This is a genomic window from Pseudomonas sp. R25(2017), assembly GCF_002112565.1.
GTDB classification, from domain to species: domain Bacteria; phylum Pseudomonadota; class Gammaproteobacteria; order Pseudomonadales; family Pseudomonadaceae; genus Aquipseudomonas; species Aquipseudomonas ekonensis.
Genome location: NZ_NEHZ01000018.1, coordinates 57,672 through 162,131, shown reverse-complemented (window position 1 = coordinate 162,131; position 104,460 = coordinate 57,672). Strand labels below are relative to the sequence as shown.

The window sequence follows — 104,460 nt, the reverse complement described above, 5'->3', positions numbered from 1 at the left end:
TCGTTGCCGACGCCGGGTACTGTTCCGCGATCTTCGTCGACGGTCTGGGCAGTGGCGGCTACGGCGGCCGCGGCGGCGAAGGCTTCAGCGGCGGCGGGGGCAGTTTCGGCGGCGGCGGATCGTCCGGCGGCTGGTGACACAACAATAAGACTGGGCATTTCACGACATGGCACTACTGACCGAACACGAACAACGCAAGGTCGCCGAGGCGATCGCCCGGGTCGAGCGCGAGACCGACGCCGAACTGGTGACGGTGCTGGCCGCCCGCGCCGACGACTACGCCTACGTCCCGCTGCTGTGGGCCAGCCTGCTGGCGCTGGTGCTGCCGGGCGTCGTGCATTACTTCACCGGCTGGCTGACCCTGCGCAGCCTGCTTGTGGTGCAGTGGGGCGTGTTCATCGTGCTGTGCCTGGTGTTCCGCCTGCCCAAGGTCACCACCCACCTGGTGCCGCGCCGGGTACGCCACTGGCGGGCGTCGAACCTGGCGCGCCGGCAGTTCCTGGAGCAGAACCTGCACCACACGGTGGGCGGCACCGGGATGCTGATCTTCGTCTGCGAGGCCGAGCGCTATGTGGAGATCCTGGTGGACGAAGGCATCTCCCGCCGGCTGGACAACCGCAGTTGGGATGCGATCGTCGCAGCGTTCACCGAGCAGGTGCGCCAGGGGCAGACATTGCAGGGATTCGTCGCGTGCATCGAGGCCTGCGGCGAATTGCTCAAGGTGCATGTGCCGGTGACCCAGGTGCGCAACGAGTTGCCGAACCGCCTGGTGGTGCTGGGGTAGGCCAAAAGAACGCCGTTGGGCAAATAACTGCGTGTCCCCGGCGCCCATCCCCCCTAAACTGTGCGCCATTTCCGATTTGCCCCGTCCGAGGCCGTTTTCCGCATGTCCGTCACCGCCGCTTCCGCCCCCGATCAGCACGCCAGGTTCATCGGCCTGCTGCAAACCAGCCTCGATCAGAACGGTTTCATCAAACTGGTGCTGGCCCGGTACGTCGGCGACGAGGCGGACCTGCAGCGGGTCATCGTCAAGCCGGTGACGGTCAAGGGCCAGCCGAGCCTGTCCTTCGTCTACCGCTACAAGACCCGCGACATCACCAAGAACCTGGCCCTGGCCGACGGCGTGGCGGCGGTCGCCGGTCTGCTGCCCGAGGCGTTCAGGAACGCGCACCTGCTGACGCTGACCGACGAGGCCCAGCTCGAATACAGCAAGAAGGGCAAGCCTTCGCTGTTCATGAGCAAGCCCCAGCAACTGCGCGAAGTGCCGACCGCCGGCCACAACCGCGAGAAGCACCGCTTCCTCGAACTGAACCGGCCGTTCCTCAAGGACCTGGGCGTGACCAACGCCCAGGGCGAGCTGATCCCGGCGATGTCGCGCAAGTGGAAGCAGATCAACAAGTTCATCGAAGTGTTCAGCCATACGCTGACCTCGTCGCCGCTGGCGCTGGACAAACCGGTACGGGTGGCGGACTTCGGTTCGGGCAAGGGCTACCTGACCTTCGCCATCCATGACTACCTGCGCAACACCCTCAAGGCCGAGGGCGAGGTCACCGGCGTCGAGCTGCGCCAAGAGATGGTCGACCTGTGCAACGCCGCCGCGCAAAAGCTGGAGCACCCGGGGCTGGCGTTCAAGTGCGGCGACGTGCGCAGCGTGGCGCCGAGCGAGCTGGACGTGATGATCGCCCTGCATGCCTGCGACATCGCCACCGATTACGCGATCCACACCGGCATCCGCTCCGGGGCGTCGATCATCCTGTGCTCGCCGTGCTGCCACAAGCAGATCCGCCTGCAGATCCAGAGCCCGGCGCTGCTCAAGCCGATGCTGCAATACGGCCTGCACCTGGGACAGCAGGCGGAAATGGTCACCGACAGCCTGCGCGCGCTGTTCCTGGAGGCCTGCGGCTACGAGACCAAGGTGTTCGAATTCATTTCGCTGGAGCACACCAACAAGAACAAGATGATCCTGGCGGTCAAGCGCGCCGAACCGGCGGACCCGGCCCGGCTGCTGGAGAAGATCCAGGAACTGAAGGCGTTCTACCACATCAGCGAACACTGCCTGGAAACCCTGCTGCGCGCCGACGGCTACCTGGCCTGACCTGAGTTTTGGGGGCCTGGGCTGACGTCATCGCCAGCAGGCTGGCTCCCACAGGGTTCTCGGTTGAATGCCGAAACGGCGGCCACTGCAAAACAATGTGGGAGCCAGCCTGCTGGCGATGGGGTCAGTCAAATCACCGCCGGCCAAAACCTAGGCAGTGGCCCCCACCTTCGATTGCACCGCCGTCTTGCGCCCGAGCATCACCGTCGCGATCACCCCGCAGGCGAACACCCAGGTGACCGGTTCCACGTGCTCGCCGAAGAACAGCGCCGAAAACGCGATGGTGAAGAAGATCTGCAGCAGTTGGATCTGGCTGACCCGGGCGATGCCGCCCATGGCCAGGCCGGCGTACCAGGCGAAGAAGCCGATGAACTGCGAGAACAGCGCGACGTAGCCGAACGCCCACCAGGTCTTGGCCGACACCGCGCCCTGATGCTGCAGCGCCAGGTACAGCACCGGGCCGACCAGCAGCGGCGTCGACAGCACCAGCGCCCAGCAGATCACCTGCCAGCCGCCCATCTCCTTGGCCAACCGGCCGCCCTCGGCGTAGCCCAGTCCGCCCACCGCGATGGCGGCGAGCATCAGCAGGTCGCCGGCCTGAATGCTGCCGGCGCCGCTGAGCAGCGCGTAGCCGAGCACCAGCGCACTGCCCAGGGCCGCGCAGGCCCAGAAGGCCTTCGACGGCCGCTCGTGGGACAGCCACGCGGCGTACAGCGCCACGCACAGCGGCTGCAGGCCGTTGACCAGCGCGCCATGGGACGCCGGCAAGGTCTGCATGGCCCAGGCCGACAGCACCGGAAAGCCCAGGATCACGCCGGCGATCACCAGGCTCAGGCCTTTGACCTGACGCCAGGTCGGCCACTTTTCCCGTCGCCACAACAGCAGCAACGCCGCCGGGGCCGCCGCGAACAAGGCGCGGCCCAGGCCGTTGAGCAGGGGGTGCAGTTCCTGCACCACGATCCGGGTGAAGGGCAGGGTGAGGCTGAAGATCACAACCCCGAGCAGGCCCAGGGCCATGCCGGTGTTTTCGCGGGAGGACATGTTGGCGACCGGTTAGGAAGGTGGCAGGGAGGTGGGTTCATCTAGCCACAAACCGCCGGGTTTGGCGCTTACAGCTGGCGGCAGAATGGTCGGTACAGTTCGGCTGCAGGCCACATATCCGCAGAGGCGGCGGATCCGGTCTACTTTGTAGGTTCCTGTGCATTTACCTGAGGAGTCCGGGCCATGGCCGCAAAGAAAATCCTGATGCTGGTCGGCGATTACGTCGAAGACTATGAAGTGATGGTGCCGTTCCAGGCCCTGCAGATGGTCGGTCACACCGTGCATGCCGTGTGTCCGGACAAGGCGGCGGGCAAGACGGTGCGCACGGCGATCCATGATTTCGAAGGCGACCAGACCTACAGCGAGAAACCCGGTCACCTGTTCACCCTGAACTTCGATTTCGCCAAGGTCGAGGCGAAGGACTACGACGCCCTGCTGATCCCCGGCGGCCGTGCGCCGGAATACCTGCGGCTGAACGAGAAGGTGCTGGAACTGGTGCGCGCCTTCGACCAGGCCGGCAAGCCGATCGCGGCGGTGTGCCACGGGGCGCAGCTGCTGGCGGCGGCGGGCGTTCTGGAGGGGCGCGAGTGCAGCGCCTACCCGGCCTGTGCGCCGGAGGTGCGTCTGGCCGGCGGCACCTACATCGACATCCCGGTGACCGAGGGCCATGTCCAGGGCAACCTGGCCACCGCCCCGGCCTGGCCGGCGCATCCGCACTGGCTGGCCGGTTTCCTCGGGTTGCTGGGCACCCGGATCACCCTGTAGCCGACGGGCCTCGTCCTTGCGGTAGCCAGCAGGCCGGCGCCCGCAAGGGCGCCGCCGGAGCGGGTCAGAAGAACCGCGTCACGCTCACCTTGGCGTTGCGCCCCTGGCTGTAGGCGCGGTCACCGCTGAGGGCCGGGCGATAGTCTTCGTTGAACAGGTTGTCGACCGTCAGGTTCACCTCGGTGCCCTTGAGGTAAGGCTGCTGCGGTTTCCAGTTGGCGAACAGGCCCTGCACGTTGTAGCGGTCGTTGTCGTACTGGTCGTAGAACACATCGCCCACGGTGTTCTTGCCGGAGCCGTACTTGTCGCTCGGCAGGCGGTCGGTCTGGCGCACGAACTCGCCCTGCCAGCCGACCTGGGCGTCCCAGGACGGGATCTTCACGCCGAGCACCACCACCCACTTGGCCGGCGGAATGTCCCGGGCCCAGACGTCCGGCCCCCACGGGTTGGTGTAGGCCCCCTCGTGCTTGCCGGTCATCCACGAATAGGACAGCGAGCCGAACAGGTACGTCGAGTCATAGAAGCTCTCGACTTCGAAGCCCTTGATGGTCACCCCGCCGATGTTGCGGTAGTTGCCCATCGGGCCCATGCCTTTGCAGTCGGTGGAGATGCTGCCGCCCTTGATCGCCTGGTTTTCGCAGCCGATGCCGGTGGCCTTGAAGATCTCGTCGTCGATCTTGTTGCGGAACAGGGTGGTGCGCACCTGCACGTTGTCGTGGTCGGTGAACACGCCGGCGAAATGGCTGATGTTGCCGGCGCGCCAGCCGGTGATGCGTTCCGGGTCGAGGTCGACGCTGGTGGCGGTGCGGCTGCCCAGGCCCTGGACTTCGTACTGTTCGTCGATTACCGGCGCGCGCCAGGTCTTGCTGTAGTCGACGAAGAAGCCGACGTCCGGGGTCATCCGCCAGAAGGCCGACAGGCGCGGCGACCAGCCGGTGTAGGTGCGGTCGCTGTAGTCATGGCCGAAGGCCGGATCCGGGTTGTTGTAGTACGGCGCTTCGTTGGCTTCGCCGCGGTTGCGCACATGGTCGTAGCGCAGGGACGGGGTCAGGGTGAAGTCGCCCAGGGTGATGGCGTCCTGGAAGTAGACGCTGTTGGTGTCGACCTTGCCCTGTGGCATGAAGCTGGGCTGGAAGCGGCCGCCGTTGTACTTGGGCACCTCGTAGGCCTTGCCCGGCATCCACATTTCGGTGTCGCGGCTGTGGCGGCGCAGTTGCACGCCGGTGGTGAACGCATGGGCCAGCGGGCCGGTCTCGAACAGGCTGACGTTGCTGGCCTCGACGATGCGGTCCTTGTAGGCGGTGTCCATCTTGCGTCCGCCGGTGGAGGTCTGGAAGAACGCCGTGGCGTCGCGTTCATCGGTCTGGTCGGTGTTGGACTCCGAGTAGCTGAGCTTGAAGTCGATCAGGCGGTTGTCCAGCGGCTGGTACTGGTACTTGGCCGACCAGGTGGTGTCGACGGTTTCGCGGTTGGCCAGGAAGCGCTTGAGCGCCTTGTCGTAGCCGTACTGCTTGATGTTGGACCAGGTCGGCGGCGTCGGGTAGCTGGCGGACGAGAACGGAGTCCAGCGCTCGCTTTGCGAACGCGAGTAGGACAGCCCCACGCTGTGCTCGTCGTCCAGGTGCAGGTTGAACTTGAGCAGTTGGCCGTCCAGGTCCTGGGCGCTGTTGGGCAGGCGCTTGGGGTTGATCGGGTACTGGTTGTCCGGGTCGGGCGGGGTGCCGGCCAGCTTCATGTCGCCGCCGTCGCGCCGGGTCAGGTACACCAGCGCGTCGGCGCGGCCGTCCTCGGTGCGGCCGAACGCGGCGCCGCTGTAGGTCTGCTGATGGTCGTTGCTGGCGTAGCCGTACTTGACCATCGCGCCGCTGTTGCGACCTTCCTGCAGCAGGTCTGGCGCGTCCTTGGTTTCCATGTGGACGGTGCCGCCGAAGCCGCCGTTGCCGGTGAGCACCGAGTGCGGGCCCTTTTCCACCTCGATGCGTTTGATCAGTTCCGGCTCGATGAAAATCGTGCCCTGCTGATAGCGCTCGAAGCCGCTCTTGGTGGCGCCGTCGACGGTCAGCGGCACGTCCTCGGCGTCGCCCAGGCCCCAGATGTTGATGGTCTGGCCGCCGGGCTTCATCGACCCGCCCATGCTCACGCCCGGCAGGGTGGCGAGCAGGCTGGGGATGTTGGCGGGCTGGCGGCGGTCGATGTCGGCCTGGGGCAGGGTCGAGCGGCCAACCGTGCCGGAATCGACCTCGGTGCCGCTGCCGATCACGCTCAGGGCATCGAGCTGGATCCCGTCGCCGCTGCTGGCCACGGGTTCTTGAGGGCGCACCACATAGGTCTGGTTGACCTTGATCAGGCCGAACGGGCTGTTTTCCAGCAATTGCCGGATGGCGGCTTCCGCGCTGTATTCGCCGTCGAGGGCCGGGGCCTTGAGGTCGCGCAGCTGCGCTTCATCGAACAGCAGCTGGATCCCGGCCTGCTGCGCGATCTGGCTCAGCGAGGCGGCCAGCGGCTGCGCCGGCAGATGCAGGCTGAGGTTGTCGGCATGGGCCTGAACGCTGAACGCCAGGCAGGCGGCGAGCAGGGTCGGTCGAAGGCAGGTGAGCGGGTACGGCAAAAGCACGCGAAACATGGAATCCCCCAAAGCGGCAAAAGGGCCGGAAAGGCCTGCGTTCGGAACGCAGACCGGAGGAAGACGGGACAGGCGAAAAAAACCTCACATGCGAATGCAAAATATTCTCATGTGAGATGCCGTCAGCGGTTTTCCAGGCGGATGCGGCCGTCGGCCAGTGGCACGGCCTTCACCGGAATCAAGGCGGGCAGGGCGTTGACCAGGGCGTCCGGATCCTGGGTGTCGAGATGGCCGGAGACCTTGATCTGCCCCAGTCTGGCGTTGGCCAGCAGCACAGGGTGCGGGCGGTAGAGGTTCAGCTCGTCCACCAGGCTGGCGAGCTCGCGGTTGCGGAACGACAGATGCCCGGTGCGCCAGTCGGCCACCTGGCCGTCGGCCAGGGTCTGCTGGCGCACGGCGCCGTCGGCCAGATCGACCGCGGCTTGCTGCTGCGCACCGAGCAGCAGCGGCGCCCGGTTGGCCGGCGCGAAAGCCACCTGACCGTGGGCGACGCTCACCACTACTTGCGCATCGCTGCGCCGCACATCGAAGCCGGTGCCGACCACCCGCACGGTCGCGTCGCCGGCCTGCACCCACAGCGGCCGTTCCTTGTCCGGCGCCACGTCCACATAGAACTGGCCGCGGTCGAGGATGAGCCGGCGCTGCTGGCTGTCGAACTCGATGCGCAGCTGCGTGTTGGCGTTGACCGACAACGTGCTGCCGTCCGGCAGTTCGAGGGTGCGCCTGTCCTTGGACGGCGTGGCGATCTGTTGATGAAGCACCGTGTGGGACGTGCCCAACGGCAAGGCCAGCACGGCACAGAGCAACGCCGCCGCCGTCGCCAGCGCCGGACGCCATCGGCTGGCGGGCTTTCGCGGCGCCAGGGTTGCCGGGCGGTGCAGGGGGCGCACCCCTTCCAGGTCGGCCCACAGCGCTTCGAATGCCTGATAGGCCTTGGCGTGTTCGGGCTCGCGCAGCCACCACTCGAATGCCCGGCGCGTGGCGGGGCCCGGTTGCCGGCGGTTGCGCGTGAACCAAGCGGCGGCTTGCGCGTCGACGCTCTCGCCCGCCGGGCCGACGGTCAAATCGTGAGGGAAGTTCATTGAGGCTGCTCCGTGCCGTTGTCGTGATCCAGGCGTTGCTTGCAGTGCAACAGCGCACAGGCGATGTGTTTCTCCACCATGCTCAGCGAGATGCCCATGCGCTCGGCGATCTGCGCCTGGCTCAGGCCTTCGAAGCGGTGCAGCATCAGTGCCTCGCGCCGGCGCGGCGACAGTTCGCCCAACACCGCCTTGAGCTGTTCCAGGCGCTGCTGGCGTTGCGCGGCGGCCATCGGATCCTGGCGTTCGTCGGCCACAGGCTCCGGGTCGGCCTCGTGAGCGGGCTGGATGATATGTCGCACTTTCTGCCGCCGCCAGTGGTCGCGCAGCAGATTGCGCGCCATCTGGAACAGGAACGCCCGCGGCTGCTCGACCTGGGCCCGGTCGCGGTAGTCGAGCCACTGGGTGAAGACGTCCTGGGTCATGTCCGCCGCGTCGCTGGGGTTGTCCGTGCGTTTGTGCAGGTAATGCAGGATGTCCCTGTAGAACCGGCGAAATGAATCCACCGGCAGAGGATCGGGCGTTGGGCGGGACATGGATATCCTTCTCGACGGAGCGGGGGCGCAGAAAGGCGCGAATGATATCGAGAACGATTGCTATTTGTCATGTTGGCAAACGACACCGGCCGTCCACTGGCTGAACCGCGCAAAGGGTCTTTACTGTCGGAAGTCCAATCGACGGGAGCAGGAACATGTCCGGATGGTACGAATTGAGCAAAAGCAGCAATGGTCAGTTCAGGTTCGTCCTGAAGGCCGCCAACGCCGAGATCATTTTGACCAGCGAGCTCTACACCACGCACGCGGCGGCCCAGGCCGGCATCGCGGCGGTGCAGGCGAACAGTCCGCTGGATGAGCGCTACGAGCGAAAATCGACGAAGGACGGCCACCCGTACTTCAACCTCAAGGCCGCCAATCACCAGGTCATCGGCAGCAGCGAGGCCTATTCCTCCAATGCCGCGTGCGACAAGGGCATCGCCAGCGTCAAGGCCAACGGGCCTTCGAAGACGGTCAAGGACAAGGCGCGGCCGGTTCTCTGAACCGCTGATGCGGGCTTGCCCGCGATGGCGGCCTTGAAGGTGCCGTCGCGAGCAGGCTCGCTCCTGCAGGAGCGGCGGGATCAGCGCAGGTGCTTGAGCAGCGCCTTGAGTTGCGTGCGTCCGGCCTCGCTCAGCGGGAACACCGGCAGGCGCGGATCACCGGCCTCCAGCCCGGTCTCGCGCAGGCCGGCCTTGATCGTCGCCGGCAGCCCGCCCTTGAGGATGAAGTCCAGCAGCGGCAACTGGCGGTAGAACAGCTCCCGCGCCTTGGCCAGGTCGCCCGCCAGGGTGGCGTCGTACAGGTCCAGGTTGAGCTGTGCGATCAGGTTTGGCGCCGCCGTGCACCAGCCTCGGGCCCCGGCGGCGAACGCTTCCAGGGCCAGCGGGTTGCAGCCGTTGTAGAACGGCACCCGGCCTTCGCCGAGCAGTTGCAGCTTGTGCATGCGCTGGATGTCGCCGGTGCTCTCCTTGACCATGGTCACGTTCTCCACGCCGTCGACGATGCGCAGGATCAGCTCCACCGACATGTCGGTGCCGCTGGTGGCCGGGTTGTTGTAGAGCATGATCGGCACGCCGATGCTGTCGCCGATGGCGCGGTAGTGGGCGAGGATCTCCGCTTCGCTGAGCTTCCAGTAGGAGGCCGGCAGTACCATCACCACGTCGGCGCCGTGGGCTTCGGCGAAGCGGGCGCGGCGGATGGCCTTGGCGGTGGTCAGGTCGGACACGCTGACGATGGTCGGCACCCGCTTGGCCACGTGGCGGAGGCTGAACTCGGCGACCTGGTCCCACTCGGCGTCGCTCAGGTAGGCGCCTTCGCCGGTGCTGCCCAGCGGGGCGATGGCGTGGACGCCGCTGTCGATCATCCGGTCGATGGAGCGGCCGAGGGCCGGCAGGTCGAGGCCTTCGCCGTGGGCGCCGAATGGGGTGACGGTGTAGCCGATGATGCCGTGAATGTCGGTCTTGGACATGGGGTGACTCCGTGAAAAGGGGCTTCAGTTCAGGCAATCGGCGTGCTGGCGCAGATTCTGCCGGGCGTAGTAGTTGAAGGCGGCGGCATGGCGCTTGGGCTTGGACACCCAGTCATGGGCTTCGCGGCCCAGCGCCGGGATGATCGGCTTGACGGTGCCGGCCGCCATCGCCAGCAGTTGCAGTTTGGCGGCGCGCTCGATCAGTTGCGCGATCACGCAGGCTTCCTCGATGGTGGCGCCGGTGGACAACTGGCCGTGGTGCGACAGCAGGATCGCCCGCTTGTCGCCGAGGGCGCCGGCGATCAGCTCGCCTTCTTCGTTGCCCACCGGCACGCCCGGCCAGCCTTCGAGGAAGGCGCAGTCGTCGTACAGCGGGCACAGGTCCATGTGGGAAATCTCCAGCGGCACTTCCAGCATCGACAGGGCGGCGATGTGCGTCGGGTGCGTGTGGATGATGCAGTTCACGTCCGGCCGGGCGCGGTACACCCAACTGTGGAAACGGTTGGCCGGGTTGGCCATGCCGTGGCCTTCGAGCACTTCCAGGTCTTCGTTGACCAGCAGCAGGTTGCCTGCGGTGATCTCGTCGAAACCCAGGCCCAGTTGCTGAGTCCAGTAAGTGCCGGGCTGCGGCCCGCGAGCGGTGATCTGCCCGGCGAGGCCGGCGTCGTGGCCGTTCTCGAACAGGATGCGGCAGGTCAGGGCCAGCTTTTGCCGGTCTGTCCACGTATTATCCGCCAGGGTGTTCTGCATCTGCGTCAGCGCCTGCTTGACCAGCTGCTCTTTGGGTAGTGCTAATGTCTTGGCCATATCGGTGTCCTTCGGGTGGTTCAACGGACGTCGGGTTTGCTGTCGCTCCGCTGCTCGCAAGGTCGTGGGTGACTGCAAATGACACTAAAGAGGCTATATGACACTTTGTGTCATTGGCAAGGAATAATCGTCGCTTCCTTGATGGATTAATCGCTTCGCATGTCTATCCGTTTGAAATTATTGAGAAAAAAACTTGGCGTGACGTTGGAGGCCTTGGCCGAGAAGTCCGGCATGACCAAGAGTTATCTGTCGAAGGTCGAGCGCGGGCTCAACACGCCGTCGATCGCCGCCGCGCTGAAACTGGCCAAGGCGCTGAACGTGAAGGTCGAGGAACTGTTCTCCGAGGACAACGTCAGCCTCGACAGCTACAGCCTGGTGCGCAGCCACGAGCGCCAGTCGCTGGCCGCCAACGACCACAGCCACGGCTACGCGGTGCTGGCCCATCAGGTGAGCGAGCGCAGCCTGCTGCCGTTCATCATCTACCCGCCCGCCGAGTTCACCGACAAAACCTTTAAAGAACACTTGGGCGAGGAATTCCTGTTCGTCCACGAAGGCCGGGTGGAAGTGGACTTCATGACCGAACGGGTGCTGCTGGAGAAGGGCGACGCGCTGCACTTCAACGCGCAGAAGCCGCACCGGATCCGCTCGGTGGGCGAGGAGCAGGCGCAGTTGCTGGTGGTGGTGCACAGCGCCGAAGAGTGACCGGCCGGTTTGGCTGACGCCTGCATGGGCAGGCGTGCAGCACCGGTCTCCTGTGGGAGCTAGCCTGCCAGCGATGGCGTCCGATGGTCCGCCGCTAAACCTCGACCGGCACCGACAGCTTCGGATTCCCCAACGCATGGCTCTTGGCGTCGAAGAAGCGCAGTTCGGTCGCGGTTCCCTCGAACAGCCTGGCGTAATGGCGCTTCTGGTGCTGGATGAACGCGCTGCTGCGCGGGTAGACCGAGATCGCCAGAACCTTGGGCTGGGCCAGGCGCAGGGCGCGGACGATGTGCGCGTCCTGCTCGCCCAGGGCATGGCCGAACAGGCACAGGTTGTCGCTGTGCCGCTGCAACTGGTCCAGGCAGAACGACAGGTAGTCCGAACTGCGGATGGTCTTGAGCTTGTCCGCCACCGGCCCTTCGTTGACGATCAGCGGCACGTCGTCGAGGGTCTTGATCGTGTTGTTGATCGCGAACTGGCCCAGCAGCGTGCCTTCGGTCGAGGCCAGCCGGCGCGCCGTGCCGTCCTGGTTGCGCACCAGGTGCAGGCCGCCGTGCAGGTACAGCAGGCGTGGCTTGTGCGTGGCGTTCGCGCACAGGTCGAACCCGGCGTCGGGGCCGTTGAACAGGTCGTCGACGGCCTCGCCGCCGTGCTGGACCGCCCAGTGGCCGAGCAGGTCGTAGTTGGTGGTGAACACCGTGCGGTAGCGGGCCAGTTCCTCGCCCAGCGCCGCCAGGGTCGAGGCCTCGACCAGGCGCCAGGGGATGTGCACCGCGTGCACCGTGTTGATCAGCGCTTCCTTGATCGCGTAGTAGCGGTTGCGCGGCGCCGCCGAGCTGACCGCCAGGGCCTTGTTCACCCGGCTGGTGGTCTTCAGCGCGCCCAGCACCTGCTCGAAGCTGCGCGTCTGCAGGGCGTCGAAGACCGCCAGCTCGGATGCACCCAGCGGTTTCTCTTCCACCGTGCGGGCGTTCTCGAACAGCGAGTCGTAGCCGAAGTCGTCCCACACCGCGCGGCTGGCGCCGTTGCCCGTGAGCAGGCCGCCGAAGGCCACAGTGTCGCGCAGGGCGTTCCAGTCTTCGAGGCGGTCGTCGACATCCAGAAAATCGGTCATTGCAGGGCAGGTCTCAAACAAAGGGGCAGATGGGCGGCGACTTTATCACGAGCGGGCATTGAGCCAGATCAACAACGGCCGTGACCGTTCGGTCGATCCTGTGCGCATCCGCCGGATCGGAGCAACCGGTTCGCCCCCTGTCAGGAGACCCGTTCATGAGCAGCACGTTCTTCATTCCCGCCGTCAACATCATGGGCAGCGGCTGCCTGGACGACGCCATGGGCGCGATCCGCAACTACGGCCTGCGCAAGGCGCTGATCGTCACCGACGCCGGCCTGGCCAAGGCCGGCGTGGCGCAGATGATCGCCGAGAAACTGGCGATGCAGGACATCGACTCGGTGACCTTCGACGGCGCCAAGCCCAACCCGAGCATTGCCAACGTCGAGGCGGGGCTGGAGATGCTCAAGGCCGGCCGCTGCGATTTCGTGGTGTCCCTGGGCGGCGGCTCGCCCCACGACTGCGCCAAGGGCATCGCCCTGTGCGCGACCAACGGCGGGCACATCAGCGACTACGAAGGCGTCGACCGCTCCGCCAAGCCGCAGCTGCCGCTGATCGCGATCAACACCACCGCCGGCACCGCCAGCGAGATGACCCGCTTCTGCATCATCACCGACGAATCGCGCCACGTGAAAATGGCCATCGTCGACCGCAACGTCACACCGCTGCTGTCGGTCAACGACCCGGCGCTGATGGTGGCGATGCCCAAGGGCCTGACCGCCGCCACCGGCATGGACGCGCTGACCCACGCCATCGAAGCCTATGTGTCCACCGCCGCCAACCCGATCACCGACGCCTGCGCGCTCAAGGCCATGACCCTGATCAGCAACAACCTGCGCCTGGCGGTGCGCGACGGCAGCGACCTGGCGGCGCGGGAGAACATGGCCTACGCGCAGTTCCTGGCCGGCATGGCGTTCAATAATGCGTCGCTGGGCTACGTGCACGCGATGGCGCACCAGTTGGGCGGCTTCTACGATCTGCCCCACGGCGTCTGCAACGCCGTGCTGCTGCCCCATGTGCAGACGTTCAACGCGCTGGTGTGCGCCGACCGCCTCACCGACGTGGCTCACGCCATGGGCGCGGACATCCGCGGCTTCAGCTCGGAGGAGGGCGCTCAAGCGGCCATCGCCGCGATCCGCTGCCTGGCCAAGGACGTCGAGATCCCCGGCGGCCTGCGCGACCTGGGCGCCAAATGCACCGACATCCCGGTGCTCGCCGCCAACGCCCTGAAAGACGCCTGCGGCTTCACCAATCCGCGGGCGGCGGATCAGCGGCAGATCGAGGAGATTTTCCGCAACGCATTCTGAGGCGGGCACGGCGCGGGCGAACGGCGTTATGCTGCGGACTCGCCCGCGCCGTCACCGCCGAGTCTTGCATGCTGCAAAAGAGCCTGATCCGCCGCCTCGACCTGATCACCCTGCACCTGTTCGTCGCTGTCCACGAAGAGGGCACCCTGACCCGCGCCGCCGCCCGCGAGGCGATCGCCGTGTCGGCGGCGAGCAAGCGTCTGATGGAGCTGGAAGAGGCGCTGGGCATCAGCCTGTTCGTGCGCCAGGCCAAGGGCATGACCCTGACGCCGGCCGGCGAGACCTTGCTGCACCACGCCCGGCAGATGCTGTTCAACGTCGAGAAGATGGGCCTGGAGCTGGGCGAGCACAGCCATGGCGTGCGCGGCTATGTGCGGATGCTCGCCAACCTGTCGGCGATCATCCAGTTCCTGCCCGAAGACCTGCGCGACTTCTCCGGATCGCACCCGCAGATCAAGACCGACCTGGAGGAGAGGCCCAGCGCGGGCGTGATCCAGGGAGTGCTCGACGGCGTCGCGGACCTGGGCATCTGTTCCTGCGACAGCGACATCAAGGGGCTGCAGAGCGTGCTGTACCGCCGCGACCGCCTGGTGGTGGTGACGCTGCCAGAACATCCGCTGACCGCCCGCGAATCCGTCGCGTTCGCCGACACCCTGGACAACGATTACGTCGGCCTGCACGCCGCCAGCTCGATCAACATGCGCACCCACGCCGCTGCGCGCCAGGCTGGCAAAGTGCTGCGCATCCGCATTCATGTGCCGGGGTTCGATGCGGTGTGCCGGATGGTGCAGGCCAACATGGGCATCGGCATCCTGCCGCAGCGCGCCTACGAACTGTTCGGCCGGGCGTTGGGGTTGCGGGCTGTGCCGTTGAGCGATGAGTGGTCGGACCGGGCACTGATCCTCGTGGCGCGGGACGAGGCGGCGCTGTCGCCGGTGAGCCGGATGCTGTTCGAGCATCTGCGCGGGCAGGGCTGAGGTTTCCATCCGGGCAAGCCGATGCAGCGGGCAATACCGCGGGAACTCGCCTGCTGGCGATGACGGGCAGAGCTGTACCGTCGTTCCCACATTCACCGAGCGTTCGCATTTGGCGAACGCCCCTTGCCGAGTGAAGGTTGGATTCATCCTTCGGCATTCCTCTAGCCTTGGCCGCAATTCCAAGAACAAGAGGTAACCCGCGATGACCGCCCCCTTGAGTGCAATCAAAGTGATCGAGATCGGCACGCTGATCGCTGCGCCGTTTGCCGCGCGGATGCTCGCCGAGTTCGGCGCCGAGGTGATCAAGATCGAAGCCATGGGGCAGGGCGATCCGCTGCGCAAATGGCGCAAGCTGCACGAAGGCACGTCGCTGTGGTGGTACCTGCAATCGCGCAACAAGAAATCCCTGGCGCTGAACCTCAAGTCCACCGAGGGCATCGACCTGGTCAAGCGGTTGGCGCAGGACGCCGACGTGATCATCGAAAACCTGCGCCCCGGCGCCCTGGAGAAACTCGGGCTGGGCTGGGACGTGCTCCAGGCGCTGAACCCCAATCTCACCCTCGTGCGCATCTCCGGCTACGGCCAGACCGGCCCCTACCGTGACCGCCCGGGCTTCGGCGCCATCGGCGAGGCCATGGGCGGCATTCGCTATACCACCGGCAGCCCCGGTTCGCCGCCGGCGCGGGTCGGGGTCAGCCTGGGCGATTCGCTGGCTTCGCTGCACGCGGTGATCGGCGCGCTGATGTCGCTGCTGCGGGTCAAGACCGGGCAGGGCGGCGGTCAGGTCGTCGATGTGTCGTTGGCCGAGAGCGTATTCAACGTGATGGAAAGCCTGGTGCCGGAGTACGACATGCTCGGCCATGTCCGCGAACGCAGCGGCGGCGCCTTGCCGGGCATCGCACCGTCCAACACCTACCTCACCGGCGACGGCGCCTATGTGGTGATCGCCGGCAACAGCGACCCGATCTACCGGCGCCTGATGCAGGTGATCGGCCGTGCGGACCTGGCCGATGCCCCCGAGTTCGCCCACAACGACGGGCGGGCGGCGAAAAGCGGCGTGCTGGACGCGGCCATCACCCATTGGACCAGCAGTTTGCCGATCGACGATGTGCTGAGCGTGCTGGAGGCCGCCGAAGTGCCCGCCGGACGCATCTATTCGGTGGCCGACATCGTCGCCGACCCGCATTACCGGGCGCGGGACATGCTGCTCGACGCCGAACTGCCCGGCGGCGCTACGGTGAAGATGCCGGGCATCGTGCCCAAGCTCTCGCAGACCCCCGGCGCGGTGAACTGGTCCGGCCCGGCGCTCGGTCAGCACACTGACGCCATCCTCGCCGGGCTCGGCCTGGCGCCATCGGACATCGAACGCCTCAAAGCCCAGAAGGTGGTGCAATGATCACGGACTTTTCGCAACGCCTCATCGTCCAGGAAGTCTCGCCCCGGGACGGGCTGCAGATCGAGCCGACCTGGGTCGAGACCCAAGACAAGATCGCGCTGATCGATCAACTGTCCCTGGCCGGCTTCAGCCGCATCGAGGCCGGCTCCTTCGTCTCGCCCAACGCCGTTCCGGCCCTGCGCGACGGCGAGCAGGTGTTCAAGGGCATCCTTCGCCGGCCCGGCGTGACCTACGTTGCGCTGATTCCCAACCTCAAAGGCGCACAGCGTGCCCTGGCGGCCGGGGCGGACGAGCTGAACCTGGTGATGTCCGCCAGCCAGACCCACAACCTGGCGAACATGCGCATGAGCTGCGAAGCCTCGCTGGCGGCGTTCGCCGAGACCGTGGCGTTCGCCAGCGGCTCCGGTACGGGCCTCAACGGCAGCATCGCCACCGCGTTCGGTTGCCCGTTCGAAGGCCGGACAGACGAGGACCGGGTGCTGCGGATCGTCGACGCCTATCAGGAACTCGGCATCCGCGGCATCACCCTGGCCGACACCACCGGCATGGCCAACCCCCGGCAGGTGGACGGCTTGGTGCGGCGGGTGCTGCAACGGGTGCCGGCGGCCGACCTCACCTTGCATTTCCACAACACCCGCGGCCTGGGCCTGTGCAACGTGCTGGCGGCCTACGAGGCCGGGGCCCGGCGCTTCGATGCGGCGCTCGGCGGGCTGGGCGGCTGTCCGTTCGCGCCGGGCGCGTCGGGCAACATCTGCACCGAGGACCTGGTGAACCTCTGCGACGAGGTCGGCATTGCGACGGGCATCGACTTGCCGCTGCTGCTGAAACTGTCCCGAGGTTTGCCGGCGCTGCTGGGCCACGACGTTCCCGGCCAACTGGCCAAGGCCGGGCGCAATTGCGACCTGCATCCGGTTCCCTCGTGACAGGCGCCTTGCCCTGTGTGAGCGACCCCGACTGACGCTTTCGCCAGCAGGCCGGCTCCCACAGGTTCTGCGTCCGCCCCCGGCACGGTCGGAGCCAGCCTGCTGGCGATGACGTCAGACCGGGCGCCGCAGAAGCGGGCCAAGACAGTGGCCCCTCCGTTTCAAAAAGCATTTCAACCGCCAGACAACAAAAACAATCGGACGCCCCCGGCAGTCCGCCTGGAGAATACTTATGAGCCTCAACGTCATGGAGGCGGGCGCGAGCCCGTCCGTCAATCACGATGCCGAAAAAGCCCTGGTCAGCAAGGTCGCCTGGCGCCTGATGCCGCTGATCATGGTCTGTTACCTGTTCGCCTTTTTCGACCGCATCAACATCAGCTTCGCCAAGTTCCAGCTGCAGGCCGACCTGAGCCTGAGCGACACCGCCTACGGGTTCGGCGCCGGGCTGTTCGTGGTCGGTTACGTGCTGTTCGAAGTGCCGAGCAACATGATGCTGTACAAGGTCGGCGCACGGCGCTGGATCGCCCGGATCATGATGTCCTGGGGCATTGCCACCGCGTTGATGGTGTTCGTCACCAGCGAATGGCAGTTCTACGCGCTGCGGTTTCTCATCGGTGCGATGGAGGCCGGTTTCGCCCCCGGCGTGCTGTATTACCTGACGCTGTGGTTCCCGCAGCATTTTCGCGGGCGCATCACCTCGATGCTGTTCCTGGCCTCGGCGTTCGCCGGGCTGGTGGGCGCGCCGTTTTCCGGCCTGGTGCTGGAGCACCTCGACGGCGTGCTGCAGATGCGCGGCTGGCACTGGTTGTTCCTGCTCGGTGGCGTGCCGTGCGTGGGCCTCGGCTTCCTGGTGCTGACATTGCTCAAGGACCGCATCGAGGACGCGCCCTGGCTGACGGCGGACGAAAAGAGCCTGCTCGCCAGCCGCATCGCCCAGCATGAACCACACAAGAGCGGCGGGTCGTTGCTGGCGGCGCTGAAGATCCCGGGTTTCCTGACACTGGGCCTGATCTACTTCCTGATCCAGGTCGCGTCCTACGGCCTGAACTTCTGGGCGCCGCAACTGATCCGCAGCGCCGGCACCGAAAGCCCGGTGATGATCGGCCTGCTGACTGCGGTTCCCTACATCTGCGGGGCCATCAGCATGGTGGTGATCGGCCGGCTGTCGGACGCCACCGGCGAGCGGCGCAAGTTCGTCGCCGGGCTGGTGACCGTCGGCGCCATCGGGTTCTTCAGCGCGGGGATCTTCGCCAGCCATACCACGTTCCTGATCGTCGCCCTGGGCCTGCTCGGCGCCGGCATCATCGCCTCCATCCCGAGCTTCTGGACGTTGCCGCCCAAGTTGCTGGCAGGTGCCGGCGCCGGGGCGGCGGGCGGGATCGCGGTGATCAACACGCTGGGGCAGTTCGGCGGCATCGTCAGCCCGGTGATGGTCGGACGGATCAGGGACCTGACCGGCAGCACCACCCCGGCGCTGTATGTCATCGGCGTGGCGGCGCTGATCGCGGCGGCATTGCTGCTGTGGGGGTTGCCGCAGAAGCTGCGCACGCTCGATAAGGGCTGAGTCGGTGCCGTTGCCGCTGGATGGCGGCAACGGCGATGCTCACTTCGGTTGCAGCACTTCAAACCTGCGGACAAGGGCCCAGTCGGAAACATTATTGCCCTCGCGTTGTTTGGCCGAAATCGTCCCGAGGCGCATCGTTGAGGCTTTTCGCCGGAGCGGCGCTGAACTGCATCAGCGCCACGCCGGCGATCAGCAGCAGGGCGGCCACCGCTCGTGCCGGCGTCACCTGCCGTTGGACGAGACCAAACAGCCCGAAGTGATCGAGCATCATCGACGAAACCACCTGCCCGGCCAGCGCCAGGGCCACGAAACCCGAGGCGCCGAGCCTGGGCAGCAGCACCACCGCCAGCCCGACGAAACACACCCCGAACGCCCCGCCGGTCCACATCCACAGCGGCGGCATTCCCGTCTGCGTCAGCGACGGCAGCGGCAGGCGCAGCGCGACGATCACCGGCAACAACACCAGCACGCTCACCACCAGCGACACCATCGTCGCCCACAGCGGGTGCCCCAGGCCCCGCGCCAGGTTGAAGTTCAACGCACTCTGAAACGGCACCACGGCGCCGGCGAGCGCCGCCAACAGCATTAGTCCAGCCCACTGCAAGGTTCCCATGGGTCTTTCTCCGGCAAGGTTTCGCTGGACTGTAGGGTATTCGTCGCGCAGATTTAAATTCCGTTTTGCTATTCGGAGCATGCATCGAATGAATGATCTGCGCCGCGTCGACCTCAACCTGCTGGTGATCCTCGACGCCTTGCTCATCGAGTGCCACGTGACCCGTGCCGCCGAGCGCCTGCACCTGAGCCAGCCGGCGGTCAGCCATGCGCTGGCCCGTCTGCGCGACCTGCTCGGCGATCCGCTGCTCGTGCGGGCCGGCGCCGGCCTGGCGCCCACGGCCAGGGCCCTTGAACTGGCGGCGCCGCTGGCCGAGACCCTGGCGCAGGTGCAGGCGCTGCTGGCGCCGAATGCGTTCGACCCGGCCAGCGCCCGGCGCACCTTCCGTGTCGCCATGTCCGACTACGGCGCGGCGATCATCCTGCCGGAGCTGATCCGCACCCTGCGCCACGAAGCGCCGGGCATCGACCTGCAGATCTGCCACGCCAGCCGCGAAGGCATGCTCGAAGGCGTGCTCAACGGTGATATCGACGTCGCCGCCGGCGTCTTCCCCGACCTGCCCGGCGAACTGCGCTGCACGCCGTTGTTCGAAGAGCGCTACGCCTGCCTGCTCGACCGCCGAAGCCTGCCCGCCGACGGCGTGCTCGACCTGCCGACCTACCTGTCCCGTCCCCACGTCCTGCTGGAAATGCGCGGCAGCGGCACCCCGGAAATCGAACGCACCCTGACGGCCCTGCGCGAACGCCGCCGCGTCGCCGTCAGCCTGCCGCACTGGAGCGTCGCCCCGCAGTTGATCGCCGGCACCGACCTGATCCTGACTGTGGCTTCACGGGCGCTGGGCGGGATCGACCGCACATCGCTGGCCGTCGTGCCGCCGCCGTTCGAGATCGCGCCGTTCACCTTTGTGCTGGCGTGGCATGGGCGGCGGGGTGGGGATCAGGCGTTGAACTGGTTGAATCGGCGGATCGGGGAGGGGATAGTGCGCGGCTGATATTCATCAAGGAGCGGGACGTGACAGTGAAGTTGGGTTGGATCGGCTGCGTGGCGCTTAGCGGTGGGCTGATGGCAGGGACAGTGTTCGCGGACTGCGCGCCTGAACCGGTAACGGGATCGCTGGATTTTTCCGTTTGCAAGGCGTGGCCGGCCTACCCCGGTCTGACGCTCTCTGCCGTTTCAACGTTTGAGCCGGATCCGGTGTACGGCAAAAACGATCGGGTCGGAAGCTACGATTTGAGCTTGGCCGTGCTATCGACCGGTCGTTCTGAGCCGATTGCCACTTACCGTCAACCCGCTGCGTTCATGTCTGACGCCTTTGCGTTGAGTGCCGTTGATCTCGATACCGCCAGGTACAGGCTTACCCCTGAACTTCGCGCGTTTGGTGTCAGGGCCAGCTTCAAGGGCTCCTCCCGCGTCAATCCGATGGAAGAAACCTGGTTGACCCTGTATGTAAAGGAGGGTGACAAGTTGCGCCCGGTGCTGGATCGTCTCGTCGTCTCCGACTTCGGCGGTGAGTGGGACGGCAACTGTGCAGGTGAGCGTGCGGGTACGGTTCGCACCCTTGAAATCGGTCAGACCCGTTCTCACGGTTACGCCGACCTAATCGTGAAATCGGTCACCACAGGGCTTGTCGGTGAGGGCGAGCCGCAGACGTGCGAGTTGAAAACCACGACGGGCAAACCCGTCCTCACCACGCTTCGGTACGACGGGAAGTCCTATGTGCTGCCCGCAGGTTTCAAAGGTGTCTGACGGATGCCTGATACACGACTTTTTCAAGGAAGACCCATGCTGACTCCAACCCGACTTTTCATCGCCCTCGGCCTTTTGGCCATCACCGCCCAAGCCCAGGCCGCCTGCGAAACCAAACCCTTCAACGGCCACTCCCTGTCCCGCTGCAAGATCTGGCCGGCGTTCGCGAATCAGGCGATTTCCGCCAAGTCCTCGTTCGTGCCGGATGCGGACGGCAGCCAGGACGGCGTGTTCGACCTGGAACTGTCGGTCGTCAACGCCTCCAGCCTCAAGCCGTTGGTCACCTACGTCAAACCCGGCGCCTTCAACTCCGATGCCATCAGTTTCGACGACCTCAAGATCGATACCGCCCGTTACCGCTTGGCGACGGATGTGCGGGCGTTCGGGCTGCGTTCCAGTTTCGGCCACAGCTCCCGGGCCAACCCCTACGAGAAAACCGATCTGGCGCTGTATGTCCGCGAGGGCGACAAGCTGCGGCCGGTGCTTGAGGGGCTGGTGGTCTACAAGAACAGCGGCGAGTGGATGGCCAATTGCGAAGGCGAGGGCAAGACGCTGCGCCGCACCCTTGAGGTCGGGCCGCAGACCCATCACGGGTTCTCCGACCTGATCGTGACCACCAAAGGCACGCAACTGAAGACCGTCAAGTCGGGCCAGGCGTGCGTGTCCAGCACCACGGAACTGGGCGCCACCCAAATCATCCTGAGCTACGACGGCCGGCAGTACACCGTCCCCGAAGACCTGCGAGGTTACTGAACCGATGCTCACCGGGCTCAATCATCTGACCCTTGCGGTCACCGACCTTGAGCGCAGCCTGGCGTTCTACCGTGATGTGCTGGGCCTGCGCGCCGAAGCCACCTGGGACGCCGGGGCCTACCTGTCGCTGCCGGGCCTGTGGTTGTGCCTGTCGCTGGATCCTGAGCGCAATCCCGAGCCCGCCGCCGACTACACCCATTACGCCTTCGGCCTCGACGAGGCCGATTTCCTGCCGTTCGTGCAAAGGCTCCGTGCCGCGAACGTGCGGGAATGGCGGGACAACCGCAGCGAAGGTGCGTCGTTCTACTTTCTCGACCCGGACGGCCACAAGCTCGAAGCCCATGTCGGCGACCTGGCTTCGCGGTTGGCCGCATGTCGGCAAAAGCCCTACGCGGGCATGCGTTTTTTCAACGAACCGTGAATATTCGCCGAACGCTGGGATAGACTGGCGGCCACGTTTTCCGGCGCTTGCAGGTTTTTCCATGACTTCATCGTTGCTGATGGCCGTGCTGGCCTCGGGATTCATCTACGGCATCACGCCTGGGCCTGGCGTGCTCGCGGTGTTCGGCATCGGCGCGGCCCGCGGGCGGCGGGCCGGGGCAGGGTTTCTGTGCGGGCACCTGCTGGGCGATGTGGTGTGGTGCAGCACCGCGCTGATCGCCATCGTCGGCGCCCGGGAAATCGGCAGCACGGCGTTCGACGTGCTCGGCGTGCTCAGCGGCCTGTACCTGTTCTGGCTCGGCTGGCGTGCGGTGCGGGCCCGGCGCAGCAACGGCGATCAGCCCCAGGGCGCGGCGCGCCAGCCGTTCTGGCACGGCATCCTGTTCGGCCTGACCAACCCCAAGGCCTACCCGGTGGCGGTGGCGACCTTCACCGCGCTGCTGTCGAGCCGCGCCGAGCTGCTCAACTGGTCGATGCTGCCGATGCTCATCGCCTTGAGTTTCCTGGGCGGCCTGCTGGCCTACGCTATCCTCATCGGCATTGTCGGCGCCCGTCAGGTGCGCACGCTGTATCAACGCCATGAGCTGGCGATCACCCGGCTGTGCGGGGTGATGTTCATCGGCTTCGCCGTCAACGCGCTGGTGCATGCGTTGCCGGGGCTGATGCCGAACAAGGCTTGAAACCGAACGCAAGGATGCGCAGTAGCCAGGTCAGGGACGGTTGATCAGTGCTGTATTGTCCGGACACCTACGCCGAACCATGGAAAGCCGAAACTCCGCGCCGCTGGCGAGCTACATCGATCTGTTGCTGGACGCCGTCTGCGCGGTGGATAAACAGGGCCGTTTCGTTTTTGTCAGCGCCGCCTGCGAGCAGATCCTGGGCTATCTGCCAGACGAACTGATCGGCCAGGCGATGATCGACTTCGTCCACCCGGCCGACCGCGAGCGCACCTTGGCGGCGGCCCGCGAGATCATGGGCGGCGAGCCCAAGCACAACTTCGAGAACCGCTACGTGCGCAAGGACGGCAGCGTGGTGCACATCCTGTGGTCGGCGCGCTGGTCGGAGGTCGACCAACTGCGCATCGCCGTGGCGCGGGACATCACCGAGCGCAAGCAGGCCGAGTCCCGGCAGGCGGCGCTCTATGCGATCTCCGAAGCGGCCCACGCGGCCGAAGATTTGCTGGCGCTGTTCAAGCGCATTCACCTGATCATCGGCGAGTGGCTGCCGGCGCTGAATTTTTCCGTGGCGCTGTATGACGAGCACTGCGCGCAGCTGAACTTTCCCTATCACGTCGTCGACGATGAACGTCAACCGGAGCAGCCCGGCACCGTGACCGGGCGTCTGTGCGCAGAGGTGATCCGCACCGGGCAGCCGATTCTGTTGACGCCCGACAGCGCCGACACGCCTGCGGGGTTCGAGGAACTGGTGGCCGGGCAACATGGCCCGTGCTGGCTGGGCGTGCCGCTGAACTCGAAGAACGGCACCATCGGCGCGCTGATCGTCAAGAGCTTACCCGGCGGCGAGCGCTACACCGAGCGGGACAAGGAACTGCTGCAATACGTCTGCGCGCAGATCGCCACGGCCATCGAGCGCCAGCAACTGCACGCCCGCCTGCGGCACATGGCGCAGTACGATCAGCTCACCCAACTGCCCAACCGAGAATTGCTGCGCGAGCGGCTCAAGGCCGCCCTGGCCTGTGCCCGGGAGCAGTCGGGGTACATGGCGCTGTTGTATGTCGATCTGGATCGCTTCAAACAGGTCAACGACTCGCTGGGCCATGCCGTCGGCGACATGCTCCTGCAGACCGTGGCCAACCGGCTCAAGGGCTGCGTGCGCGAGACCGACACGGTGGCGCGGATCGGCGGCGACGAGTTCATCGTGCTGCTGCACAGCGTCCACGCCGCCGACGATGCCGACGGCGTGGCGGAAAAGATCCGACACGTGCTGGTGCAACCCATGCGCCTGGACGGCCACAACCTGCACATCCAGCCGAGCATCGGCGTCGCCCGCTATCCCGAACACGGCAGCGAAGAACAGCAACTGTTCCGCCACGCCGACCAGGCCATGTACGCCGCCAAACGCTTGAACCACCGCGCCCTGGACAGTTGAACCGCGCTCGCCGTTCGTCGCGGCGCCGGCAACTTTTCTAAACCTTTGGCGGTCAGGAAATTCTCAACCTAGGCGGGCACCTGCTCGCCACGATCAACGCCAAGAGGTAGAGAATCATGCCTAATTCAAGAAACTCGAACTCGGGAAACTTCGCCAACGACCGGACCAAGGCGTCTGAGGCTGGCCGCAAGGGTGGGAAAACCACCACCACGACCGTCGACAAGGATCCGGGCAAGGCCGAAATGGGCCGCAAGCCGGCGCAGAAGTCGAAGTAGCCGTTTGATTGAGAGGCGGGGGCGCAAGCTCCCGCTTGAATGCTTCAGAGAAGGAGGGCACGACCATGAGCCGCAAGGCCAGCCGAGTCCGCGACATCAGTTTCTTCACCCTGCTGGCGCTGGGCGCCGGCAGCGCGTTCGCCCAGTCGCCCGCCGACTTCATCAACGATGCCTCGGCCAAGGGCATGGCCGACATCGAAGCCAGCCGCGTGGCGCACCAGAAGTCCGAATCCAAAGAGGTCAAGGACTACACCATCGTGGTCATCAACGACCGCACCACCGCCAACCAACACCTGGCGAAGATCGCCAAGAAACTCGACTTGCCGGTGGCGTCCCACGACGACATGGCCGACAAGGCCAAGACGCTGATGCCCGAAGCCCTGGAGGGCGAGACCTTCGACCAGGCCTACGCCGCCAGTCAGGTCAAGGCGACCGAAGAGGCCATCCGGCAGATCGAGCAGGAAGCGCAGACCACTGACGTGCCTGAGATCAAGGCCTTCGCCGCCGAGACCCTGCCCAAACTGCAGAACCACCTGGAAATGGCCAGGGCCCTGCAGGCCAGCCGCTGACGGCCACCACGCAATCCCCACGCAATCCCACTGTGGCGAGGGAGCTTGCTCCCGCGGGCCTGCGCAGCAGGCCCAAACAGTCCAGACGCCAGCTCCCTGTGGCGAGGGAGTTCGCTCCCGTTGGCCTGCGCAGCAGGCCCCTCCGTCACTCGCGCAGCAAACACCGCCACCTCAACAATCGTTCAGATCCTGCTTCGGCTTGCTCTTGTCCCCCAACCCCTCCAGGTTGAACACCTCGTTCTCACCCAGCGACCGGTAATGCTTGCGCAACGCCTCCAACTGCTTCAGGTCCAGCGACTCCAACCCGAGCATCGCGTTCTGCGCCTCCTTCGTGACCCGCAGCAACTCGTCCAGCTTCAGGTGCAGGATGTCTGTGTCGCGGTTCTGGGTGTTTTGGATCAGGAACACCATCAGGAACGTGATGATGGTGGTCGAGGTGTTGATGATCAGTTGCCAGGTGTCGTTGTAACCGAACAACGGCCCGCTCAACCCCCACAGCCCGATCAGGATCAACGCGCCCATGAACGTCTTGGGGCTGCCCGCCCACAGGGCGAGGGTCTGGGAAATCTTGGCGAATTTCATGGCGGTGATCCTATCGCGGGGGGATTGAAATTCAGACATCGGTGGTGAGATGAAAATTCTCTTGGGACCACGTCTGTGCCTGCCCGGAAGGATTTCTGTATCGGCTGACAAACGCCGTTCGTGGAGGACACTTTCCTTGTGTCGGTTTGCGTCTAGGCTCAAGTGGGAGTCAATTTGCCAGTACGCAAATGCACGGATAGAAACCTAGCTAGGGGACACACATGGAATTCTTCGAAAAATTAGTCAGCCTTGCCGCAAAGGTTCGGTTGCAAAGCGCAGCCATCCAGACAGAGGAGGCTACGAAAAACGCGTTTGTCATGCCCTTCATCAGCACCGTGCTGGGCTACGACGTGTTCGATCCGACAGAAGTGATGCCAGAGTTTGTCTGCGACATTGGTACGAAGAAGGGAGAGAAAATCGACTACGCCATCATGAAAGAAGGTGAGGTTCAGATTCTCATCGAATGCAAGAAAATAGGAGAGCCACTGCATATCAATCATGCTTCCCAATTGTTTCGATATTTTCATGTCACCAGTGCCCGTATTTCCATTCTTACCAATGGTCAGATCTACAAGTTCTTCACGGATCTTGATGCACCCAACAAGATGGATGAGAAGCCATTCCTCGAGTTGGATTTGCTGGATATCGATGAGTATTCGGTTCCGGAACTGATCAAGCTTACCAAGTCTGCTTTCGACGTCGACTCGATCATCAATGCAGCCGGTGAACTGAAGTATGTCAGTCAGATCAAGAAGGTTATTGCTTCACAAGTCAGTCAGCCGGATGACGATTTTGTAAAAGTTTTCGCATCCCGTGTTTACGATGGTGTGATTACACAAAAAGTGCGGGATCAGTTCTTCGAACTGACGAAAAAGGCAGTGGGGCAGTTTCTCAACGATCAAATCAACGATCGACTCAAATCTGCCATGAGCGGTGCTCTTCAACCGACATTGGCATCCATCCCGACGGCATCAAACGGCGCGGATCCTGCTGAACCTAGGGAGGATTCGGATGACAAAATTCTGACCACATTAGAGGAACTGGAGGGGTACCACATTGTTCGTGCGGTCGTACGTTCAGTCGTCGATGCCAAACGTATTGTCCAGCGTGATACTCAGAGTTATTTCGGGATCCTGTTGGACGACAACAACCGTAAGCCGATCTGTCGCCTGCATTTCAATCGTTCACAGAAATACATTGGGATCTTTGACGAAGAGAAAAATGAAACACGTCACCCCATAAACTCGGTGGACGATATTTACGAGTATTCGGATCATCTCAAAAAAACGGTGGGCTACTACAAGTGATTCAGTTCACAAGAAGACCGGCCTACATGGCCGGTTCTTTGTGGGAGTCAATCAGCTGGATATCACCCTGTGGTCGATTGCTGGCGTTCAATGCGGCGAGAGCAGGCTGGCATTCCCCGGACACGGATTGCAACGTGTCGCTCTGGAGCTGAGCGCAAGGGAGGCGGTATCGTAGCGAACCGCTGCAATGCCCACCGACAGGAGTACGCAATGAGTTGGTCCGCCAAGCAATACGTCGCTTTTGAAGATGAACGCACCCGTCCGGCCCGTGACCTGCTGGCGGCGATCCCCACGCCGGAGGCGCGCACGGTGGTCGACATCGGTTGCGGCCCCGGCAATTCCACCGAGCTGCTGGTGCCGCGCTTCCCGGGGGCGCAGGTGCGCGGGCTGGACAGTTCGCCGGACATGATCGAGGCCGCGCGCAAGCGCCTGCCGCAGTTGCGGTTCGATGTGTCGGACATCGATGCGTGGGCCGATGAGGGCCCGTTCGATGTGATCTTCGCCAACGCGGTGTTGCAGTGGGTGCCCGACCACGCGACGCTGCTGCCGGCGCTGGCGGGCAAGCTTGCGCCCGGCGGCAGTCTGGCGATCCAGATGCCGGACAACCTCAACGAACCCTCCCACCGGCTGATGCGCGAAGTCGCCGCCAACGGGCCGTGGGCCGGCAAACTGGCGGGCGCCGCCGGGCAGCGCACCGAAATGGCGGATGCCAGCGGTTACTTCTCGATGCTGCGGCCGCACTGTTCACGGGTCGATGTGTGGCGTACCACCTATCATCATCCGTTGCCGGGCGGGGCGGCGGGGGTGGTGGAGTGGTTCAAGGGCAGCGGCCTGATTCCGTTCCTCAACCCCCTCACGGAAGCGGAGCGGGCGCAGTACCTGGAGCAGTATCTGGCGGCTGTGGCCCAGGCCTATCCGGCATTGCCTGACGGCTCCGTGCTGCTGCCGTTCCCGCGGCTGTTCATCGTCGCGACGCGCTGAGCAAGCGGTGGTGGGCGGCCTCGGGCGCCGGGCGGGAGCTCTCTGCAGGCGATGGTTTGATCCGGGATGTTTAATCCCTGTTCATGATTTGCTGAACCTTCCCACATGGTTTTCAGGTTGTCCGTCGGAAGTCGGCTCTTTAGCCTGAGTGGGTCGCTGACGAATCAGCGGCCGGGATTGGAACCCCGAACAACACTGAAAGCAAACGCACCTTTCATGACGTATGCTGCGCACCTTGATGGTGTGCGCTCCGCTATGGCGGCTGTGCGCGGGAGACTTCGAGTCTGCCGGGTTTTGCTCAGTGGCCCGGGTTCCAACCTGCGTACAGCTGCCACCCTTCGCGTGGAACCGAAGGCGGCAGCTCTGACCATCACGCTGAGTAAAAAATCATGAAAAAACCAACACCGAACCCGCCCGAAATCCCCACCGATCCAACTTCCCCCTACACCTCGATCGACTCGCGAAAACTTCACGAAGCCGCAGAACGCGCGCTCGACCATTACCTGAATCCGGCCGCCGGGATCATGGCCACGTCCCTTGACGCCGAACCCATGTACCTCCCCAACCCCGTCTACGACACCGAATCCCTGCTGGCCAACGCTAGCGAGAACCTCGGCTCGGCCTCGGAAATGCTCAACAACTTCGCCGCCGTGCTGGACGCCGGCCACCGCCGGACCGCGCTGGGCATCGCGCAACTGGTGGCGCTGGGGGAAGCGGCGGTGAACCAGGCGTTGGATAACGTCGAACCGAAGGGGTGACGGCCCGTTGGGCAGGCACAAAAAAACCGGTCATCGCGACCGGTTTTTCTCTTTCAGTTGCCGCTCTGCTGCAGCACCTTCAGCGCCGCCGACGCCAGAAACCCCGAGCGGCTCTTCTCCTCGGGATGATGCAGCACGTACTCATCGATCCGGTTGAGCAGATACCCCGGCAGCGTGATGTTGAGTTTCTGGGCCTTGCCCAGGTACTTGGTCACATCGATGTCCACGACCGCCCAGGTGCAGCCCGCGTACTTGGGATTGGCGGCGTGCAGCGTGACCTTGTTGGCCGGCGGGATGGGCGAACCGTCCTCCGCCAGAATTTCGAAATGGCCTTCAATGGCTTCACGGGCCATGGCCATCGCATCGTCCAGGTCGTCGCCGGCGGAGAAGCACCCCGGAATGTCCGGCACTTCCACGCCCCAAGCCTGTTCGTCATCGCCCACCGAAATCGCGATCGGGTAAAGCATGTTCGTTGTCCTCCATGGCGACTGGCCTTGCGGGTCAAAGCAGCGCCTGTTGCAGAATGCTGATGGCCGTCTTCTTGAGCAGATCCTTCTTCGGATGCGGCACCGTCACCAGCCCGGGTTTGGTCGGGTGCTTGAAGTGATGATGGCTGCCGCGGACCCGCACCAGATACCAACCGTCCGCGACGAGTTGGCCGATTAGAAAACGGCTGTTCACAACACCTCCTTGTGGTGTGCTTGGTGGGTACTATACCTACGGGTTTTTTATGATCAACACCATAACCACCAGGCGGTGGCTCGCTCAGTGACAAACGGTGGCGTCGATCAGTCTAGGCAGCGGTGAAACCGAGGCGAGAGGAGTGTGTTGCATGCCGTTGCGATCGGATGCCCGCCCACGAAACAGAGAATTCCAGACACAAAAAACCGGCCTTATAGGCCGGTTTTTTTACATCCCCGTTCGCTTGCTGGCGACGCTGGCCTCAGCGAAGCAGGGCAATGTTTTCGTCGATCCGATCCTGAATGACCTGCAGCGTGTCCCGGGTGATCACACCGGGGTATCCATGCTCGGCCATGGCCGCGAACTGGCTGGCCACGTTGCACATCCGGTCAATGATGTCGCCTGCCGCGCCTGCCGGGATCTCGGCTTCCTCAGCGAGCCTGAGCAGGGATTTCCGGTCGATCTCCAGTGCCTCGCCCATCACATCCATTTGATGGTATCCGCCGGGGCCTTCGCAGAAGGTCACGTCGTAGGCCGGTGCCAATGTCCATTGACCCGAAGGTGACATCAGGTAGGCAAAGTTCTTGGGGTGATCGTCCCGGTTGTTGAACACAACGTTGAAGGCTGCACGTTCGAACGCCAGCGCCTTTTCCCGAATGTCATTGGTGCAGCGATGGGTCGCCCGCAGGAAACTGACGTAATCCAGCGTGCCTGCGGTCTGGAAATCGGCTCCGGTGAAGGCCGCAAGACTTTGCATGGGCACACGGAGCTCGCCTTGTCGGTCAAAGCGCCGGGTGGCGAAGGCTGCCAGTCCGTTCGGCAGGCTGAAGTACTGGGTGTCGGGTGTGCGGATGCCGCATTTGCGCAAGCATTCGGCGTAGACCATTTCGATGGCACAGACTTCGGGGTGTTCTTGCCTGGCCGGAAACTTGACCAACCAAGCCTCGAAGCCCGGCGTGGCAATCGTCGTAAAGGCTAGTGTCAGAGGATCGCGATAGACCAAGGCCTTCGGCCTGGCGCCTTGGGGAGAGCCGCCGACCAGCAGCAGCCTCTCCAGGAATTCGCCGCCTTCGCCGTTGAGCACGTCCTGTACCTCGGCCGCGAGCAGGTCGAGTGGAATGTGTTCTTGCGGCTCCAGCCCTTCGGGCGCCACGGGCTTGAAGGACATCGCGCCCATGGCGTTGTTGCCGATGTAGGCCAGCCGCTCCAGCGGCCTGATGCGAGCCGGGTTCAGACGGCGGCGCTTGAAGAGACGATCCATCAGCAGCATGCCCCATCCGTCGGGCAATGAATCGTAGACCGGGCCTGGAAGCCCCAACTGATGGCGCGGGAAGTCGCGGCTTAGCTTGGGGCCTTCCAAGGGAAGCTTGAGGGAGGACAGCTCCAGCCCTTTGCGCTTCGCTTCGTCGCTGTACTCGAACACGATCAACGGGCGCCCCGTGAGGGCCGTCGTGGAAACCAGCGTGCCCCAATGCCAGTGTTCGCCCCAGCCGTCGTAGTAGACATCGACTTGCTCAAGCATCGCCGGACTTCCTCCTGACACGATGACGCGTGGAGCTGTTTTCGTAGCGAAGGATATCGTCCAGGCTGTCCAGCTTCGGCATGAACAGGTTTTCGAGCTCGTGGGCGCGCCCGAGCACCATGGCCACGCGAATCACGTTTTCAAACCCGACATTGCGCCCGGATTCCAGATTGGACACGGTGTTGGTGCCGATGCCGGCGCGCGCCGCCACTTCGGCCTGCGTCATTTGCCGGGCCAACCGTTCGGTGCGAAGGCGTTCGCAAAGCCGTTTGACGATTTCACTGGGGGTGCTGAGGCTTAATTCCAGCATGATGGGCCTAAGGCGGGACTGAGTGCGTGGGTGCTCAAAAGTATAGAGTTGGCCTTGGCTTTGTCAAAGCGCACAATTCACATATTTTGTGGATTAACTATCGATTTTCGGCTTAAGAAGTTGTTTTATGGATTTATCATTCAGGTGAGCTGATGCTCTGCATGAATGGGATGCCAGATTCCAGACACAAAAAAACCGGCCCTATAGGCCGGTTTTTTTCATCCCCGTCAAACGACGCAGGACTGAAATCTGATTGGAGCGGGTGAAGGGATGATCAGTGGGCATCCAACGAACTGGTTATCAATGGATTAACTGGCCACCGGGACGGTGGCTGTGCCGCAGTGTGTACCAGGATGGGAAGTGGATCAAGTGCCGTTGACTCGCTTGGCGTGCACATGAGATCTCCCGCGTTGAGCGTGCGTGGAGGTGAGGGCTCTGTTCGCGGGCTAGAACTGTACTGATCTACCCCATGACCCGGATGTCGCCGGAGGTTGATTATTCGCTGAGACCGTCAAAGGTTTCTTACTCGTGAAGGGCAGCTAACGGCCAAAAGCAGCCGTTAGATCGTTTCGATGATGAAATGGACGTCAATACCCCGTGCTTCTGGCAAAGCCCTTGGCTTATGTGCAACTCGCGTGCAGCTTTCTAGCCACTACGCGTCCAGTCAAATCGTACTTTGCCATTTCTTGTCCTCAGGCCACTCGGCCTTGATCATTGCTTTGCAGGGAGGGTGCTGAACGCTAGACAGGCACGTTGCGGCGTAGAAATTCGAGCTGCTGGCGATTCACTCGCTCGAAGGCTTCGCCACCGTAAATTTCGAAATGGCCTTCTGAGCAGAGAACCACCTCAGCTTTTTTGGCTTGCCTGGCATAGCGCAGCGTCGGCCCAGAGGGGGCCACGCTATCGGTCTCGCACACGTGAACCAGCAAAGGGCAGTTGATCTCAGCGGCGCTGCGTCCTGGGTGATAGCTGGAGATATCCAGGGCAATTCGTGCAGCGGCTTTGTTGATAAATGCCTTGCCCTCCGGCACGAGAGCGAGGTAGCCAGGCAGAGCATCAGGAGCCGTCATCAAAGCTGCAGCGTTAGCAGGCCCAGCAACATCTACCAGCAACGGAGCCGCGCCGAAGATCGAGCCAATGCGATCAACGACGCCCAAGAGCGTCAGCTTCAAAGCCGTTCTTGTGCTTTGGGCCATTGCAGAAGCGCATCCAGAGGTAAACGGGCATTGGCTCATCACTGCAGCTACACAGCCGTCCTGTGCGCCAACGCGCATGACATGGCCGCCACTGAATGATGTACCCCAAAGAATTACTCGCTTGGCATCCAACTCAGTTCTGGAACGTGCGTAGGAAATAGCAGAGCGCCAGTCCTCCAGTTGCCTGGAGATGCTGAGCAAATTTCTAGGGTTGCCGTCGCTGTCGCCGAAGTGGCGGTAGTCGAAAACAAGGCAGGCATAGCCAGCATTTCTGAATCGCTCAGCGACCATGTCCAGCCGCATATGGCGAATGGCCCCCAAACCGTGAGCCATGACGATGACGGGTAGTGGCTTCTCCCCTGCGGATGGCAGGTACAGCCAAGCTGAGCAACGTGAATTTCCCGAAGCGAAGGAAACATCCAGGCGTGAAGTCATGGGGCAGCGAACCTCTTTCGTTTTTTTGATGCTATTCCAATTTTAGAAGTGCATCAAATTTTTTTCAGGTATACTGCCGTCCCATGAACATCTCCACTCCAACCCGCACCCAGCGCAAAGCCGAGGCCACTCGCCTTGCGATCATCCATACCGCCGAAGCATTGATTCTGGAGGAAGGGCTTTCTGCCCTGACGCTAGAGGCAGTTGCTGAGCGTGCCGATATCGCCGTGCAGACGATCTACAACCGGGTCGGTGGACGATCTGCCTTGCTCCTAGCCGTGACGGAAAAGGCCATGGAGGAGAACCGGGTATACATGGAAAGGGCCTACGCGGCGGCAGGTACTCCGTTGGAGCGGATTCGGGTTGCTGCTATGGGATACATCCGGTTTGCCAAGGAGCGCCCCAACGAGTTCCGTCTCATGGCCTCTCCTCCAGATACACCGGAGGCTCAGACCCGTATTAGCTCGATGGTGAAGAAACATAACGCTCAACTTGAGGCTGCGCTGCGCGATGGCATAGCCGACGGTTCAATCGATCCAGCCATCGACCCATACCTTGTGGCCACCGCGATGTGGGCTGCCATGAATGGCATGCTTAGCCTGGCCTGGCGAGCAGATAGTGCGGCCGTCCCGTCGGATGTAATGGATCAGCTTCTAGCTCAATCCATGGAATTGACGTTTAAAGGGTTGACCGCTCATTTGCGGTGAGTCCCGCGATCAAGCGTCCGCTATTGGCCGAAAGCAGACGCTGGTTCGATCCGAAGATGGTTTGTGCCCTGCCTAGCCTTTGCCGATTTTTGAAGGACAAATATAGAAGTATCTAAGCAATTGTTCGTCCATCGCTGAGTCTAGCTGCATAGGTGCAGGCCACCGTCAACGCGAGTCTGATACAGTCGGCTCCGGAAAGTCTTTGACAGGGAGTCAAGCATGGCAAAGCAAGCGGCACGTATTACTGATCCGACCAGTTGTCCCATGCCTGGGCACGGTTCTAAAGCAATCTCCTCGGGTTCTCCTGATGTGTTCTTCGACGGTCTTGCGGCCGCTCGCAAAGGTGACACGTGTACCTGTGGTAGTGCGTTAGCCTCAGATGTGTCCAGCACCGTGTTTATCAACGGCCAAAATGCCGCACTGGTCGGCACTGTCGGCACCCACGGCGACGTCGTGACCGGCGGTTCGAGTACGGTCATCATCGGAAGCACCCATACCCCCGCTCCGTTTACTCCACCTACGCCCATGGTCATCCACGGTAACTGGATCGGCTTTAAAATTTCCGCGGAAGAAAGCTACGAAGGATTTGCCTGCACGGCACACTTTGATGATGGGTCGTCCATGCCCGGCGTCTTTGACGCAAACAACTCGGTCAAATTTTCTAATCCCACCGGTAAGACATGCCATACCTTGGCATTTACCCAAGACGAGATTGCCTGCACCACCTCAGGTATTGACGGGTTGCTGAACGACATTTTGGGGTAAGGATTTTCTCGTGACGGAACCGAACCTGGTAACCGGAAGCTATGTTGTCAAAAGCGAACACACTCTCGACCGTTCTCCCCTAGAGATGGCGGTTGCAGGCATGGAGGGGGCGGCCAGCCGTTTTTCCATCGATGCCATCAAGGACGAGCGCGTCCGTGCTAGCTACGAGGGCAATATTCGACGAATGTCACAGCAGATCTTCGCTGAAGTCAGAGCCGGCAATATCAGCGTTGAGGACGCGACAAAGTTCAGCAACGAGATGCGCAACAAAATCATGTACGAACACCGCAAACTGACGTCTGCACACGGCCTTGCCATCGTGCAAAAAAAGAAGAGTACTGGAAAAACATACAGAGAAATACTGGATGGAAAATCTCAAGCCCAGTTCAACAAAAATTACGAACAACTTTCTAAGGCTCAACAGAAAGAGGTCTTGTACAAAGCTCTAGAGCGGTCTGGTAGTGCCAATGCCAAATTCACTTCTGGCACAAAAATCATGTCCGTCATGGGTAAGGTCGGCATCATCATGACAGCGGTGCTTGCCTCTTACCAAATACTGAACGCAGACGACAAAGCCAAAGAAACGGCCCGTCAGGCCACCATCCTCGGTGGTGGTGCGGCAGGTGGTTTCCTGGCGGGCTTGGGTGTATCCGCTCTTTGTGGACCTGGCGCGCCGGCCTGCGCCATAGCCGTTGTTCTCATTGGTAGCATTGCCGGCGGCATTGCTGGAGGGGTTGCGGCTGATACTTTCGACGCAGAGCTAGAGGAGCTGGCCCATTGGGACATATTCTGACTTCCGCGGAAAAAGCGAACATCCAGATTGCGCTGGCAGAGGCGTTTGTAGATAGTTTTGTCGACTACGCCTCTATCGCAGAACGAATCCGCGGCTATGACCCAGAGGTCGTTGAAGACATCTTGTATTCAGAGGTAGCTCCCGTGTGTTTCAGCAACCTCGAAACGCCTGTCCCACCTGTTTGGACCGGCTTTCAGGATGAATGGTTACTGGATGAAATAGCGAAAGAACTCAAAGCACGAGAAAGCAGTTGGGTAAGACGTAACTTCGACCGGTTAAAGGTTTGTTGGCTACGCTACAGCTACGGTTACATCTGGAAAGAACTGATGAAATTTGATCAATTCCAATAACCCTTCAAGAATATTTACAAGCGCAATTATCGAGCCCCTGAGATGAAGGTTCGAACCCCTCCCTGCGTCGTGAGAAACGGTTTCGCTTGCCGAGCCATGTATAGCGAAAGTGCCAAAGCTTGGAGCCGCTTGTCGAAACAAACAGATAGAGCCCGTCGCAATCGCTGAGCGTGTAGTTTTTGTCAGTGGATTTGGCTTGGCGGATTTTCAAATCGGTAAGCATGTGCCCAACTCCTCAGAACAGAGTTGGATGCGATGGTCATCCCCTGGGGATGGCTCCTCCAGCAACAATGCGATACCGGGATGGCCGCAAAGATGTACCACTTCATGTGCCAGAAAAGGCTGGTTGTCAGTGGTTTTCGCTGGATGTCACTGGAATCAGGCTGGAAGGAAAAACCGTATCAGTTCAGTGACTTGCATGCGTTCCGTGGATTTGTGCAGACATCCATGGAAAGGTGATGTGGAGCGGGTGAAGGGAATCGAACCCTCGTTATCAGCTTGGGAAGCTGGAGTAATGCCATTATACGACACCCGCTCGGAACGGCTGACTTTGTACCAGACTCGGGCGCGGATTTGAAGTTTTCTTTGCGTTGGATGGCCTGAAAAGCTTGAAGCAGACGTGTGTTCGGTCAGTCGCGGGCAAGCGCTGCGGGCGTGAAGTCGGTAAAGGCTTCAGTGGCGCAGGCTTGCTCGCGGTGACGCTTTTTCAGATGGCCAATGCATGGTAGTCCTGGGCGAACGCGTTGCGCGCGCGGCTGCTGTGCTGCGCAGGTTTCAGGAAACCCAGCAATGCCTTGCGGCTGCCTTCGCAGGCGGCCTTGTGTTCCATGTCGAGGAAGTGGCCGGTGGCCTGCAGCGTGCTGAAGGTGCTCAGCTGCACATGGTTGCCGAACAGCTTGGCGTCCACTGCCGAGGTGTACTCGTCCCATTCGCCGTTCATGAACAGCACCGGCACGTCGATCTGCTTGGCGGCGCGCAGGTAGCAGTCGCGGTCGTTGTTCAGCACCTCGTTGATGTGAAAGTGCATCTGCCCGTATTCGTGCTCGGCCAGGCTGCTGACGTGGCGGTAGTTGAAGCGCTTGAACAGCGACGGCAGGTGCTTGCCGATGGTGTTGTTCACCAGATGGCCGACGCGGTCGCGGTCCAGGTTGCCGAGGTGTTCGACGCCGCGTTCGAGGTAGTCGCGCATCGGTTCGTTGATTACCGGGGAGAACGAGCTGATCACGGCCCGTTCGATGCGCCGGGGACGATGCGCCAGGGCCATCATGGTGGCGGCGCCGCCCCAGGAGAACGACAGCACATGCTCGGCGGCGAAGTGGTCGATCAGCTCCAGCAGGATCTGGGCCTCGACTTCCTTGGTCAGCATCCTGTCGTGGCGGTTGTGCGCTTTGGAGCGGCCAGCGTAGGGCTGGTCGTAGCAGACCACGTTGAATTGCGGGTGCAGGTTCTTGACGGTTTGCGCAAACGACGCAGTCGTGGCCATCGAGCCGTTGACCAAGATGATGGTCTTCTCTGCGGCGTCTGCGCGATAGAACTCCGTGTAAACCCGATACTGACCCTGTATATCCAGCACAGCGATTTCTGGCCTCATGTCATAAGACTCCTGGCAAGCGGGTATGCGCGCAAAAGATTGCACGAGCTTTGTGACAGGTAGGCATACGCCTGGAATTTTGCGGGCCCATGTCGATCCGTTACGGCAGGTCGACGGGTGTTGTTATTGGCGGGCGATTTGCCGGGGGAGGCGGAGCCTTGGGCTCTCTGCCGGCAAAAGGTTTCTTAGAAGTATGTTGTGACTCGTCGGTCACATTTTGGCCGACGTCCTGATTCAAGCAGGGGGATCAGGATCGCGCAAGTGCCGTCGGTAATTTGTTCGACAACTTCTGCTGAGCGGTCGCAGGCTTAGAACAAATGGATCTCTTCGGTGCGCAAAGCGCGGTACTCGCCCGGTTTTAGCGCATCGTCCAAGTGCAGCGGGCCCATGGATTCGCGGTGCAGGCGCAGCACTTTGTTGTTGAAATGACCGAACATGCGCTTCACCTGATGGTAGCGGCCCTCGACGATGCTCAACCGCGCCGTCTTCGGACCGATCACGTCCAGCACCGCCGGCTGCGTGGTCAGGTCTTCGAAGGCGAAGTAGATCCCCTGGGCGAATGTGCTCGCATATTCCGGGCCGATTTCCTGTTCGGTCTCCACGTAGTAGACCTTCGGCAGTTTGGTCTGCGGCTGGGTGAGGCGCCGCGACCAGGTGCCGTCATTGGTGATCAGCATCAGCCCGGTGGTGTTGAAGTCCAGTCGGCCGGCGATGTGCAGGTCGTCCTTGTCCGCTTCCAGGATCAGATCCAGCACGGTCGGGTGCTGCGGATCGCGGGTGGCGCTGACGCACCCAGGCGGCTTGTGCAGCATGAAGTAGCGCGCCGCTTTGCCGGCCTGCAGCACTTCACCGTCCACCTCGACGCGGCTGAACTCCAACACGTCGCTGTGCGGGTCGCTGACGACTTTTCCGTCGATGCTCACACGCTTTTCCACCAGCAGCAGGCGAACTTGCTGACGGTTGTAGCGGGGCAGGTTGCTGAGGAAACGATCGACGCGCATGGTCAGGAATCGGTGGGCACAGGGGCGCGCATCTTACGGGATCGGCGGCCCGGACGCTTGCAGTTGCGCTTCGACCTGCGCGCAACGCGGGCACAGGCAGGCGCGGTCGCGCAGTTCGGGCGGCAGGGCCTGGAGCACCGCCGCATCGATGGTCACGCCGTAGCACCAGCAGGCGCGGTCGGCGGTGCGCGGGTCGGCCAGGGTGCAGTCGTTGCGGGCACCGCAGGCCGGGCAGAGGTCGGGAGGAGGAAGGTCAGGCATAGGTCGAGTGGGGCATTTCCATGCAGGTGCGGTTGCGGCCGGTTTGCTTGGCCCGGTACATCGCATGATCGGCCCGGGACAGCAGACTGTGCAAGGTGTCGTCCCGTTGCAGGGTGGTGATGCCGATGCTGACGGTCAGGTTCAGGGCATGGCCGTTGTAGGCATATTCGTGCTGCTCGACATGCCGACGGATTTTCTCGGCAATTTTCTGACCGGTGGCGCCGTCGGTGTCCTTCAGCAAAACGATGAATTCCTCACCGCCCCAGCGGCAAACGATGTCGGAATGGCGCAGGCAGCTTTGCAGGTCGCGGGCGAAGCCGATCAGCACTTGGTCGCCGGCCATGTGGCCGTAGGTGTCGTTCAGCGCCTTGAAGTGATCCAGGTCCAGCAGCAGCGCGGTCAGCGGTTTCGGTTCCCGCTGCGCCTCGTGCAGGGCCTGCACGGCAAGCAGGTCGAAGCCGCGCCGGTTCGGCAGTTCGGTGAGGCTGTCGAGGGTGGCCTGGGCGTGGATCTTTTCCTGGAAGCGGCGGATCACCCGGTTGAGCAGGGCCAGTACGATCAGCGTCACCAGCAGGCAGATCAGCAGATTGAGGTACAGCGACTGGCGGATTTCGCTCAGGGCGCCGTCTTCGCGCTTGTCGACGAACAGGTACCAGTTGAGCTCCGGGATGAACCGCACGTTGAGGAAATGTCCCAGGCCGTGGGCGGAATATTCGTAGCTGCCGCTGTGGGGCTTGGGCAACTGGCTGACCAGGTTCTTCATGCTGTCCAGGTCGTTCAGGCTTTTGCCGGCGCGGGCGCCTTCCGGGCCGCCTTCGGCGCCGGTGAGCACCAGCCGGCCGAAGGTGTCGACGAAGTACACACTGCGCTGGTAGCGCTGCTGGTACTTGTCGATCAGCTTGATCACCGCGTCCACCGTCAGCCCCACCCCGGCCGCGCCGATGAAGCGGCCGTGGTAGTCGTAGACCTTGTAGTTGATGAAGAAGGTCATGTTGTCTTTGTTGGCCAGGTCCGGGTCGACGTTGATCTCGTACGGATCCTTCATGTCGCGCACGCGGAAGTACCAGGCATCGCGCGGCTCATCGATTCGCACCTGCTTGAGCACGCCTTTGGCGTGGTAGTAGATGTGAGTGCTGTTGGAGACGAAGAACGCGGTGTAGGCGCCGTAATGGGTCATGACCTCGTCGAGGTAACGGGTCATCTGGTCGGTGTCCTTTTCACCGTTCACCACCCAGTCACGCATGAAGGTGTCGCGGGACATCATCGACGAAATCAGGATCGGTCTGACGAGGTCTTTCTGGATTTCCGAGTAGACGGTGTCGGACGTCAGCGGCAGTTCGGTGTTGACGATGTTGTCGCGGATCGAGGTGCGCGAGGCGTAATAGCTGAGCAGCGAAGTGGCCAGGAAACCGGCGCCGAGCAGGATGACCACGGTCATCACCAGCGAGCGTTGGGAGTACAGCGCGGATCTGAGCGGCATGGGCGATTCCCTTGGCGGTGACCTGATGGCAGGCATTCTAGTGGCACGGCGGGAGAAATAGCTGCCTCTGTGCGAACCGAATCCGATTCGCAGGAAACTTCGTCCGTTTTGGCCTCTCGCGCAGACGTCTGCGCCACTGATCCGAACCTACGGCGGCATCGGCACTTGAGGGGCGCCAACCAGTCAAAAGAGTGTCGGCCGGATTCCTTCGTCGTCGGTCGCAGGTCTTTCAGGAGGCCATCATGTTTCGTCGAATCCTGCTGGGTCTGTTGCTCGGTCTTGGTTTGTCGGGATGCTATTACTACGCCGGCACCTACGATGCCTATTCCGCCCCTTACTACTATCCCGGCTACTACTCGCCTTACTCCTACGGCGGGTACTACGGCCCGCGCTACTACGGCGGCGCCCGCTACTACTATTACGGCGGCCACGGCCCCGGTTATTACCGTGGCGGATACCACCGCTGGCACCATTAATCACCCCGTGAATCGGGCCGTAGAAGATGAACAACCTTTCATCGGCTACGTGTTTCAAGTTGTTACCGAAGCGCACCAGATTCCGAAAACGCTGTCAGATCATTCGTCAGTCACCGAATAAACGACTGACGCCTGCCAGCGTCGCTGGCGTGGCCCACCCGCGGTCCAGGAGGCCGCCATGTATCGCCGAATTCTTCTGCTTGCCGTGATGCTGTTTTCCATTGGCGGATGCGTCCCATATTCCTACGGAGATGGCTACTACAGTTCGGAGGTCTACACGTCCCAGTCGCCGTCGTACTACACCAGTGGTGGCACTTACTACAGCGGGGGCAGTACCTATTACTCTGCTCCGCGCTACTACCAGCCGGCTCCCCGCTATTACTCTGCTCCGCGCTACTACCAGCCGGCTCCCCGCTATTACTCGGCGCCGCGCTATTACCAACCGGCCCCGCGCTACTATTCGGCGCCGCGCTACTACGAGAGCCGGCGCTGGCACGACAATGACCGCGGACGCTGGGACGGCCATCGCGGTGGCTGGGATAACCACCGGGGACGGGGCGACCATGACCGTCACGGCGACCGGGGTGACCACAACGGTCGCGGTCGCTGGTAATTCACCGCAGCAAAAAGCGGCGCATTGAGCGCCGCTTTTTTTGTGTCCGCGATTGACCCCGGGCCTCAGTAAGCCGACAGATCCGCCAGCGGATGCCGCCCCTCCCAGACCTTGTGAAAATGCGCCTCCACCACCGCCTCCGGCACGCGACTGACATCCGGCCAATGCCAGTGCGGCTTTTGGTCCTTGTCGATCAGCCGCGCCCGCACCCCTTCGCTGAACTCCGGGTGGCGGCAGCAATTGAGGCTCAAGGTGTATTCCATCTGAAAGACTTCCGCCAATGACAAGTGGCGGGCGCGGACGATCTGTTCCCAGACCAGGTGCGCCGTCAGCGGCGCGCCTTCGCTCAGGGTCTTCGCCGCACGGGCGATCAGCAGGTCGCCGCTGTCGCGTTGCAGGGTGATGGCTTTCCAGGCACAGGCCACATCGCTGACGTCCAGCAGTTCGTCGATCTGCCGGCGCCTCGGCAGCCACTGCGCGTCGGGCATCTGCGCTGCCGCCTCCTGCTGCAGGGCCTTGAGCAGGCTGTTGAGCTGCATGGCGGTTTGTTCCTGCCAGTTGAGCTGCAGCAGGCGCTCGATCAGTTCCGGTTGCTGTTCGTCGAGCAGGAAACGGTCGGCCAGGTCCAAGTCCAGTGCATCGCGGCCGTTCATCTGTGCGCCAGTGAGGCCGAGGAACAGGCCAAGCTTGCCCGGCAACCGCGACAGGAACCAACTGGCGCCGACATCCGGGTACAGGCCGATGCTGATCTCCGGCATGGCCAGGCGGCTGCTCGGCGTGACGATGCGGGTGCCGGCGCCCTGTAGCAGGCCCATGCCGCCGCCGAGCACGTAGCCGTGGCCCCAGCAGATCAGCGGCTTGGGGTAGGTGTGCAGGCTGTAGTCGAGGCGGTATTCGGCGTTGAAGAACTGCGCGGCCAAGGGCGGCACTTCACCGGGGTGGGCGCGGCAGGCCTCCACCAGGCTGCGCACTTCGCCGCCGGCGCAGAACGCCTTGGCGCCGTTGCCGCGCAACAGCACGCAGACGATTTGCGGATCCTTGGCCCAGGCGCTCAGTTTGTCGCTCAGGGCGTGGATCATCGGCAGGGACAGCGCGTTGAGCGACTTTTCGGCATCCAGGGTGGCGATACCCAGGCGGGCGCCGTCGGTGCCGGTGCGTTCTTCGAAGTGCAGGTTCATCGTGACCTCGATCGGGAATTTGAGCGTTCAGTATGATCGCTGTACGGGAAAGTGCCGGTTCCGTGTCAGATCAATTGACAAGCGTTGTCGGCTTTCCTAGGGTTCGCCCCATTGTTTTTGCCGGGTATGACCATGACTGCTGACGACCGTATCAAACTCGAACCGAGCTGGAAGGAGGCACTGCGTGCCGAGTTCGACCAGCCTTACATGGCGGAGTTGCGCACTTTCCTGCAGCAGGAGCGGGCGGCCGGCAAGGAGATCTATCCGCCGGGGCCGCTGATCTTCAACGCGCTGAACTCGACGCCGCTGGACAAGGTGAAAGTGGTCATCCTCGGCCAGGACCCGTACCACGGCCCGGGCCAGGCCCACGGTCTGTGCTTCTCGGTGCAGCCGGGCGTGCCGGCGCCGCCGTCGCTGGTCAACATCTACAAAGAGCTCAAGCGCGACCTGAACATCGACGTCCCCAACCACGGCTACCTGCAGAGCTGGGCCGATCAGGGCGTGCTGATGCTCAACACCACCATGACCGTCGAGCGCGCCAACGCCAATGCGCACAAGGACAAGGGCTGGCAGTTCTTCACCGACCGGATCATCGAGGTGGTCAGCCAGCGGCAGCCGCACCTGGTGTTCATGCTGTGGGGCTCCCACGCCCAGAGCAAACAGAAGCTGATCGACGCGACCAAGCACCTGGTGCTGACCTCGGTGCACCCGTCGCCGCTGTCGGCCTACCGGGGCTTTCTCGGTTGCGGGCACTTCAGCCGCACCAACAAGTTCCTTGAGCAGAACGGCGAGACGCCGATCCGGTGGCAATTGCCGCCGCTCTGAAATGTGTGTGGCGGGAGCAGGCTCCCTCAACACACGAGGTCGGTCTCATTCGGGGCTGCGGTTCCAGTACCGGAACAACGGCTCCGCGAGAAACAGCACGAACAGCAAGCGCATCACCTGCATCGCCGTCACCAGCGGCACCGACAGCTGCAGGGTTTCCGCCGTCAGGCTCATTTCGGCGATGCCGCCGGGCATCATCCCCAGGGTCAGCGAGCGCAGGTCCAGGTGGGTCAGCGCACTCAATCCCAGCGCCGCCAGTGTGGCGATCAGCATGGTCAGCGCCGTGCCGATCAAGGTACGGCCCATGAACGACGGCGCGCGGCGGAAGAACTGCCGGTTGAAGTGACAGCCCAGGCCGCTGCCGATCAGCCACTGGCCGATCTGGCTGCCGCCGTTGGGCAGGCCGATGTGCAGATCCCAGCCGATGCTGACCGCCGCGCTCACCAGCAACGGCCCGAACAGCCATGGGTTGGGCTGGCGCAGGCGCTGCCAGAGCCAGGCGAGCAGGGCGCCCGCCGGAAACAGCAACGCCAGCCAGCGCCAATCGACGCTGCCGGCGTGGGCAATCGGCGTGCCGTCGCCGAGCAGGTACTTGAACGCCGCCGGCACGCACAGCACCACCACCAGCACCCGCAGGCTCTGCCCCGCCGCCACATGGCTGAGCATCGCGCCGTTGCGGGCGCCGAGGTTGACCATCTCGCCCGAGCCGCCGGGCATGCTGGAGAAGAACGCGGTGGCACGGTCCTCGCCGGTGCGCCGCATCAGCCACACGCCGACCACCGCCGACAGGCTGGTGACCAGCGCCCCGAAGAAGATCAGGCCGAAGTGGCTCAGCACCTGTTCCATCACCAGTGGGGTGAAGTGCAGGCCGATGCCGATGCCGACGATCCATTGGCCGCATTTACGGCCGCCGGGGATTTCAGCCAGTTGCCAGGGCGTCAGGCAGCGCACGAGGATGATCGCCAGGAGCGAGCCGACCATCCACGGCAGCGGCCAGCCGATCTGGCTGGCGACGTAGCCGCCCAGCAGACCGACCAGCGGTGTTCCCCACCAGCCTTTGAGCGATGTCCGGTCAGACATCGGCGATGGTGCGCTGCGCGGCCGAACGTTTGCGCCAGATGCGCAGAAGCGGCACGGCCAGCATGACGGCGGTCAGCACCCAGACGCCGAAGGTGATCGGGCTCGACCAGAGGATGTCCAGCGAGCCGTTGGAGATCGACAGGGCGCGGCGCAGGTTCTGCTCCATCAGGCCGCCGAGGATGAAGCCCAGCAGCAACGGCGACAGCGGAAAATCCAGCTTGCGCAGGATGTAGCCGAAGATGCCGATGCCGATCATCAGGAACAGGTCGAAGGTGGTGGCGTGCACGGCGTAGACGCCGATCCCGGTGATGATGGCGATCACCGGCACCAGCGCCCAGTTCGGCACGGCGAGGATGCGGGTGAAGACGCGGATCATCGGGATGTTGAGGATCACCAGCATCACGTTGGCGATGAACAGCGACGCGATCAGGCCCCAGACGATGTCCGGCTGATCCTGGAACAGCAGCGGGCCTGGCGTAATGTTGTACAGCGACAGGGCGCCGATCATCACCGCGGTGGTGCCCGAGCCCGGAACGCCGAGGGTCAGCATCGGCACCAGCGCACCGCAGGCGGCGCCGCCGATGGCGGTTTCCGGGGCGGCGAGGCCGCGCTTGTCGCCTTGGCCGAACGTGCCGCCGGTGCCGGCGATGCGTTTTTCCGTCATGTAGGCCACGGCGCTGGCCAGGGTCGCCCCGGCACCCGGCAGGACGCCCATGATGAAGCCCAGCACGCCGCAGCGGATGTTCACCACGAACACCGAAGCCGCTTCCTTGAAGTTGAACAGCATGCGGCCGGTGGCTTTCACCGCTTCCTGGCCGTGATGGGTCTTCTCCAGCAACAGCAGGATTTCGCTGATGGAGAACAGGCCCAGCACCAGCACCACGAACTGGATGCCGTCCGTCAGGTGGATGTTGTCGCCGGTGAAGCGGTATACGCCGCTGTTGGCGTCGATGCCGACCGTGGACAGGAACAGGCCGATCAGCGCCGCGATGAAGGTCTTCAACGGCCGGTCGCCGGCCATGCCGCCCAGGCAGACGATCGCGAAAACCATCAGCACGAAGTATTCGGCCGGCCCGAACGCAATCGCCCACTTCGCCAGCAGCGGTGCGAACAGCACCATGCCGCAGGTGGCGATGAATGCGCCGATGAACGAACTCCACGCCGACAGCGACAGCGCCACCCCGGCCAGGCCCTGGCGGGCCATCGGGTAGCCGTCCAGGGTGGTCATCACGGTGGAGGCTTCGCCGGGGATGTTCAGCAGGATCGAGCTGATCCGTCCGCCGTATTCGCAGCCCAGGTACACCGCCGCCAGCAGGATCAGCGCCGACTCCGGCGGCAGGCCGAGGGCGAACGCGATCGGGATGAGCAACGCTACGCCGTTGATCGGGCCGAGGCCCGGCAACAGGCCGACCACGGTGCCGATGAGGGTGCCGCACAGGGCGGTCGCCAGGTTGTAGGGGCTCAGCGCGACGCCGAAGCCCTGACCCAAGTAGCCGAGGGTATCCATATCAGTTCTCCAGTACGTCGAGCAGGCCCAAGGGCAGGGGAACGTCCATCAGACGGTCGAACAACAGGTAAAGACCGATGGCCATCAGGCTGATGATCACGGCGCTGGGCAGCCAGCGCCCGCCGTAGAGCCGGGCCATCGGCACACCGGTGACGATGCTGGCCAGGATGAAGCCCAACGGTTCGAAAGTGCCGGCGAACACCAGCAGCAACAAGGTGCAGAGGCCGATCTTGGTCAGCGTTTCTCGGTCCAGCGGCGGTTCGTCCTCGCTGTGCTTGATCGGCGCGGGGCGGAACAGCATGTACAGCAAGGCTGACCCCATCAGGCCGAGCATCAGCAACGGAAACGCCCGAGGGCCCACGGGTTCGTAGGAAAACGCCGCCTGGTACGGCCAGGCCATCAGCGCCAGGCCGGCACAGGCCAGCAACAGCACCGACGCGAAGATGCGTTGAATGAGCATGGAGACACTCCTGTGCCATGACCCCGCCGGGCAGGGCCATGGTCGCTAGACAGAGACGATCACTGGATCAGGCCGAACTCTTTGGCCAGCACCTTGTAGTCCGCGACTTGCTTCTTCACGTAGGTGTCCAGCTCCGGGCCGGTCATGGCGAAGGGGAACAGCTCGCGCTGATCGCGCAGCTTGGCGAACTCGTCGGAGGCCAGCAGCTTGTCGAAGGAGGCTTTCCACCAGGCGTAGTCTTCGTCGCTGACCTTCGGGCCCAGGTAGAAGCCGCGCACCACCGGCCAGACGATGTCGTAGCCTTGCTCGCGGGCGGTCGGGATGTCTTTCATTTCCGGCTCGTCGAGGCGGTTCTCGGCGAACACCGCCAGCAGGCGCATGTCGCCGCTGAGGATGTGCGGCATGGAGTCGGAGATGTCGGTGCTGCCCACCTGGATGTGCCCGCCGAGCAGGGCGGTGGCGATCTCGCCGCCGCCTTCGAGGGCGACGTAGCGCAGGTCGCGCGGGTTGATCCCGGCGGCCTTGGCGATCAGGGCGGTCTGCATCCAGTCCTGGCTGCCGACGGTGCCGCCGGAGCCGATCACCACGGCGCTCGGGTCTTTCTTCAGTGCCTTGACCAGGTCGTCGAGGGTCTTGTAGGGCGAATCGCTTTTCACCGCGATGGCGCCGTAGCTGGTGCCGACCGCCGCCAGCCATCGCACGTTGGTCTCATCGAAACGGCCGAACTTGCCCTGGGCCAGGTTCAGCAGCGAACCGCTCGACCACGCCACCAGCGTGCCCGCATCGGCCGGACGCTGGGCGACCACCGCGTTGTAGGCCACCGCGCCGACGCCGCCGGGCATGTAGGTCACGCGCATCGGTTTGGTCAGCAGCTTTTCGTTCACCAGCGCGCTCTGCGCCAGTTTGCAGGTCAGGTCGAAGCCGCCGCCGGGGGAGGCCGGCGCGATGCATTCCGGGCGTTTGGGCTCGGCCATCAGCTGGCCGGCGAACACCATGAGGCCGGCGGCCAGAGCGACTTTACGCAGTGATAAGTTCATCTATGTCTCCTTGGGAGTTGTTGTTATGGACGTACTGAATTACCAAAGGGCAACGCTGTAGCTCACCAGCAGACGCACTTCATCGGCATCGCGGGCGGAGTAGTTGGAACGGTAGGTGGCATTGCGCAGGCGCACGGCGACGTCCTTGAGGGCGCCGCTTTGTACTACATATTTGATCTCGGTGTTGCGCTCCCACTCCTTGCCTTCGTCGCCGTTCTTGAGCTGGATGTTGTCGCCGCTCAGGTAACGGGTCATGAAGCTCAGGCCGGGGATGCCGAGCCTGGCGAAGTCGAAGTCGTAGCGGGCTTGCCAGGAGCGTTCTTCGGCGCCGGCGAAGTCGTTGATCTGCACGAAGTTGACCAGGTACGGGTCGCTGCCGTCGACATACGGGAAAGCGCTGTCGCCGGACATGTGCTGGTAGCCGGCGGTGAACTTGTGGCCGCTCAGGGCATAGCTGACCAGGCCGTTGAGCGAACGGTTGTCGATCTTGCCGCCGCGGGCCGCGCCCTGGTCGTCGCTGAGGGCGAACCGCAGGTCGGTGGCGAAGGTGCCGGGGCCCATCGGCTGTGAGGCGACCAGACCGAGGAAGTGCTGGTTGTAGACTTCGGCGAGCTGGGCGAAGTGGTAGCTGCCGGTGATCTTGTCGGTGAACTTGTAGTCCAGGCCGCCGAAATCGAAGTGCTTGCCGGCGACGGTGCCGGCGAAACGGCTGTTCTTGTTGTTGAGGGCGATGTCCTCGAAATCGGTGCTGTCGCGGTCCTTGGCCTTCTCCAGGCGCCCGCCGGTGAAGGTCAGGTTCTTGATCTCCTTGGAGGTCAGCAGGCCGCCTTCGAAGGTCTGCGGCAGGATGCGTCCGTCGTTGGGCTTGAGGATCGGCAGTTCCGGGATCAGGCTGCCGATCTTCAGTTCGGTGGCGGAGATCTTGACCTTGCCGGTCAGGCCGAGCTTGGAGTATTCGTCCGCCGCGCGTCCGTCATCGTGGGTCGGCAGCAGGCCGGTGCCGGTGCGGTCCGGGCTCGAATCGAGCTTGACACCCAGCATGCCCAGCGCATCGACACCGAACCCCACGGTGCCGTCGGTGTAGCCCGACTGCAGATTGAGCATGAAGCCTTGGGCCCATTCGTCCCGCTTGGATTGCTGGGCGCTGGTGCCGTCGCGGAAGTCTCGGTTGAAGTACATGTTGCGGGTTTCGAAGGTGGCGCTGCTGTCTTCGATGAAGTCGGCATGGCTCAGCGGGGAAAAGCCGGCAAGGGCGGCGGCGCTGGCGAGGGCGGTGCGGCTGAAGCGGGAAGGGCGGACAGGCGCGAAGGCCCGGCTCTGCAAGGACTGCATGGATGCTGTACTCCGTTTATTGTTCTTATTGGTCGAAAACGCTTCGTGGCGTTTTTCGCAGCGCTGTGTGCGGCAGCGACGGAAGTCGAAACATTCCGTTACCCGACTCTAGCGGCCTAACCTTTCGCTAACCTTTCAGTTGACTTTCACGGTTTTCGGGCTTCACAGCGGCGGTGGCGGCGGTAAACTCCGCGCCAAAGAGTGGCGTCGGCCACCCCCTGAATGAGGTGAGGATCCATGCGTGTTCTGCTCGTCGAAGACCATTTGCCGCTCGCCGAAAGCGTGGCGCAGGCGCTCAAGGGCACCGGTCTGACCGTGGATGTGCTGCATGACGGCGTGGCCGCCGACCTGGCGCTGGGCAGCGAGGAATACGCCATGGCGATCCTCGACGTGGGCCTGCCGCGCATGGACGGTTTCGAAGTACTGGCGCGCCTGCGCGCACGCGGCAAGAACCTGCCGGTGCTGATGCTCACGGCCCGCAGCGACGTCAAGGACCGGGTGCACGGCCTCAACCTCGGCGCCGACGATTACCTGGCCAAGCCGTTCGAGCTCACCGAACTGGAAGCTCGGGTCAAGGCCCTGCTGCGCCGCAGCGTGCTCGGCGGCGAACGCCAGCAGCGCTGCGGCGTGCTGGCCTACGATCTCGACACACGGCGCTTCACCCTCGGCGAAGAACTGCTCACCCTGACCTCCCGCGAACAGGCCGTGCTCGAAGCGCTGATCGCGCGGCCGGGGCGGGTGATGAGCAAGGAGCAACTGGCGGCGCAGGTGTTCGGCCTGGACGAGGAGGCGAGCCCCGACGCCATCGAGATCTACGTGCACCGCCTGCGCAAGAAGCTCGACGGGCACGCGGTGGCCATCGTGACCTTCCGTGGCCTGGGTTACCTCCTGGAAAGCCGCGATGCATAAGCCCGGCAGTCTGCGCTGGCGGTTGCTGTGGAACCTGGCGCTGCTGCTGGTGGTGCTGATGCTCGCCAGCGGCCTGAGCGCCTACTGGAACGGGCGCGAAGCCGCCGACACCGCCTACGACCGCACGCTGCTGGCGTCGGCCCGCACCATCGCCGCCGGCCTTTCGCAGCGTGACGGCAGCCTCAGCGCCGACGTGCCCTACGTGGCCCTCGACACCTTCGCCTACGACAGCGCCGGGCGCATCTACTACCAGGTCAACGACATCCACCAGAAGCTGATCTCCGGCTACGAGAACCTTCCCGGCCCGCCGCCCGGCACGCCGCGCACCGACAGCTACCCGGCCCTGGCGCGGTTCTACGACGCCACCTACCGCGGGCAGAACGTGCGGGTGGTGAGCCTGCTCAAGGCCGTCAGCGAACCGAACATGAACGGCATGGCGGAAATCCGCGTCGCCGAGACCGACGAAGCGCGGGTCAGCATGGCCCAGAGCCTGGCGGCCGACACGCTGCTGCGCCTGGGCATGCTGGCCGGCGGCGCGTTGCTGCTGGTGTGGTTCGCGGTGAGCGCCGCGCTGCGGCCGCTGGAGCGCTTGCGCACGGCAGTGGAGGAGCGTCAGCCCGACGACCTGCGGCCCTTGCCGCTGGTGCAGGTGCAGCGTGAGCTGTGGCCGCTGGTGCGGGCGCTCAATCATTTCACCGAGCGCTTGCGCGGGCAGTTCGAGCGTCAGGCGCAGTTCATCGCCGACGCGGCGCACGAGTTGCGCACGCCGCTGGCGGCGCTCAAGGCGCGGCTTGAGCTGGGCCTGCGCTCGAACGAGCCGCAGGTCTGGCACGACACCTTGCAGTCCTCGGCGCAAAGCACCGACCGGTTGACCCACCTGGCCAACCAGTTGCTGTCGCTGGCACGGGTGGAAAACGGCGCCCGGGCCATCGCTGAGGGCGGCGCGGAGCTGCTCGATTTGAGCCAGTTGGCCCGGGAGCTGGGCATGGCCATGGCGCCGTTGGCCCACGCCAGGGGCGTCGCGCTGGCGCTGGAGGCGGATCAGCCGGTGTGGCTGCGCGGCGAGCCGACGCTGCTCAACGAATTGCTGAGCAACCTGGTGGACAACGCGCTGGCGCACACGCCGCCGGGCGGCAATGTGATCCTGCGGGTCACGGCGCCGGCGGTGCTGGAAGTCGAGGATGACGGTCCGGGGATTCCGCTGCACGAGCGCGACCGGGTGTTCGAACGCTTCTACCGGCGCAACCAGCAGGTGGCGGGATCGGGCTTGGGGCTGGCGATCGTCGGCGAGATCTGCCGGGCGCACCTGGCGCAGATCACGCTGCATGACGGGGAGCAGGCGGGGTTGAAGGTCAGGGTCAGCTTCATCGCCGGATGAGGCTTTTGAGGATTGACTCTGGAAGGCGGCGCCGCCCGGCGGGAGCGAGCGCCCTCGCCACAGGGGTCAGTAGAACATCGACCGTGATTCTTCCAGGTCTGCGCACATTTCCTTGTTCTCCGTGTCGATCCCCAGCTTGCGGAACGCCGGAACGCTGAACGGGTCGATGCGCGCGAACGGATGCTCGGTGTCCTTGTGGCAGTACAGGCTGGCCACCTGCACCAGATCGACGTAATCGATCTCGGCCGACTCCCGCTTGAAGTCTTGGTACAGCCCCGGCAGTTCGACCAAGCGTTCCGGAAACTCCCAGACACGCAACAGCTTGTCGCCGAGCAGCGGGTGAATGTGGTCGATCACGTGGTTGAGGCTGACAGGATCCGACAGCAGTTCGTAGTGGTCTTCGGCGTAGGTCAGGATCGGCAGGACGCCGATCTGGTGCACCAGTCCGCCGAGGGCGGCCTGGTCGGGCTTGAGCTGGGTGTGGCGGCGGCACAGCGCGTAGCTGACCCCGGCGATCTCCAGGCTCTTGCGCCAGACTTCGCGCATCTTCTGTTCCACCACGTCGGAGCGGGCGTGGAAGATCTGCTCCATCACCAGGCCGATCGCCAGGTTGCTGCTGTAGTTGACGCCCAACCGGGTGATGGCCGTGTGCAGGTCGGTGACTTCCTGCGTCGCGCGCAGCAGCGGGCTGTTGACCACCTTGATCAGGCGCGCCGACAGCGCCGTGTCCCGGCCGATCACCTTGCTCAGGTCGCTGACGCTGATCTCCGGGTCTTCGGCGGCCTTGCGGATCTGCAGGGCCACTTCCGGCAAGGTGGGCAGAACCAGATCATCGTTGTCGATGGCCTCAACCAAATCCTGTTGGACCTTATCCGCCAGCTCGCTCATGTCGTTTCTCTAGGTCTTGCACCAAAGGCCGCGTTCAGCGCTGGATCTCGCGGTCGCGATCCAGTTCGTAAGGCAGGTCGAGCAATTGCAGCGCCGGGCCCTCGAGCGTGCCCAGGTGCACATCGCCCTCGTCGGCGGCTTCGGCTTGCAGCACCGCGAGCAGTTCGATCTTGTGTTCGGCGCGGGCGGCCAGCACCACTTCGCCGATGGAACTGCCGTGGCTCGGCGCAAACAGCGGGGTGCCGGGTTCCGGCAGTTCGCCGGCCTCCAGGCTGACGCGGTACAGACGACGCTTGAGCTTGCCCAGGTACTGCATGCGGGCGACGATTTCCTGGCCGGTGTAGCAGCCTTTCTTGAAGCTCACGCCACCGACGGCCTGCAGGTTGAGCATCTGCGGAATGAACAGCTCGCGGGTGCTCGGCATGACCTGGCCGATGCCGGCGCGGATCTGGCCCAGCAGCCAGCCGTTCAGGTCGCCTTCGGCCAATGCGGCGGACAGACGGGCCTTGATGGCGTCCGCCTGATCGGCGGGCACCCAGAGCTCGGCGCGATCCGGCGAGACGCGAACCGCGATCAGGCCTTCGTGGCGCGCCACGCTGTCGGTCTCGGCCGGCAGGGCCAGGCCGAGACCGTTCAGGGCCGCGTCCCCGTTAACCAGGCCAAAGCGCACCCAGGCTGCGCTTTCGTCGGTCAGTTTGGATTTGGAGAACACAGCGTACTTTTTCAGGTCCGCCAGTTGCGGCTCCAGCAGTTCGCCGGCCATCGCCATCAGCACGCCGTCGCCTTCGAGCAGGATGCGGAAACTGGACTGCATCCGGCCCTTTTGCGTGCAGCGGGCACCGAGGCTGGATTGGCTGTCGCTCAGGTAGTTGATGTTGCAGGTCAGCTGGCCTTGCAGGAACTTGCCGGCATCCGCGCCGCGGACCGCGAGAACGCCTTCATGTGACAGGGTGCAGAAAAAAGCAGAATCGGCCATGGGTCATCGCAGGGTAAAGAGACTGGGGCACATCATAAGGGGGGCTCGTTGAAATGGATAGTTCATAAAGGATCGGTGGTGGCCGACCAAAGCCGACTGTTCGGCACGCGCCCGGCCTGTATACTTGCGGCCTATTTGAGGAGCGCTCCATGGTCGAACAAGTTGAACTGAACCGCCTCTTTTGGCACAGCCGCCGCGGCATGCTCGAGCTGGACGTGCTGCTGGTGCCGTTCGTGAAAGAGGTCTACGCGAACCTGAACGACGTGGATCGCGCGCTGTATGTCCGCCTGCTCGAATGCGAGGACCAGGACATGTTCGGCTGGTTCATGGAACGCAGCGAGTCCGATGATCCGGAACTGCAGCGCATGGTCCGCATGATCCTGGACCGTGTCCAGCCCAAGTGAAACCTTCGAATGCCGCTGGCAGGCCTCAGGGCAACTGCTGGCGGCGTATCTGCTGACCCAGGCGTTCGCCCTGGGAGCCGTCTTTTGTCTGTCCGTGCCGCTCTGGGCCAGTTTGCTGGGGGCTTTGGCCTGTCTGGGCCATGCCGCTTGGGTGTTGCCGCGTCAGATTCTTCTCAGCCATTCCAAGGCCTTCAGCGGTCTGCGCCGCGACGCGCAGGGTTGGCAGTTGTGGAACCGCGCCGATGGCTGGCAGCCGGTGCAGTTGCGGCCGGACAGCCTGGCGCTGCCGCTGATCGTGGTGCTGCGTTTTCGTCTGCGGGGCGAGCGGCGCACACGGTCGGTCTGCGTGCCCCGGGACGCGCAGGCGGCGGATGTGCACCGTCGCCTGCGGGTACGCCTCAAGTTCAGCCGGCGTAGGTGGGCGGCACCAGAATAGTGTCCAGCGCTTCGGGCAGCAGGTCCGGGTAGTCGAGGGTGAAATGCAGCCCGCGGCTTTCCTTGCGTTCCATGGCTGAGCGGATCATCAGCTGCGCCACCTGCGCCAGGTTGCGCAGTTCGATCAGGTCGCGGCTGACCTTGTAGTTGCTGTAGAACTCGTCGATCTCGTCCAGCAGCAGGCGCACGCGGTGTTGGGCCCGCTGCAGGCGCTTGTTGGTGCGCACGATGCCGACGTAGTCCCACATGAACCGCCGTAGTTCGTCCCAGTTGTGCGCGATGATCACGTCTTCGTCCGAATCGGTCACCTGGCTGGCGTCCCAGGCGGGCAGGGCGCTGGGCACGCTGACGTCGGCCAGTTGGCCGAGGATGTCGGCCGCCGCCGAGCGGGCGTAGACGAAACACTCCAGCAGCGAGTTGCTGGCCATGCGGTTGGCGCCGTGCAGGCCGGTGAAGCTGGTTTCGCCGATGGCATAGAGGCCCGGCACGTCGGTGCGGCCCTGCTGGTCGACCATCACGCCGCCGCAGGTGTAGTGCGCCGCCGGGACGACCGGGATCGGTTCTCGGGTGATGTCGATGCCGAATCCGAGGCAGCGTTCGTAGACGGTCGGGAAGTGGCTTTTGATGAACGCTTCGGGCTTGTGGCTGATGTCCAGGAAAACGCAGTCCACGCCCAGCCGCTTCATTTCATGGTCGATGGCCCGGGCCACGATGTCCCGGGGCGCCAGTTCGGCGCGCGGGTCGAAGCGCTGCATGAAGCGCTCGCCGTTCGGCAGCTTCAGGTGGGCGCCTTCGCCGCGCAGGGCCTCGGTGATCAGGAAACTCTTGGCTTGCGGGTGATACAGGCAGGTGGGGTGGAACTGGTTGAACTCCAGGTTCGCCACCCGGCAACCCGCCCGCCAGGCCATGGCGATGCCGTCGCCGCAGGCGCCGTCGGGGTTGCTGGTGTAGAGGTAGACCTTGGCCGCGCCGCCGGAGGCCAGGATCACGAACCTGGCGCCGTAAGTGTCGACTTCGCCGCTGCGGCGGTTGAGCACGTAGGCGCCGAGGCAGCGGTCGCCGTCCAGGCCCAGTCGGCGTTCGGTGATCAGATCGACGGCGACCCGCTGCTCCAGCAGTTCGATGTTCGGGCGTTCCTTGGCCTGGGCCAGCAGCGTCGTGAAAATGGCCGCGCCGGTGGCGTCGGCGGCGTGGATGATGCGCCGGTGGCTGTGGCCGCCCTCGCGGGTCAGGTGGAATTCGAAGCCGCCGTCCTCGCCGCTGGCGTGTTCGTCGCGGGTGAAGGGCACGCCTTGATCGATCAGCCACTGGATCGCTTCGCGGCTGTGCTCGACCGTGAAGCGCACCGCGTCCTCATGGCACAGGCCGCCGCCGGCGTTCAGGGTGTCGTCGACGTGGGATTCGACGGTGTCGGTGTCGTCCAGCACGGCCGCAACGCCGCCCTGGGCCCAATAGGTGGAGCCGTTGGCCAGATCGCCCTTGCTCAGCACGGCGATGCGCAAATGGCCCGGCAGGGTCAGCGCAAGACTCAAACCGGCAGCGCCGCTGCCAATGACCAGAACATCGTGTTGGAACTGTTGGCTCATTTCAGGATTCCGCTCAAAGCGACCCGGGTCGGGGGTGGCGCAAGACAGCTGGATCGGCACGTCGGGGCCGCCACACAGCCCACTAGTATATAGAGGGGGGGATCGGCACAATAGCCGGGCCGATATGGCATTGTGAAACTACCGTGACGGGAAAATCCGAACGTTTCGTCGGATGCCTTTTTGGCAGACTTCGCAAAAAGACGGCTGTATCGGGGATGAAACATACTTTTTCCGCTCATGGTCGCCCAATGTCGGTATGGCGCGGCTATAAATATTTGGAACTTTTGCCAAGGGCCCAAGATCAATAGACAGGTGCCTGAGACAAGGGACAGTGTCGGCTTCGAAGCGGAACCTGAGGTCGGGTTCCTGCCGGCGAACCGATGACAAGATTATTCGCGCAGCCGGTTCATTCCGCGCTGCGTTTTTCGTGCGTGCCTAATCAGAGCCCCGCAGGAAACTTGCTTGGAGGGGGAGAACTTTTGCGAAAAGCCCGAGTCTATGTTTGCAAGTCCGGTCGTTTGGTTATGCAAGCCTCCTCCGAGCTCATCGAGGAGTGTTCATGCTAACCCAGGAAGAGGATCAGCAGCTGGTCGAGCGCGTTCAGCGTGGCGACAAGCGGGCGTTCGATCTGCTGGTGCTGAAGTATCAGCACAAAATTCTCGGGTTGATCGTGCGTTTCGTGCACGACACCCATGAGGCCCAGGACGTTGCGCAAGAAGCCTTCATCAAGGCATTCCGAGCGCTTGGCAACTTTCGCGGAGACAGCGCGTTCTATACGTGGCTTTACCGCATCGCCATCAACACGGCGAAGAACTATCTGGTTTCACGCGGCCGCAGGCCGCCGGATAGCGATGTCAGTTCCGAAGACGCAGAGTTCTACGACGGCGATCATGGCCTCAAGGATCTCGAATCGCCAGAACGCGCATTGCTGCGGGATGAGATCGAAGGCACCGTCCATCGAACCATTCAGCAATTGCCGGAAGATTTGCGCACGGCGTTGACGCTGCGCGAGTTCGACGGTCTGAGTTATGAAGACATTGCGAGCGTCATGCAATGTCCGGTGGGTACCGTGCGCTCCCGGATCTTCCGCGCCCGGGAGGCCATCGACAAAGCCCTGCAGCCGTTGTTGCAGGAAAACTAAAGACAGCGGCGACAGCCAAGAGAGGAACGCCATGAGTCGGGAAGCCCTGCAGGAATCGCTGTCCGCAGTGATGGATAACGAAGCGGACGAATTGGAATTGCGTCGGGTGCTCAATGCACTGGACGATGTTGAAACCCGTGAAACCTGGGCTCGCTACCAGATCGCTCGGGCAGCCATGCACAAGGATCTGCTGCTTCCGCGTCTGGATCTCGCTGCGGCGGTCTCTGCTGCGCTGGAAGACGAAGCCGCTCCGGCCAAGGTTTCCCGCGGCCCGTGGCGCAATCTCGGTCGCCTGGCTGTTGCGGCGTCGGTGACTGTGGCCGTGCTGGCCGGCGTGCGCCTGTACAACCACGACGAAATCGCTGGCGTGGAACTGGCTCAGCAGTCCAACCAGCCGACGTTGGCCGTGCCTCAAGTCAAGGGCCCGGCGGTTTTGGCAGGCTACAATGAGAGTTCGGAAGCCACAGGTCCCATGGCCAACGGCGTTCTGCAAGGCCAGCCAGGCTGGCACGATCAGCGTCTGCCAGGCTATCTGCGCCAGCATGCCCAGCAGGCCGCACTCAAGGGAACTGAAAGCGCACTGCCTTACGCGCGTGCAGCCAGCCTGGAAAACCGTTAAGGAGGATCATGCGCGCCATACCGCTACTCTCGCTTCTGCTTGGCGGCTGGTTCATCGTTCCAGCCCATGCCGACGACGCCCAGGACTGGTTGACCCGTCTGGGCCAGGCCGAACAGCAGCAGAGCTTTCACGGCACTTTCGTCTACGAGCGTAACGGCAGTTTCTCTACCCATACCATCTGGCATCGCGTCCAGAACGGCCAGGTTCGCGAGCGTCTGCTTCAGCTCGACGGATCGGCGCAGGAAGTGGTGCGGGTGGATGGACGGACGCAATGTGTCAGTGGCGCACTGATTGCGGGGCTGGGGGATTCTCCGAATTCCGCCGCCCGCCCCCTCGATCCTCAAAAACTCAAGAATTGGTACGAACTTGCCGTCATTGGCAAGTCGCGCGTGGCCGGACGTGAAGCGGTGATCGTATCGCTGACGCCCCGCGACCAGCACCGCTACGGTTTCGAACTGCATCTGGACAAACAGACGGGCCTGCCCCTCAAGTCGCTTCTGCTCAACGACAAAGGCCAGTTGCTCGAGCGTTTCCAGTTCACCCGCCTCGATACCTCTGAAATCCCTTCCGACAGCGACCTGCAGGCAGGATCCGACTGCCGCGCCGTCGCCCTGGACAGTGACAAGGCGTCCGCCGTCAAGGCCGCCCAGGTCTGGCATTCGGACTGGCTGCCGCCGGGCTTCGAGCTGACCAGCAGTACCTCGCGCAAGGATCCGGAGACCAAGACCCAGGTCAGCAGTCTGATGTATGACGATGGCCTGGCGCGCTTCTCGGTGTTCCTGGAGCCGCTCAACGGCGCCACGGTCACGGATACTCGGACTCAGCTCGGCCCGACCGTTGCGGTGTCCCGTCGCCTGACCACGCCCGAGGGTGAAATGATGGTGACCGTGGTCGGTGAGATTCCGATCGGCACCGCCGAACGAATTGCCTTGTCGATGCGCAATGATGGCGCCGCAACCAGCAAGCAATAAGCCGATTCCGGCCAGGCTGTTTGCGCTGCCTCGTCGAGATGCAGAAATGTTTGCTGAGCATTTTCATTTGCAAAACACCCAATTTTTTTCTATAGGTCAGAGCCTCTCGGCTCTGGCCTTGTCTGTCGTTCCCGGAACAAAAATGCCGGCCCGCAGTTTCCGGTGTTCCTTGCTCCATATCGCTTAACCCTGCTCGTCGTAACGGGAGCTGTATGTCGATACCTAGCTTGAAGTCCTATCTCTCCATTCTCGCCACCGTGCTGGTGCTCGGTCAGGCCGTGCCCGCCGTCCAGGCGGCCGAGCTGCCTGATTTCACCCAACTGGTCGAGCAGGCCTCGCCTGCGGTGGTGAACATCAGCACCACGCAGAAGCTGCCCGACCGCAAGGTGAACCAGCAGATGCCGGACCTGGAAGGCTTGCCGCCGATGCTGCGCGAGTTCTTCGAGCGCGGCATGCCGCCGCAGCAGCGTTCGCCCCGCGGCGACCGTCAGCGTGAAGCCCAGTCGCTGGGTTCGGGCTTCATCATCTCGTCCGACGGCTACATCCTGACCAACAACCATGTGATCGCTGACGCCGACGAGATCCTCGTCCGCCTCGCCGACCGCAGCGAAATGAAAGCCAAGCTGATCGGCACCGACCCGCGTTCCGACGTGGCCCTGCTGAAGATCGACGGCAAGGATCTGCCGGTGCTCAAGCTCGGCAAGTCCCAGGACCTGAAGGCCGGTCAGTGGGTGGTGGCGATCGGTTCGCCGTTCGGCTTCGACCACACCGTGACCCAAGGCATCGTCAGCGCCGTCGGCCGCAGCCTGCCGAACGAAAACTACGTGCCGTTCATCCAGACCGACGTGCCGATCAACCCGGGCAACTCCGGTGGCCCGCTGTTCAACCTGAACGGTGAAGTGGTCGGCATCAACTCGCAGATCTACACCCGCTCCGGCGGCTTCATGGGCGTGTCGTTCGCCATCCCGATCGACGTGGCGATGGACGTCTCCAATCAGCTCAAGAGCGGTGGCAAGGTGAGCCGCGGCTGGCTGGGCGTGGTCATCCAGGAAGTGAACAAGGATCTGGCCGAATCGTTCGGCCTGGAGAAACCGGCCGGTGCGCTGGTGGCCCAGATCCAGGATGACGGCCCTGCCGCCAAGGGTGGCCTGCAAGTGGGCGACGTGATCCTGAGCATGAACGGCCAGCCGATCGTCATGTCCGCCGACCTGCCGCATCTGGTCGGTGCGCTGAAGGCGGGCGCCAAGGCCAACCTGGAAGTGATCCGCGACGGCAAGCGCAAGAACATCGAGCTGACCGTCGGTGCGATTCCCGATGAGGACAAGGACACGGACGTGCTGCCGAAGTCCGGTGTCGAGAGCACCAGCAACCGTCTGGGCGTATCGGTCGGCGAGCTGAGCGCCGAGCAGAAAAAAACCTACGACCTCAAGGGCGGCGTGGTCATCAAGGAAGTCCAGGACGGTCCTGCGGCGCTGATCGGCCTGCAGCCGGGCGACATCATCACCCACCTGAACAACCAGGCCATCGGCTCCGCCAAGGAGTTCGCCGAGATCGCCAAGGCATTGCCGAAGAACCGCTCGGTGTCGATGCGGGTGCTGCGTCAGGGACGCGCCAGCTTCATCACCTTCAAGCTGGCCGAGTGATCAGGTCGTCAATCCAATAAGAAACCGCCTCGAAAGAGGCGGTTTTTTTATGCCCGCAGTTTAATGCCAGCGGGCAGGCTCAGCCCATCATGTCCTTGATCATGCGCTCCTGTTCCATCAGTTCGCGCTGACGGGCATCGATGCGTGACGACAGCGGGAAATTGTTGCCGGCCTTGCGCTTGGCGAAGTCCAGTTGCTGGATCGCCTGCCGGTAATCGCCCACCAGGGCGAAATACTCGGCGCGGGCCTGGTGCAGGCCGATGATGTTGCCGGACAGGCCGCGGGTCTCGGCCACCTGATACCACACGTCCGGATCGTCCGGGCGCGACTTGAGCAGGCTGTCCAGGGCCTTTTCCGCATCGGCGGCGCGGTTCTGCTTGAGCAGCAGGTCGACCCGCACCTGGTTCAGCGGGTAGTTGCCGGGAAACTGCGTGAGCAGCCGGTCGACCCGCGACTGGGCGTCGGGCAGGCGGTTGTTGGTGATGTCCAGGTCGACCTGGGCCAGGTTGTAGATCAGTTCGTTCGGGGACTTGGCCAGCAACTGCTTGAGGTTTTCCCGGGCGTCATTCAACTGGCCGCCCTTGATCTGGGCAATGGCCAGGCCGTAGCGGGCGACGTCGTTTTTCGGGTTCTCGTCCAGCTGCGCACGGAAGCGCTTGGCGCCCAGCCCTGGGGTCTCTTCGTAGATCAGCTGCACGCGGGCGCGGATCAACTGATAGCGCAGGCTGTCTTCGATGCCGCCGGGCTTGGCCTGTTCGGCGCGGTTGCGGGTGTCGGCGATCCGCGATTCGGTGACCGGGTGAGTCAGCAGGAATTCCGGCGGTTTGGCGTCGAAGCGGTACTGGCGCATCAGGCGCTCGAACATGGTCGGCATCGAGCGCGGGTCGTAGCCGGCCTTTTCCAGGTTGAGGATGCCGATGCGGTCGGCTTCCTGCTCGTTCTGACGCGAGAAGGTGCGTTGCGACTGGATCGCCGCCGCCTGGGTGCCGGCGATGGTTGCGATGCCCGCATCTCCGCCGCCGGCGGCCGCGATGACGATCCCGGCCAGCAGGGCGGCCATCATCGGCACCTGCATCCGCTGGGAGGCTTCGACGCCCCGGGCGAAGTGGCGTTGGGACAAGTGCGCCAGTTCGTGGGCCAGCACCGAGGCGTATTCGCCTTCGGTCTGGGCGTTGAGGAACAGGCCGCCGTTGACCCCGACCACGCCGCCGGGCGCGGCGAAGGCGTTGAGCTGCGGGCTGTTGATCAGGATGAACTCCAGGCGCCGGTCGCTGACCTGGCTGGTCTCCACCAGCTTGTAGACGCTGGACTCGACGTAGTCCTTGAGCTGCGGATCGTTCAGTTGGGAAACCTGGCTGCGCAGCAGCGCCAGCCAGGCACGGCCCAGCTGGTATTCCTGTTGCGGCGAGACAATGGCAGAGCTGGCATCACCGAGTGACGGCAGATCGTCGGCGAAGCCCGGAGAGGCGAGCAGGCAAGCGAGCGTCAGCAGGGTAGGGCGCAGAAAAGTCATGCACAAAGCCTTAGTCGACAAAGACCTTACTGTAGCCGGACACCGGGCCTGCGACCAGATATTCTAGGCGGCCTGACCCACCTGATCCGGAGTGACGCATGAACGACGCTGTAGCCCATGACCGCGAACTGGACGCCAGCGGCCTGAATTGTCCGTTGCCGTTGCTCAAGGCCAAGATGGAGCTCAACAAGCTGCCCAGCGGCGCGGTGCTCAAGGTGATCGCCACTGATGCGGGTTCCCAGCGCGATTTCCGCACCTTTGCCAAATTGGCCGGTCATACGCTGCTGCGCGAAGAAGACGAGGCGGGCGTCTACCGTTACTGGTTGAAAAAAGCCTGAAACCGACAGCGTTCAAGACCTAAGGAATATTGATGTTCAAAGTGTTACGCGACTGGGTTCAGCGCTACTTCTCCGATGAAGAGGCGGTGGTGCTGGCGGTGCTGCTGTTTCTCGCCTTCACGGCGGTGCTCACCTTGGGCGGCATGCTCGCGCCGGTGCTGGCGGGGATGGTGCTGGCTTACCTGATGCAGGGGCTGGTGGTCACCCTCGAACGGCTGCGCATGCCCGGCGGTGCGGCGGTGGGGCTGGTGTTCGCGCTGTTCATGGGCGTGCTGATGGTGTTCATCGTGGTGGTGCTGCCGCTGCTCTGGCATCAGTTGATCACGCTGTTCAACGAATTGCCGGGCATGCTCGCCAAATGGCAGTCGCTGCTGTTGCTGCTGCCGGAGCGTTATCCGCACCTGGTCTCCGACGAGCAGGTGCTGCAGGCCATCGAGGCGGCGCGGGGCGAGATCGGCAAGTTCGGCCAGTGGGCGCTGACGTTCTCGCTGTCGAGTCTGCCGCTGCTGGTGAACGTGATGATCTACCTGGTGCTTGTGCCGATCCTGGTGTTCTTCTTCCTCAAGGATCGGGCGATGATCGGCGAATGGGTGCGCGGCTATTTGCCGCGGGAGCGGGCGCTGATCACCCGGGTCGCCCAGGAAATGAACCGACAGATCGCCAACTACATCCGCGGCAAGGTCATCGAGATCGTGATCTGCGGCGGGGTGACGTACATCGCCTTCGTTGCGCTGGGCCTCAACTACGCCGCGCTGCTGGCCTTGCTGGTGGGCGTGTCGGTGGTGGTGCCGTATGTCGGGGCGGTGGTGGTGACCGTGCCGGTGCTGCTGATCGCGCTGTTCCAGTGGGGCTGGAGCGACCAGTTCATCTACCTGATGGCGGTGTACGGGATCATTCAGACCCTGGACGGCAACGTGCTGGTGCCGTTGCTGTTTTCCGAAGCGGTCAACCTGCACCCGGTGGCGATCATCTGCGCGGTGCTGTTGTTCGGCGGGTTGTGGGGGTTCTGGGGCGTGTTCTTCGCGATTCCCCTGGCGACGCTGTTCAAGGCTGTGCTGGATGCCTGGCCGCGCAAGGAGCCGGTGGTGGCCCCGCTGCTGTAGGGCGTGTTGCGGTGGCGCCCGTGAGGGCGCCACAAAGGCATCAAGCCTTGTTCAGGGCCTGCGCCGCCGCCAGAACCTCGTCCACATGCCCCGGCACCTTCACGCCACGCCATTCCTGACGCAGCACGCCGTTCTTGTCGATGAGGAACGTGCTGCGATCCACGCCCATGTATTCCTTGCCGTACAGCTTCTTCAGCTTGATCACGTCGAACAGCTGGCAGACGGCCTCGTCCTTGTCGCTGATCAGCTCGAACGGGAACTCCTGCTTGCACTTGAAGTTCTCGTGGGACTTCAGGCCGTCGCGGGAAACCCCGAAGATTTCCGTGTCGGCGGCCTGGAACGCGGCGTACTGGTCGCGAAAGCCCTGGCCTTCGGTGGTGCAGCCGGGGGTGCTGTCCTTCGGATAGAAGTAGATCACCACCTGCTTGCCCTTGAGGCCCGCGAGGCTGACGGTTTTCCCGCTGGTGGCGGGGGCTTCGAAATCGGCAACCGGTCGGTCGATCACAACGGCCATGAAAGCTTCCTTCTTACATTGGGTTCTGTGGGCGCCACGGTTCGATCAGCGCGTCCAGGTTCATCGCGTCGGCGAAGTCCAGGAACTGGTCGCGCAGCCAGCTGATCTGGGTGCCGGCCGGCAGGGTCACGGTGAACGTGGCGTTGAGCATGGTGCCGCCGGTCTGCGGGGCCTGGTAGGTGTCGCAGGTCAGGTTCTCCAGGTCGATGTTGTGGTCGGCGAAGAACTGGCACAGCTCGCTGATGATGTCGGAGCGGTAGGCCGAGCTGACGTAGGCCACGTAGGGCAAGGCCTGCGGGCGGTTTTCCAGGGCCGCGCTGCGCACCACGTTGACGGTGAAGGCATGGCGCTTGGCCAGGACCGGCAGGCTGCTCTCGAGGCGGGCCAGGCCGTCCCAGCTGCCCGAGATCTCGAGCACCAGCGCGCTGCACTCGCCGTGGCGGGTCAGGCGCGAGGTGACCACGGCGCAGCGGTTTTCATGGCTGGCGCGGCACAGCACGTTGGTCAGCTCCATGGGGTTGGCGCCGAGGGCACTGATGACAAGGAATTGTTCGCGAACTGTGGGGGTGGACATGCAGCGTTCCTAAAGCGATGAGCGGTCGGTAGTCATTAGAGGGCATCGCCTGTCGGGGAGTGCCTGAACAGGCCTGTGCGCAAGGCCCCGGCAACGTGCTTCGTCGGCGTCCGCCGTGGCGGGAGCGTCCGGCGGCGACGCTGGAACGGGGCCCGGAGGGCCGATTCGGGAGGCTGGAACCCGGCATGCGAGCCGATCTGTACCGATCAAAGCCTGAAGGGTAGCGAAAAGCGGCGCCAAGGGGAATGGCGGCAGCGCAGTACTTCGCTTGTGCAAGCATGTTGGCGCCAGTACCATTACCGCTCTCTTTTTCCGGCAGGAGCGGTTTCATGATTGCGGGCAGTATGGTGGCATTGGTCACACCCATGGATGCACAAGGGCGTCTAGACTGGGACAGCCTCAGCAAACTCGTGGACTTCCACCTCAAGAACGGCACCCATGCCATCGTCGCGGTCGGCACCACCGGCGAGTCGGCGACCCTTGACGTCGAAGAACACATTGCCGTCATCAAAGCCGTGGTCAAACAGGTCGCCGGCCGCATTCCGGTCATCGCCGGCACCGGCGCCAACTCGACCCGTGAAGCCGTCGAACTGACCCGCAACGCCAAAGAGGCCGGCGCCGACGCCTGCCTGCTGGTGGTGCCGTACTACAACAAGCCGACCCAGGAAGGCCTGTACCAGCACTTCAAGCACATCGCCGAAGCGGTCGACATCCCGCAGATCCTCTACAACGTTCCCGGCCGCACCTCCTGCGACATGCAGGCCGAGACCGTGATCCGCCTCTCCACCGTGCCGAACATCATCGGCATCAAGGAAGCCACCGGCGACCTCAAGCGCGCCAAGGCGATCCTCGATGGCGTGAGCAAGGACTTCATCGTGCTGTCCGGCGATGATCCGACCGCCGTCGAACTGATCCTGATGGGCGGCAAGGGCAACATCTCCGTCACCGCCAACGTCGCCCCGCGCGAAATGGCCGACCTGTGCGAGGCCGCGCTGGAAGGCAACGCCGAGAAGGCGCGGGCCATCAACGAAAAACTGATGCCGCTGCACAAGGACCTGTTCATCGAAGCCAACCCGATCCCGGTGAAGTGGGCTTTGGCTGAAATGGGCCTGATGCACGAAGGCATCCGCCTGCCGCTGACCTGGCTGAGCGCTCCTTGTCATGAAACGCTGCGCTCGGCCCTGCGCCAGTGCGGCGTCCTGGTTTAATTGAGGAAGTACAACGCATGAAGCGAATGGCCGGACTTTCCGCACTTGCCTTGATTATCTCCAGCACCAGCGGCTGTGGATGGATCTGGGGCCCGGAAGGTTATTTCCGTGACCGTGGCAGCGACTACCTGCAGGCGCAACAGACCGCGCCGATGCAACTGCCGTCGGGTGTCAGCACCTCCAAGCGTCTGGATCCGCTGTTGCCGATCCCGCGCAACGTGGCTGACGACACCGCAAAAGGCGAGTACGTGGTTCCTCGTCCGCAACCGCTGTCGGCCATCGCCGACGCCGGTGACTACTCGCTGCAGAAGAGCGGCGATTCGCGCTGGGTGATGGCCCAGCATCCGCCGGCCGAAGTCTGGCCGGTCGCCGTGCAGTTCTTCCAGGACAACGGCTTCCGTCTGGACGAGCAGCGTCCGCAGACCGGCGAGTTCACCACCACCTGGCAGCATTCCGATGAGCTGTCCGCCTCCATGGCCAAGCGCCTGAGCGCGGCCGGCGTCGGCGCCGACAGCGAAACCCGCGTGCGGGTGCGCATCGAGCCTGGCGTGCAGCGCAACACCAGTGAAGTCTATGTGGTCAGCGCCGAGCGTCCTGCCGGCAGCACCGCCGACGTGGCGTTCACCAACCGTTCGGTCAACACCGGCCTGGACGCGGCGCTGGTCGACGACATGCTGGCGAGCATGAGCCGCACCTCCGAGAAGGGCGGTTCGGTGTCGATGCTGGCCTCCCGCGATTTCGACGCGCCGAGCCGCGTCAGCCTCAGCGAAGACGGCAGCGGCAACCCGGTGCTCAACGTCGGCAGCGACCTCGACCGTGCCTGGTCGAGCGTCGGCCGTGCGCTGGAGCAAGGCGAATGGCGCGTGGAAGACATCAACCGCAGCCTGGGCCTGTACTACATCAACCTGGCCGAGAAGGCCGAGAAGAAAGACGACAAGCCCGGTTTCTTCAGCAGCCTGTTCGGCAGCAAGCCTAACAAGGAAGAAGTCGAAGCCCGTGCCGAGCGCTATCAGGTTCGCCTGAGCAAGGTAGGCGAGAACGTCCAGGTGACCGTCGAGAAGAACATCAACACCGTGGCGCCGGCCGAAGTGGCCCGCAAGGTGTTGAGCGTGATTCAGGACAACCTGGGCTGATCCGATGCGTTTCGCCGTTCTCGGCAGCGGTAGCCAAGGGAACGGCACGCTGGTCGCCAGCGCCGATACGGTAGTGCTGGTGGATTGTGGCTTCTCCCTGCGGGAAACCGAAAAGCGCCTGTTGCGCCTGGGTGTGAACCCGGCGCAACTGAGCGCGATACTCGTGACCCACGAACATGCCGACCACGTGCATGGCGTGGGTTTGCTGTCTCGGCGCTACAATCTGCCTGTCTATCTGAGCCGCGGCACGTTGCGCGGGATGCGCAAGCCGATTGACGCCACCGGTTTCGTCGCCGGCGGCGAGCGGTTGCAGATCGGCGCCTTGAGCATCCAGGCCATTGCCGTGGCCCATGATGCGCAGGAGCCGACCCAGTATGTGTTCAGCGACGGCGAGCGGCGTTTCGGCCTGCTGACCGACCTGGGCTCTTACTGCGAACAGGTGCTGGACGGCTACCGGGATCTCGATGCGTTGATGATCGAGGCCAACCATTGCCGCGATTTGCTGGCCCGCGGTCACTACCCGTACTTTCTCAAGCAACGGGTGGGCGGCGAGCGGGGACATCTGAACAACCATCAGGCGGCATTCCTGGTGGCCGAGTTGGGTTGGCAAGGCCTGCAACACCTGGTCCTGGCCCATCTCAGCAGCAAGAACAACCTGCCGCAGCTGGCCCGGCAATGTTTCGTCGACACCCTCGGGTGCGACCCGGACTGGCTGCAACTGGCCGATCAAGATTCAGGGCTCGACTGGCGCCACATCGCCTAGCCCACCTATTTAGCAAGCGGAGCCCATCATGGAAAAACGTGAAGAACTCTACCGCGGCAAAGCCAAATCGGTTTACAAGACCGACGACGCCGACCGCCTGATCCTGCTGTTTCGCAACGACACCTCGGCGTTCGACGGCAAGCGCATCGAACAGCTCGACCGCAAGGGCATGGTGAACAACAAGTTCAACGCCTTTATCATGCAGAAGCTCGAAGCGGCCGGCATCCCGACCCAATTCGACAAGCTGCTGGGCGACAACGAGTGCCTGGTCAAGAAGCTCGACATGATCCCGGTCGAGTGCGTGGTGCGTAACTATGCCGCCGGCAGCCTGGTCAAGCGCCTGGGCGTCGAAGAGGGCATGAAGCTCAACCCCTACACCTTCGAGCTGTTCCTGAAGGACGACGCCAAGGGCGATCCGTTCATCAACGAATCCCACGTCGTGGCGTTCGGCTGGGGCACCGCCGAGCAGCTGGTGCGCATGAAGGAACTGTCCCTGAAGGTCAACGACGTCCTGAGCAAACTGTTCGACGACGCCGGCCTGCTGTTGGTGGACTTCAAGCTGGAATTCGGTGTGTTCAGCGACGGCTCCATCGTCCTGGGCGACGAATTCAGCCCGGACGGCTGCCGTCTGTGGGACAAGGACACCAAGAAGAAAATGGACAAGGACCGCTTCCGCCAAGGCCTCGGTGACGTCATCGAAGCCTACGAAGAAGTGGCCCACCGTCTGGGCGTACCGCTTTAACCGACGCAAGCATCTGATAGCACGGAAAAAATTTGCGTCAGGGGGTTCGCTTCCGGCAAAAGTGTTGTTATGATGCGCGCCGTTGGAGAGATGCCAGAGTGGCCGAATGGGACGGATTCGAAATCCGTTGTACCTTCGCGGGTACCTAGGGTTCGAATCCCTATCTCTCCGCCATTATTTGAAAAGCCCCGTAGCTGAGAAGCTACGGGGCTTTTTGTTTGCGCCGAAGAAAGCCGGCCGAACGCGGGCTTGCCTTTCGCGATAACTGACTAAACTTTCCGGTTCAGGGTCATGGGCCGCCGGCCTCTTCCGGCAGCCATTTCAATCCGTGAGGTTTGGCCATGGCAAAAGGCAAGAAGAAGGACGTCGAAAAAGGCAAGGCGACCGAAAAGACCAAGCTGTCGAGCAAGGACTACCTGGCCGAGCTGCGCCGTCTGCATGTCGAGCTGGTGAAGATGCAGGAGTGGGTGACGGCCAACGGCATCAAGGTCTGCATCATTTTCGAGGGGCGTGACGGGGCGGGGAAGGGCGGGACGATCAAGGCGATCACCGACCGGGTGAGCCCGCGGGTGTTCCGCGTGATCGCGCTGCCGGCGCCGACCGACCGCGAAAAGAGCCAGATGTACATCCAGCGCTATCTGCCGCATCTGCCGGCCGGCGGCGAGGTGGTGATCTTCGACCGCAGTTGGTACAACCGCGCCGGGGTCGAGCGGGTGATGGGCTTCTGCACCGACAAGCAGGTGGAGAAGTTTCTGCAGACCGTGCCGCTGGTGGAACGGGCCATCGTCGATTCGGGGGTGATCCTGCTCAAGTACTGGCTGAACGTCAGCCAGGAGGAGCAGACCCGCCGGCTCGAAGAGCGCATCACCGACGGGCGCAAGATCTGGAAGCTTTCGCCCATGGACCTCAAGTCTTACAGCCGCTGGTACGACTACTCCAGGGCCCGCGATGAGATGATCGAAGCCACCGACACCGGCTACGCGCCATGGCTGGTGGCCGACTCGAACGACAAGCGACGGGCGCGCCTGAACATCATTTCCGACCTGCTCAGCCGCATACCGTACAAAGAGGTGCCCAGGGAAAAGGTCGTCTTGCCCAAGCGGCAGAAGTCGGGTGGCTATCGGGAGACGAATTACCCCTTCAAGCACGTTGTGGAGCGCTTCTGACCCATGGGCCGCCGAAACCGCCGGGTATGGCAGATGCGGCGGCCTTTGCCGGCCTCAGATCTCCTTGACCGGCGTCTCTGCGTGCACGCCTTTGATCAATTCGATCACGTGCAGGCAGTCCGCCTTGTTCACGTAGGACTCCCCGCTGGCGACGGTTTCGTGGTTCCCGGCCCTCAGCCGCCAGCGCCATTGGCCCTTGCCGGTGCTCAGGGTGCCTTTGGATTGTCTGTAGATCTCGAAATACATTCAGTTCGCTCCATGCGATTGGGATATTGCGACACGCTGTGACGCACCGACGCAAGCCTAGCGGAGCTGGCTTTTTTGGCTATCGGGCATTTGTTTCCAATCGTTGGGAGATGTGTGAGCAAGGCCCGGGGCAGGGCGCGCGAACCGGCTCCGGACGAGGTGCGATGCCGTCGCCTCATTCTTGCGCCGCCTCTGGCGGTGCTGCTTAATGAGGTACGGCTCAAGGTATTCGATCCCGGTTCGGCAACCGGTCAACACGCCAAGAGAAGAGCAGGCCCGTGAACCATCCGCTCGGGACGCATGTTGCGGGGCCGGTGACGTTGTCGCTGGTGATCCCCGTGTTCAACGAGGAGGACAGCCTCGACGGCTTTCTTGTGCGCATCGGGCAGGTCTTCGCGCGCGAGGCGCAGATCGGGCTTGAGCTGGTGTTCGTCAATGACGGCAGCACCGATGCGACGCTGGAGCGGCTGTTGCGGCATCAGAGGGATGACCCGCGGATCCGCGTCGTCGACCTGAGCCGCAACTTCGGCAAGGAAGCGGCGCTGTCGGCCGGCCTGCAGACTGCCACAGGGCAGATCGTGGTGCCGATCGACGTCGACCTGCAGGATCCGCCCGAAGTCATCCTGCAGATGGTCGCCCGCTGGCGGGAAGGCTATGAGATGGTGCTGGGCCACCGCATCAGCCGCCGCAACGACTCCTGGGCCAAGCAGACCTCCGCCAATTGGTTCTACCGCCTGCACAACAGGATCGCCGACCAACCCCTGCCGGAGAACGTCGGCGACTTTCGCTTGATGGACCGCTGCGTGGTGGACGCGCTGCTGACCCTGCCGGAGTCGAGGCGCTTCATGAAAGGGCTGTTCGCCTGGGTCGGTTTCCGCACCACCCATGTCGATTACGAGCGGCCGCAGCGCGCGGCGGGCAAGAGCAAGTTCAACGGCTGGCGGCTGTGGAATTTCGCGCTGGAGGGCATCACGAGTTTCAGCACCGAGCCGCTGCGGATTTGGACCTACCTGGGGGCGGCGGTGTCGCTGGTGTCCTTTGGCATCGCGATATTCATTGTGGCGCGGACGCTGATCTACGGCGTCGACTTGCCCGGCTATGCCTCGCTGATGGTCGCCGTGACGTTTCTCGGCGGCCTGCAACTGATCGGCATCGGGGTGCTCGGCGAGTACCTGGGCCGCACGTACATCGAAGCGAAGCACCGGCCGGTTTTCCTGGTGCGCCGCATCTACGAACCCAAGGACTGAGGCATGGACCTCAAGGAAGCCGACATCCTGGGCGAGCGCATCGGTGAGCATTGGTACTACGGCGCCAAGGCCGCGGCGATCCGCCGGATGCTGGGGGACGCGCCGGTCAGGCGGATTCTCGATGTCGGCGCCGGTTCAGGGTTCTTTTCCCGCCATCTGCTGGCCTGCACCGCCGCGTGCGAAGCCTGGTGCGTGGACACCGGCTACCCCGCCGACTCCAGTGGGGAGAGCGCCGGCAAACCGGTGCATTACCGCCGTGAACTCGGGGGCGTGGACGCCGACCTGGTGTTGCTGATGGATGTGCTGGAGCACGTCGATGACGACCTCGGCCTGCTTCGGGCCTGCATCGGCCAAGTCCCGTCCGGCAGCCGCTTTCTGATGACGGTGCCGGCCTTTGCGTTCATGTGGAGCGGGCACGACGATTTTCTCGGGCACAAGCGCCGATACACCCTGGGACGGTGCGAGGCCCTGGCCGCCGCTGCGGGCCTGCAAGTGGAGCGGGGCGCCTACGGTTTCGGTGCTGTGTTTCCGTTCGCGCTGGCGTCGCGTCTGCTGGCCGCAGGCTCGGCGCCGCGCTCTCAGCTCAAGCGTCACTCGGCTTTCGTCAATGCGCTGCTCAAGGCACTGTGCAGGCTCGAATTGCCCCTGATGGGCATCAATCGCCTGGCCGGCCTGAGCGTGTTCGTGCTGGCGCGCAAACCGTGACGGTCGCCGACCGGTCCGCCCTGATCCGCCGCGGCCTGCGTTTCGCCGTGACCGGGCTGTTCGTCACGGCGCTGCATGCGTTGGTGGCGGTGCTGTTCATCCGCTTCGTCAGCCCGCGTCCGCCGGTGGCCAACGGCGTGGCCTTCGCTCTGGCGACGGTGGTGTCGTATGCGCTCAACACGGCCTGGAGCTTCTCCGCGCGGTTGCACGGCAAGACCCTGCTGCGCTTCATGTCGGTGTCGGCGGGCGGTTTTCTGTTGGCGGTGTTCGTGGCGTGGTCGGCGCAGCTTGCCGGCCTGCATTATCTGCTGGGCGTCGCTGCAGTGGCTCTGACGGTGCCTGCCTTCACGTTCGTGCTGCACAACGTCTGGACGTACCGATGACGGACGCCGCAGCTGCCGCGCCGTTTCGATGGACGGCGCCCCCCCTGCCTTTCTACACTGCCGCCATCTGGGGACGGGGGTGAAGGATGAACCGAAATGAACTGCGCAAGGCTGACATCAACCTGATGGTGGTGTTCGAGACGCTGATGCTCGAACGCAACGTGACGCGGGCCGCCGAAAAGTTGTTCCTCGGCCAGCCGACCATCAGTTCGGCGCTCAACCGCTTGCGCACGATGCTCAACGATCCGCTGTTCATCCGCGTCGGTCACCGCATGGAGCCGACGGCCCGGGCCGAAGACATCTTCCGCCACCTCAAGCCGGCGCTGGACTCCCTCTCGGTGGCCCTGAGCCTGACCCGAGATTTCGATCCCGCCGTCAGCACCATGACCTTTCGCATCGGCCTGTCCGACGACGTCGAGTTCGGCCTGCTGCCGCCGGCGCTGCGCACCCTGCGCCAGGAGGCGCCGAACGTGGTGTTCGTGGTGCAGCATGTCGACTACTGGCGGATCCCCGACCTGCTGGCTTCGGGCGACATCACCGTCGGTATCAGCCAGACCCGCGGCCTGCCGGCCAACGCCAAGCGCAAGCTGCTGCGGCACATCCAGCCGAGCATCCTGCGGGCGGACGCCTCCGCCACGCCGCTGACCCTCGATGAGTACTGCGCCCGCCCGCACGTGCTGGTGTCCCACACCGCCAACGTCAGCGGCTACGCCGACGAGTGGCTGGCGGACATCGGCCGCACCCGCCAGGTGGTACTGTCGGTGCCGCAGTACAGTGCGTTGCCGGCGCTGCTGGCCGGCACCGACCTGATCGCCAGCCTGCCGGACTACACGGCCGAGGCGATGGCCGCCTCGGGGCTGCTGTTCAAGGAGCCGTTCCCGTTCAAGACGCCGACCCTGGACCTGTCGATGGTCTGGCTCAGCCATGTGGACAGCGACCCGGCCGAGCGCTGGCTGCGCTCGCGGCTTGAAGCGCTGATGAGCGAACGCCCCGCGACCTGACCGACACCGCAGCACCTGTAGGCGCGGGCCCGCGCCACAGAAATTAGTGATATATGTACGGCCTTTGCGCCCAATGACTGGAGTTCCCCCATGCCGCACCTGCACCTGGAATACACCGCCAACCTGCCGCAGCTGAACGCCGACCTGGCGCTGATCCGGCTCAACAACACCTTGGTGGCTTCCGGTCAGTTCGCCGCGGAGTACGACATCAAGAGCCGTGCGGTGAAGGTCGAGACGTTCAGGGTCGGCACCGCGCCTGGCGAGCGGGCTTTCGTCCATGTGAAGCTGGCGCTGCTCAGCGGGCGTTCGCCGCAGATCAAGCGGCAGTTGTCGGAAAGCCTGCTGGCGGCTCTGCAGGACCTGTGCGAGTGGCCGGCCGGGGTCGACGTGCAGCTGTGCGTGGAGCTGCTGGACATCGACCGCGAGTCCTACACCAAGACCGCCATCGGCGTGTGAGGCTCAGGCGGCTTCCAGCTCCGAGCAGGTCTTGATGACCTGCTCGCGCAGCCAGAGGTTGGCGCTGTCCTGGTCGGCGTTGCGGCTCCACTGCATGTCGAGGGTGAAGCCGGGCAGGCCGTTGGGCGCCTCGCAGTGGTTGAACACCGCGTCGTTGGTCAGCAGGCGCTGGATGCGCCGGGGCAGGGTGAGGATGAAGTCGGTGCCGGTGATCATCTTCAGCGCCGCGCTGTAGCTGTTGGAGCGGGCGACGATCTGGCGCTTCTGCGCCTGGCGCGCCAGCCAGCCGTCGACCATGTTGGTGGTGGACATCCACGGCGTGGGGAACACGTGCCGGCGTTCGGTGAAGGCCTTGAGGCTCAGGCGTGGCTCCAGCGGTGTGGCGCGCTTGTCGAAGACGCAGACCAGATCGTCCTCCAGCAGCATGCGCGATTTCAGGTCGGCATGCTGGCGGTGAAAGTGCGGGCCGAAGCAGATCACCAGGTCGAGGCTGCCGTCGCGCAGCTCGTCGGCGGGCACGTCGGTCTCGAACTTGTGCATGTTGACCATCACCGGCAGATCGTCGAAATCGAAGCGCTTGAGCATCCGCGGCAGGATCAGTTGCTCAAAGTACTCCGGCGCGCAGATGTTGAAGGTGACCGCCTGGGCCGTCGGATCGAACACCGGGGGGCCGGCGTGGCACAGGTTGATGCTTTCGAGGATCTTCTGCACATGGCTGTACATGCCGTCGGCCTTGTAGGTCGGCCGCATGCCCGTGCGAGTGTTGATGAAGAGTTCGTCTTCGAAGCTGGTGCGCAGTTTCTTCAGGCAGTAACTGACGGTGGACTGGCTGACGAACAGCGCCTCCGACACGTCGGTGACACTGCTTTGCTCGTACACGGCGACGAACACCATGAGATCCTGCATGTCGAGCTTTCTAAGCAAGTTACTGTTCAGCATCCGTTCCGTCCTGCAGTGCTCCTTGCGCCGATCCGCGCAAACGTGTGCGGACGATCCTAACGGAACGATGGTGCCAGGAAAAACCCCTGTAGGACATTTTACGGTCAGTTGTGGGACAGAAAGTTCCAGCAACACGACGTGCCGAAGTAAACCCGTAAAAGATGGCCAGAAGCCTCCCCCGCAGGCGGGCTCAAGTCACGCTCAACGGATGTGGCGGGCGTAATGTTTGGGGTCGAAGCGCAGCACCATCAGCAGCATCAGCGCCATCACGGCGGTCAGTGACCACCAGGCGCCCTCGAAGCTGCCCGAGCGGTCGCGGATGAACCCGGCCAGCAACGGCGACAGGCCGGCGATCAGGTAGCCGATCCCTTGCACGAACGCGGTCAGGGCGCCGGCCCGTTGCGGCTCGTCGAGGTGGTCCAGGGACACAATCAGGCTCATGGGAAACAGGCCGCCGATGCCCAGGCCCAGCAGGCAGGGCCACAGCAGGCCCAAGTGGTGCGGGCTGAGGATCAGGCCGCAGAAGCCTGCGATGATCAGCACGAGCAGCCCGCCGAGCACCGCCCGCCGGTCACGGCTGCGGTTGGCGATGGCGGGCACCGTCAGGCCGGCGATCACTTCCATGGCGGTGAGGAAGCCCAGCACCAGGCCGGCGTGCTGTTCACTGAAGCCTTGCTCCACGTAGTACGGCGCGAGCCAGGCCAGCACGCAGGTGTAGGACGCTGTGCCCAGGCCGAAGAAGAGCGCCAGCCACCAGGCGCGGGCGTTGGAGAAAAAGGATTCCCTCGCGGCCTTCACCGCCGCGACGGGTGAAGCCCCCGAACCTTGCGTCCGCCACGCCAGCGCGGCGCACAGCGCCAAGGCCGACCAGAGCGCCAGCCCTCCGCGCCAGCTGCCGCCGTGCAGCAGCACCAGCGGCGCGAGCGAGGCGGCCAGCGCGGCGCCGCCCATGATCGAGGTGACGTACAGCCCCATGCACAGCGCGACGTGGTCGGGAAAGCGCGATTTGATCAGCGCCGGCATCAGGGCCTGAATCAGCGCAATGCCGATCCCGGCGAGCACCGCACTGGCGATCAGCGGCGGCGCCGAGTCGAGGAACAGCCGCGACAGGCTTGCCAGCCCGATCACCAGCAACGACAGCAGCACCGTACGCCGTTCGCCCAGGCGTCGGCTGATGCCCAGGCCGAAAAACATCGCCAGCCCCATCGCCGTCACCGGCAGCATGGTCAACAGGGAGGCGAGGCTGAAGCTCAACGGGATGTCGCCGCGGATGGCCGACAGCAACGGGCCGACCGCTGCCATCGACGGCCGCAGGTTGAGGGCGACCAGCACGATGCCGAGCATCAGCCAGGCGGCGGGACGGGTGGTCGTGGTGCGTACGCTTTCCATTGACGGGCCTTGGGACGGGAGGCGGTCGATTAGGCGCGCGGGGCCTGTGGGCGGGCAAATCAGAAAGTCTGCGGTGGTATTTAAAAAGTCGATATCACGGCGTGGCAGTCACCCCAGGTGTCGGTTGTGCTGGCCTCATCGCTGGCAAGCCAGGCTCCCACAGGGTTTTGTGGTGTACAGGGAATTTGCGGCCCAGCGAGATCCCCTGTGGGCGCCAGCCTGCTGGCGATGGCGTCAGTGATCGCGCCACACAGTCTGGGCAAAACCTGTGAACGAACTATTCTCAAATACATCGGGCCAACTATTCGTTGGCTTCTTTTTCACAAAAAATTGATGGTTGCCTGCTTAAAGTTTGTCCCGCCTTGATCAATGAAATTTTCACAATTGGTCACAGCGCTTCTTTCAGGAAATGCCCCTCTTTATGCTGAAGTTAAAAGCCGTGCGCCCGGAATGGGTGACGTTGTTGGCCAGTGCCTTTCTTTTGCTCGGATTCAATGGCGTGCTCTGGCAGCACCTGTCCGACATCACGTCGGCGGACGGCAAAGGCATCGCCATGCGCATCGCGTTCGGCGTCATGATTTTCGCGGCCTACAACATCGTGCTGACGCTGCTGGCGTTCCGGCCGGTGATGAAGCCGCTGCTGAGCCTGATGTTTCTGGTCAGCGCCGGCGTGGCCTACTTCATGAGCCAATATGGCGTATTGATTGATGCGGGCATGTTTCGCAACTTCGCCGAAACCAATGCCACGGAAGTTCGCGACCTGCTGTCCTTGAAGTTGTTTGTTTATATTCTCCTGCTGGGTGTCTTGCCGACCTGGCTGTTGTGGAAAGTTCCGGTCAACTACCGCAAGTGGCACCGGGAACTGTTGAGCAAAGTTATCGTGGGCGTCGCGTCGGCGGCGGTCATCGGCGGGGTGGCGCTGGCCAACTACCAGGGCCTGTCTTCGTTGTTCCGCAATCACCATGAACTGCGCCTGATGCTGGTGCCGAGCAACTACATCGGCGCCTCGGCCGGCTACCTGCGCGAGCAGGTCGCCTCGGTGCAGCAGCCGTTCGTCAAGATCGGCGAAGACGCCCAACGCAATCCGGCCGTGCAGAACCGTCCGCGCAAATCCCTGACCGTGCTGGTGGTGGGAGAGAGCGCCCGGGCGGAGAACTTCGGCATTCTGGGCTACGACCGGGACACCACGCCGAAGCTGGACAAGGAAGCCGGCCTGATCGCCTTCACCGACGTGCACTCGTGCGGCACCGAAACCGCCGTGTCCGTGCCGTGCATGTTTTCCGACATGGGCCGCCAGGACTACGACGCCAGCAAGGCGAAGAACCAGGAAGGGTTGCTGGACGTGCTCAAGCGCGCCGGCCTCGACGTGATCTGGCGCGACAACCAGTCCGGCTGCAAGGGCACCTGCGACCGGGTCACCGTGCAGGACGTCAGTAACCTGAAAGACCCGGCCCTGTGCGCGAACAGCGAGTGCCGCGACGAGATCCTCCTGCAAGGCCTGCAGGGCTTTATCGACCGCCTGGACAAGGACACCGTGCTGGTGCTGCACCAGATGGGCAGCCACGGCCCGGAATACTTCAAGCGCTACCCCAAGGAATACGAGCATTTCACCCCGGTGTGCGAAAGCAACGCCCTGAACAACTGCAGCCGCGAAAGCATCGTCAACGGCTACGACAACACGCTGGTCTACACCGACCATGTGCTGTCGAGCCTGATCGATGTGCTGCGCAGCAACCAGGACAAGGTCGACACCGCGATGCTGTACCTGTCCGACCACGGCGAGTCCCTGGGCGAGTACAACCTGTTCCTGCACGGCACGCCGTACATGCTGGCGCCGGAACAGCAAAAGCATGTGGCGATGCTGGCCTGGTTCTCCGACAGCTACCAGAAGGCTTACTCGGTCGACACCCATTGCCTGCAACTGAGCCGCGACAAGCCCCTGAGCCAGGACAACCTGTTCCACTCGATGCTCGGCCTGCTGGAGGTGCAGAGCAACGTTTACCGGCATGACCTGGACCTGTTCGCCGGATGCCGCGGCGCGGTGATCGACGGGGTGCTGGCCAAGGACTGAGTCTTCAGACACGTCCTGTCAGACTATTCTTGCTCTCAAGCAGGAGATTTCATCAATCCACCTGCCCTGCAGAGGCGCGGAAAGCGCCGGCGGCGATATATACTGCGCGCCATTCTTCAAGGGAGAGCCGTGTGGCCATCGATATTCACTGGATTCGCGACAACGATAGCCTGGCGCGCCTGTGCGCCGAGTGGCAGCAGTTGCCCTTCGTGGCCCTCGACACCGAATTCATGCGGGTCGATACCTTTTACCCGATCGCCGGCCTGCTGCAGGTCGGCGACGGCCAGCGCGCCTACCTGATCGACCCGCTGACCATCGACGCCTGGCAACCGCTGGCCGCGCTGCTGGAGAACACGGCGGTGGTCAAGGTGCTGCACGCGTGCAGCGAAGACCTCGAAGTGCTCCTGCGCCTGACCGGCAGCCTGCCGGCGCCGCTGTTCGACACCCAACTGGCCGCCGCCTACCTGAACCTGGGGTTCTCCATGGGCTATTCGCGGCTGGTGCAGGAAGTGCTCGGCATCGAACTGCCCAAGGGCGAGACCCGGTCCGACTGGTTGCAGCGGCCGTTGTCCGACACCCAGGTCAGCTACGCTGCCGAAGACGCCGTGCACCTGGCCGAAGTGTTCGTGAAGCTGCGCCCGAAACTGTCGGACGAACGTTGCGCCTGGGTGCTGGAGGACGGTGCGGAACTGGTCGCCAACCTGCGCCGCGAAACCGACCCTTACGAGGTGTACCGCGAAGCCAAGCTGGCGTGGAAACTGTCCCGCGCCCAATTGGCCGTGCTGCGCGAGCTGTGCGCCTGGCGCGAACGCGAGGCCCGGGCCCGCAACCTGCCGCGCAACCGCATCGTGCGCGAGCAGTCGCTGTGGCCGCTGGCCCGCACGCAGCCGGACAACCTCGGCGCGTTGGCCAAGATCGAAGACATGCACCCGCGCACCGTGCGTCAGGACGGCGAGTTTCTGCTTGATCTGATCAAACGCTCTGGCAGTGTGTCCCCTGACCAGTGGCCGCCGGCGATTCCCGAGCCGCTGCCGATCGAGGCCGCCGCGCTGATCAAGCGGCTGCGCGCCATCGGCCAGGCCGAAGCGGAGCGTCTGGGGATCGCGCCGGAACTGATGCTGCGCAAGAAAACCCTCGAAGCGCTGGTCAAGAGCGGCTTCCCCGAGGGGCCTTACCAACTGCCAGATTCGCTGCGTGGCTGGCGCCGCGAACTGATGGGCCAGCAGCTGCTCGACAGCCTGGCCTCCGCCGGAGAACAGCCTTGAAACAGATTTGCTCGATCTACCGCAGCCCGAAGAAAAACGAAATGTACCTGTACGTGCTCAAGAGCGATGCGCTGGAGCGGGTGCCGGAGCCGCTGCTGGCCGCGTTCGGCAAGCCGCAGCACGCCTTTGACCTGGTGCTGACCCCCGAGCGCAAACTGGCGCGCGAGGACATCGCCGTGGTGCTGGAAAACCTCGACAAGCAGGGCTATCACCTGCAGATGCCGCCGGCCGAGGACGAATACATCGAACACCTGCCCGAAGAGTTGCTGCGACGCAACGACCCGGTCTGATCCGCGGGGCCCTGTCCTGGGCCCCGGATTTCCCTGGAACTGATTTTCACGGCGATGGCTGCCACGAAGCGGGCGGCCGTCTGCACGGTTTGCGAAAGGTTTGAACATGCGCGTTCTGATTGCCGAACACGACCACGCGGTATATGCCCGACTGTTGCGTCAGGCGGCGCCCGGGCTTGAGGTGCTGACCAGCGGCGACTCCGCCGAACTGGCCCGCCAGGCCGTCGAATGCCCGGTCTGGCTGGGCCAGCCGGATCTGCTGGCGACCCTGCTGCGCCAGGGCCACCGGCCGCAGTGGCTGCAATCGACCTGGGCCGGCATCACGCCGCTGCTGGCCGACGGCCTGTACCGCGATTACCGCCTGACCCGGGCCGTGGGCATCTTCGGCCAGGTGATGGCCGAGTACGTGCTGACCTACATGCTCGGCCACGAGCGCGAAGTGCTGGCGCGGCTGGTGAGCCAGGTCGAGCGCAAGTGGGACAACCGCACCGGCCAGAGCCTGGTGGGGCGCAAGGTGCTGATCGTCGGCACCGGCGACATCGGCCAGAGCGTGGCGCAGTTCCTGCGGCCGTTCGGGGTCGAGCTGTACGGCATCGCCAGCAGCGCCCGGGAGCAGGCGCCGTTCGTCGAGGTCGGTTCGATGGCCGATCTGCCGCGCCTGGTCGGGGAGGTGGATTACGTGGTCAACCTGCTGCCGAATACCCCGCAGACCCACGACATCTACAACGCGGCGCTGTTCCGGCAGTTCAAGCCGACGGGGCTGTTCATCAACGCCGGACGCGGTGTGGCGGTGGTCGATGCGGACCTGGTGGAGGCCTTGAAGGAAGGGCATCTGGCCGGCGCGGTGATCGACGTCTGCCGCCAGGAGCCGTTGCCGCAGCGGCATCCGTTCTGGACTGCCTGGGGCCTGCTGCTGACCGGGCACAGCTCGGCGCCGACCTCGCCGCCGATGATGGTGCAGCTGTTCCTGGAGAACCTGAAGGCCTATGAGGCCGGTGAGCCGCTGCGCGGAGAAGTGGACTTCGCCCGGGGCTACTGATGCCCGATGGACGATAGGCGCTGCGGGGGCTGACCTGCCCGCGACAGCGGCGTGTGTCAGTCACCGCTGGGTGTCCGGCGGAGCGCAATCGCGAGCAGGCTCGCTCCTGCATGGGATCTGCGTCGTGCACCTGTCCCTGTGGGAGCCAGCCTGCTGGCGATGGCGTCAGTGAGGCAACAAAGGCCTCAGAGGGTGAAGTCACCCTCGGCAGCCAGCTCGCTCAGCGGACGACGCGGGCTCGGCACTTCGCGGGCCTGCAGGTACTCGGCCAGGGTGGCCTTGTCGCCCAGCTTGCCGACGGCAACGGCCGCGTGCAGCGCGTAGCCTTCCGGGATGTTCAGCTCCTTGCGGGTCAGCTCCTGGTCGAAGCCGGCCATGCCGTGGGTGTGCCAGCCGCTCAGGCTCGCTTGCAGCGCCAGGTGGCCCCAGGCCGAACCGGTGTCGAAGGTGTGCCACAGCGCCGGGGTCTCTTCGGCGGCGCCCGGTGCGGTGAAGGTGGTCTTGGAGATCACGATCACCAGGGCCGAGGCGTGCTGTGCCCAGGCACGGTTGAATTCGTTGAGCAGGCCCAGGTAACGCTCCCAGTTCGGCGTGTCGCGACGGGCGTAGAGAAAGCGCCATGGCTGCGAGTTGTAGGCCGACGGCGCCCAGCGTGCGGCTTCGAAGAAGCTCAGCAGGGTTTCCTCCGGGATCGCTTCGCCGGTGAAGGCGCGGGGCGACCAGCGGTCGGTGAACTGCGGGTGAATGGCGTAATCGGCAACGCGAGGGTTGGCACTCATCAAGAGATTCCTTGCTACGTTTGAGTAAGAGAGTCGAACCGGAACCTGGCGGGGTCAGGCGGACTGACCGATGGGGTTCCGTTGAGCCGTGCGGTTCGCCGGACGGCAACGCGGTCGAGCGTTGATGGCACCCGGGCGGGGCTTGTTGCGACAGGCAAAGCTACTTGGCCCCGGGAAAACTGACAAGCCCGGCGCAACCGGCAGTCGCCGACGCTTGGTCCGCCGGGCCTTGGGCACTAGACTGGCGGCCTTTTCACCACCTGATGTTGATGCTTGAGCCATGGCCGCCAAAGTCGAACCGTTCTGGATACGCAAAACCCTCGATCAGCTCGATCCGCAGGAATGGGAATCGCTGTGCGACGGCTGTGGGCTGTGCTGTCTGCAGAAGCTTGAGGACGAAGAGGACAACAGCGTCTATTACACGCGCATCGCCTGCAAGCTGCTGGACCTCAAGACCTGCCAGTGCAGCGACTACCCCAACCGCCGCGAATTCGTGCCGGACTGCATCCAGCTCACGCCGGGCAAGGCCGACGAGTTCAAGTGGCTGCCGCCGACCTGCGGCTACCGCCTGGTCAGCGAAGGCAAGGACCTGCCGTTGTGGCACCACCTGGTGTGCGGCGACCGTGACGCGGTGCACCACGAACGCATTTCCCAGTCCGGGCGCATGCTCGCCGAAGGCAGCGTGCCGGAAGAGGACTGGGAAGATCACCTGATTTTCCGCGCCGGATAAACCTTCACAGACTCACAAGGGAGTGGGCATGGCTTCGGGATTGCGTCGGGTGCTGGCCGCAGGCCTGCTGGTGTTGAGCGCGCCGGTGTGGGCGGCGAACAAGGTCGATCTGGATTACCGCGTGCGCCTGTTGCCGCAGAGCGATCAGGCCGAAGTGCGCTTGACCCTCGCCAAGGGCGAAGCGGTGCGCCGCCTGGATTTCGACCTGGGCGACGGCAGCCGCTACAGCGATTTCAAGGCCGACGGCCAATGGCAGCTGAGCCCGGGCAAGCAGGCCCGCGGCGTATGGCGTCCGGCGGCGGACAGCGCCAGCCTGACCTACCGCGTGCGCATCAGCCACGGTCGCAAGAGCGGCAGCTTCGACACCCGCATGACCCCGGCCTGGGCGCTGCTGCGCGGCGATGAGCTGGTGCCGCCGGCCCGGCTCGACCAGCAGGACGGCACCGAGCTGGTCGCGCGTCTGCAGTTCGACTTGCCCGAGGGCTGGAACAGCATCGAAACCGCCTGGCCGCGCATCGGCCGGAACAAATTCCGCATCGACAACCCGTCGCGCCTGTTCGACCGTCCTACCGGCTGGATGCTCGCCGGTCACCTGGGCAGCCGCCGCGCACGGCTGGGGGAAACCGAAGTCACCGTGGCCTCGCCCAAGGGCCAGGGCATGCGGCGCATGGATGTGCTGACGCTGCTGACGTTCGTCTGGCCGCAGGTGCAGGCGCTGTATCCCCAGCATCCCGGCAAGCTGCTGATCGTCGGGGCCAACGACCCGATGTGGCGCGGCGGCCTGGGCGCCCATGGTTCCGTTTACCTGAACACCCGTTTGCCGCTGGTCAGCGAAAGCGGCGCCAGCGCCCTGCTGCGCGAGTTGACCCAAGTGCTGGGCCGGATCAACGACGGGCAGCGCAACGACTGGATCAGCGAAGGCTTGGCCGAGTACTACGCCGTTGAACTGCTGCGCCGCGCCGGCGGCATGAGCGACGACCGGTATCAGGCCTGGCAGGCGAAGCTGACCACGGACAGCCATGGCGTCACCACGTTGCGCGGCGTCCAGGCCAGTCCGGCGCAGGTGGCCAAGGCCGTGCTGCTGTTGCAGGAACTGGACCGCGAGATCCGCCTCAAGACCCGCAACAAGCGTTCGCTGGACGATGTGCTGCGCGGGGCGATGCAGTCGGGGCGAGTGGATGCCCCGGCGTTCGTGCAACTGGCCGAGGGCGTGATCGGCGAGTCGTCCAGGGTGCTCGACAGCGCATTGCTCAAGTAGCGCCGCTATCGCCAGCAGGCTGGTTCCCAGCCTTTCCCCTGTGGGAGCCAGCCTGCTGGCGACAGGGCCCTTCAGCTCAACCCAGATCCAGGGTCAGACCCCGGCCTTCGGGGACTTGACCGACTCGTTGCCGGTCACCGTCGCCGTGCGGGTCGCGGCCTCGGCGTTGGCCTTCAAGGTGCGCAACTCTTCGCCGGCCCGCTCGATCTTGGCCCGCACGTTGTTCATGTCCTGACGGCTCTTTTCCAGCAGGCTCTTCACGGAGCTGTGCCCTGTGAGGCCGCGGGCCATGGCCACGCCGCCGATGGCCACCTGGATCAGGCCGAACACGCCGCCCCGGCGCAGGCCCTTGCCGACCATCAGCACACCGCCGGCCAGCGAGCCGATGCGTTCCCAGCCCTGCACGTTCTGGTCGGAACGGCTCTGAAAAGGGGTGGATTCGATGCGTTCGACGCGTTTGAGTTCGCTCATGATCTGTCTCCGGGCAATGAGTGGGGATACTCAAGCTGACTGCGCAGGCCGTCGGCTTGTTCCATCGCAATGGCGACGCTTCAGCGGAATTTCGGCCCGGAGCGGGTGTTCAGGCCCTTGGCCATGCGGTCGTAGAGCACGACGTTGACCGTGGCGGCCAGGTTCATGCAGCCGGTGGTGGGGATGTACACCACGTCTTCGCACCAGTCGCGGATCTCCTTGTCCAGCGAGCCGTCCTCGGGGCCGAAGATGTACAGGGCGCGGTCCGGGTGGGTGTACTCCGGCAGGGCGCGGGCACCGTCCACCAGCTCCACGGCGACCGGCACGCAGCCCAGGGGCAGGATCTTCTTCAGGTCGTCGATGCCGATCAGCGGGATGTCGTAGTGCACGCGCTTGGTGTCGGTGACGAAATCGGCGGCGCGCTCATAGCGCTTGCCGGTGTAGAACACCGACGCCACGCCGTAGCAGCCGGCGGCGCGCATCACCGAGCCGACGTTCTCCGGTGATTTGGGGTTGAACAAACCAATGCAGCTGTACCGTTTGTCTGCCACGAGCGGGGTGCCTTCGGAAAAAAGAGGGCGATTATACGGGGATTGGGGAGGAGGGGGGCAGGTTCGGGATCTGCGGCGACTGTCCCGGCCCTATCGTCAAATCGCCGTCCGGGGTAGGCCCGCTCCCACAGGGGGCGGTAGTGCACATGACACTGTGGGAGCAACTGTCTTGCTTCTGTCCTACGGCGCCTTGAATGACGCCTTCGCTGGCAAGTCGAGTCGTCGCACCGCAGCTCCCACAGGGATCTTGGTGGATGCAAAAATTGTGACCACTGCAAAACCCTGTGGGAGCGGGCTTGCCCCGGGCGGCGATCCGACGATGAGGCCCGGATGGCCGACAAAGAACCTCAGTCGTCCTTCTTCATCATCCCGGCCAACGCGGCAAACGGGTTGTGGGTGGCCTTGGCGATCTTCGGCGTGCTCAGCGAGCCTTCGCCGAAGTACTGCTGGTCGGTGTAGCGCGAATGTTCGTTGTCGTGGCAGTACAGGCACAGCAGCTCCCAGTTGGAGCCGTCCTGCGGGTTGTTGTCGTGGTTGTGGTCGCGGTGGTGCACGGTCAGTTCGCTCAGGCGCTTGCCGGAGAACTCCCGGGCGCAGCGCCCGCAGACGTGCGGGTACATTTTCAGGGCCTTGTCGCGGTAGCCCATTTCCTTGTCGCGCTGGTTGTCGGCGAGGATGCGGTCCAGTTTCGAGGTGTTGGTCGGGGTCGACGAACTCATGGGTTCACCTTGGTAAAAGACTAATGACGGTTACGGCAGAGTTTAGCCCAGGGCCCGCAGGATCCTGCAAGAAAGGACAGGCAGTCGGATCCGGTTGGGAGTAGCCTGTGCACAGACTCAGGCCAATACGGAGCCCTGAATGAAGCGCACCATTCTAGCGGTCATTGCGATGGCCGCAATCTCGATCCCGCAGGTCCGGGCCCAGCAGTCGGTTCCGGTGGCGCCGGCCGGCCAGCCCGGCTCGCCCGGCACCGCGACGCCGACCCCGTACCCGCAGATCAGCCCTGTGCCGATCCCCAAGACCGGATCCGGCAGCGGCGGCCCGCCGCTGGTGCCGATCGAAATGCCCAGCCCGCCGGCCAAGGACCAGCCGGTGCCGGGAATCGAACCTGCGGTCAAGAGCAAATCCCCCGGCGGCTAGATCTGCTGCGCCGCCAACTGGCCGTCGGCCATGCGCAGGCGCTTGGAGAGCGAGACGGCGAGGGCGCGGATGATCTTGGCGGCGATCTTCGGCGCGTCGTTGAGCATCTTTTCCAGGGAGTCCTTGCCCAGGTTGAGCAACTGGCAGTCGCTCGCCGCCACGCAGGTGGCCGAGCGGCGTTCGCCGTCGAGCACGGCCATCTCGCCGAACGCACGGCCGCTGCGCAGGGTGGCCATGGTCACGGTCTGGCCGTCGCCGTTGGTCTTCTGCACCGCTACCTGGCCGCTGTGGATGATGCACATGAAGCTGCCGGCATCGCCTTCGCGAAAGATCGCCTGGCCCTCGGCCACGGTGCTGATGCTGAAGTAACCCGAGGCGGCGGCGAAGTCCGCCGGCAGCAGTTGGTCGAACAGGCCGCAGTCCATCAGCCAGTCGCGGATTTCGTTGTTGAGCAGAGTCGGTTCTGACATGTCGTCGCGGTCTTTTTTGTTTTCACGGTTTCCAGGCTTCACACAGATTCCCTGCGGGGCGAATAGGCTCGCTCCCACAGGGCTGTACGAACTATCGGCCTGCGGTGTCGGGAGTTAAGACCCGACTGACCGGCGGAGTTCCTCAGGCGATCCCCAGAACCTTGAAGACAAATGCATATTCGAGCGCTGCGTCACGCAATCCCTGATAGCGCCCGCTCATGCCGCCATGGCCGGCGCCCAGTTCGGTCTTGAGCAGCAGCGGGTTGTCGTCGGTCTTGGTGGCGCGCAGCTTGGCCACCCATTTGGCCGCTTCCCAGTACTGCACACGGCTGTCGTTGTAGCCGGCGATCACCAGCGTGGCGGGGTAGGCCTGGGCGGTGACGTTCTCGTACGGCGCGTAGGCCTTGATCCGCGTGTACACGTCCGGCTCCCCGGGGTTGCCCCACTCGTCATATTCGGTGACGGTCAGCGGCAGCTCGGGATCGAGCATGGTGTTGAGCACGTCGACGAACGGCACTTCGGCGATCGCCGCGCCGAACAGGTCAGGGCGTTGGTTGAGCACCGCGCCGATCAGCAAGCCGCCGGCGCTGCCGCCGCTGATCGCCAGTTGCGGCGAGGTGGTGAAACCCTCGGCGATCAGGTGCTCGGCGCAGGCGATGAAGTCGCTGAAGGTGTTGTGCTTGTGTTCCTGCTTGCCGGCGCGGTACCAGGCCTCGCCCAGTTCGCCGCCGCCGCGCACGTGGGCGATGGCGAAGGCCATGCCGCGTTCAAGCAGGCTCAGGCGGGCGTGGGAGAACCACGGGTCGAGGCTCGAACCGTAAGCGCCGTAGCCGTACAGGTACAGCGGCACCGGCCGGCCGAGCATTTCCCGTTTGACCACCAGGCTGATCGGCACCAGGGTGCCGTCCGGCGCCGTGGCCCACAAGCGCTGGCTGACGTAGGCGTCGGCATCGAATGGGCCGAGCACCGGGGTCTGCTTGAGCACGGCCTGTTCACCGCTGGCCAGGATCAGCTGACGCACCTGGGCCGGCCGGTTGAGGGCCTCGTAGCGCAGGCGGATGCGGTCGCTGTCGAACTCCAGGCTGTTCTGCACGTAGAGGCTGTAGGCCGCGTCCGGCAACTGCACGCGGTAGGGCGCCAGGCCCTGGGGGCGGACTTCGATGACCGGCAGGCCGCCTTCGCGCAGGCTCAGGGTCAGGGCGCCGACGTTCAGGCTCAGGCCGTCGAGCATCACCGTGTCGCTGTGGGGAATCAGGTTCTGCCAATCGGCCTCGGTCGGGGCGTGGCCGGTGTCGGGGGCGTGATACAGCGCGAAGTTGATGCCGTCGCGGTTGGTGCGGATGAACCATGTCCACTGGCCGTCGAGCTTGCCGTGATCGACGTCGTATTCGTGATCCTCGACCCGTGGCGCCAGGCAAGTGAAGGCCTCCTGCGGCCGGTTGGCGTCCAGCGCCCAGACTTCGCTGGTGGTCTTGCTGCCCAACGACAGCAGCAATTGCTGTTCGGAACTCGAACGGTAGCAATGCAGGAAGAAGCGCCCGTCCGGCTCGTGGAACACCTCTTCGGCGGCGGTGCCGTCCAGCCGGTAGCGCATTAGCATGTGCGGGCGGTGGGTGTCGTCGAGCACGCCGAAGAACAGGGTCAGGCTGTCGTTGGCCCAGGTCATGCTGCCGTCGCAGTCCTCGAACGCCAGTTCGCTGACCTTGCCGTTGGACAGCTCCTTGACGAACAGGGTGTAGATCTCATCCCCCGAGGCATCGACGCTGTAGGCCAGGCGCTGATGGTCCGGGCTGACGCTGAACGCGCCGAGGGAGAAGAACCCGCCGTTGGCCAGGGCGTTGGGGTCGAGCAGCAGCTGCTCGCGGCTTTCGTCCAGGGTCAGGCTGCCGTCGGTCGGCCGCGGGCAGCGGTAGTGGCGGGCGTATTCGTCGCCGGCGGTGGTGCGGGTGTAGTACAGGTACGGGCCCCAAGGGGAGGGCAGCGACAGGTCGGTTTCCAGGATGCGGCCCTTGATCTCCTCGAACAGGGATTCGCGCAGGCCTTCCTGATCGGCGGTCTGCGCCTGCTGGTAGGCGTTTTCGGCCTTGAGGTAGTCGAGCACCGCGTCGGTGTCGCGCTCCTGCAGCCAGGCGTACGGGTCGGCTCCGGGGGCTCTGCGGGCGATCGGGGCGCTGAGGGCGTTGACGGATGCGGGCATGGAGGGCTCCAGGACAAGATTCGGAAAGAGGGTGTTCGCAGGCCGGGACGGCATGGCCGATCCTGTGGGGCCAGCCAGACAGCATCGACGCCGAATGCGCCGGCCTCGTCGCCGGCAGGCCGGCTCCCGCAGGCTGCATGTCTTTTGGGGCAAGCCGGCCGTGCGAAAAGCCGTTACTATAAGCGCCTCTTTGCCTGCCTTGCCATGGACACCATGACCGAGAACGACTATCTGATCGCCTGGGGCCTCTACGCCTTCGCCGCCTTGGGCTGCCTGCTGGTGTGGATGCGCATGACCCGCTGGATGTGGCGCTGGCTGCGCGAGCCGCTGCGGCTGCTGGTGGCGGTGCTGCTGTTCGCGCCGACCATCATCGACCCGGTGAAGGAAAAATACGCCCCGGCGGTGGCCATCACGGCGCTGGATCTGCTGTTCAAGGTCGGCAACAACGCCTTTCGCGCGATCTCCGAGCTGCTGATGTACGCCATGATCGCCTTCGGCATCTACCTGATCTTCGTGCTGATCCGCTTCCCGATCGAACGGGCCTCAAACGCGCGCAAGGAACAGGCCGAAGCCGCCCGTGCCGCGGCCCGCGCCGAAGACGAGCGGGACGCCGGCCAAGCCTTCGGCGGCGCCGGCGACGACCGCTACGGCCGTCCGCCGTTGCCGGGCAACCCGCAGCGCATGCGGGTCGAGCCGCGTCTGTAGCCACGGGAACCTGCACATGTGTGAACTATTGGGCATGAGCGCCAACGTGCCGACCGACATCGTGTTCAGCTTCACCGGGCTGATGCAGCGCGGCGGCCGCACCGGCCCGCACCGCGACGGCTGGGGCATCGCGTTCTACGAAGGGCGCGGGCTGCGGCTGTTCCAGGATCCGGCGGCCAGCTGCGAATCGGAAGTCGCCAACCTGGTGCAGCGCTACCCGATCAAGAGCGAAGTGGTCATCGGCCACATCCGCCAGGCCAACGTCGGCAAGGTCTGCCTGTCCAACACCCACCCGTTCGTCCGCGAGCTGTGGGGGCGCAACTGGTGCTTCGCGCACAACGGCCAGTTGGCGGACTTTGCGCCGGCGCAGAGCTTCTACCGCCCGGTCGGCGACACCGACAGCGAGGCGGCGTTCTGCGACCTGCTCAACCGCGTGCGTGCCGCGTTCCCGGAACCGGTCGACATCGAAGTGCTGCTGCCGGACCTGGTGGCCGCCTGCGCCGAGTACCGCGGCAAAGGCGTGTTCAACTGCCTGCTCAGCGACGGCGACTGGCTGTTCTGCTATTGCTCGACCAAACTGGCGCAGATCACCCGGCGCGCGCCGTTCGGCCCGGCGCGGCTGAAGGACGTCGACGTGATCGTCGATTTCCAGGCCGAAACCACGCCCAACGACGTGGTCACGGTGATCGCCACCGAACCCTTGACCGAAAACGAAACCTGGACCCGCTACGAACCGGGCCAGTGGAGCCTGTGGCGGCGCGGTGAATGCGTCAGCCAGGGCAAGACCGAATAAGGATCCTGCGATGTTGCTCAGTTATCTGCGGCTGGTGTTGTTTGCGGCGGGCCTGTTGGTCGGTGTCCAGGTGCCGGGGTTCATCAACGACTACGCCAAACGGGTCGAGGCCCACCTGATCGAGGCGCAGACCGGCCTGCGCGGCTTCCAGGGCACCGCCGAGCAGTTCTTCAAGGGTGACCTGCAGGCGCTGGTCGCCCACTACCGCGCCAGCGAAGACCCGGTGTTCCGCAGCGACGCCGACAGCCTGAGCACCTTGCTCAACCGCCAGCTCGCGCTGGACAAGCAGTACCAGGCGATGCAGGGGCCGTGGTACATCCGCTTCCTGCAAGTGGTGCTGGCCGCCGATCCGGACATCCGCAAGGAAACCTGGAACGGCTACAGCTACCAGATCCTGCTGACCCCGGAGGCGATGGTATGGGGCATGGGCGGGGCGATGCTGCTGTCGTTCGGCCTGGAATGCCTGTTCCGCCTGATCGACTGGGTGGTGCTGGGCGGCAAGCGCCTGCGCCAGAGCCGGCCGATCGAGGAACGCGACCTGCGCGGCCTCTGACCTGACTGCCCCACGCCCAGCGTGGGGCAGTCATTTCGACAGGACGATGTAACCCTCGCCCACCTTGCGCGCATACGCCTCCAGCACCTGCTGGCACAGGGTCACGATGTCCTCGACCCATTCCACCCCGATCCGCCACGACACCACCACCTGCAGGTCCTGCGGCCGCTGCGCGATGTCGAGCAGGGTCAGTTCTCCCCGCGCCAGTTCCTCGGCCACCAGCACCGGCGGCAGGGCGCCGATGCCGAAGCCGTCGCGCAGCAGGCGGGTGATCGCCGACACCGAGTTCACGCAGTTCAGCCGTGGCGCCGGCACGCCCTCGGCCTGCATCAGCGCGAGGATGTCCTGGTGGGGGCGGGAGTTCTTCGAGTAGGTGATGATCCGCTCCTGCGCCAGGTCCGCCAGGCCCGTGTAGTCGCGGTTGTAGATCGATTGGCTGGCGACGATCCAGCCGACCGGATGGCTGGCCAGCGCGAGGCTGCGCACGCTTTCCTGGCGCACCAGGTCGGTCTGCAGGATCAGGTCGAGAAAACCCTTTTGCAGCTGATCGCAGAGGTTCAGCGACGTATCCGCCACCAGCTCGATTTCCACCCGGGGGTACAGGTCGGTCATCTGCGCCACCAACGGGCTGAGCCAGGTGTGGATCACCGTGTCCATCACGCCGATGCGCACCCGGCCGACCTTGCTGGAGCGGGTTTCGATCGACTGCTTCAGCGCCTGCATCGTGTCGAGCATCCGCTCGGCGTATTCCAGCACCTTCAGGCCTTCGGGCGTCAGGCTGACGCCCCGGGAGTCGCGCACGAACAGTTTCACCCCGAGTTCGCCTTCGAGCACCGCGATGCGGCTGGAAATCGAGGCCTGGGTGGTGAACAGCTTGTCGGCGGTCAGGCGAAAGCTCTTCAGGCGGGCGACCCAGACAAAGGTCTCGAGAAACTTCAGGTTCATGGGATCAAATTTTTCTTATGGCTAGGGCGGGTTTTTATTCGTTGGACGCAGCAGGGCGGCGCGCCCAAGAATCGGCGCATGCGGTTCCCACGATAGGCGTCGTCGGGACTACGAACAAGACCAATAAAAGCCTGCGGAGACTTGCCATGAGTGCGCCCGACACCCTCGACCACCCCAAGACGGCGGCCCGCCCCGGCCCCTTCGACTGGTACCGCAACATCAACAAGCAAGAGCGCCGCACCTTCTGGAGCTGCAAGATCGGCTACGGCCTCGACGGCATGGACACCCAGATGCTCAGCTTCGTGGTGCCGACCCTGATCGCGATGTGGGGCATCACCACGGGCCAGGCCGGGCTGATCCACACCAGTACCCTGATCGCGTCGGCCATCGGCGGCTGGGTGGCGGGGATTCTCTCCGACCGCATCGGCCGCGTGCGCACCCTCCAGCTGACGGTGCTGTGGTTCGCGTTCTTCACCTTCCTCTGCGGCTTCGCCCAGAACTACGAGCAACTGCTGATCGCCCGCACCTTGATGGGCTTCGGCTTCGGCGGCGAATGGACCGCCGGCGCCGTGCTGATCGGCGAGGTGATCCGCGCCAAGGACCGCGGCAAGGCGGTGGGCATGGTGCAGTCGGGCTGGGCCTTGGGCTGGGGGCTGACCGCGATCCTGTATGCGCTGCTGTACTCGGTGCTGCCGGCCGAAGACGCCTGGCGGGCGCTGTTCATCCTCGGCATCGTGCCGGCGGTGTTCGTGGTGTTCGTCCGCCGTCTGGTGAAGGACCCGGAGATCTACCGCGAAGCCAAGGCCGCGCAAACCCCGCAGAACCCGTCCAGGTTCTATGAGATCTTCGCACCCGGCATGCTCTTCACCACGCTGCGCGCCTCGCTGCTGACCACCGGTGCGCTCGGCGGCTACTACGCGATCACCTCTTGGCTGCCGACCTTCCTGAAGAACGAGCGCGGCCTGAGCGTGCTCGGCACCGGCGGATACCTGGCGATGGTGATCGTCGGTTCCTATGCCGGCTATGTGATCAGCGCCTATCTGACCGACCTGCTGGGGCGCAAGAAGAACTTCATCCTGTTTGCGGTGGGTTCGTTCACCATCGTGCTGCTCTACACGCAGATGCCGGTCAGCAATGGCGTGATGCTGTGGCTGGGCTTTCCGTTGGGCTTCTTCGCCTCGGGGATCTTCAGCGGCATGGGCGCATTCCTCACCGAGCTGTTCCCGACCCGCATCCGCGGCTCCGGCCAGGGCTTCTGCTACAACGTCGGCCGGGCGCTGGCGGCGCTGTTTCCTTTGCTGATCGGCCTGCTCAGCCAGAAGGTGCCGCTGAGCCTGGGCATCGGCGCCTTCGCGGCGGTGTCCTATGGCGTGGTGATTCTCGCGGCGCTGAGCCTGCCGGAAACCCGCGGCAAGCAACTGGACGCACAGTAACTGATAACCTGCGGGGCGCTGCCTGACGGCAAGCGTCCCACGGCAGAAAAAGATCAAAGCTACAGGAGTGTTCACCGTGAACCGCCTGCTATTGAATTGCGACATCGGCGAGAGTTTCGGCAGCTGGACCATGGGGCTGGACGCCGAAGTGATGCCCTTCATCGACTGCGCCAACATCGCCTGCGGTTTCCACGCCGGCGATCCGGGCATCATGCGCAAGACCGTGAGCCTGGCCCTGTGCCACGGGGTGAAGGTCGGCGCGCACCCGGCCTATCAGGACCTGGTGGGGTTCGGCCGGCGTTCCATGGCCTACAGCGCCCAGGAACTGCAAGACATCCTGCATTACCAGATCGGCGCCCTCGACGGCATCTGCCGCGCCCAGGGCGGGCGGGTGAGCTACGTCAAACCCCATGGCGCGATGTACAACGACATGATGGCCAACCCGGCCCAGCTGCGGGCGGTGATCCAGGCCGTGGCGGCGTACGACCGTGCGCTGCCGCTGATGCTGATGGCCACCCGTGACAACTCGGCGGCGCAGCAGTTGGGTGACGAGTACGGCGTGACGCTCTGGTTCGAAGCCTTCGCCGACCGCGCCTACGACAACGCCGGGCGGCTGGTGTCGCGCCAGTTGCCCGGCGCGGTGCATCACGATCCTGAAACGGTGGTGCGGCAGGCGCTGACCATCGCCCGCGGCGAGTCCCTCGTCGCCAGCGACGGCTCGGATCTGCTCCTGCACGCCGACACCCTGTGCGTGCACGGCGACAACGCCGCTTCCGTGGCCGCCGTGCAGCGCATCCGCCAGGCCTTGGACGAGCAGGGCGCGTCATGAACCCACGGGTGGAAGTGGTGGCGCTGGATTGCCTGATGGTGCGCCTGTTCGATGAGATCGCCGAGGCCAACATGCCGTGGATGCTGGCCGCCGGCGAGCGGTTGCGCGCAGTGTTCGGTGATTGCCTGATTGATCTGGTGCCGTCCTACACGACGCTGATGGTGCATTACGACCTGACGGCCCTGAACCCGGCCCAGGCGCGGGAGCGGATCGCCGAAGCCCTGACCGGGCTGTCGCCGAACACGGGTTCCGCGGGCCGCTGCCATGTGCTGCCGGTCTGGTACGACCTGAGCGTCGGGCCGGAGCTGAGCTTGCTGTCCCGGCGCAGCGGGTTGACGGTGCAGGAGGTGATCCGCCGCCACAGCGCACGGGAATATCAGGTGTTCGCCCTCGGTTTCGCCCCGGGCTTCGCCTTCATGGGGCTGGTGGAAGAGGCGCTGGCGGCGCCGCGGCTGGACACCCCGCGCAAGAAGGTCGCCGCCGGCAGCGTCGGTATCGCCGAGCGCCAGACCGCAGCGTATCCGGCGGTGTCCCCCGGCGGCTGGAACCTGATCGGCCGTACCCCGGCCAGGCTGTTCGACCGCGACCGAGACGGCTACAGCCTGATGCAGCCCGGCGACACCGTGCGGTTCGAGGCGGTGAGCCATGCCGAGTTCATCCGCCTCGGCGGTGACGACACGCCACTGGAGGCCCTGGCATGAGCCGATTGTTGATCGAAGCAAGCACACCGCTGTGCCAGTTGCAGGATGCGGGGCGGTTCGGCGTGCGCCATCTGGGCGTGACCCAGGGCGGCGCGGCGGACTGGCGCTCGATGGCCTGGGCCAACTGGCTGCTGGGCAACGGGCTTGACCGGCCGGTGATCGAGATCACCCTCGGCGGCTTTGCCGTGGTGGCGCAGCATGACTGCGTGCTGGCGCTGGCCGGGGCCGACCTCGGCGCCCGTATCGACGGCGAGCCGCTGCTGCCTTGGCGCAGCTTCACCTTGCGTCGGGGGCAGACGCTGCAGTTCACCCAGCCGCTGAGCGGCGCCCGCGCCTATCTGGCGGCGCCCGGCGGTTTTGCGGCGGCGCAGGTGCTGGGCAGTTGCTCGACGGTGGTGCGCGAAGAATTGGGCGGCCTGGAGGGCCGGGGATTGCCGTTGGCCAAAGGCGCGCTGCTGGACTGTGACGATGCGACTTTGCCGGTGCGTGAAGTGCCGCTTGAACATCGGCCGGACCTGGCCCTGAAGGCGCCGCTGGACCTGGTGCTGGGCGCGCAGATCGGCGAATTCAGCGGGCAGAGCCTGTTCGATGCGTTCAACCGTGCCTGGACGATCGACAGCCGGGCCGACCGCATGGGCATCCGCCTGCTGGGCATGCCGTTGCAGTACCAGGGCCGGCCGATGATTTCCGAAGGCATTCCCTTGGGCGCGGTGCAGGTGCCGCCGGACGGCCAGCCGATCGTGCTGCTCAATGACCGGCAGACCATCGGCGGTTACCCGCGCCTGGGCGCGTTGACGCCGTTGGCGCTGGCGCGCCTGGCGCAATGCTTGCCGGGGGCGCAGGTGCGGTTGCGGCCGGTGGTGCAGGACACCGCGCACCGTGAGCAGGTCGAGTATCTGCGGCGCTTCGTCGAACGCTGAGGGCTTTGTCGGCAGGTGCCGTTGGCGGGCAACTGTCGCGGCGTCATCACCGACGCCATCGCCAGCAGGCTGGCTCCCACAGGTTTCGTGGCGTACGCAAGGTTCGTGAACGGCCGGAACCTGTGTGGGAGCCAGCCTGCTGGCGATGGCGCCCGTCCGGGCGACGAAGTCATTTGGACAGGAAGCGCATCCCTTCTTCCAACCCGCGCAACGTCAGCGGATACATCTGATCCTCGATCAGGTCGCGCACGATGTTGGTCGAGGAGGTGTAGCCCCAGGTGTCTTTTGGATAAGGGTTGATCCAGATGAGCTTCTTGTACTTCTCCATGAAGCGCTGCATCCACACGTAGCCCGGCTCCTCGTTCCAGTGCTCGACGCTGCCGCCGGCCTGGGTGATCTCGTAGGGCGCCATGGCGGCGTCGCCGATGAAGATCACCTTGTAGTCGGCGCCGTACTTGTGCAGCAGGTCCATGGTCGAAGTGCGCTCGGAGGTGCGGCGCATGTTGTTCTTCCACACCGACTCATAGATGAAGTTGTGGAAGTAGAAGTACTCCAGGTGCTTGAACTCGGTCTTGCAGGCCGAGAACAGTTCCTCGCAGATCTTCACATGGGCGTCCATCGAGCCGCCGATGTCGAACAGCAGCAACAGCTTGACCGTGTTGCGCCGCTCCGGACGCATCTGGATGTTCAGCAGGCCGGCGTCGCGGGCGGTGTGGTCGATGGTGCCGTCGATGTCCAGCTCTTCCGCCGCGCCCTGGCGGGCGAACTTGCGCAGGCGGCGCAGGGCGACCTTGATGTTGCGGGTGCCCAGCTCCACGGAGTCGTCAAGGTTCTTGTACTCGCGCTGATCCCAGACCTTCACGGCCTTGCCCTGGCGCTTGCCGGCGTCGCCGACCCGGATGCCCTCGGGGTTGAAGCCGCCGGAGCCGAACGGGCTGGTGCCGCCGGTGCCGATCCACTTGTTGCCGCCGGCGTGGCGTTCCTTCTGTTCTTCCAGGCGTTTCTTGAACTCTTCGATCAGCTTGTCCAGGCCCCCGAGGGACTGGATCTGCGCGCGCTCCTCGTCGGTCAGCGAGCGTTCGAATTCCTTGCGCAGCCAGTCTTCGGGAATCAGCGCCTGGAGGTGGTCGTCGAGCTTCTCCAGGCCGTTGAAGTAGGCGCCGAACGCGCGGTCGAACTTGTCGAAATGGCGCTCGTCCTTCACCAGGATCGCCCGGGACAGGAAGTAGAACTCGTCCATGTCGGCGAAGGTCACGCGCTGCTTCAGCGCGTTGATCAGGTCCAGCAGCTCGCGCACCGACACCGGCACCTTGGCTGCGCGCATTTCGTTGAACAGGTTGAGCAGCATGGCGTCAGCCTCTTAGCGGGTGCCGCGACGGCTCATGAAGGCCAGTCGCTCAAGCAGTTGCACGTCCTGCTCGTTCTTGACCAGGGCGCCGGCCAGCGGCGGGATGGCCTTGGTCGGATCGCGCTCGCGCAGCACCGCTTCGCCGATGTTGTCGGCCATCAGCAGCTTGAGCCAGTCCACCAGTTCGGAGGTCGAGGGCTTCTTCTTCAGGCCCGGCACTTTGCGCACGTCGAAGAACACGTCCAGCGCTTCGCTGACCAGGTCCTTCTTGATGTCCGGGTAGTGCACGTCGACGATCTTCTGCAGGGTGGTGCGGTCGGGGAAGGCGATGTAGTGGAAGAAGCAGCGGCGCAGGAAGGCGTCCGGCAGCTCTTTCTCGTTGTTGGAGGTAATGATGATGATCGGGCGCTTCTTGGCCTTGATGGTCTCGTCGATCTCGTAGACGTAGAACTCCATCTTGTCGAGTTCCTGCAACAGGTCGTTGGGGAACTCGATGTCGGCCTTGTCGATCTCGTCGATCAGCAGGATCACCCGCTCCTCGGACTCGAAGGCTTCCCACAGCTTGCCCTTCTTCAGGTAGTTGCGCACGTCGTGCACCTTGTCCACGCCCAACTGCGAGTCGCGCAGGCGGCTGACCGCGTCGTACTCGTACAGGCCCTGGTGGGCCTTGGTGGTGGACTTGATGTGCCAGGTGATCAGCTTGGCGCCGAACGACTCGGCCAGTTGCTCGGCGAGCATGGTCTTGCCGGTGCCCGGTTCGCCCTTGACCAGCAGCGGCCGCTCCAGGGTGATGGCGGCGTTGACCGCCAGCTTCAGGTCATCGGTGGCGACGTAGGCCTGGGTGCCTTCGAACTTCATCTGCTAATCCTCGAACGGTGACGCCGGCCTGAACGGGCAGGGCGGGGACAAAAAAACGGATGGCCCGACTATAACGCGCAGCCCCGCCGACTGTGAACGCAGACGGCGTATTCAGTCTCTGAATGGGGCGTCACATGTTGACTCGGTTTCGGCCGATGGATGGCATCGGCGACGGTTGCTTGGCCGGTCTGCCTTTGTGGCGAGGGAGCTTGCTCCCGCTGGACTGCGCAGCGGCCCCGTCAGTCGCCCGCATCGGGTTTCGGCCGTTCATACCGGGCATTGAACGCCTGGATGAAGCCGTTGCGCAGGATCTGCAGAAACGCCTCGAACGCACTGATGTCCTGGCGGTGGACGCTGCCGTTGAGTTCGACGCGGGTGGCGAACTGGTTCTTGCCCTGGTTTTTCAGCACGGTTTCGGTGCCGCCGACCAGCGCTTCCCAGATCGAGCGGAACAGGCCCTTGTTCTTGTCTTCCACGTCCTGCTGCCAATTGAACACGTCGACATCGCGCAGCAGCGGCTTGATGTAGCCGCTGAGCCGGGCCTTCTCGGCCCGGGCCTCGATCACCACGTCGCCGTGGCCGGCGTTGAAGTCGAACTTGCCGTAGGCCGAGGCGAAGTCGTTCAGGCGCCTGAGTTCGATGTCCCGGGCGCGAAGGCGGAACTCGAAGTCTTCAAAGTTGCTCAACGGATCGAACGTGGCCAGGGTTTCCAGCGGTGCGTGGCCCAGCAGCAGGGCCTTGCCGTCCAGGCGGGCGTCGCGCTTGCCTTGGGTGTCCGCCACGTTGGTCAGGTTGCGCACGATGGCCTGGACGTGGGTGGCGCTCATGTCGACCGGTGGCTTGGAGTTGAAATTGCGAAAGCGGATGCGTCCGTCGTCGATCTGCACTTCGTCGAGGGTGATCGGCAGCAGCTTGCCCAGTTGGGCGCGCCAGTCGGTGCCCTGGCCGGTCTGGGAATTCTGCTTGTTGGCCCCGCCATCGACGAAGTTCACTTCGGGTTTGACGAATTTGACCCGTGCCACCACCGCATGGTCGTGCCACAGCGAACGCCAGCTGACCGACAGGTCGATCAGCGGCGCGTCGACGAACGGCACCGGCACCTTGCCCGTGACCTTGACGATCTTCAGGCCATTGATCTTGTAGGCGCCGCGCCACAGGGCGAGGTCGACGTCGGTGATCCGGCCGCGGTAGTCGCCCATGTCCGCCAGTTTGTCGTTCAGGTAGTCGCGCACCAGCCAAGGCAGGGCGACGTGCAGGGCGACCAGCAGCGCCACGACGGTGGCGAACGTCCACAGGGGCCAGCGGTAGCGACGTTTCATGACGGCATTTTCCGCAGGGTTTAAAGCGATTGACTGCTGCCCGCCGCAGTCGTTCGACCGGGTCGGGACGGGCTGGACTGGCCGCCGCAACAGGCTTACCTTGGACGGCTGAATCCAACGCTGTCTTAAGGACCCAGCCATGAGCCGCATTTTCGCTGACAACGCCCATTCCATCGGCAACACGCCGCTGGTGCAGATCAACCGGATCGCCCCGCGCGGCGTGACCATCCTGGCCAAGATCGAAGGTCGCAACCCGGGCTACTCGGTCAAGTGCCGGATCGGCGCGAACATGATCTGGGACGCCGAAAGCAGCGGCCGCCTCAAGCCGGGCATGACCATCATCGAGCCGACTTCGGGCAATACGGGCATCGGCTTGGCGTTCGTGGCGGCGGCCCGCGGCTACAAGCTGATGCTGACCATGCCGGCCTCGATGAGCATCGAGCGACGCAAGGTGCTCAAGGCCCTGGGCGCGGAGCTGGTGCTCACCGAGCCGGCCAAGGGCATGAAAGGCGCCATCGAGAAAGCCACCGAAATCGCCGCCAGCGATGCCGGCCGATATTTCATGCCGGCCCAGTTCGACAACCCGGCCAACCCTGCGATCCACGAGAAGACCACCGGTCCGGAAATCTGGAACGACACCGACGGCGCCATCGACGTGCTGGTGGCGGGAGTGGGCACCGGCGGAACCATCACCGGTGTCTCGCGGTATATCAAGAACACCCAGGGCAAACCGATCCTGTCGGTGGCGGTGGAACCGGTGGCGTCCCCGGTCATCACCCAGGCGCTGGCCGGTGAAGAGATCAAGCCCAGCCCCCACAAGATCCAGGGCATCGGCGCCGGTTTCGTGCCCAAGAACCTGGACCTGACGATGGTCGACCGGGTCGAGCAGGTCACCGATGAAGAGTCCAAGGCCATGGCCCTGCGGCTGATGCAGGAAGAGGGCATCCTGTGCGGGATTTCCTGCGGTGCGGCGATGGCGGTGGCGGTGCGGTTGGCCGAGACCCCGGAAATGCAGGGCAAGACCCTCGTCGTGGTGCTGCCGGACTCCGGTGAGCGTTACCTGTCGAGCATGTTGTTCAGCGATCTGTTCACCGATCAGGAGAACCAGCAGTAAGGGCAAGGATTGACTCACGTCAGCCGGGGTTCAGGACACGTGTGTTAAGAAGTGCTTTGTTGCGCAACCCTTAACACTGAATCTTGGCCCGGCGGGTTTTTCCCGGCGCCGGGAGTGTTTATCATGGCCGGCCGCCATGTCGGGCAGATGACATTGCGCAGCGTTGTCTTTTTTCAAGGAGTTGTTGATGACTTTTCCATTGGCCGCCAAGGTGTCGGTGCTGTTGCTGTTCGTGGGCAGCATTCTCTTCGTGCATCTGCGCGGCAAGGCGCGCCTGCCGGTGCTGCGTCAGTTCGTCAACCACTCGGCGCTGTTCGCCCCGTACAACACGCTGATGTACCTGTTCTCGGGCGTGCCGTCCCGGCCGTACCTGGACCGCAGCAAGTTCCCTGAGCTGGACGTGCTGCGCGACAACTGGGAAACCATCCGCGACGAGGCCATGCACCTGTTCGACGAGGGCTACATCCGCGCCGCCGAAAAGAACAACGACGCCGGTTTCGGCTCGTTCTTCAAGAAGGGCTGGAAGCGTTTCTACCTCAAGTGGTACGACAAGCCGCTGCCGTCCGCCGAGGCCCTGTGCCCCAAGACTGTGGCGCTGGTCAGTGCGATCCCCAACGTCAAGGGCGCGATGTTCGCGCTGTTGCCGGGCGGCAGCCACTTGAACCCGCACCGCGATCCGTTCGCCGGCTCCCTGCGCTACCACCTCGGCCTGTCGACGCCCAATTCCGACGATTGCCGGATCTTCGTCGACGGCCAGGTCTACGCCTGGCGCGACGGTGAGGACGTGATGTTCGACGAGACCTACGTGCACTGGGTCAAGAACGAAACCGACAAGACCCGCGTCATCCTGTTCTGCGACATCGAGCGTCCGCTGAGCAACCGCTTGATGACCCGTATCAACCGCTTCATCAGCGCCTGGCTGGGCCGGGCCACGGCCCCCCAGAACCTGGACGACGAACGCGTCGGCGGCATCAACCAGGCCTACGCCTGGAGCAAAAGCTTCAGCGACAGGTTCAGCGGCGCGGTCAAGCAATGGAAACGCCGCCACCCCAAGGCCTACCGCGTGATGCGGCCGGTGCTGGCGGTGGTGGTGCTGACGTTGCTGGGGTATTGGCTGTTTGGGTGATACCCGGCCGCAAACGAAAAAGCCGCTCCCGATGAGCGGCTTTTTCATGCCCGTGAATCCGGGGCGACGTGCGCGACGTGCGCGGCGTTCGATCGTCGCACCCAATCGTTGCATTCTGTGTCACCGGCTGGTTATAGTCGGCCCTCGTGAGCTTCAGGCTCACCCCTCCAATCTGCAAAGAAGATCAGTCCAGATGCCTGCATCCCCAGTCAACGCGGTAGTCGATCCGGCGGTCAACGCTGGCGTCGTGCCGTGCGGGAACCGGCAGCCTGTGCAGATCAGTCATTACCCTCCACCACCTGTCAGTGGCACGCCGGTGCGCGCAGTCGCACCGCCACCGGGCGTCGGGGTTTCGGGCTGATCGGCGTTTTCCGCCGTCCCCCGTGCCCGCCCGGAAAAACCTACTGAATTTCAGCTTCGGCTGAGTTGGCTATTTGCCTGACTACAGGTGGCATGCATGTTTGTCCTTTCGAAAAAATCCGCGCTCGCGGCGGCGTCCACGAGCCTGTTCGTCCTGCTGTGGAGCAGCGGGGCGATCTTCTCCAAATGGGGCCTGGCCCACGCGTCGCCCTTTGCCTTTCTCCTGCTGCGTTTTGTGATCGCCCTGTGCGGGCTGGTGCTGCTGGTGCCGTTGCTCAAGCTGAAGCTGCCTGCCGGCGGCAGGCCGATGCTGTATGCGCTGGCCACCGGCGTGGTGTTGCTGGGGGCCTATCAGATCTTCTATCTGCTGGCCCTGGACCGCAAAGTCACGCCGGGGGTGATGGCGACCGTCATGGGCGTGCAGCCGATCCTGACGGTGGCGATCATGGAGCGTCAGCGTTCGGCTTCGCGGCTGTTCGGCCTGGCGCTGGGGCTGGCGGGGCTGGTGATGGTGGTCTACCAGGGCATCGGCCTGGCCGGGATGTCATGGGCCGGCATGCTGTTCGGCCTGCTGGCGTTGGCGAGCATGACGTTCGGCTCGATCATGCAGAAGCGCATCACCGACAACCCGCTCGGCACGCTGCCGGTGCAGTACCTGGCCGGATTGCTGCTGTGCGGGGTGTTCGTGCCGTTCCAGCCGTTCCATTTCGAGCGCACGGCGGGGTTCATCGTGCCGGTGCTGTGGATGGGGCTGGTGGTGTCGGTGCTGGCGACACTGTTGCTGTACCGGCTGATCGCCCGGGGCAATCTGGTTAACGTCACCAGCCTGTTCTATCTGGTGCCGGCGGTCACGGCGGTGATGGATTATCTGATCTTCGGCAATCGCCTGGCGATGCTGAGCGTGCTGGGGATGGCGTTGATCATCGTCGGCCTGGTGTTCGTGTTCCGTAAGGCCTGACGGCGGTCATCGCCGGCGGGTCGGCATTCACAGGAATGCCTTGTGGGAGCCGACCTGGCGGCGATGTCGTCGGTGCCGGCCTCATCGCTTGCAGGCAAGCTCCTACAGGGTTTTGCGGCCTGCCTGCCGGCGATGACTGTTTCAGTGACGCTGCCGGCCTAGCGTGCCGGCGCTTCGGCAGGTTTGGCCACCGCCGGCTTCAGCACCAGCCACAACGCCAGCGCAATCAACACCCCGCCATACAGATGCGCCAACGACAGCGGCTCATCCAGGAACAACGCCCCCCACAGCACGCCGAACGGCGGAATCATGAAGGTCACGGTCATCGACTTGACCGGGCCGATCGAACTCAGCAAACGGAAATAGAGAATGTAGGCGAAGGCGGTGCACGCCAAGCCCAGGCCCAGCAGCGACAGCCACACGTTCCAGCCGCCCCAGCTCGCCGGCGGTTGGGTGAGGGCGCTGTAGCCGAACAGCGGCAGCAGGAACAGCGTGGCGCCGAGCATGCTGCCCAGTGCCGACAGGCGGCTGTCGAGCCCGCCGGCCTGGTCCAGCCAGCGCCGCGCCAGGAACCCGGCGAAGCCGTAGCAGGTGGTGGCCAGCAGGCAGGCGAGGGCGCCCATCAGCAGCGGCAGGTCGAACGCCACCGGGCCTGCGCGGGTGAGCACGCCGACGCCGAGCAGGCCGAGAAACACGCCGCCGAGCTTGGCCGCCGTGAGCCTTTCGCTGAAGAACAGCCCGCCGATCAGCACGCCCATCAGCGGCGTGGTGGCGTTGAAGATCGCCGAGTACCCGGCCGGCAGCACCTGGGCGGCCACCGAGTACAGCGTGGCCGGGATCCCGGAGTTGATCAGGCCCAGCAGCATCACGGTCTTCAGCTTGCCCTTGAAGTCCCAGCTGATGCGCATCAGACCGAGGATCACCAGCAGCCCGACGGCGGCGATCGAGACCCGGAAGAACGCCGTGGGAACCGTGCCGATCACCGGCGCGATGATGCGCATGAACAGAAAGCTGGCGCCCCAGATGGCCGCCAGCGACAGTAACCGGAAAATATCGACGGGGCTCACGGGGCACCTCCTGCTGCAAAGGGACGAGAGTGTTGCCGACGGCCCCGGCGATGGCAACCGCTGTTCGGGCATTTAATTCCTGTCGGCGGCGCGCAGGGCGGACCGTCCGCGGATTTGGCGCAAATTGCGCTTCTCCTGCGCAGGCTTCCGTGGCTAAGCTCAGGCTTTGGAGCACAGATCCTTAATTCCCGCAGAGGTCTCATCTATGCCGCAGCAATGGCCCGCCACCGATATCGCCCGCCTGATCCTCGATGGCTTCGACGATTACCGCGAGCATTTCCGCCGGATCACCGACGGTGCGCGGGAGCGCTTCGAACAGGCGCGCTGGCAGGAGACGCAGACCGCCTCGGCCGCGCGGATCAACCTGTACGAAGAGAAGGTGGGCGAGACCGTGGCGCGCCTGCGCGAGCACTTTCAGGAACCGGTGTTGATGGACGTCAGTTGCTGGCCGCTGGTCAAGAGCGCCTACATCGGCATCATCGACCTGCGCTTCGACGATGAGCTGTCCGAGACCTGGTACAACTCGATCTTCTGCGGGCTGTTCAGCCATGACCTGATCAGCGACGGCTGCATGTTCATCCACACCACCCGGCCGAGCCTGCGCCGTGCCCGGGCCGCGCAGACGCGCATCTACCGGCCCGAGGGGCAACTGTCGGGCATGCTCGCCAGCATCTTCGCCGACTACCGCTTCAGCGAAGACTACGCCGACCTGCCCCGGGACCTGCAGCGCCTCGAAGCGCAACTGCGGGACAACCTGCCGGACTGGGTGTGCAAGGATCCGGAGCTGAGCGTCGAGCTGTTCTCCTCGGTGCTGTACCGCAACAAGGGCGCGTACCTGGTGGGGCGCCTCTACACCAACGACGACCAGTGGCCGCTGGTGATTCCGTTGCTGCACCGCGAAGGGCGGGGGATCCAGATCGACGCGCTGATCACCGATGAGGCGGAAGTGTCGATCATCTTTTCCTTCACCCGTTCGTACTTCATGGTCGATGTGGCGGTGCCGGCGGAATTCATCGGCTTTCTGCGGCGCATCCTGCCCGGCAAGCACATCGCCGAGCTGTACACCTCCATCGGTTTCTACAAGCACGGCAAGTCGGAGTTCTACCGCGCGCTGATCAACCACCTGGCCAACACCGACGACCGCTTCATCATGGCGCCGGGGGTGCGCGGCATGGTCATGAGCGTGTTCACCCTGCCGGGTTTCAACACGGTGTTCAAGATCATCAAGGACCGTTTCTCGCCGTCGAAGAACGTCGATCGCGCCACGGTGATCGAAAAGTACCGGCTGGTGAAAAGCGTCGACCGCGTGGGGCGCATGGCCGATACCCAGGAGTTCGCCGATTTCCGTTTCCCCGTGAGCAAGTTCGACCCGGCATGCCTTGAGGAACTGCTGGAGGTGGCGCCCTCGACCGTGTCGCTCGAAGGCGAGACCGTGCTGATCCGCCACTGCTGGACCGAGCGCCGGATGACCCCGCTCAACCTCTACCTGGACAACGCCAACGAAGCCCAGGTGCGCGAAGCGCTGGAGGACTACGGCCTGGCGATCAAGCAACTGGCGGCGGCCAACATCTTTCCCGGCGACATGCTGCTGAAGAACTTCGGCGTCACCCGCCATGGCCGAGTGGTGTTCTACGACTACGACGAGATCTGCTTCCTCACCGAGGCCAACTTCCGCCATATCCCGCCGCCGCGCACCCCGGAGGACGAAATGGCCTCCGAGCCGTGGTACTCGATCGGGCCGCTGGACGTGTTCCCCGAGGAATTCCCGCCGTTCCTGTTCGCCGACGCCGGCCAGCGCAAGCTGTTCGACCAGTTGCACGGCGAGCTGTACAACGCCGACTACTGGAAGGGGTTGCAGGAAGCGATCCGGGCGGGGAAGGTGATCGATGTGTTCCCGTACCGGCGCAAGGGGCTGGACAACGAGTGAAGGTTGCCGACGCCATCGCGGGCCTGCTCCCACAGGAACTGCACTGCTCCTGAACTGCGGTGCCTGGACTGACGCCATCGCCAGCAGGCTGGCTCCCACAGGTTTTGTCCGCGAAATGGACGCACGCCGCTTTGCGTTGTGCGCCCCTGCCATCATTTATGTCGCCAAATCTGCGACAATCGCCCCCTTGCGCCACCAGACCACCGAATTGCGTACCCGATGACCGACGAATCGCCCTCCATCGACAAACTGCTGAAGAACCTCGACCACGCCATGCTCGCCGACCGCCACCGGTTGCGCCGGCAGTTGCTTGAGCAGCGCAAGAAACCCGACCAAGCCAAGCTGGCCCAGTGGGTCGCGCGCATGCAGGCGTCCTGCGACCAGGTGCTGGCGCGCAAGGCCAGCGTGCCGGCGATCCGCTACGACGACAGCCTGCCCATCGCCGCCAAGCGTGACGAGATCAAGAAGGCGCTGGAGCAGCACCAGGTGCTGATCATCGCCGGCGAGACCGGCTCGGGCAAAACCACCCAGTTGCCGAAGATCTGCCTGGAGATCGGCCGTGGCCGGCACGGCCTGATCGGCCACACCCAGCCCCGCCGGATCGCCGCGCGCAGCGTCGCCAGCCGGGTCGCCGAGGAGCTCGGCACGCCGCTGGGCGCGCTGGTCGGCTATCAGGTTCGGTTCGAGGACCAGAGCGATTCCAGCACCCTGATCAAACTGATGACCGACGGCATCCTGCTGGCGG

At 64.2% G+C, this 104,460-nt stretch carries 112 protein-coding genes and 2 tRNA genes (1 of these 114 cut by a window edge); 68 read left to right on the top strand and 46 right to left on the bottom strand.

All coding sequences use genetic code 11. The features are described from left to right. Positions 1–166 precede the first annotated feature (166 nt). Together CAG31_RS22335 and CAG31_RS22330 are read left to right on the top strand one after the other, a co-directional pair. Positions 167–784 (top strand): TPM domain-containing protein, encoded by a 618-nt coding sequence (locus tag CAG31_RS22335; RefSeq protein ID WP_085585249.1) that lies wholly within the window; start codon positions 167–169, stop codon positions 782–784. Between the two features lie 102 nt (positions 785–886). Next, positions 887–2,095: an SAM-dependent methyltransferase gene (locus CAG31_RS22330; protein ID WP_085585247.1), complete on the top strand. Its 1,209-nt coding sequence runs from the start codon at positions 887–889 to the stop codon at positions 2,093–2,095. A gap of 150 nt (positions 2,096–2,245) precedes the next feature. Here CAG31_RS22330 and CAG31_RS22325 read toward each other — a convergent pair whose 3' ends face one another. Further along, positions 2,246–3,136 carry a DMT family transporter gene (locus tag CAG31_RS22325; RefSeq protein WP_085585245.1) on the bottom strand — a complete coding sequence of 297 codons (891 nt, stop codon included), beginning with the start codon at positions 3,134–3,136 and terminating at the stop codon, positions 2,246–2,248. 183 nt (positions 3,137–3,319) lie between these two features. On the opposite strand from CAG31_RS22325, the gene CAG31_RS22320 reads away from it, so the two are divergent. Further along, positions 3,320–3,901: a DJ-1/PfpI family protein gene (locus tag CAG31_RS22320; protein ID WP_085585243.1), complete on the top strand. Its 582-nt coding sequence runs from the start codon at positions 3,320–3,322 to the stop codon at positions 3,899–3,901. Between the two features lie 64 nt (positions 3,902–3,965). Here the strand turns inward: CAG31_RS22320 and CAG31_RS22315 are convergent, their stop codons facing one another. The 3 genes from CAG31_RS22315 to CAG31_RS22305 form a co-directional block, all read right to left on the bottom strand. After that, a complete protein-coding gene (locus CAG31_RS22315) occupies positions 3,966–6,524 on the bottom strand; it encodes a TonB-dependent receptor (protein ID WP_085585241.1) in 2,559 nt (852 codons plus the stop codon). Positions 6,525–6,646: 122 nt separating this feature from the next. Next, positions 6,647–7,606, bottom strand: a complete 960-nt coding sequence (locus tag CAG31_RS22310; RefSeq protein ID WP_085585239.1) for a FecR domain-containing protein — start codon at positions 7,604–7,606, stop codon at positions 6,647–6,649. Further along, positions 7,603–8,139 (bottom strand): RNA polymerase sigma factor, encoded by a 537-nt coding sequence (locus CAG31_RS22305; protein ID WP_085585237.1) that lies wholly within the window; start codon positions 8,137–8,139, stop codon positions 7,603–7,605. The genes CAG31_RS22310 and CAG31_RS22305 overlap by 4 nt, the downstream gene beginning before the upstream one ends. A gap of 155 nt (positions 8,140–8,294) precedes the next feature. Between CAG31_RS22305 and CAG31_RS22300 the strand changes: the two genes are divergently transcribed. Next, positions 8,295–8,639, top strand: coding sequence for a YegP family protein (locus CAG31_RS22300; RefSeq protein ID WP_085585235.1), 345 nt, complete (start codon positions 8,295–8,297; stop codon positions 8,637–8,639). A gap of 80 nt (positions 8,640–8,719) precedes the next feature. Here the strand turns inward: CAG31_RS22300 and CAG31_RS22295 are convergent, their stop codons facing one another. Both CAG31_RS22295 and CAG31_RS22290 read right to left on the bottom strand, forming a co-directional pair. Continuing rightward, a complete protein-coding gene (locus tag CAG31_RS22295; protein ID WP_085585233.1) occupies positions 8,720–9,607 on the bottom strand; it encodes a dihydrodipicolinate synthase family protein in 888 nt (295 codons plus the stop codon). A 24-nt stretch (positions 9,608–9,631) separates the two neighbouring features. Then, entirely contained in the window at positions 9,632–10,414 is a 783-nt protein-coding gene (locus CAG31_RS22290; RefSeq protein ID WP_085585231.1) for an aldolase, read from the bottom strand. A gap of 159 nt (positions 10,415–10,573) precedes the next feature. Here CAG31_RS22290 and CAG31_RS22285 point away from each other — a divergent pair, with 159 nt between their 5' ends. Further along, positions 10,574–11,116 (top strand): helix-turn-helix domain-containing protein, encoded by a 543-nt coding sequence (locus CAG31_RS22285; RefSeq protein ID WP_085585229.1) that lies wholly within the window; start codon positions 10,574–10,576, stop codon positions 11,114–11,116. 94 nt (positions 11,117–11,210) lie between these two features. Here the strand turns inward: CAG31_RS22285 and CAG31_RS22280 are convergent, their stop codons facing one another. Continuing rightward, a complete protein-coding gene (locus CAG31_RS22280) occupies positions 11,211–12,230 on the bottom strand; it encodes a DUF4917 family protein (protein ID WP_085585227.1) in 1,020 nt (339 codons plus the stop codon). Between the two features lie 155 nt (positions 12,231–12,385). Between CAG31_RS22280 and yiaY the strand changes: the two genes are divergently transcribed. The 5 genes from yiaY to CAG31_RS22255 all read left to right on the top strand — a co-directional run bounded on the left by yiaY (position 12,386) and on the right by CAG31_RS22255 (position 18,394). Further along, positions 12,386–13,534 carry an L-threonine dehydrogenase gene (gene yiaY, locus CAG31_RS22275; protein ID WP_085585225.1) on the top strand — a complete coding sequence of 383 codons (1,149 nt, stop codon included), beginning with the start codon at positions 12,386–12,388 and terminating at the stop codon, positions 13,532–13,534. Between the two features lie 68 nt (positions 13,535–13,602). Beyond that, complete coding sequence (locus CAG31_RS22270; protein ID WP_085585223.1) at positions 13,603–14,511, top strand: LysR family transcriptional regulator; 909 nt, start codon at positions 13,603–13,605, stop codon at positions 14,509–14,511. A 202-nt stretch (positions 14,512–14,713) separates the two neighbouring features. Beyond that, positions 14,714–15,907, top strand: coding sequence for a CaiB/BaiF CoA-transferase family protein (locus CAG31_RS22265; RefSeq protein ID WP_085585221.1), 1,194 nt, complete (start codon positions 14,714–14,716; stop codon positions 15,905–15,907). After that, positions 15,904–16,830: a hydroxymethylglutaryl-CoA lyase gene (locus tag CAG31_RS22260; RefSeq protein WP_085585219.1), complete on the top strand. Its 927-nt coding sequence runs from the start codon at positions 15,904–15,906 to the stop codon at positions 16,828–16,830. Before CAG31_RS22265 ends, CAG31_RS22260 begins: the two co-directional genes overlap by 4 nt. A gap of 232 nt (positions 16,831–17,062) precedes the next feature. Beyond that, positions 17,063–18,394, top strand: coding sequence for an MFS transporter (locus CAG31_RS22255; protein ID WP_085585217.1), 1,332 nt, complete (start codon positions 17,063–17,065; stop codon positions 18,392–18,394). Between the two features lie 91 nt (positions 18,395–18,485). Here CAG31_RS22255 and CAG31_RS22250 read toward each other — a convergent pair whose 3' ends face one another. Next, positions 18,486–19,007, bottom strand: a complete 522-nt coding sequence (locus CAG31_RS22250) for a DMT family transporter (protein WP_085585215.1) — start codon at positions 19,005–19,007, stop codon at positions 18,486–18,488. A 79-nt stretch (positions 19,008–19,086) separates the two neighbouring features. Here CAG31_RS22250 and CAG31_RS22245 point away from each other — a divergent pair, with 79 nt between their 5' ends. The 8 genes from CAG31_RS22245 (at position 19,087) to CAG31_RS22210 (ending at position 24,900) form a co-directional block, all read left to right on the top strand. After that, on the top strand, positions 19,087–19,998 hold the full coding sequence (locus CAG31_RS22245; protein WP_176243882.1) for a LysR family transcriptional regulator: 912 nt from the start codon (positions 19,087–19,089) through the stop codon (positions 19,996–19,998). 20 nt (positions 19,999–20,018) lie between these two features. Continuing rightward, positions 20,019–20,753: a hypothetical protein gene (locus CAG31_RS22240; RefSeq protein ID WP_085585211.1), complete on the top strand. Its 735-nt coding sequence runs from the start codon at positions 20,019–20,021 to the stop codon at positions 20,751–20,753. 36 nt (positions 20,754–20,789) lie between these two features. Next, positions 20,790–21,506 carry a hypothetical protein gene (locus tag CAG31_RS22235; RefSeq protein ID WP_085585209.1) on the top strand — a complete coding sequence of 239 codons (717 nt, stop codon included), beginning with the start codon at positions 20,790–20,792 and terminating at the stop codon, positions 21,504–21,506. A 4-nt stretch (positions 21,507–21,510) separates the two neighbouring features. Then, positions 21,511–21,927, top strand: coding sequence for a fosfomycin resistance glutathione transferase (gene fos, locus CAG31_RS22230; RefSeq protein WP_085585207.1), 417 nt, complete (start codon positions 21,511–21,513; stop codon positions 21,925–21,927). A gap of 61 nt (positions 21,928–21,988) precedes the next feature. Continuing rightward, a complete protein-coding gene (locus CAG31_RS22225) occupies positions 21,989–22,627 on the top strand; it encodes a LysE family translocator (RefSeq protein ID WP_085585204.1) in 639 nt (212 codons plus the stop codon). Between the two features lie 79 nt (positions 22,628–22,706). Next, a complete protein-coding gene (locus CAG31_RS22220) occupies positions 22,707–24,056 on the top strand; it encodes a bifunctional diguanylate cyclase/phosphodiesterase (RefSeq protein ID WP_085585202.1) in 1,350 nt (449 codons plus the stop codon). A gap of 116 nt (positions 24,057–24,172) precedes the next feature. Beyond that, on the top strand, positions 24,173–24,331 hold the full coding sequence (locus CAG31_RS22215) for a KGG domain-containing protein (RefSeq protein WP_085585200.1): 159 nt from the start codon (positions 24,173–24,175) through the stop codon (positions 24,329–24,331). Positions 24,332–24,396: 65 nt separating this feature from the next. Beyond that, a complete protein-coding gene (locus CAG31_RS22210; protein ID WP_085585198.1) occupies positions 24,397–24,900 on the top strand; it encodes a DUF4142 domain-containing protein in 504 nt (167 codons plus the stop codon). A 171-nt stretch (positions 24,901–25,071) separates the two neighbouring features. Here CAG31_RS22210 and CAG31_RS22205 read toward each other — a convergent pair whose 3' ends face one another. Continuing rightward, positions 25,072–25,482: a low affinity iron permease family protein gene (locus CAG31_RS22205; protein ID WP_085585196.1), complete on the bottom strand. Its 411-nt coding sequence runs from the start codon at positions 25,480–25,482 to the stop codon at positions 25,072–25,074. A 221-nt stretch (positions 25,483–25,703) separates the two neighbouring features. Here CAG31_RS22205 and CAG31_RS22200 point away from each other — a divergent pair, with 221 nt between their 5' ends. The 3 genes from CAG31_RS22200 to CAG31_RS22190 all read left to right on the top strand — a co-directional run bounded on the left by CAG31_RS22200 (position 25,704) and on the right by CAG31_RS22190 (position 28,528). Beyond that, complete coding sequence (locus CAG31_RS22200) at positions 25,704–26,789, top strand: type I restriction endonuclease (RefSeq protein ID WP_085585194.1); 1,086 nt, start codon at positions 25,704–25,706, stop codon at positions 26,787–26,789. 210 nt (positions 26,790–26,999) lie between these two features. Beyond that, positions 27,000–27,770 carry a trans-aconitate 2-methyltransferase gene (gene tam, locus CAG31_RS22195; RefSeq protein ID WP_085585192.1) on the top strand — a complete coding sequence of 257 codons (771 nt, stop codon included), beginning with the start codon at positions 27,000–27,002 and terminating at the stop codon, positions 27,768–27,770. Between the two features lie 389 nt (positions 27,771–28,159). Beyond that, a complete protein-coding gene (locus CAG31_RS22190) occupies positions 28,160–28,528 on the top strand; it encodes a DUF6124 family protein (protein WP_085585190.1) in 369 nt (122 codons plus the stop codon). Positions 28,529–28,581: 53 nt separating this feature from the next. Here CAG31_RS22190 and CAG31_RS22185 read toward each other — a convergent pair whose 3' ends face one another. The 5 genes from CAG31_RS22185 to CAG31_RS22165 all read right to left on the bottom strand — a co-directional run bounded on the left by CAG31_RS22185 (position 28,582) and on the right by CAG31_RS22165 (position 32,672). Continuing rightward, positions 28,582–28,995 (bottom strand): type II toxin-antitoxin system HicB family antitoxin, encoded by a 414-nt coding sequence (locus CAG31_RS22185; RefSeq protein ID WP_085585188.1) that lies wholly within the window; start codon positions 28,993–28,995, stop codon positions 28,582–28,584. Between the two features lie 34 nt (positions 28,996–29,029). Then, positions 29,030–29,209 (bottom strand): type II toxin-antitoxin system HicA family toxin, encoded by a 180-nt coding sequence (locus CAG31_RS22180; protein WP_007957952.1) that lies wholly within the window; start codon positions 29,207–29,209, stop codon positions 29,030–29,032. 262 nt (positions 29,210–29,471) lie between these two features. Continuing rightward, positions 29,472–30,731 carry a type II toxin-antitoxin system HipA family toxin gene (locus tag CAG31_RS22175; protein ID WP_085585186.1) on the bottom strand — a complete coding sequence of 420 codons (1,260 nt, stop codon included), beginning with the start codon at positions 30,729–30,731 and terminating at the stop codon, positions 29,472–29,474. Then, on the bottom strand, positions 30,724–31,041 hold the full coding sequence (locus CAG31_RS22170; protein ID WP_085585184.1) for a helix-turn-helix domain-containing protein: 318 nt from the start codon (positions 31,039–31,041) through the stop codon (positions 30,724–30,726). The genes CAG31_RS22175 and CAG31_RS22170 overlap by 8 nt, the downstream gene beginning before the upstream one ends. 740 nt (positions 31,042–31,781) lie before the next feature. Then, on the bottom strand, positions 31,782–32,672 hold the full coding sequence (locus CAG31_RS22165) for an alpha/beta hydrolase (RefSeq protein WP_085585182.1): 891 nt from the start codon (positions 32,670–32,672) through the stop codon (positions 31,782–31,784). An 83-nt stretch (positions 32,673–32,755) separates the two neighbouring features. Between CAG31_RS22165 and CAG31_RS22160 the strand changes: the two genes are divergently transcribed. The 4 genes from CAG31_RS22160 to CAG31_RS22145 all read left to right on the top strand — a co-directional run bounded on the left by CAG31_RS22160 (position 32,756) and on the right by CAG31_RS22145 (position 35,287). Further along, positions 32,756–33,379 carry a TetR/AcrR family transcriptional regulator gene (locus tag CAG31_RS22160; RefSeq protein ID WP_085585180.1) on the top strand — a complete coding sequence of 208 codons (624 nt, stop codon included), beginning with the start codon at positions 32,756–32,758 and terminating at the stop codon, positions 33,377–33,379. A gap of 219 nt (positions 33,380–33,598) precedes the next feature. Next, complete coding sequence (locus CAG31_RS22155) at positions 33,599–34,144, top strand: PAAR domain-containing protein (protein ID WP_085585178.1); 546 nt, start codon at positions 33,599–33,601, stop codon at positions 34,142–34,144. Positions 34,145–34,154: 10 nt separating this feature from the next. Further along, the gene (locus CAG31_RS22150; protein ID WP_085585176.1) at positions 34,155–34,937 is read left to right on the top strand and encodes a hypothetical protein; all 783 of its coding nucleotides are present in this window, start codon (positions 34,155–34,157) and stop codon (positions 34,935–34,937) included. Beyond that, positions 34,922–35,287: a hypothetical protein gene (locus CAG31_RS22145; protein WP_085585174.1), complete on the top strand. Its 366-nt coding sequence runs from the start codon at positions 34,922–34,924 to the stop codon at positions 35,285–35,287. Before CAG31_RS22150 ends, CAG31_RS22145 begins: the two co-directional genes overlap by 16 nt. Positions 35,288–35,291: 4 nt before the next feature. On the opposite strand, the gene CAG31_RS22140 is transcribed toward CAG31_RS22145, so the two are convergent. The 6 genes from CAG31_RS22140 to CAG31_RS22110 form a co-directional block, all read right to left on the bottom strand. Beyond that, positions 35,292–35,510, bottom strand: coding sequence for an Arm DNA-binding domain-containing protein (locus tag CAG31_RS22140; RefSeq protein ID WP_085585172.1), 219 nt, complete (start codon positions 35,508–35,510; stop codon positions 35,292–35,294). A gap of 238 nt (positions 35,511–35,748) precedes the next feature. Continuing rightward, positions 35,749–35,822 (bottom strand) — tRNA-Gly (locus CAG31_RS22130). Between the two features lie 171 nt (positions 35,823–35,993). Further along, the gene (locus tag CAG31_RS22125; protein ID WP_085585168.1) at positions 35,994–36,878 is read right to left on the bottom strand and encodes an alpha/beta fold hydrolase; all 885 of its coding nucleotides are present in this window, start codon (positions 36,876–36,878) and stop codon (positions 35,994–35,996) included. A 308-nt stretch (positions 36,879–37,186) separates the two neighbouring features. Further along, on the bottom strand, positions 37,187–37,879 hold the full coding sequence (locus tag CAG31_RS22120; RefSeq protein ID WP_085585166.1) for a pseudouridine synthase: 693 nt from the start codon (positions 37,877–37,879) through the stop codon (positions 37,187–37,189). A gap of 33 nt (positions 37,880–37,912) precedes the next feature. Continuing rightward, a complete protein-coding gene (locus tag CAG31_RS22115; RefSeq protein WP_085585164.1) occupies positions 37,913–38,140 on the bottom strand; it encodes a cysteine-rich CWC family protein in 228 nt (75 codons plus the stop codon). Beyond that, positions 38,133–39,620 carry a sensor domain-containing diguanylate cyclase gene (locus CAG31_RS22110; RefSeq protein ID WP_085585162.1) on the bottom strand — a complete coding sequence of 496 codons (1,488 nt, stop codon included), beginning with the start codon at positions 39,618–39,620 and terminating at the stop codon, positions 38,133–38,135. Before CAG31_RS22110 ends, CAG31_RS22115 begins: the two co-directional genes overlap by 8 nt. 242 nt (positions 39,621–39,862) lie before the next feature. On the opposite strand from CAG31_RS22110, the gene CAG31_RS22105 reads away from it, so the two are divergent. Continuing rightward, the gene (locus CAG31_RS22105; protein ID WP_085585160.1) at positions 39,863–40,096 is read left to right on the top strand and encodes a hypothetical protein; all 234 of its coding nucleotides are present in this window, start codon (positions 39,863–39,865) and stop codon (positions 40,094–40,096) included. 178 nt (positions 40,097–40,274) lie between these two features. Continuing rightward, positions 40,275–40,709 carry a hypothetical protein gene (locus CAG31_RS22100; protein ID WP_085585158.1) on the top strand — a complete coding sequence of 145 codons (435 nt, stop codon included), beginning with the start codon at positions 40,275–40,277 and terminating at the stop codon, positions 40,707–40,709. Between the two features lie 65 nt (positions 40,710–40,774). On the opposite strand, the gene CAG31_RS22095 is transcribed toward CAG31_RS22100, so the two are convergent. Further along, a complete protein-coding gene (locus CAG31_RS22095; RefSeq protein ID WP_085585156.1) occupies positions 40,775–41,887 on the bottom strand; it encodes an enoyl-CoA hydratase/isomerase family protein in 1,113 nt (370 codons plus the stop codon). Positions 41,888–42,019: 132 nt separating this feature from the next. Between CAG31_RS22095 and ung the strand changes: the two genes are divergently transcribed. After that, a complete protein-coding gene (gene ung / locus CAG31_RS22090; RefSeq protein WP_085585259.1) occupies positions 42,020–42,712 on the top strand; it encodes a uracil-DNA glycosylase in 693 nt (230 codons plus the stop codon). A 45-nt stretch (positions 42,713–42,757) separates the two neighbouring features. Here ung and CAG31_RS22085 read toward each other — a convergent pair whose 3' ends face one another. From CAG31_RS22085 to CAG31_RS22065, 5 genes are read right to left on the bottom strand one after another with little or no spacing between them, the layout of a single operon-like run. Next, entirely contained in the window at positions 42,758–43,792 is a 1,035-nt protein-coding gene (locus tag CAG31_RS22085) for an AbrB family transcriptional regulator (RefSeq protein WP_085585154.1), read from the bottom strand. After that, on the bottom strand, positions 43,785–45,299 hold the full coding sequence (locus CAG31_RS22080; RefSeq protein WP_085585151.1) for a tripartite tricarboxylate transporter permease: 1,515 nt from the start codon (positions 45,297–45,299) through the stop codon (positions 43,785–43,787). The genes CAG31_RS22085 and CAG31_RS22080 overlap by 8 nt, the downstream gene beginning before the upstream one ends. 1 nt (position 45,300) lies before the next feature. Continuing rightward, complete coding sequence (locus CAG31_RS22075) at positions 45,301–45,759, bottom strand: tripartite tricarboxylate transporter TctB family protein (RefSeq protein WP_085585149.1); 459 nt, start codon at positions 45,757–45,759, stop codon at positions 45,301–45,303. 59 nt (positions 45,760–45,818) lie between these two features. Further along, positions 45,819–46,796 (bottom strand): tripartite tricarboxylate transporter substrate binding protein, encoded by a 978-nt coding sequence (locus CAG31_RS22070; protein WP_085585147.1) that lies wholly within the window; start codon positions 46,794–46,796, stop codon positions 45,819–45,821. Between the two features lie 39 nt (positions 46,797–46,835). After that, positions 46,836–48,128, bottom strand: a complete 1,293-nt coding sequence (locus CAG31_RS22065) for an OprD family porin (RefSeq protein ID WP_085585145.1) — start codon at positions 48,126–48,128, stop codon at positions 46,836–46,838. 237 nt (positions 48,129–48,365) lie between these two features. Here CAG31_RS22065 and CAG31_RS22060 point away from each other — a divergent pair, with 237 nt between their 5' ends. Then, the gene (locus CAG31_RS22060) at positions 48,366–49,037 is read left to right on the top strand and encodes a response regulator (protein WP_085585143.1); all 672 of its coding nucleotides are present in this window, start codon (positions 48,366–48,368) and stop codon (positions 49,035–49,037) included. Further along, positions 49,030–50,415: a sensor histidine kinase gene (locus tag CAG31_RS22055; protein ID WP_085585141.1), complete on the top strand. Its 1,386-nt coding sequence runs from the start codon at positions 49,030–49,032 to the stop codon at positions 50,413–50,415. The genes CAG31_RS22060 and CAG31_RS22055 overlap by 8 nt, the downstream gene beginning before the upstream one ends. A gap of 66 nt (positions 50,416–50,481) precedes the next feature. Here CAG31_RS22055 and CAG31_RS22050 read toward each other — a convergent pair whose 3' ends face one another. Both CAG31_RS22050 and CAG31_RS22045 read right to left on the bottom strand, forming a co-directional pair. After that, complete coding sequence (locus tag CAG31_RS22050) at positions 50,482–51,303, bottom strand: HDOD domain-containing protein (RefSeq protein WP_085585139.1); 822 nt, start codon at positions 51,301–51,303, stop codon at positions 50,482–50,484. Positions 51,304–51,337: 34 nt separating this feature from the next. After that, entirely contained in the window at positions 51,338–52,279 is a 942-nt protein-coding gene (locus tag CAG31_RS22045; RefSeq protein WP_085585137.1) for a folate-binding protein YgfZ, read from the bottom strand. A 149-nt stretch (positions 52,280–52,428) separates the two neighbouring features. Here CAG31_RS22045 and CAG31_RS22040 point away from each other — a divergent pair, with 149 nt between their 5' ends. Beyond that, on the top strand, positions 52,429–52,683 hold the full coding sequence (locus CAG31_RS22040; RefSeq protein ID WP_085585135.1) for a succinate dehydrogenase assembly factor 2: 255 nt from the start codon (positions 52,429–52,431) through the stop codon (positions 52,681–52,683). Beyond that, positions 52,667–53,119, top strand: coding sequence for a protein YgfX (locus tag CAG31_RS22035; RefSeq protein WP_085585133.1), 453 nt, complete (start codon positions 52,667–52,669; stop codon positions 53,117–53,119). Before CAG31_RS22040 ends, CAG31_RS22035 begins: the two co-directional genes overlap by 17 nt. Here CAG31_RS22035 and nadB read toward each other — a convergent pair. Beyond that, positions 53,088–54,704 carry an L-aspartate oxidase gene (nadB, locus tag CAG31_RS22030; protein WP_085585131.1) on the bottom strand — a complete coding sequence of 539 codons (1,617 nt, stop codon included), beginning with the start codon at positions 54,702–54,704 and terminating at the stop codon, positions 53,088–53,090. The genes CAG31_RS22035 and nadB overlap by 32 nt on opposite strands. 559 nt (positions 54,705–55,263) lie before the next feature. Between nadB and rpoE the strand changes: the two genes are divergently transcribed. From rpoE to CAG31_RS22010, 4 genes are all read left to right on the top strand, one after another. Further along, positions 55,264–55,845, top strand: a complete 582-nt coding sequence (rpoE, locus tag CAG31_RS22025; RefSeq protein WP_085585129.1) for an RNA polymerase sigma factor RpoE — start codon at positions 55,264–55,266, stop codon at positions 55,843–55,845. A gap of 31 nt (positions 55,846–55,876) precedes the next feature. Continuing rightward, positions 55,877–56,464, top strand: coding sequence for a sigma-E factor negative regulatory protein (locus CAG31_RS22020; RefSeq protein ID WP_085585127.1), 588 nt, complete (start codon positions 55,877–55,879; stop codon positions 56,462–56,464). A gap of 8 nt (positions 56,465–56,472) precedes the next feature. Continuing rightward, on the top strand, positions 56,473–57,435 hold the full coding sequence (locus CAG31_RS22015) for a MucB/RseB C-terminal domain-containing protein (RefSeq protein ID WP_085585125.1): 963 nt from the start codon (positions 56,473–56,475) through the stop codon (positions 57,433–57,435). Between the two features lie 212 nt (positions 57,436–57,647). Next, the gene (locus tag CAG31_RS22010) at positions 57,648–59,078 is read left to right on the top strand and encodes a DegQ family serine endoprotease (protein WP_085585123.1); all 1,431 of its coding nucleotides are present in this window, start codon (positions 57,648–57,650) and stop codon (positions 59,076–59,078) included. A gap of 79 nt (positions 59,079–59,157) precedes the next feature. Here the strand turns inward: CAG31_RS22010 and CAG31_RS22005 are convergent, their stop codons facing one another. Then, positions 59,158–60,591, bottom strand: coding sequence for a M48 family metalloprotease (locus CAG31_RS22005; RefSeq protein WP_085585121.1), 1,434 nt, complete (start codon positions 60,589–60,591; stop codon positions 59,158–59,160). Positions 60,592–60,689: 98 nt separating this feature from the next. Here CAG31_RS22005 and CAG31_RS22000 point away from each other — a divergent pair, with 98 nt between their 5' ends. Both CAG31_RS22000 and CAG31_RS21995 read left to right on the top strand, forming a co-directional pair. Further along, positions 60,690–60,929 carry a sulfurtransferase TusA family protein gene (locus tag CAG31_RS22000; protein ID WP_085585119.1) on the top strand — a complete coding sequence of 80 codons (240 nt, stop codon included), beginning with the start codon at positions 60,690–60,692 and terminating at the stop codon, positions 60,927–60,929. A 32-nt stretch (positions 60,930–60,961) separates the two neighbouring features. After that, positions 60,962–62,032, top strand: coding sequence for an AI-2E family transporter (locus CAG31_RS21995; protein ID WP_085585117.1), 1,071 nt, complete (start codon positions 60,962–60,964; stop codon positions 62,030–62,032). Positions 62,033–62,072: 40 nt separating this feature from the next. On the opposite strand, the gene CAG31_RS21990 is transcribed toward CAG31_RS21995, so the two are convergent. Continuing rightward, positions 62,073–62,546, bottom strand: a complete 474-nt coding sequence (locus CAG31_RS21990) for a peroxiredoxin (RefSeq protein WP_085585115.1) — start codon at positions 62,544–62,546, stop codon at positions 62,073–62,075. A gap of 13 nt (positions 62,547–62,559) precedes the next feature. Then, a complete protein-coding gene (locus CAG31_RS21985; protein ID WP_085585113.1) occupies positions 62,560–63,120 on the bottom strand; it encodes a glycine cleavage system protein R in 561 nt (186 codons plus the stop codon). Between the two features lie 329 nt (positions 63,121–63,449). Here CAG31_RS21985 and dapA point away from each other — a divergent pair, with 329 nt between their 5' ends. From dapA to ppk2, 6 genes are all read left to right on the top strand, one after another. After that, complete coding sequence (gene dapA / locus CAG31_RS21975; RefSeq protein WP_085585109.1) at positions 63,450–64,328, top strand: 4-hydroxy-tetrahydrodipicolinate synthase; 879 nt, start codon at positions 63,450–63,452, stop codon at positions 64,326–64,328. A gap of 17 nt (positions 64,329–64,345) precedes the next feature. Next, on the top strand, positions 64,346–65,461 hold the full coding sequence (bamC, locus tag CAG31_RS21970; RefSeq protein ID WP_085585107.1) for an outer membrane protein assembly factor BamC: 1,116 nt from the start codon (positions 64,346–64,348) through the stop codon (positions 65,459–65,461). A gap of 4 nt (positions 65,462–65,465) precedes the next feature. Then, positions 65,466–66,224: an MBL fold metallo-hydrolase gene (locus tag CAG31_RS21965; RefSeq protein WP_085585105.1), complete on the top strand. Its 759-nt coding sequence runs from the start codon at positions 65,466–65,468 to the stop codon at positions 66,222–66,224. A 28-nt stretch (positions 66,225–66,252) separates the two neighbouring features. Then, positions 66,253–66,966: a phosphoribosylaminoimidazolesuccinocarboxamide synthase gene (gene purC, locus CAG31_RS21960; protein WP_085585103.1), complete on the top strand. Its 714-nt coding sequence runs from the start codon at positions 66,253–66,255 to the stop codon at positions 66,964–66,966. Positions 66,967–67,050: 84 nt separating this feature from the next. Next, a tRNA-Ser gene (locus CAG31_RS21955) sits at positions 67,051–67,140 on the top strand. Positions 67,141–67,307: 167 nt separating this feature from the next. Beyond that, positions 67,308–68,132 (top strand): polyphosphate kinase 2, encoded by an 825-nt coding sequence (ppk2, locus tag CAG31_RS21950; RefSeq protein ID WP_085585101.1) that lies wholly within the window; start codon positions 67,308–67,310, stop codon positions 68,130–68,132. 54 nt (positions 68,133–68,186) lie between these two features. On the opposite strand, the gene CAG31_RS21945 is transcribed toward ppk2, so the two are convergent. Further along, positions 68,187–68,378, bottom strand: coding sequence for a DUF1508 domain-containing protein (locus CAG31_RS21945; protein ID WP_085585099.1), 192 nt, complete (start codon positions 68,376–68,378; stop codon positions 68,187–68,189). A gap of 278 nt (positions 68,379–68,656) precedes the next feature. Between CAG31_RS21945 and CAG31_RS21940 the strand changes: the two genes are divergently transcribed. From CAG31_RS21940 to CAG31_RS21920, 5 genes are all read left to right on the top strand, one after another. Beyond that, positions 68,657–69,625, top strand: coding sequence for a glycosyltransferase family 2 protein (locus tag CAG31_RS21940; protein WP_085585097.1), 969 nt, complete (start codon positions 68,657–68,659; stop codon positions 69,623–69,625). Positions 69,626–69,628: 3 nt separating this feature from the next. After that, the gene (locus CAG31_RS21935; protein ID WP_085585095.1) at positions 69,629–70,330 is read left to right on the top strand and encodes a bifunctional 2-polyprenyl-6-hydroxyphenol methylase/3-demethylubiquinol 3-O-methyltransferase UbiG; all 702 of its coding nucleotides are present in this window, start codon (positions 69,629–69,631) and stop codon (positions 70,328–70,330) included. Further along, complete coding sequence (locus tag CAG31_RS21930; RefSeq protein WP_085585093.1) at positions 70,327–70,713, top strand: GtrA family protein; 387 nt, start codon at positions 70,327–70,329, stop codon at positions 70,711–70,713. The genes CAG31_RS21935 and CAG31_RS21930 overlap by 4 nt, the downstream gene beginning before the upstream one ends. An 86-nt stretch (positions 70,714–70,799) precedes the next feature. Next, positions 70,800–71,714, top strand: a complete 915-nt coding sequence (locus CAG31_RS21925; RefSeq protein WP_085585091.1) for a LysR family transcriptional regulator — start codon at positions 70,800–70,802, stop codon at positions 71,712–71,714. Between the two features lie 90 nt (positions 71,715–71,804). Next, positions 71,805–72,170, top strand: coding sequence for a 5-carboxymethyl-2-hydroxymuconate Delta-isomerase (locus tag CAG31_RS21920; protein WP_085585089.1), 366 nt, complete (start codon positions 71,805–71,807; stop codon positions 72,168–72,170). A 3-nt stretch (positions 72,171–72,173) separates the two neighbouring features. Here the strand turns inward: CAG31_RS21920 and CAG31_RS21915 are convergent, their stop codons facing one another. Beyond that, entirely contained in the window at positions 72,174–73,109 is a 936-nt protein-coding gene (locus tag CAG31_RS21915) for a LysR family transcriptional regulator (protein ID WP_085585087.1), read from the bottom strand. A gap of 201 nt (positions 73,110–73,310) precedes the next feature. Beyond that, entirely contained in the window at positions 73,311–74,498 is a 1,188-nt protein-coding gene (locus CAG31_RS21910) for a cyanate transporter (protein ID WP_085585085.1), read from the bottom strand. Positions 74,499–74,919: 421 nt separating this feature from the next. Here CAG31_RS21910 and CAG31_RS21905 point away from each other — a divergent pair, with 421 nt between their 5' ends. The 4 genes from CAG31_RS21905 (at position 74,920) to CAG31_RS21890 (ending at position 79,163) form a co-directional block, all read left to right on the top strand. Next, on the top strand, positions 74,920–76,569 hold the full coding sequence (locus CAG31_RS21905; protein ID WP_085585083.1) for a phosphoethanolamine transferase: 1,650 nt from the start codon (positions 74,920–74,922) through the stop codon (positions 76,567–76,569). Between the two features lie 131 nt (positions 76,570–76,700). Next, positions 76,701–77,834 carry a ribonuclease D gene (gene rnd / locus CAG31_RS21900; RefSeq protein WP_085585081.1) on the top strand — a complete coding sequence of 378 codons (1,134 nt, stop codon included), beginning with the start codon at positions 76,701–76,703 and terminating at the stop codon, positions 77,832–77,834. Next, positions 77,831–78,124, top strand: a complete 294-nt coding sequence (locus CAG31_RS21895; protein ID WP_085585079.1) for a YcgL domain-containing protein — start codon at positions 77,831–77,833, stop codon at positions 78,122–78,124. The genes rnd and CAG31_RS21895 overlap by 4 nt, the downstream gene beginning before the upstream one ends. Before the next feature lie 106 nt (positions 78,125–78,230). Then, positions 78,231–79,163, top strand: a complete 933-nt coding sequence (locus CAG31_RS21890; RefSeq protein WP_085585077.1) for a D-2-hydroxyacid dehydrogenase — start codon at positions 78,231–78,233, stop codon at positions 79,161–79,163. A gap of 185 nt (positions 79,164–79,348) precedes the next feature. Here the strand turns inward: CAG31_RS21890 and CAG31_RS21885 are convergent, their stop codons facing one another. Beyond that, on the bottom strand, positions 79,349–79,942 hold the full coding sequence (locus CAG31_RS21885) for a nitroreductase family protein (RefSeq protein WP_085585075.1): 594 nt from the start codon (positions 79,940–79,942) through the stop codon (positions 79,349–79,351). Positions 79,943–80,222: 280 nt separating this feature from the next. On the opposite strand from CAG31_RS21885, the gene CAG31_RS21880 reads away from it, so the two are divergent. After that, positions 80,223–80,672, top strand: a complete 450-nt coding sequence (locus CAG31_RS21880; protein ID WP_085585073.1) for a YcgN family cysteine cluster protein — start codon at positions 80,223–80,225, stop codon at positions 80,670–80,672. 28 nt (positions 80,673–80,700) lie between these two features. Then, on the top strand, positions 80,701–81,930 hold the full coding sequence (locus CAG31_RS21875) for a hypothetical protein (RefSeq protein WP_085585071.1): 1,230 nt from the start codon (positions 80,701–80,703) through the stop codon (positions 81,928–81,930). 93 nt (positions 81,931–82,023) lie between these two features. On the opposite strand, the gene CAG31_RS21870 is transcribed toward CAG31_RS21875, so the two are convergent. The 3 genes from CAG31_RS21870 to CAG31_RS21860 form a co-directional block, all read right to left on the bottom strand. After that, entirely contained in the window at positions 82,024–82,401 is a 378-nt protein-coding gene (locus tag CAG31_RS21870; RefSeq protein WP_085585069.1) for a DUF2892 domain-containing protein, read from the bottom strand. Positions 82,402–82,481: 80 nt separating this feature from the next. Further along, positions 82,482–82,952, bottom strand: a complete 471-nt coding sequence (locus CAG31_RS21865; RefSeq protein WP_085585067.1) for an RNA methyltransferase — start codon at positions 82,950–82,952, stop codon at positions 82,482–82,484. Positions 82,953–83,299: 347 nt separating this feature from the next. Continuing rightward, positions 83,300–83,671 carry a YajD family HNH nuclease gene (locus CAG31_RS21860; protein ID WP_085585065.1) on the bottom strand — a complete coding sequence of 124 codons (372 nt, stop codon included), beginning with the start codon at positions 83,669–83,671 and terminating at the stop codon, positions 83,300–83,302. Positions 83,672–83,810: 139 nt separating this feature from the next. On the opposite strand from CAG31_RS21860, the gene CAG31_RS21855 reads away from it, so the two are divergent. Continuing rightward, positions 83,811–84,092, top strand: a complete 282-nt coding sequence (locus CAG31_RS21855) for a hypothetical protein (protein WP_085585063.1) — start codon at positions 83,811–83,813, stop codon at positions 84,090–84,092. Here CAG31_RS21855 and CAG31_RS21850 read toward each other — a convergent pair. Both CAG31_RS21850 and CAG31_RS21845 read right to left on the bottom strand, forming a co-directional pair. Continuing rightward, the gene (locus CAG31_RS21850) at positions 84,089–84,562 is read right to left on the bottom strand and encodes a cyclic nucleotide-binding domain-containing protein (protein ID WP_085585257.1); all 474 of its coding nucleotides are present in this window, start codon (positions 84,560–84,562) and stop codon (positions 84,089–84,091) included. The genes CAG31_RS21855 and CAG31_RS21850 overlap by 4 nt on opposite strands. Positions 84,563–84,704: 142 nt before the next feature. After that, positions 84,705–86,759 carry a S9 family peptidase gene (locus CAG31_RS21845; protein WP_085585061.1) on the bottom strand — a complete coding sequence of 685 codons (2,055 nt, stop codon included), beginning with the start codon at positions 86,757–86,759 and terminating at the stop codon, positions 84,705–84,707. A gap of 204 nt (positions 86,760–86,963) precedes the next feature. Between CAG31_RS21845 and CAG31_RS21840 the strand changes: the two genes are divergently transcribed. The 3 genes from CAG31_RS21840 to CAG31_RS21830 are packed head-to-tail and all read left to right on the top strand — an operon-like array spanning position 86,964 to position 88,810. Beyond that, positions 86,964–87,464 (top strand): MFS transporter, encoded by a 501-nt coding sequence (locus tag CAG31_RS21840; RefSeq protein WP_085585255.1) that lies wholly within the window; start codon positions 86,964–86,966, stop codon positions 87,462–87,464. A gap of 16 nt (positions 87,465–87,480) precedes the next feature. Next, on the top strand, positions 87,481–88,257 hold the full coding sequence (locus tag CAG31_RS21835) for a class II glutamine amidotransferase (RefSeq protein ID WP_085585059.1): 777 nt from the start codon (positions 87,481–87,483) through the stop codon (positions 88,255–88,257). A gap of 10 nt (positions 88,258–88,267) precedes the next feature. After that, the gene (locus CAG31_RS21830) at positions 88,268–88,810 is read left to right on the top strand and encodes a DUF2937 family protein (protein ID WP_085585057.1); all 543 of its coding nucleotides are present in this window, start codon (positions 88,268–88,270) and stop codon (positions 88,808–88,810) included. A 30-nt stretch (positions 88,811–88,840) separates the two neighbouring features. Here CAG31_RS21830 and CAG31_RS21825 read toward each other — a convergent pair whose 3' ends face one another. Continuing rightward, positions 88,841–89,755, bottom strand: a complete 915-nt coding sequence (locus tag CAG31_RS21825; protein WP_085585055.1) for a LysR family transcriptional regulator — start codon at positions 89,753–89,755, stop codon at positions 88,841–88,843. A 146-nt stretch (positions 89,756–89,901) separates the two neighbouring features. Here CAG31_RS21825 and CAG31_RS21820 point away from each other — a divergent pair, with 146 nt between their 5' ends. From CAG31_RS21820 to CAG31_RS21805, 4 genes are all read left to right on the top strand, one after another. Beyond that, positions 89,902–91,188 carry an MFS transporter gene (locus CAG31_RS21820; protein WP_085585053.1) on the top strand — a complete coding sequence of 429 codons (1,287 nt, stop codon included), beginning with the start codon at positions 89,902–89,904 and terminating at the stop codon, positions 91,186–91,188. 76 nt (positions 91,189–91,264) lie between these two features. After that, positions 91,265–92,017 (top strand): 5-oxoprolinase subunit PxpA, encoded by a 753-nt coding sequence (locus tag CAG31_RS21815; RefSeq protein ID WP_085585051.1) that lies wholly within the window; start codon positions 91,265–91,267, stop codon positions 92,015–92,017. Continuing rightward, a complete protein-coding gene (locus CAG31_RS21810) occupies positions 92,014–92,718 on the top strand; it encodes an allophanate hydrolase subunit 1 (RefSeq protein WP_085585049.1) in 705 nt (234 codons plus the stop codon). The genes CAG31_RS21815 and CAG31_RS21810 overlap by 4 nt, the downstream gene beginning before the upstream one ends. Next, positions 92,715–93,638 carry a biotin-dependent carboxyltransferase family protein gene (locus CAG31_RS21805; protein WP_085585047.1) on the top strand — a complete coding sequence of 308 codons (924 nt, stop codon included), beginning with the start codon at positions 92,715–92,717 and terminating at the stop codon, positions 93,636–93,638. Before CAG31_RS21810 ends, CAG31_RS21805 begins: the two co-directional genes overlap by 4 nt. A gap of 169 nt (positions 93,639–93,807) precedes the next feature. On the opposite strand, the gene CAG31_RS21800 is transcribed toward CAG31_RS21805, so the two are convergent. The 3 genes from CAG31_RS21800 to CAG31_RS21790 all read right to left on the bottom strand — a co-directional run bounded on the left by CAG31_RS21800 (position 93,808) and on the right by CAG31_RS21790 (position 97,163). After that, positions 93,808–94,986 (bottom strand): VWA domain-containing protein, encoded by a 1,179-nt coding sequence (locus CAG31_RS21800; protein WP_085585044.1) that lies wholly within the window; start codon positions 94,984–94,986, stop codon positions 93,808–93,810. 12 nt (positions 94,987–94,998) lie between these two features. After that, positions 94,999–95,844: a MoxR family ATPase gene (locus CAG31_RS21795; protein WP_085585042.1), complete on the bottom strand. Its 846-nt coding sequence runs from the start codon at positions 95,842–95,844 to the stop codon at positions 94,999–95,001. A 239-nt stretch (positions 95,845–96,083) separates the two neighbouring features. After that, positions 96,084–97,163: a DUF748 domain-containing protein gene (locus CAG31_RS21790; protein WP_085585040.1), complete on the bottom strand. Its 1,080-nt coding sequence runs from the start codon at positions 97,161–97,163 to the stop codon at positions 96,084–96,086. A 139-nt stretch (positions 97,164–97,302) separates the two neighbouring features. Here CAG31_RS21790 and cysK point away from each other — a divergent pair, with 139 nt between their 5' ends. From cysK to CAG31_RS21775, 3 genes are all read left to right on the top strand, one after another. Then, positions 97,303–98,277 carry a cysteine synthase A gene (gene cysK, locus CAG31_RS21785; RefSeq protein WP_085585038.1) on the top strand — a complete coding sequence of 325 codons (975 nt, stop codon included), beginning with the start codon at positions 97,303–97,305 and terminating at the stop codon, positions 98,275–98,277. Positions 98,278–98,464: 187 nt separating this feature from the next. After that, positions 98,465–99,403 (top strand): aspartyl/asparaginyl beta-hydroxylase domain-containing protein, encoded by a 939-nt coding sequence (locus tag CAG31_RS21780; RefSeq protein WP_085585036.1) that lies wholly within the window; start codon positions 98,465–98,467, stop codon positions 99,401–99,403. Between the two features lie 457 nt (positions 99,404–99,860). After that, entirely contained in the window at positions 99,861–100,721 is an 861-nt protein-coding gene (locus CAG31_RS21775) for a DMT family transporter (RefSeq protein ID WP_085585034.1), read from the top strand. Positions 100,722–100,879: 158 nt separating this feature from the next. On the opposite strand, the gene CAG31_RS21770 is transcribed toward CAG31_RS21775, so the two are convergent. Next, the gene (locus CAG31_RS21770; RefSeq protein ID WP_085585032.1) at positions 100,880–101,788 is read right to left on the bottom strand and encodes a DMT family transporter; all 909 of its coding nucleotides are present in this window, start codon (positions 101,786–101,788) and stop codon (positions 100,880–100,882) included. Positions 101,789–101,993: 205 nt separating this feature from the next. Between CAG31_RS21770 and aceK the strand changes: the two genes are divergently transcribed. Both aceK and hrpA read left to right on the top strand, forming a co-directional pair. Beyond that, the gene (gene aceK / locus CAG31_RS21765) at positions 101,994–103,715 is read left to right on the top strand and encodes a bifunctional isocitrate dehydrogenase kinase/phosphatase (RefSeq protein ID WP_085585030.1); all 1,722 of its coding nucleotides are present in this window, start codon (positions 101,994–101,996) and stop codon (positions 103,713–103,715) included. Positions 103,716–103,934: 219 nt separating this feature from the next. Then, positions 103,935–104,460 carry the beginning of an ATP-dependent RNA helicase HrpA gene (hrpA, locus tag CAG31_RS21760; protein WP_085585028.1) on the top strand. 3,386 nt of this gene lie beyond the right edge of the window, so 526 of the gene's 3,912 nt are visible here — the first part of the coding sequence; the start codon lies at positions 103,935–103,937; the stop codon falls past the right edge of the window.

Bases quoted from the DNA above. Each gene is read 5' to 3' on its own strand.
- CAG31_RS22335 (WP_085585249.1), top strand. From the start codon at position 167: ATGGCACTACTGACCGAACACGAACAACGCAAGGTCGCCGAGGCGATC.
- CAG31_RS22330 (WP_085585247.1), top strand. From the start codon at position 887: ATGTCCGTCACCGCCGCTTCCGCCCCCGATCAGCACGCCAGGTTCATC.
- CAG31_RS22325 (WP_085585245.1), bottom strand. From the start codon at position 3,136: ATGTCCTCCCGCGAAAACACCGGCATGGCCCTGGGCCTGCTCGGGGTT.
- CAG31_RS22320 (WP_085585243.1), top strand. From the start codon at position 3,320: ATGGCCGCAAAGAAAATCCTGATGCTGGTCGGCGATTACGTCGAAGAC.
- CAG31_RS22315 (WP_085585241.1), bottom strand. From the start codon at position 6,524: ATGTTTCGCGTGCTTTTGCCGTACCCGCTCACCTGCCTTCGACCGACC.
- CAG31_RS22310 (WP_085585239.1), bottom strand. From the start codon at position 7,606: ATGAACTTCCCTCACGATTTGACCGTCGGCCCGGCGGGCGAGAGCGTC.
- CAG31_RS22305 (WP_085585237.1), bottom strand. From the start codon at position 8,139: ATGTCCCGCCCAACGCCCGATCCTCTGCCGGTGGATTCATTTCGCCGG.
- CAG31_RS22300 (WP_085585235.1), top strand. From the start codon at position 8,295: ATGTCCGGATGGTACGAATTGAGCAAAAGCAGCAATGGTCAGTTCAGG.
- CAG31_RS22295 (WP_085585233.1), bottom strand. From the start codon at position 9,607: ATGTCCAAGACCGACATTCACGGCATCATCGGCTACACCGTCACCCCA.
- CAG31_RS22290 (WP_085585231.1), bottom strand. From the start codon at position 10,414: ATGGCCAAGACATTAGCACTACCCAAAGAGCAGCTGGTCAAGCAGGCG.
- CAG31_RS22285 (WP_085585229.1), top strand. From the start codon at position 10,574: ATGTCTATCCGTTTGAAATTATTGAGAAAAAAACTTGGCGTGACGTTG.
- CAG31_RS22280 (WP_085585227.1), bottom strand. From the start codon at position 12,230: ATGACCGATTTTCTGGATGTCGACGACCGCCTCGAAGACTGGAACGCC.
- yiaY (WP_085585225.1), top strand. From the start codon at position 12,386: ATGAGCAGCACGTTCTTCATTCCCGCCGTCAACATCATGGGCAGCGGC.
- CAG31_RS22270 (WP_085585223.1), top strand. From the start codon at position 13,603: ATGCTGCAAAAGAGCCTGATCCGCCGCCTCGACCTGATCACCCTGCAC.
- CAG31_RS22265 (WP_085585221.1), top strand. From the start codon at position 14,714: ATGACCGCCCCCTTGAGTGCAATCAAAGTGATCGAGATCGGCACGCTG.
- CAG31_RS22260 (WP_085585219.1), top strand. From the start codon at position 15,904: ATGATCACGGACTTTTCGCAACGCCTCATCGTCCAGGAAGTCTCGCCC.
- CAG31_RS22255 (WP_085585217.1), top strand. From the start codon at position 17,063: ATGAGCCTCAACGTCATGGAGGCGGGCGCGAGCCCGTCCGTCAATCAC.
- CAG31_RS22250 (WP_085585215.1), bottom strand. From the start codon at position 19,007: ATGGGAACCTTGCAGTGGGCTGGACTAATGCTGTTGGCGGCGCTCGCC.
- CAG31_RS22245 (WP_176243882.1), top strand. From the start codon at position 19,087: ATGCATCGAATGAATGATCTGCGCCGCGTCGACCTCAACCTGCTGGTG.
- CAG31_RS22235 (WP_085585209.1), top strand. From the start codon at position 20,790: ATGCTGACTCCAACCCGACTTTTCATCGCCCTCGGCCTTTTGGCCATC.
- fos (WP_085585207.1), top strand. From the start codon at position 21,511: ATGCTCACCGGGCTCAATCATCTGACCCTTGCGGTCACCGACCTTGAG.
- CAG31_RS22225 (WP_085585204.1), top strand. From the start codon at position 21,989: ATGACTTCATCGTTGCTGATGGCCGTGCTGGCCTCGGGATTCATCTAC.
- CAG31_RS22220 (WP_085585202.1), top strand. From the start codon at position 22,707: ATGGAAAGCCGAAACTCCGCGCCGCTGGCGAGCTACATCGATCTGTTG.
- CAG31_RS22215 (WP_085585200.1), top strand. From the start codon at position 24,173: ATGCCTAATTCAAGAAACTCGAACTCGGGAAACTTCGCCAACGACCGG.
- CAG31_RS22210 (WP_085585198.1), top strand. From the start codon at position 24,397: ATGAGCCGCAAGGCCAGCCGAGTCCGCGACATCAGTTTCTTCACCCTG.
- CAG31_RS22205 (WP_085585196.1), bottom strand. From the start codon at position 25,482: ATGAAATTCGCCAAGATTTCCCAGACCCTCGCCCTGTGGGCGGGCAGC.
- CAG31_RS22200 (WP_085585194.1), top strand. From the start codon at position 25,704: ATGGAATTCTTCGAAAAATTAGTCAGCCTTGCCGCAAAGGTTCGGTTG.
- tam (WP_085585192.1), top strand. From the start codon at position 27,000: ATGAGTTGGTCCGCCAAGCAATACGTCGCTTTTGAAGATGAACGCACC.
- CAG31_RS22190 (WP_085585190.1), top strand. From the start codon at position 28,160: ATGAAAAAACCAACACCGAACCCGCCCGAAATCCCCACCGATCCAACT.
- CAG31_RS22185 (WP_085585188.1), bottom strand. From the start codon at position 28,995: ATGCTTTACCCGATCGCGATTTCGGTGGGCGATGACGAACAGGCTTGG.
- CAG31_RS22175 (WP_085585186.1), bottom strand. From the start codon at position 30,731: ATGCTTGAGCAAGTCGATGTCTACTACGACGGCTGGGGCGAACACTGG.
- CAG31_RS22170 (WP_085585184.1), bottom strand. From the start codon at position 31,041: ATGCTGGAATTAAGCCTCAGCACCCCCAGTGAAATCGTCAAACGGCTT.
- CAG31_RS22165 (WP_085585182.1), bottom strand. From the start codon at position 32,672: ATGACTTCACGCCTGGATGTTTCCTTCGCTTCGGGAAATTCACGTTGC.
- CAG31_RS22160 (WP_085585180.1), top strand. From the start codon at position 32,756: ATGAACATCTCCACTCCAACCCGCACCCAGCGCAAAGCCGAGGCCACT.
- CAG31_RS22155 (WP_085585178.1), top strand. From the start codon at position 33,599: ATGGCAAAGCAAGCGGCACGTATTACTGATCCGACCAGTTGTCCCATG.
- CAG31_RS22140 (WP_085585172.1), bottom strand. From the start codon at position 35,510: ATGCTTACCGATTTGAAAATCCGCCAAGCCAAATCCACTGACAAAAAC.
- CAG31_RS22125 (WP_085585168.1), bottom strand. From the start codon at position 36,878: ATGAGGCCAGAAATCGCTGTGCTGGATATACAGGGTCAGTATCGGGTT.
- CAG31_RS22120 (WP_085585166.1), bottom strand. From the start codon at position 37,879: ATGCGCGTCGATCGTTTCCTCAGCAACCTGCCCCGCTACAACCGTCAG.
- CAG31_RS22115 (WP_085585164.1), bottom strand. From the start codon at position 38,140: ATGCCTGACCTTCCTCCTCCCGACCTCTGCCCGGCCTGCGGTGCCCGC.
- CAG31_RS22110 (WP_085585162.1), bottom strand. From the start codon at position 39,620: ATGCCGCTCAGATCCGCGCTGTACTCCCAACGCTCGCTGGTGATGACC.
- CAG31_RS22105 (WP_085585160.1), top strand. From the start codon at position 39,863: ATGTTTCGTCGAATCCTGCTGGGTCTGTTGCTCGGTCTTGGTTTGTCG.
- CAG31_RS22100 (WP_085585158.1), top strand. From the start codon at position 40,275: ATGTATCGCCGAATTCTTCTGCTTGCCGTGATGCTGTTTTCCATTGGC.
- CAG31_RS22095 (WP_085585156.1), bottom strand. From the start codon at position 41,887: ATGAACCTGCACTTCGAAGAACGCACCGGCACCGACGGCGCCCGCCTG.
- ung (WP_085585259.1), top strand. From the start codon at position 42,020: ATGACTGCTGACGACCGTATCAAACTCGAACCGAGCTGGAAGGAGGCA.
- CAG31_RS22085 (WP_085585154.1), bottom strand. From the start codon at position 43,792: ATGTCTGACCGGACATCGCTCAAAGGCTGGTGGGGAACACCGCTGGTC.
- CAG31_RS22080 (WP_085585151.1), bottom strand. From the start codon at position 45,299: ATGGATACCCTCGGCTACTTGGGTCAGGGCTTCGGCGTCGCGCTGAGC.
- CAG31_RS22075 (WP_085585149.1), bottom strand. From the start codon at position 45,759: ATGCTCATTCAACGCATCTTCGCGTCGGTGCTGTTGCTGGCCTGTGCC.
- CAG31_RS22070 (WP_085585147.1), bottom strand. From the start codon at position 46,796: ATGAACTTATCACTGCGTAAAGTCGCTCTGGCCGCCGGCCTCATGGTG.
- CAG31_RS22065 (WP_085585145.1), bottom strand. From the start codon at position 48,128: ATGCAGTCCTTGCAGAGCCGGGCCTTCGCGCCTGTCCGCCCTTCCCGC.
- CAG31_RS22060 (WP_085585143.1), top strand. From the start codon at position 48,366: ATGCGTGTTCTGCTCGTCGAAGACCATTTGCCGCTCGCCGAAAGCGTG.
- CAG31_RS22055 (WP_085585141.1), top strand. From the start codon at position 49,030: ATGCATAAGCCCGGCAGTCTGCGCTGGCGGTTGCTGTGGAACCTGGCG.
- CAG31_RS22050 (WP_085585139.1), bottom strand. From the start codon at position 51,303: ATGAGCGAGCTGGCGGATAAGGTCCAACAGGATTTGGTTGAGGCCATC.
- CAG31_RS22045 (WP_085585137.1), bottom strand. From the start codon at position 52,279: ATGGCCGATTCTGCTTTTTTCTGCACCCTGTCACATGAAGGCGTTCTC.
- CAG31_RS22040 (WP_085585135.1), top strand. From the start codon at position 52,429: ATGGTCGAACAAGTTGAACTGAACCGCCTCTTTTGGCACAGCCGCCGC.
- nadB (WP_085585131.1), bottom strand. From the start codon at position 54,704: ATGAGCCAACAGTTCCAACACGATGTTCTGGTCATTGGCAGCGGCGCT.
- rpoE (WP_085585129.1), top strand. From the start codon at position 55,264: ATGCTAACCCAGGAAGAGGATCAGCAGCTGGTCGAGCGCGTTCAGCGT.
- CAG31_RS22020 (WP_085585127.1), top strand. From the start codon at position 55,877: ATGAGTCGGGAAGCCCTGCAGGAATCGCTGTCCGCAGTGATGGATAAC.
- CAG31_RS22015 (WP_085585125.1), top strand. From the start codon at position 56,473: ATGCGCGCCATACCGCTACTCTCGCTTCTGCTTGGCGGCTGGTTCATC.
- CAG31_RS22010 (WP_085585123.1), top strand. From the start codon at position 57,648: ATGTCGATACCTAGCTTGAAGTCCTATCTCTCCATTCTCGCCACCGTG.
- CAG31_RS22005 (WP_085585121.1), bottom strand. From the start codon at position 60,591: ATGACTTTTCTGCGCCCTACCCTGCTGACGCTCGCTTGCCTGCTCGCC.
- CAG31_RS22000 (WP_085585119.1), top strand. From the start codon at position 60,690: ATGAACGACGCTGTAGCCCATGACCGCGAACTGGACGCCAGCGGCCTG.
- CAG31_RS21995 (WP_085585117.1), top strand. From the start codon at position 60,962: ATGTTCAAAGTGTTACGCGACTGGGTTCAGCGCTACTTCTCCGATGAA.
- CAG31_RS21990 (WP_085585115.1), bottom strand. From the start codon at position 62,546: ATGGCCGTTGTGATCGACCGACCGGTTGCCGATTTCGAAGCCCCCGCC.
- CAG31_RS21985 (WP_085585113.1), bottom strand. From the start codon at position 63,120: ATGTCCACCCCCACAGTTCGCGAACAATTCCTTGTCATCAGTGCCCTC.
- dapA (WP_085585109.1), top strand. From the start codon at position 63,450: ATGATTGCGGGCAGTATGGTGGCATTGGTCACACCCATGGATGCACAA.
- bamC (WP_085585107.1), top strand. From the start codon at position 64,346: ATGAAGCGAATGGCCGGACTTTCCGCACTTGCCTTGATTATCTCCAGC.
- CAG31_RS21965 (WP_085585105.1), top strand. From the start codon at position 65,466: ATGCGTTTCGCCGTTCTCGGCAGCGGTAGCCAAGGGAACGGCACGCTG.
- purC (WP_085585103.1), top strand. From the start codon at position 66,253: ATGGAAAAACGTGAAGAACTCTACCGCGGCAAAGCCAAATCGGTTTAC.
- ppk2 (WP_085585101.1), top strand. From the start codon at position 67,308: ATGGCAAAAGGCAAGAAGAAGGACGTCGAAAAAGGCAAGGCGACCGAA.
- CAG31_RS21945 (WP_085585099.1), bottom strand. From the start codon at position 68,378: ATGTATTTCGAGATCTACAGACAATCCAAAGGCACCCTGAGCACCGGC.
- CAG31_RS21935 (WP_085585095.1), top strand. From the start codon at position 69,629: ATGGACCTCAAGGAAGCCGACATCCTGGGCGAGCGCATCGGTGAGCAT.
- CAG31_RS21925 (WP_085585091.1), top strand. From the start codon at position 70,800: ATGAACCGAAATGAACTGCGCAAGGCTGACATCAACCTGATGGTGGTG.
- CAG31_RS21920 (WP_085585089.1), top strand. From the start codon at position 71,805: ATGCCGCACCTGCACCTGGAATACACCGCCAACCTGCCGCAGCTGAAC.
- CAG31_RS21915 (WP_085585087.1), bottom strand. From the start codon at position 73,109: ATGCTGAACAGTAACTTGCTTAGAAAGCTCGACATGCAGGATCTCATG.
- CAG31_RS21910 (WP_085585085.1), bottom strand. From the start codon at position 74,498: ATGGAAAGCGTACGCACCACGACCACCCGTCCCGCCGCCTGGCTGATG.
- CAG31_RS21905 (WP_085585083.1), top strand. From the start codon at position 74,920: ATGCTGAAGTTAAAAGCCGTGCGCCCGGAATGGGTGACGTTGTTGGCC.
- CAG31_RS21890 (WP_085585077.1), top strand. From the start codon at position 78,231: ATGCGCGTTCTGATTGCCGAACACGACCACGCGGTATATGCCCGACTG.
- CAG31_RS21885 (WP_085585075.1), bottom strand. From the start codon at position 79,942: ATGAGTGCCAACCCTCGCGTTGCCGATTACGCCATTCACCCGCAGTTC.
- CAG31_RS21880 (WP_085585073.1), top strand. From the start codon at position 80,223: ATGGCCGCCAAAGTCGAACCGTTCTGGATACGCAAAACCCTCGATCAG.
- CAG31_RS21875 (WP_085585071.1), top strand. From the start codon at position 80,701: ATGGCTTCGGGATTGCGTCGGGTGCTGGCCGCAGGCCTGCTGGTGTTG.
- CAG31_RS21870 (WP_085585069.1), bottom strand. From the start codon at position 82,401: ATGAGCGAACTCAAACGCGTCGAACGCATCGAATCCACCCCTTTTCAG.
- CAG31_RS21860 (WP_085585065.1), bottom strand. From the start codon at position 83,671: ATGAGTTCGTCGACCCCGACCAACACCTCGAAACTGGACCGCATCCTC.
- CAG31_RS21855 (WP_085585063.1), top strand. From the start codon at position 83,811: ATGAAGCGCACCATTCTAGCGGTCATTGCGATGGCCGCAATCTCGATC.
- CAG31_RS21850 (WP_085585257.1), bottom strand. From the start codon at position 84,562: ATGTCAGAACCGACTCTGCTCAACAACGAAATCCGCGACTGGCTGATG.
- CAG31_RS21845 (WP_085585061.1), bottom strand. From the start codon at position 86,759: ATGCCCGCATCCGTCAACGCCCTCAGCGCCCCGATCGCCCGCAGAGCC.
- CAG31_RS21840 (WP_085585255.1), top strand. From the start codon at position 86,964: ATGGACACCATGACCGAGAACGACTATCTGATCGCCTGGGGCCTCTAC.
- CAG31_RS21835 (WP_085585059.1), top strand. From the start codon at position 87,481: ATGTGTGAACTATTGGGCATGAGCGCCAACGTGCCGACCGACATCGTG.
- CAG31_RS21830 (WP_085585057.1), top strand. From the start codon at position 88,268: ATGTTGCTCAGTTATCTGCGGCTGGTGTTGTTTGCGGCGGGCCTGTTG.
- CAG31_RS21825 (WP_085585055.1), bottom strand. From the start codon at position 89,755: ATGAACCTGAAGTTTCTCGAGACCTTTGTCTGGGTCGCCCGCCTGAAG.
- CAG31_RS21820 (WP_085585053.1), top strand. From the start codon at position 89,902: ATGAGTGCGCCCGACACCCTCGACCACCCCAAGACGGCGGCCCGCCCC.
- CAG31_RS21810 (WP_085585049.1), top strand. From the start codon at position 92,014: ATGAACCCACGGGTGGAAGTGGTGGCGCTGGATTGCCTGATGGTGCGC.
- CAG31_RS21805 (WP_085585047.1), top strand. From the start codon at position 92,715: ATGAGCCGATTGTTGATCGAAGCAAGCACACCGCTGTGCCAGTTGCAG.
- CAG31_RS21800 (WP_085585044.1), bottom strand. From the start codon at position 94,986: ATGCTGCTCAACCTGTTCAACGAAATGCGCGCAGCCAAGGTGCCGGTG.
- CAG31_RS21795 (WP_085585042.1), bottom strand. From the start codon at position 95,844: ATGAAGTTCGAAGGCACCCAGGCCTACGTCGCCACCGATGACCTGAAG.
- CAG31_RS21790 (WP_085585040.1), bottom strand. From the start codon at position 97,163: ATGAAACGTCGCTACCGCTGGCCCCTGTGGACGTTCGCCACCGTCGTG.
- cysK (WP_085585038.1), top strand. From the start codon at position 97,303: ATGAGCCGCATTTTCGCTGACAACGCCCATTCCATCGGCAACACGCCG.
- CAG31_RS21780 (WP_085585036.1), top strand. From the start codon at position 98,465: ATGACTTTTCCATTGGCCGCCAAGGTGTCGGTGCTGTTGCTGTTCGTG.
- CAG31_RS21775 (WP_085585034.1), top strand. From the start codon at position 99,861: ATGTTTGTCCTTTCGAAAAAATCCGCGCTCGCGGCGGCGTCCACGAGC.
- aceK (WP_085585030.1), top strand. From the start codon at position 101,994: ATGCCGCAGCAATGGCCCGCCACCGATATCGCCCGCCTGATCCTCGAT.